Origin of the sequence: Tamaricihabitans halophyticus (assembly GCF_004340875.1) — a bacterium.
GTDB lineage: Bacteria > Actinomycetota > Actinomycetes > Mycobacteriales > Pseudonocardiaceae > Tamaricihabitans > Tamaricihabitans halophyticus.
Genome location: NZ_SLXQ01000005.1, coordinates 56188 through 171530, shown reverse-complemented (window position 1 = coordinate 171530; position 115343 = coordinate 56188). Strand labels below are relative to the sequence as shown.

The following is a 115343-nucleotide window of genomic DNA, read 5'->3' as shown; positions in this document are numbered from 1 at the left end:
ACGTCTGGATCAGTGACGACGAGTTCCGCTTTCGCCAGCAGTTCCTTCGCACGTACGGTAAGCAATCCGGCATCGCCGGGGCCCGAGCCCACAAAGGCAATTCGCCCAGTGGTCTTCCGTGCACGGGTCATGAATGCACTTCCTATTCAACTACGTCCGGGGCCGGACAGCGCGCCGGCCCCGAGATCGAGCAGCTCGGCGGCAAGCGCCCGGCCAAGCTGCTCTGCTGCGGTCAGGTCACCGGTTGCCGACGCCCGCAGTACCTCCACGGAGCTTGCCGCCCCGGAGGTTCCCGCGAACTCCGCGGCGGCGACCCCGCGAAGCGAAAGCCGTTGCACCACTTGGGTTTCGCCGGTCTCGTCCTCAACGAGGTCTTCCACTACATCGGCCAATGCGCCAACGGGCGCGCTGCAGCCTGCTTCGAGCGCGGCCAGCATGGCTCGCTCGGCACAGACCGCTGCCCGCGTGGCTTCGTCGTCCACTAAGGACCTAAGCAGGTGCTCGATGTCGACATCGTCGACTCGGCACTCGACCGCGAGCGCCCCCTGCGCGGGCGCGGGGAGCATCTGGATCGGATCGAGTACCTCGGTGATCACCTCGGACCGGTTGATCCGGTCCAACCCTGCCTTGGCGAGCACGATGGCATCCAGCTGCCCATCGGTGACCTTGCGAATGCGGGTCTCCACATTCCCCCGCAGGCCAACGATGTTCAACCCGAGACCAAGTGCTTCCAGCTGGCTGGTTCGACGCGGCGAGCCAGTGCCAACGGTAGAACCGGTTGGCAACTCGCCGAGAGTCAGGCCGTCCCGCGCGATCAGCGCGTCCCGCGGGTCGGCACGCTCGGGCACGGCCGCGAGCGAGAGCCGAACATCCGGCGCGGTCGGCAGGTCCTTGTACGAGTGCACCGCGACATCCACCTCGCCCGAGACAACCGCCTCGCGCAACGCGGAGGTGAACACACCAACGCCTATCTCGGTGATCGGCGCGCTGGACTGATCACCTGGGGTGGACACCGTCACGACCTCGACGTCCACGCCAGCCTGTTCAAGGCGCTGTACAACGAGATTGGTTTGGGTCAATGCCAGCGTGCTCGACCTTGTGCCAATCCTGATCGATCGATTCACTCGTCGCCACCGTCCATTTTGGACCTATTGCCGTTCGCGTTCGGCAGATTCCTCGACGTCGTTTTCGGCGCGGACACCGCGTCCGGCAGTTGCGGATCGAGCCCGAACAGCTCCCGCAACGCGTCCGCGTACTCCACTCCCCCAGCTTCCGACGCCAGTTCCTTCACCCGCACGGTCGGCGTGTGCAGCAGCTTGTCCACTACCCGCCGTACCGTTCTGGTCAGCTCATCGCGGACGCCACCGTCGAGCTCGGGCAGCCGCGAATCCAGTCGCAACAACTCGGCATCGACGACTTCGGCCGCGCGTTTCCGCAGTGCGGTCACGGTGGGCGTCACCGCAGCGGATCGCTGCCCGGCAAGGTAGCCGCGAACCTCGTCGGCCACGATCGCCTTCGCCGCTTCGGTATCCGGCGCGTTGCCCAGTTCACTTTGCCTGCGCTGCACCGTGACCAGGTCAACCACCCGCACGCCGGGCAGCTCGGCAACCTCGGCAGCCACATCGCGCGGCAGGCCAAGATCGCAGATCACCAGTGGGTCACCGGAGGTTCGCGGGCGAACCTCCGCGGTGCCGAGCACGACCTCGGTCGCACCCGTGCAGCACACCACCACTTCCGCGGTGGCCAGTTCGGTCGGCAGATCGTCGAGGCCAACCGCGCTCGCCTCGATATCCTGCTCGCGCAGCGAATCAGCCAACCGCACCCCGTTTGCCTTGGTGCGATTGGCGACCGTGACCGTGCCGATCTCCGCCCGGCGCAACCGCGCTGCGGCAAGGCCGCCCATCGCGCCCGCGCCGATGATCAGCGCCCGACGACCGGCAAGGCCGTCGAGTACCAGTTCGGCCTCGCCAAGCGCCTCGGATACCACCGAAGCACCGAGCCGGTCGAGACCGGTTTCGCTGTGCACCCGCTTGCCCACCCGCAAAGCGGTCTGCACCAGCTCGTGCAGTACGCGTCCAACCGTGCCGGCCTCGGCGGCCGTGTTGTAGGCGGCGCGTACCTGCCCGAGGATCTGTGTTTCCCCCACCACCATGGAGTCAAGACCGGCGGTGACCGAGAGCAGATGGTCCACCGCGGCCGCGCTGTAGTGCACGTAGCTGTGCTCGTAGAGCACCGTGGTGTCCACTCCGGCATGCCTGGCCAGCACATCGGCGATCTCGGCGAGGCCACCGTGGAACGCTTCCACGACCGCGTAGATCTCCAGCCGGTTGCAGGTGGCGACCACCATCGCCTCGGAGACATGTGCGCCGTTGAGCAGCTCGCCGGCGAACTTGCCCACCTCGCCGGCTGGCACCGCGACCTTTTCCAGCATTCGCAGGTCGGCCGTACGGTGCGAGATGCCCATGGCCAGCATGCTCATCGCCCGATCACCACCCGGTCCACACCTTTCGCCTGACCGTTCGCCGCTGGTTCGGTCTCTTCGTCGTCATCCGCCCTGCGCGCCACGTGGAACGACAGGATCTGCAGTTCGACCGCCAGGTCCACCTTGCGTACCTCGACGTGTTCAGGCACCTGCAGTACCACCGGCGCGAAGTTCAGCACGCTCTCCACGCCGCCGGCGACCAGCCGGTCACAGACCGCCTGCGCGGCTGCCGGTGGCGTCGCGATCACCCCGATCGAGATGCCACGCTGCGCGCAGACCAGCGGGATCTCGTCGATGTGGTTCACCGCGAGCCCGCCGACCGGTACACCGATCAGGTCCTCGTCCACGTCGAACAACGCGGCTACCGGGAACCCCCTGCCGGGGAACCCGCCGTAGTTGGCCAGCGCATGTCCCAGGTTACCGATGCCGACCACCGCGACCTGGTGGTTGTGCGTGAGGCCAAGCGTGCGCTCGATCTGCCCGACCAGTACGTCGACCTCGTAGCCGACCCCGCGCGTCCCGTAGGAGCCGATGTAGGAGAGGTCCTTGCGCAGTTTCGCGGAGTTCACCCCGGCCGAGCTGGAGAGCTCTTCACTCGAAACGGTCGTAGCACCCTGCTCGGCCATCGCGCTGAGCACCCGCAGGTAGACGGCGAGCCGCGCGACCGCGGCCTCCGGGATGGACCGGGCGCGCTGCTCATCCACCGCCGGCATCGGCGTGGTGACCTCGCTCGCCGCCGGTGCCCCCGAGCCGACGGGCGCGGCGGATTCGGCCGACTTGCGTCCAGGCCCGCCACGTTGGCCCCGCTGTGCCGCCACGCTGGTTACTCCTTGGGGTTCGTCGATCAAGCAGCTACCGCCATGTCGCCCGGCGCCGGCTGGGGGAGGCTCCCGGCGTCTGGCGTGTCATGGCTGCTGGACAACACGGTATCCACTTGTGAACACATGCACAAAATCGTGCAGGGTACGGGTAACGCGCCACACAACGTCGTGCCCACCGATCGGCCGGCACCGGCGAACCGCCGCACCCAGTATTCGACGAGGTAGCAGGCACACACACCAGCCGTCGTCGCTCGTCGCACACCCACCCGCCAGCCCAGCGGCCGCCCGACCTGTGGGTCACACAACACCCGGCCGGGCCGCTGAAAATCAACGGTTAGCCCGCTAAACCAAATTACTTGCAGACGCTAAGCAATCAACGGTTAGCCCGCTGAACGCGGTCAGCTGGCGGTAACCTGCACGGTGTGCCAGCCGGTGGCACCGTCCGGGGTAACGGGGGCGAGCTCGCCCGTCTGTGGTTGGCCGCGCTCATCGACCGCGCGACAGGTTAGCCGGTGTTCGCCCGCCCCGAGCCGCAGCGGGATCCGCCACATCCGCCAGGTGTGCCCGCTGACCTCGGCGCCAAGCTCGGCTCGCAGCCACGGGCCGTCGTCCACGCGCACTTGCACCTCGGTGATCCGCCTCGGCATCGCCCAGGCGAGGCCGCTTGCCACCACGCGACCGACCGGCACCTGTGCGGACTCCGCGGGGAAGTCGATCCGCGACTGCGTCTTCACTGGCGCTTCGCGCGCCCAGCCACGCGTCAGCCAGTAAGGCGTGCGCGCGGCCCACGTGGTCAACTCCATGTCCACCACCCATTTCGTCGCGGACACGTAGCCGTACAGCCCAGGGGCCACCATCCGGGCCGGAAAACCATGCTCGACCGGCAACGGTTGCCCGTTCATCCCGATCGCCAGCATCGCGCCGTCTGCCGGGTCACGCAGCCTGGCCAGGTCGGTCCCCGCGGTGTAACCGTCCGAGCTGGTGGAGAAGAGTTGCTCGGCGCCGGAACGAACACCGGCCTCGGCCAGCAGATCGGCGAGCGGAATGCCGGTGAAATCGGCGGTGGAGATGTATGGCCCACCCACCTCATTGGAGACGCAGGACATGGTGATCGTGCGCTCCCGCAGCGGTCGGCGGCGGATGTCCTCGAAGGTCAGATTGAGCTCCCGGTCCACCATGCCGTGCACCCGAAGCCGCCACTGCTCGGCGGGCACCTGCGGCACCACGAACGCCGTGTCGACGCGGTAGAAGTCGGCGTTCGGGGTGATGAACGGCGGGGTACCGGCATCCACGAAATCCGCGCCGGGCGGAATGGCTGGCGCTGGCTGATCCGGTACGACCCTGCCCAACTCCGCGCGCGAGCCGGTGACATCGCCGCGGCCGAGCAGCCACTGGGCTATACCACCGAACGCCACCGCGCCCAGTGCGACACCGCCGCTTGCGCGCAGGAATACCCGCCGCGACAGCGCACGCTCGGCGGCGTCAGCGGCATAGCCGCGCGCCTGGGCGAGCCGGTGCAGCCAGCGGAACACCAGGACGCCGCCCACCAGGCTGCCAAGCGGAGCCAGCACCGCGAGCTGGCCGAGCTCTGACCGGGTGAGTACGGCGACAATGCCCACCAGCCCGGCGGCCGCGACCAGGGTCGCGCCAGGGAACGGCCGCTGGCGGGAGATCAGCCCGGCGAGCATGGCGAGCAGCAGCAACACCACACCCATACCGAGCAGCAGCACGACGCGGTCCGCCTCGCCGAAGGCACGTACCGCGAAGTCCTTCAGCCAGGCTGGCGCGGCGTCGATCGCGGCGTCCCCGACGGCGGATACCGGCGCGGCACCCGCGCCGACGAACAACGCGATCACCTGGCCAACGGCGAGCGCGGCAGCCATGGCGAGCACGCCGATCAACGCGGCGATCGGCCCGGACAACCGTGGCGACTGGGCGCTGGACGGGTCCAGGCCTTGTCCTCCGCCGGAAATCGCGCTGCCGGGTTCGGCACTACTGGACATAACTCCATTGCACCCCGGTCAGCGCCGGCACGGCGAGCGCACCCGGTGATCCGTAAGGACTCGGTAGCCTTTTCCGCCGGCCCAATATCAACGGTTAGCCCGCTAAACCAAATTACTTGCAGACGCTAAATAATCGACGGTTAGCCCGCTGAACGCGATATTTGGGCGCGCACGGCGACGGGTGGCGAGCGCGCTCAGCTGGTCAGCGCGGCGCGTAGGCGCTGCTCCTCGACCTTCCAGTAACCGTGTTCCACATCGTCTACCAGGATCACCGGGACGCGGTCGCCGTACTCCGCACGCAGCTCGGGATCCGTGTCGACGTCCACCTCATGCCATTCGACGCCCAGCTCGGCACAGATTCGCTGGACGTCCGCCTCCGCCTGCCGGCAAGCCGGACACCCCTGCCTACCGAGCACGGTTACTGATCTGTCGACCACGGCCCAAGGGTATCCACGCCCGCGCCGCGCAGCGCCACCCGGCGCAGCTTGCCGGTCGCCGAATGTGGCAGCGCCTCGGCGAACTCGATCACCTGCGGCACCTTGTACTTCGGCAGCCAAACCGCGCAGTGCGCCCGCAACCGCTCGGCGTCCAGCTCGGCGCCGTCCGCGAGCACCACCACGGCCTTCACGCGTTCCCCTGTTCGCTCGTCCGGCACGCCGACCACGGCCGTCTCGGCTACTCCTTCGACCTCGCTGAGCACCAGCTCCACCTCGTGCGGATACACGTTGAACCCGTTCACGATGATCAGGTCTCCCGCGCGGTCCACGAGGTGCAGATCGCCGTCGGCGTCCAGGTAGCCCACATCGCCGGTCTGGAACCAGCCGTCCGCATCCGGGCCGTGCGCGCCGTCCGGCCAGTAGCCACTGAACAGGTTCGCGCCCTGCACGGCGACCCTGCCGGTACCCGCGTCCTCGTCGTCCTCGTCGAGTGGGCGACCGTCGATATCGTTGAGCCGCAGCCGGATGCCGGGCAATGCCCGACCGACCGAGCCGGCCTTCGGCGCGCCAGAAACCAGCGTGGAGGTCACCACCGGGCCGGTCTCGGTGAGCCCATAGCCCTCGTACACGGCCAGCCCGGTCGATCTGCGCAGCGCGGTGAGCACCGAAGCGGGCAACGGTGCCGCTCCCGAGGTCATCAGCCGCACGGTGGCGAGCGCCTCGCCGAGCTCGGCATCGGTGCGCTCACTGAACGCCTGGTAGATCGCCGGCACACCGATGATCGTGCTGATCCGCCGGTCGCGGCAGACGCGCAACGCGGTTTCCACGTCGAACCGGTCCAGCAGCACGGCGCTCGCCCCAGCCGCGGTCGTCTGCAACAGCCCGGGCCCCAGCCCATAGGCGTGGAAGATCGGCACGGCGAGTAGCACCCGGTCGTTCGCGGTGACTGGCGCCGGCTTCACCGCTGCGCACTGCGCGACATTCGCCAGCAGCGCTCGGTGCGACAACCGCACACCACGCGGTCGACCGATTGGCCCCGCGGTGTAACTCAGCACGGCGATGTCCTCGCCGCCACCAACCGCCGCGATTCCTTCGCCCCGGGCTCCCGGGTCGGGCGGCGGCAGGAGTGCGACGCCTGGTTCGAGCTCACCCAAGTCGGTGATCGACGCGCTGGCGATGACCACGCTGGCGCCGCAGTCACCGATCAGCCGGCGCAGCTCGGCGACCGGCGTTCGCGGGCCAACCGGCACCGCGATCGCCCCGGCGCGCACGGCGGCGTACAGGCTGATCGCGAACTCGGCCGAGGTGGGCAAGGCAAGCAGCACCCGATCTCCAGGGCGAATCCCGCTGACGAGCAGGCGCGTTGCCTCGGCGTTGACCGCGAGTTCGACATCTGACCAGGTCAGTTCGACAGGATCGGCACCTGACCCGTCGAGTGGGCCACTGACCAGCGCGAGGTGCCGGGGCACCCGCTCGGCAGCGTCCGCGAGCAGGTCGGCGATATTGCCGCTGGTGGTCCCCTCAGCCGGTGGGTCGGCTACACCGCTCATCGCAACACCCTTTCGTGCTCCTGTCTCCAGTGTCCCTCAGCCCGGCCGGCACCGTCGGGCAATCCACGCGAGCGGCACCGATCAGTACCCGCCGGCAACGACAACGAACCAGCAACCGCCGAGCCGGTGTGTCGCCAGTCACAGCATCCCCGCTGGTCAGCCAACAATCTCCGGATTCACCCTCCCGCCGACTACCTACTATCAAGTAATAAGTCGTATGCTGCGCCCGATACGAATGTCATCCAGATGGCAAGGCCACGCCCCGACCGGCTCGCTGGCCGGCGGGGACCGCGAACAGCACAACGGGGGTGCGAGCGAACGATGAGCGCCACGCACACTGCCGTCCTCGATGCCACGGCCGGTGTCCGACCACCACTGCCCGCAGCTCCGATCCGGCGCACAGCGCCAAGCAGTACCCCACAACGAGTCGAACCAGAACCGGCCGCGGCCGCGCCCGAATCCGACCAGCTTCTCGAGGGCTGGCAACTGGTGCACGCCGCCCAGCGCGGCGATATCGGCGCGTTCGGCGCGCTCTACGACCGCTATGTCGGCGTGGTCTACCGCTATGTGCTCTTCCGGCTCGGTGAACGCGAGCTTGCGGAGGACTTCACCAGCGAGACCTTCCTGCGGGCGCTGCGGCGTATCGGCTCGATCACCTACCAGGGCAGGGACGTCGGCGCCTGGTTCGTCACGATCGCCCGCAACCTCGTCTTGGACCACGTGAAATCCAGCCGGTTTCGGCTCGAGGTGGCTACCGCCGATCCGAACGACCCCGGCACCGTGCACGAAGGTCCAGAACAACAGGTGCTCGCCGGCATCACCAAAACCGAGCTGCTCGAATGTATCGCCCAGCTAGGCGATGACCAGCGTGAATGCATCACGCTGCGGTTCCTGCAGGGGTTTTCGGTCGCCGAGACGGCCGCCGTGATGTCGCGTAACGAGGGCGCGATCAAAGCCCTGCAACACCGGGCAGTCCGCAGGCTCGCCCAGCTGCTCCCCGAAAGCATCTGAGCCGGGCACACACCCGGAACCGCCAACCAGTGGCCGGGGCGTAACGCTGGCGCCGGCTTGCTCGTTGCTGCATACGAGGGCGGATGCAGGGAAACCGACGGGCTGGGTTGCACCGTGAGCGACAACGGGATATCCGGATCGGAACAGGCGCGGCAGGAGCGCTTCGCGCGTGCCGTGGCGGAACAGTCCCGTCTGGATCCCCAGCCGACCGATGAGTTCTACCGGGAACTGGCCGTTGTAGGCGCCCTGCGGGAACTGGGCTCGGCCACCGAGCCGGACAGGGGTACCAAGTCCCGGATCGCCGCCGACATCGCCGATCCCGCTCCCCGCGCCGAGCCATCCCGAGCCAAACCACCCAGCGCCCGCCGCCGGCGGCGCGGGCTCGGCACCGCGGTCGCGGCCGCCGTGCTGCTCTTGTTCGGCGTCCCCGCACTGCTACTCGCCAAGGACGCGCTACCCGGCGAGTCGCTGTACGCGCTGAAACGCGCGACCGAACGGATCGAACTGGCGCTCAGTGGCGATGCGGACAGCCAGGCCCGCACCCAGTTCACCCATGCCGGCCGCCGGCTGAACGAGCTGGCGTTGCTCACTCGCGCGCCGGAGACGGACCGCGCCAGCTACCGGCGCGCGCTCACCGACTTCAGCACCGCGGCGACCGCCGGGACCAGGACGTTGACGAGCGTCGCGACCAATACCGACGGGACCCAGCTGCGCTGGCTCGGCAACTGGGTTCACACCCAGTCCGCCAAGCTGCGCGGGATGCCCACCTCGTTGCCGCCCATGGCACGGGCAGCACAGGCGGATATGTCCGAGCTGCTCGACCGGATCAAGGAACGGGCAAGCACGCTCGCGGCGCGGATGCCCTGCGGTCGGATTACCTCCGCAAGCACCGATGAACTCGGCGCGCTGCCCGCGACCGGGTCTTGCCAGCGCGGTACGCCGGAGCGAGCGGACCTGCCGCCGGCCCCACCGCCCCCGGTGGCGGTGCGTAGCACCGCGAAGCCACCCACTCCGGCCACACCCGATTCAGACCCATCGAAGCCAATCACGCCCCCTGCGCCAACGCGGGCGCCCGCGCCCGAGGTGGTTTCGCCGACGCCGATCACTGAACCGCCGGCGGTGCGGCCTCCTTCGTTTCCGGAACCGCCCGGCGCGCCGAGCGAGAACGAGACCAGGCCACCCGCCGATCTCGGCGAACTCCTCAACCTGCCTCGGCTACTGCCAGGGCTGCTCGGACCGGCGAGCCGGTGATACCGAACAACCCTTCTCCGTTAATCTCGCTACCCTGTTCGCAATGGGGCCAGCGCCGCTGGAGTCAGCACTAGTGGACTCCGGACGGACCTCGCCCCCGGAACAGCCACCCGCCGGGCACGAAGCGACGGAGGTGCGGTGTCACCCAGGCGCGGCAAGAGCAACAGGCGCGAGCTCGAACGACTAGCCGCGCTCACCGGGGAGGCGTCTGCCGAGGCAGCCGTCGCAATGGAGCACGCCGCCCAGTCCGAAGGCGCGGCCGAACCGCAAGCAACGCCCGATCTCACGGCGGCCGCCTTCTTCGATGTGGACAACACCATGATGATGGGCGCGTCGATCTTCCACTTCGCCCGCGGGCTCGCGGCAAGGAAATACTTCACTGCCTCGGACCTCGCGGATTTCGCCTGGCAGCAAGCGAAATTCCGGATCATGGGCAGGGAAAGCGCGAACAATGTGAGCGCGGTCCGCGAGCAGGCACTCTCCTTCATCGCCGGGCGTTCGGTCGATGAGCTGGTGAACAACGGCGAAGAGATCTATGACGAGCTGATGGCAGACAAGATCTGGCCGGGCACCAATGCGCTCGCGCAGCAGCATCTCGCCGCCGGGCAACGGGTATGGCTGGTGACGGCGACGCCGGTGGAGCTCGCCGCGATCATCGCGCGCAGGCTTGGACTCAACGGCGCGCTCGGCACGGTGGCGGAAAGCGTGGACGGCGTGTTCACCGGCAGGCTGGTCGGCGAACTGCTGCACGGTAGGGCAAAAGCCCATGCGGTACGCGCGCTGGCCGCGCGCGAAGGGCTGAATCTGCGTCGCTGCGCGGCGTACTCCGATTCCTCGAATGATGTGCCGATGCTCTCGGTCGTGGGTAAGGCGGTAGCGGTGAATCCGGACGGTGGGCTGCGCGAAGTCGCCAGGAAGCGCGGCTGGGAAGTCCGCGATTTCCGGACCGGGCGCAAGGCGGCCAAGATCGGCGTCCCTTCGGTACTCGGCGCGGGCGCGGTCGCCGGCGCCGTCGCCGCGGGAATGGCCTACCGCAAACGCGGTATGTAACGCCGTCAGCCGCGGAAGACCCCACGGCGCAGGGCAAGTCGCCGGTAGAGCATCTGCTGGATACGTTCCCGTACCTGGTCGGTCAGGTTGAACACGAGCATCGGATCCTCGGCGGCACCCGAGCCACCCAGCTCTGCCGTCTCGATGGGCGCGGAGAACTCGATGTACCACTTGGTCGGCAACGGCAGCACGCCAAGCGGGCCGAGCAGCGGGAACAGTGGGGTCACCGGGAAGTACGGCACACCAAGCATCCGGGCCAGCGGCTTGATATCCGCGATCTTCGGGTAGATCTCCTCGGCGCCGACGATGGAACAGGGCACGATCGGCGCACCGGTACGCAGCGCCGCCGACACGAACCCACCTCTGCCGAAGCGTTGCAGCTTGTACCGGTCCGCGAACGGCTTACCGATGCCTTTGAAGCCCTCCGGCCAAACCCCGACCAACTCGCCCGCGTTGAGCAACCGCTCGGCATCCGGATGGCAAGCAAGGGTCTGCCCCGACTTGCGGGCGAGCGAGCCAAGCACCGGCACTTGGAAAACCAGATCGGCGGCGAGCATCCGCAGATGCCGGTGCGCCGGATGCGCGTCGTGCGCGGCCAAGCCGGTCATCACCGCATCAAGCGGCAGGGTGCCGGAATGGTTCGCGACCACCAGGGCACCGCCATCGGCCGGGAGATGCTCCGCCCCGGAGACCTCCATCCGGAACCACTTGTCCGCGAGCAACCGCAATGGCGGGTAGAACACGTTGTCGGTGAGGTCCTTGTCGAACCCGAACTCGTCCACGTCATAGGCGCCGGACAACCGTCGCCGGACAAAGGTGATCAACTCGGCAAGGTCAGGCAACCGGTTGTCCGCCGCGCGCACTCGGGTCGACTCTGGGTCCACATCGGACATATGAGCGTCGGCGCGCTCTCGCTCCTCGGTACGGGTCCTTCGATCCGGACCGTGCAACGGGATAACTTCGGCCTCGCCCATAACAGTCACTCCCCGGTGTCCGCGTCGCCTGTCCGCTGCCGCACCGAACCAAGCCGGCGTTCCAGGCCACGCAGCCAGGAAACGTTGACGGTCGGGCGCAGCGCGCGGCCGGTCACGTAGTCGTCGAAGGCCTCGCCCGTGGTGTAGCCAGGCGTGTAGCCAAAGTCCCGCTTGAGCCTGGTCGTATCTACCACCCGGCCAAAGCTGAGTAGTTGCAGCTGGTCGGCCGAGAAGTCCACCAGCGGCAGGCCGCGGAACATGCGGCCGGTCATCGGCAGCACGGACTTCGGCACCGGCAGTTCTACCCTGCGCGCCCTGCGGATCGCCTGCGAAAGAGTCAGCACGCCATCACCCGCGACGTTGAATACGCCCGGTTTGCTAGTCAACGTGGCGCGTTCGAGTACGGCGAGGGCATCGTCCGAATGCAGCAGTTGCATTCGCGCGTCGCTGCCGAACACGGACGGCGTAACCGGGAGCGCGAAGTATCGGGTCAACACCGTGTCGACGGCAGGGCCGATCAGATTGGTGAACCTGGCGACGGTCACGTCCACATCGGGGCGACGCCGGGCAAAGCCACGTACGTAGCCCTCGACTTCGACGGCATCCTTGCTGTACCCGCTGGAGGAGGCCGGGATCAGGTTCGCGTCCTCGTCGAAGACCGCGGGCGCGCGGGAACTCGCGCCGTAAACCGCGGCGGTGGATTTGACGACAAGCCTGCGGACCTGTGGCGAACGCTGGCAGGCCGCGAGCAACTGCATGGTGCCGATCACGTTCATTTCCTTGATCGCCGTCCGGCGACCAGGCCCTGCGGGATGCGCGGTGCACGAGGCATGCACCACGGTGTCCACTTTGGCGTTACTGATCACCTTGGCGATCAGTGGATTACGGATATCCGCTCGAACGAACTCCGCCCTACCCATTCGTTCGAGTAGGCGCATCGAAGGGGCTACGGTGTCCACACCGATGATTCGCTCGATATCCGGGTCGGTGGCGAGCCGCGCGACGAGGCTGCCGGCAAGCTGCCCGCCCACCCCGGTGACCAGCACGACCTTCGCCGCCATCCGCCCTCCAACGGTGGAACTACCGCAATAGCTGCCACCCTACGCCCGGTATGTTTCGGCGAAGCTACCGCCAGTTACAACTGGATGGCGTAGGTGGCCAGATCCGCGGGTTCGGCGCGGAAATCGCCCGGCCAGTTCGGCTGTGGCAGTCCAGCTGTGCCGGACCGCGCGCCTACCGAAGCAGCCGGGCGACGGACTCGTCCACGGAGCGGGCTTACTTACCCTGCTTACGACGCTGCACGCGCGTCCTACGGAGGAGCTTGCGGTGCTTCTTCTTGGACATGCGCTTGCGGCGCTTCTTGATCACAGAGCCCACGGACGTTCCTAACTTCTTCGTTGGTCTAGATGCACCCGATGCCGGGGCTTCGACCTGCCGCCGAGCGCGACCAGCACACCGGGTACGAGCGACTTCCCAGGGTACCCGCGCGCCAACTCACCCGAACGCGGGGCTCTGCGCTGCTCGAGTCCGCGAAGTGGCCGGTTCTCAGCCAACGTCGAAGTAGGCGCTGTTGAGATACGCGTGCACCGCCTTCTCGGGCACTCGAAAAGATTTGCCGACGCGCGCGGCCGGCAACTCACCGGAATGCACAAGTCGGTATACGGTCATCTTGGAGACCCGCATCAGGCTGGCCACCTCGGCAACCGTGAGAAACTGCACCTGGGCTTGCGCAGGTGTATCGGCATTGTCCGCGTTGCCGCGCGAACTCGACTTACCGAGTTTGCGCGGCGAACCACTGTTGTCCGCCGGCATGAAGTTCACCGTGTCCTTCGACACGTGTCGCGCCGTCGGCTTCCCCACCGACGGTATCGACACGCACGTGCTCGTTCGAGGGTAGCGGGACCAGTGGGACTCCTGCGACCGCTGTGGCTCGATCGGTCCAAGACCGTGACACCGGGTGGCCGGATTCAGTCCTCTTCGTGCGCCTTGCCAAGCTCAACGGACCTATCCCGAGCTGCTTCGATCGCAGCGAGTAGCGCGGCTCGTACACCATGTTTTTCCAGCTCGCGGATGGCGTTGATGGTGGTGCCCCCTGGCGAGGTAACGGCCTCACGCAGGGTTACTGGGTGTTGACCGGTGCGCGCGAGCATCGTGGATGCCCCCACCGCCGACTGGATGATCAGCTGCTCGGCGACCGCCCGCGGCAGCCCGAGCAGGATGCCCGCGTCGATCATCGCCTCAACCAAGTAAAAGAAGTAGGCGGGTCCTGAACCGGACAGCGCGGTCACCGCGTCCTGCTGCGCCTCCGGCAGTTTGACGACCTTGCCCACGCTGCCCAGCATCTCCTCGACCAGCGTGAGGTGTTCCTCGGTGGCGTGCGTACCGGCGGAAACGGCACTCATCGCCTCACCGACCAGCATCGGAGTGTTCGGCATTACCCGCACGACCGGCACCCCTGCCGGCAGGCACCGCTCGTAGAGCTGGGTGGGCAGCCCGGCGCACATGGAGACCACCAGGGTTCGCGTGGTGATCAACTCGTTCAGCTCGACCAGCAGCGGGTCGATGTCCTGTGGTTTCACCGCGACGACGAGGACGTCCGCGCGTTTGGCCGCCTCGGCGACCCCGACCGAGGACACGCCGTACTGCTCGGTCAGCTGGGCGGCGCGCTCTGGGTAGCGCTCGGTGAACATCAGGTCATCCGCGCTACGGCCACTGCTCAGCAGACCGGCCAGCAGCGCTTCCCCTACCTTGCCCGCTCCAAGTACCGCGATCCTCGTCATAACGCCGAAGCCTAACCACCCGATATCCACCGCCCGAACGACGGTTAGCCCGCTGAACTCGCCCCAAAATCAACAGTGAGCCCGCTAAACGCGAGTCCAAATCAACGGTTAGCCCGCTGAACGCGATAATTCAACGGGCGGGGGATTAGTTCAGATGGCTGGGGTCAGGGCTAGTTGACGGGCCTGGCAGACCAGCTGACCAGCGGAATCCAACACGGTCGCGTCCGAGTCGAACCACTGGCCGTGTACCGAGCGCGCCGCGACCTCGACCCGCAACCAGCCGGGCGCCGGCCGGGCCCGCAGCAGCGCGGTCAGCTGCACCGTCGGCGACCACCCCAGCCGACCGAGGTTGAACGTGACCGGCATCGAGATATCCCCAGCCACCAACGCGAACAGGGGGTCGGGCTGTGCACCGCGCGGCCGGGTCCACAGCCGCAGTTGCGGCGGCTGTTCCGCGGCACCGTCGAGGAACCCGGCCATCGCCCGATCGAGGAAGATCTCGCAACCGGCGGACAGCTTGAACACCCGCAACGTCTCGTGCTTCGCGTAGTCCACCGCATCAGCCGGCGGCGCGAGCGGCACCGCCGGCGCATCCGTCCACGCCGGCCGCTGCGTCGGCAGCCGTCCGGTCGTCACAACGCCTTCCACACAGCTGCGGCCGCGCTGCTCCAACCGCACCGCGAGCACCGTGGCCTGCCGGCCGATCTTTCGCACGTCCGCACGCAGCAGCACCGGCCCGAACTCCGGTGCCCGGAGGAACTGCGCGCTGACCGCAAGCGGTTCGGCCGAGCGGTCACCATGTTCGGCGAGGTGGCCGAGCGCGGTCCGACCGAGCAGCGCGAGCAGGAAGCCGCCATGCGGCTTATTGCCGACCGCCCATTCGGGGCGCAGATTCGCGGTGTACGTGCCGTCGCCAAGCGAGCGAACCGCGCTGGCCACGGCGAACGGGGTGATCCCCTCGGAGACCACGCGGTCCGGATTCGCCTTGCCTGAGTTCGTAGTCACCGGCGACTGACCACCGAACGCAGGAAGAAGGACAGGTTCGCGGGGCGTTCGGCCAGTCGGCGCATCAAATATCCGTACCATTGCCGGCCGTACGGCAGGTAGACACGCACCTTCTCGCCTTCACCTGCCAGCCGAAGCTGCTCCTGTGGCCGCATCCCATACAGCATTTGGAATTCATAACTTCCCGGTTTGCGGTCGTACCAACGGGCCCGCTCGGTGATGATCCGCACCAGCCGCGGATCATGCGTGCCGAACATGGCATAGCCATCCCCTGCGAGCAGGATATTGGCGCAGCGCACATAACTGAGATCCACCTCGTGCGGGTCCGGATACGCCACATCGGCCGGCTCGGCGTAGGCACCCTTGCAGAGCCGCACGCGGGATTCCGGACCGGCGAGCGCGGCACAGTCAGCGGCCGTCCGATACAGGTAAGCCTGCAGTACGGCGCCGACCCATGGCCATTCGCGCCGCAGCGCACCGACGATGCGCAGGGTCGAATCGGTGGTCCGGTGATCTTCCATATCGAACGTCACGGTGGTGCCGCAACGCTGTGCCCGCGCGCAGATCCGCTCGGCGAGCGCCAGTGCGAGTGACTCGTCAAACCGCTGGCCGAGCGCGGAAAGTTTCACACTCACCTCGGCTTGTCCGGCAATGCCGGTGACCCGCAGGGCATCCAGCATTTCCAGGTACGCCTGCACCGACTGCTCGGCGAGCGCGGCGTCCGTGGTGTCCTCGCCGAGGTAGTCCATGGTTACGGACAGGCCGGCATCGACCAACCCGCGGCCAGCTTCGATCGCACTCGCCGTGTCCGCCCCGGCGACGAACCGCTCGACCAACGCCCGAGTTCCCGGCGCCGAGGCGACGAGATCACGCACCGCGTTGTTGCGCGCGGCGGCCAGAATCAACGAACGCAACGGTTCCACGATTCGACTCTACGACGATCAACACCGGATGTGCGCTACGACCCACCCAGGCTTCGGGCTAACCCGGTCATGGTCGGGCCGACCGGGGCGGCTCGACCATGGCTGATCACCGGTACAATCGACCCCACCGTCGACGGAAAGATCGTGATGAACTCATCGTTCGACCCTGGGAACTTCGATCGCATGCCGCCGCTGCCGAACGCGTCGGATCAACAGCAGGTTTCCGTGCCGACCACCCTCGTCTGGGCCCTGCGCGCGGGTATCGCCACCGTGCTTTGCGGGCTGCTGACGATCGCCCTTTCCACCTTTTCGGTCAGCGATGAGGACATCGCGCTGCTGCAGTCCGAACTCGCTGGCCAGGGCGCCCAGCTCAGCACCGAAGAGCTGAGCGATTTCACCAATACGGTGACCACCATGACGTTCATCATCGGCCTGGTGCTGACCGCGTTGTGGCTGTGGTTGCTGCAGCGCACGCACAGGGGCCGGAACTGGGCGCGGATTACGCTGACCGTGCTTGGCGCGATCTGGCTGGTGCTGACCCTGCCGAATCTCACCGCCGGCCTGGACAGCGGCTTCGCGATTCTGCTCAACCTGGTTCAGGTGGTGCTGCTCGGTATCACGCTGTACTTCCTGCACGCCAAGCCAACCAGGGACTACTTCATCAGCATGCGAGCGCCCCGCTACAACTAGGATCCGTCGTCCAGCAGCCCGCAGCGCCATGCCCACGCGGCGATCTCCACCCGGTTGCGCGCGCCGATCTTCGCCTGCACCGAAGCCAGATGCGTCTTCACGGTGGAAAGCGACATGTACAGCGCGGTGCCAATCTCGGTATTCGTCAGCCCGCGCGCGGCCTCCACGACTACCTCGCGTTCGCGTTCGGTCAGCGGTTCACTCGGTTCGGGGACGGACCGCTGTTTGGCCTCGGATGGCGCGAAATGCTTCAGCAAGCGCACGGTGATCTGCGGGGAAACCATCGCGTCGCCGCGCACCGCGGCGCGTACCGCCTCGAGTAGCAGCGCCGGTCCCGCGTCCTTGAGCAGGAACCCGCTCGCCCCGCCGCCCAGGGCCTCGTGCACGTACTCGTCCAGATCGAACGTGGTGACCACGACGACCTTCAACGGGTCGGCCACATCCGGCCCAGCCAGCTGCCTGGTGACCTCCAGCCCGTTCAGCCCCGGCATCCGGATATCCAGCAGGCAAACATCCGGCCGCAGCTCCCTTGCCTTGGCCACCGCGGTAGTGCCATCGGCGACGTCCGCGACGACTTCCATTTCCTCCTGCGCTTCGAGGATCATCCGGAACCCGATGCGCACCATTTCCTGATCGTCGGCGATCAGCACCCTTATCGTCACCGCTGTCCTTCCGTGCGTGGCAGCCACGCCTCTACCTGCCAGCCGCCACCGGTCGCCGGCCCCGCCGTGAACAAGCCGCCAAGCAGCTCGACGCGCTCGGCCATGCCCACGATGCCGTACCCGCCCGAACCACCAACGGGCGCATCCTTGGTTGCCCGCCCGTCGTCGTGCACCCGCAGATGCAGCTCGGAATCACTACAACTGGCCAGTATCCGAACCGCCGTCACGCCGGCGGCATGCTTGCCGGTATTCGTCAGTGATTCCTGCACCAGGCGCAGCGCGGAGCGGGAAACCTCCGGCGGCACCGGCAACCCCAGCTCCGCCGTCAGTTCCACCCGCGTCCCGGAGTCCCGCTGCCACTGCTCAACCAGATCCCGCAGGTCGCCGGCGAAGTCAGTGGACGCCTCCTCCATCGCGGTATCGGCACTCGCCGACCCCGCGCCGCTGGCCTCGCCACGCATACTGCCCACCAGCCGGCGCATCGCGGTCAGCGCGGCCAGGCCGCTTTCCTCGATCCGATCCAACGCCTGCGCGGCCGCCTCCGGCCGGCTGTCCGCCACATGCTTGGCCGCCTGCGCCTGCACCACGATCCCGGTGACCTGGTGGGCGACCACATCGTGTAACTCCCTCGCCAGTGCCATTCGCTCGGCATGCTGAGCATCCCGCACGGCGGCGACCACCGACTTGTTGCGTTCGGAGTCGCGCGCCCGGAAGTACAACCCGACGGCCACCGCGCCGCCGAGCGCGAACATTGCCTGCAGGATGATCTGCGGCAGAAAGTCCGGTGCGGCCGGCAGCCCACGGCTCGCCATCGCGAACAGCACGGCAGCCGCCACCCCTGCGGACATCAGCGTGATCTGCCGGATCGCCACCAGCGGGGTCGCGCCACGCACCAGGTAGGTCACCACGACCAACCCAGCCACGATCTGCGCCAACCGCACGCCGTGGGTGGTCATGCCCGACTGCTCCACGCCGAGACCGACCTGCAGCACGCTCGAAGCGGGGATAATGGCCGCGAGCGCGTAGCCGGAGCGCACCGGCTGCACGGTGGCGAGTACGGCGGCGACACAGGCGAGCCCGGAAAGCAGCAGGATCGAGGCGTTCCACGGGGAGAGCTCGTCCACACTCGAGCTCAGTTCGGCGAAGTAAACAAAGGACAGCATGCCGATCAGTGGCCACTGCCTACCGATCAGTGCGCCGACCTTGCCCGAATTGGCCGGCGCGTCCGCCGAACGGTACTGCCAGACGGCGATCAGTGGAGCGATCAGCGCCAGTGCACCAAACAGCAGCGAGCTGACCAGGTCGCTGCGCCCCCCGGAACTCGCCCGTTCGGTCTCACCGAGCAACGCGACCAACCCGGCGCCGACCAGGGCGACGATCGCGATGGTCGCGCGCAACGGCGCGACGCGGGCGGCGCAGTAGTAGACAAGGAGCACTCCGGCAACGGTCTGCGATGTCGAGATCCCGGCAATGAACACCGAGAACACGCCAATGTCCAGCTCGAATAACAGGTAGCCGCTGCCGGCAAGCACCGCCGCGCCGAGTAGGGCGGCCGGGATCGGCCGGCGCGGTGCGGCGAATCCGCAGGCCACGAAGGCAAAGATGCCGAGGAGCGGGAACAGTTCGGCGCGTACCGAGCCGGCGGTGAGGTTGGCGACGACAACCAGCACGTCGAAGAGCAGGGCGACGAGCAGGACCAGCCCGGGGATACCGAGCCAGTCCCGGAGGTCACGCGCGCGCTCGCGCCAGGCTGGAGTGGACACCCCATGACAGTAGGCGATCGGCGCTGACTTGCCCGCTGGCCGGCTGGCCATCCCACCATCGGCCGATCGGCCGATGCGGTACCAGTGGCTGATGGCCGTTTGCCCGAAGTGCCACGGGCCGCCGCTGGCGGAAGCTGTAGCCAACAGATCAGCTACAGAGGAGGAACCCAGTGGCTCCACAGTGGACGGCGCAACCGGTGCTCGCCGGGCGTGGGCTGGTGAAGCGCTACGGCAATGAGCACGCACTGGCCGGAGTGGACATCGATGTGACCGCTGGCGAAGCGATCGCCATCGTCGGCCCTTCCGGATCAGGTAAGACCTCGCTGCTCCACGTGCTTGCCGGCATCCTGCCGGCCGATGAAGGCCAGGTTTTCCTCGCTGGCCAGCGAATCGACCAGCTGAACGAAGCCAACCGCAGCGAGCTGCGCAGGAAGGAGTTCGGCTTCGTGTTCCAGAACGGCATGCTGGTCGACGAGCTCACCGCGCAGGAAAACGTCGCACTGCCCATGTTGCTCGGCGATGTGGCCAAGGCACAGGCGCTGCGCGCCGCCCGCGAATGGCTCGACCAGCTCGACCTTCCCGGCCTCGCCGAGCGACGCCCCGGCGAACTCTCCGGCGGCCAGGCACAGCGGGTGGCGATCGCCAGAGCGCTCGCCCATCAACCGAAGGTGATCTTCGCGGACGAACCGACCGGCGCGCTGGATACCCGCACCGGTGAGGAAACCATGCGAGCCCTGCTCGACGCGGCCGCCCAGACCGGAGCGGCCGTGCTGATCGTGACCCACGACCGCGATCTTGCCGCTTCGCTGCCGCGCACGGTGGCCATCCGGGACGGCAGGGTCGCCAGTGAGGTGCCGGCGTGAACCCGTTCGTACTCGGCCTTCGGGTAATGCGGGCCGACCGGCGCACCCGAACCTCGTCGATCCTCATCCTGGTCGGCGTCGCGGTGGCGACCATCCTGGTTTCCCTGCTGGCCAGCTTGCCGCAGGCGGTGCAGGAGCGCTCCGAGCGGACCGGCTGGCAGGAACCGATCTCCACCAGCGAAGAAGACGCCACCATGCGGGTCTCCTCGACGGTCGACCATTTCGGGGACACCGCGATCAAGCGGATCGATATCGCCGCTGATTCGCCCAAGGCTGGCGCCGAACTACCTCCTGGCGTGCCCAAACTGCCCGGTCCGGACCAGGTGGTGCTCTCCCCCGCGCTGGCCGAGCTGATCAAGGAGAACCCGGAGGCGATGCTCGCCAAACGGTTCGCCGGCGCCCAGGTCGGGACATTCGGCGAGGAAAGCCTTTCCGCTCCCGACCAGCTCGTCGCGCTGGTCGGCCACCAGCCAACCGAACTCACCTCCGAAGCCGTGCCGGTCGCTTCGCTCAACGATGGGATCGGCACGTCCGACGGCATGCTCGAATTGCTCGCCGGGGTCGGCATCGTGGTGCTGCTGGTGCCCAGCCTGGTGCTGGTGGCTTCGGCGTCCAGGCTGACCGCCGCGCGTAGGGAACGCCGGCTCGCGGCACTACGGCTGGCTGGCGCCACCCCCCGGCAGGTACTTGGCATGGTGGCCGCGGAAACCGCGCTTGCCGCGATCGCTGGCGCGCTGCTCGGCCTACTCGCGGCGACTCCGCTGCATCAGGTGGTCAGTCATGTGCCGTGGGCGGGGGCGACCTGGCAACCGGACGATTTCACGCTGCCGGTATCGATCTCGGTGCTGATCGCGGTGCTGATCCCCGCGCTCGTGGTGCTCGCCGCGACGCTGGGCTTGCGCAGGGTGGCGACGAATCCACTCGGCGCGGCGAACGCACAGGAACGGCAGCGGCCGAAGGCATGGCGGCTGCTGGCGATTCCGGTCGCCGGGCTGGCCTTCCTTGGCGCGCTCGCCTCGGGCCAAGGTTCGCAACTCGCCGTGCTCGGTGGGCTGGCGCTGGTGGTGCTTGCCGCCACCCTCGCCGGTCCGTGGCTCACCTCGGTGATCGGTGGAGTGTTCGTCCGCGCCTGGCGCCGGCCAGCTCTGTTGCTGGCTGGTCGCAGGTTGCGCGATGACCCCAAGGCCGCCTACCGCGCCTCGGCCGGGGTGGTGCTCGCGGTGTTCACCGGTTCAATGGCGCTGACGGTGCTAGGCAGCATCGAGGCGATGGCCGGTGGCGGCAGCGAGTACCGGGACAATGTGCTCTACGTCCGGGCCGAAGCGGACAGTGCGAAACGGATCGTGCGGGAAACCAACGAGAACCTTGGTCAGAACGGCCTGCGGGCCAGCGCGATCAGCGTGCCCATGACCTATCTGTCCGATGCGGAGGGTCAACAGGTACAGGGCATGGTGCTGGATTGCTCCAGCGCGAAGGAGTTGACCCGGTTCGAGGGTGTGACCTGCCCGGCGCAACCAAGCGTGCTGAGCCCAACGTCGTTGGCCGGGCAGCTCTCGGCCGAATATGAGCCGGGCGGGCAACAGCAGCGGCTGCCGGCGGATACGCCGGTATGGTCCGCCGACACGGCCGATCCGGTGCTGGCCAATATGGCACTGGTCGATCCGGCCCTGCTGCCGGAGGTCGCGGACAAGGGCACGGTGACGGTGGTGCTACCGACCACACCGGACACTCTCGAGGTGGCCCGCAGCGCACTTGCCTCGGCAGCCGGCGGGGCAGAAGTCCGCAGCTTGCCGACGATGCTTGCCGAACAAGATGCCAAGTTGGCTGACCTGCGCAGGGTGACGGTGATCGGCTTGCTCACGGCCGGCCTGCTCGCGGGTGCCAGTGCGGCGATCACCGCGGCCGGTTCGGTCTTGGACCGCAGGCGCACCTTCGGTTCGCTGATGGCCGCGGGAACCCCGCTTGGCGTGCTGGCGAGGGCGCTGCGCGCGGAGGCCGCGCTACCTGCGCTGGTGGCCACGCTTGGCGCCGGCGCGTTGGGGGTCGGCGTCGGATTCGGGTTGCTCACGTTGATCGAGGGCAGTATTCCGATGCTCAACGCCTGGAGTCTGGTGCCGGTTGGGCTCGGCATCCTGGTCGCGCTGATTGCCGCCACGGCGGCGGCGCCGACGCTGCGCCGGGTGCGCAGCGAACCGCTCTCCGACGAGTAGCGGCTCGGGTCCCCGGGGGTCGGGGTGTGCGGGGTGGTTCAGCCTACCGTCGGGGGAGGCTGAACCACCCCGTGTGCACAACCGAACAGCGGCAACGGATCCCACCCGGATCGCAACCTTCACGGATCTTGCGGGGTGCTGGCGGGTGGACCCTGTTGAGCCCATCCCGTCGCGTCCTCGTAGCCCCGCGCTGCCTGGAACAACAGCTGTTCCTGCCAGGGCCGAGCACTGAGTTGCAGCCCCACGGGCATTCCGGACACCGGATGGAACCCGCACGGGACGCTCAACGCCGGGCCGCCGTAACAGGACCATGCGTAGGTGAACCTGGCGATATCCTTGATCGACGCGGCAAGATCAACCGCATCCCGCCTCGGGACATCGACCGGGATTGTCGGGGTCAGCACCACATCGACCTCGTCGAACACCGCGTCCACCCCGGCGCGGAACTCGCTTCGCCACAGGCGGGCAGCCGCCGTGCGTTCCGGTGCGGTCGCGAGTCCGATGCGTAGCCTGCGTAGCACATCCGGGTCGATTGTCTCGGGTTCGGCTTGCAACCGTCCCGCATGCACCTCGGCTGCCTCCGGATACATGATCTCGAGCATCCGATCCTGGGCTTGCGCCACATCCGGCAGGCGCACCTCGGTGATCCGGCAACCGAGATCTTCGAAGACCTCGATCGCGGCGCGCACGGTGGTAAGCACCCCTTCGTCGACCTCGTCGACGAAAAAGCCCACCGCGACGCCGATCCGGAGCTGCCGGGCATGCTCGGTAGACCACACCGGTACTCGTCGCTCATCGTGCGAGGTCGGGTCAGCTGGGTCGTACCTGTCAAGCGCGGTAAACACCTCGGCTACCGTGCGGATATCCCGCGCCAGCGGGGAAACCGTGTCGAAGCTCGGACTGACCGGCAGAACCCCACGATTGGACAACCGTCCTACGGTAGGGCGAAGCCCGGTGATCCCGTTGACGGAAGCGGGAATCCGCCCGGAACCGCCGGTGTCCGTGCCGAGGGAAACCAACGACATGCCGCTCGCCACGGCAACCGCCGAACCACCGCTCGAACCGCCGGGAATCCGCGTGGTATCCCAGGGGTTCCGGCAGTCACCGAAGGTACGGTTCTGGTTGGTCACCCCCATCGCGAACTCGGCCATATTGTTCTTGCCGAGTATCAGGTAACCGGCCTCGCGCAGCAGCCTGGTCACCGTGGCATCGGTTTCGGCCGGACCGGTCGCGAAGGAGGCGGAGCCAGCCGTGGACGGCACTCCGGCAACATCGATGTTGTCCTTGAGTGTCGCGGTCGGACCGTCCACGGCGACGTCGAAGGTGCTGAGCAGCGCGCGAAGTTCCGGGTTGCGCGCGCGGATAACGGCCAGCTCGTCCGTCATCGGCCGCGCAGCTTGGCTGTCGCTGGCTCATCGACGGTCAGTGTGCTCGGATCGATCACCACTCCGTAGTGCCGCCGAGCATCCGCAATGGACACATAATCGTCCAGTACGTCCTCGAGTACCGCGTCCTGATCGCGTTCACGCGGGTCGCCGTAGCCGCCGCCGGAGGGGAGTTTGATCTCCAGTGTGTCGCCGGCAGCGCATTTTTCCTGGGTCACCTTGGAGTGCAACAGCTCTTCCCGGTCGGTCGCTACGTTGCGGGTGAACGAACCAGCCACCCCGTCATGCCCGCCGGCGAGCCCCCTCGGCGGATCGGACCGGTTGTCCGCTTCGGAGCCGATGAAGGTGTCGGTGAGCATTCGCCATTGCCGGACGCTACCGATGCCGCCACGGTACTGACCGGGCGCGGGCGGCTCGTCCCGCAGTTCATAACGTTCGGCGATCATCGAGTGGTTGAGTTCGAGCTCTTCAATGGGGTTGTTACGGGTGTTGGCCATCAGCGCATCGACACAGTCCATCCCGTCCTTGCCGTTGCGCGCCCCGTAGGAACCCTCGTTGATCTCGATATAAACCCAGTAGGACTGCCCGTCCGCGGCCAGCCCGGAGTAGGCGATGGCGCAGAGCGCGGCTGAGGAACCAGCGACCGCTCGATCCGGCAGCACGTCGGCTAGCGCCAGGTTCATCGAGTCGAAGATCCGGTTGATCTGGGAGAACCTGGCGAAGCAGGATGCCGGAAAGTCCGGATTGAACAGTGTGCCCTCCGGCGCGTATGCCTTTGCCGGCCGGAAACAGCCATCGTTCTGCGGCACGAACTCCTCGGTCAGCGCCTCGTCGAGCAACAGCGTGCGCACCGCCGAGGCGACAGTGGGCAGCACCGACCCCTCGAACGGAACGTTGAACGCGGTCGGTACCTGCTCGTGCGAGTCGGTGAGGTCGACGACGATATCCCCGTCCGTCACCTTCACCGTGACCGCGACCTTGAGTGGCACATCCCGGTTCTTGCCGTCGTCGTCCAGAAAGGAGACCGGCGCCTCGTAGCTGCCATCCGGAATCTCCCTGATCCGCCGGCGAAGCATCTCCTCGGAGTAGTCCATCCACTTGTCCGCGGCGGACAGTACGACATCGAGACCGTAGCGCTCCAGCAGCGCGGTGAACCTGCGCTCGCCGAGGCGCGCGCAGGCGATCAGCGCTTCGAGGTCACCAGCGTTCTGCTCCGGAGTGCGCACGTTGTCCAGGATGTGCTGGATGAGCGCGCCATTTCGCACTCCGGCGTCGTAGATCTTCACCGAGTCCAGCAGTTTGCCTTCCGCCCAGACATCGACCACATCCATGCACAGTCCGGGGAAGTTGCCGCCGATGTCCGAGACATGGCCGGTGCAGCCGGCAAAACCGACGTGCTCGCCGCCAAAGAAGATCGGGATCATGATCCCGTAGTCTGGGGAATGAGCGGCGCCGTGATAGGGGTGGTTGTGCAGGATCACGTCGCCTGGCTGATACGTGCCGGCAAGTTTCCGGTTGATTCCCCTGATATAGGCGGGGATCGAGCCACAGTGCATCGGCGTCGAGTCCGATTCACACAGCTCGCGGCCGTGCACGTCGAAGATCCCCGCGCCAAGGTCCTCCGACTCGCGGATCAGGCTGGAGTAGGCCATCCGGTAGAGGATCTGCGCCATCTCCTTGGCGATCGAGTTCAACGCGCCGCCGATCACGCGCAGGGTGATCGGGTCGACCTCGACGCTCGCGAAATTCTCCGGGGCCGTGCCGGCCAGCGACACCCCTGCTGGGTCCAATGCGGTCACCGCTGGTCTCCTTCCCGCGTCGTTGCGGTTTCGATGATGATGTGCCCGACCTTGTCGATCGTGGCGTGCTGACCGGGACCGATGATCGTGGTGGAGTCGAACTGCTCGATGATCGCCGGCCCGGCCAGTTCGTTACCCGCTTTGAGTAGCGCTCGGTCGTAGACGGTGGTGGCAAACACCTGGCTCTGGTTGTCCCGCGTCCAGAACACCGCCTCGGTGCTTGCCTTGACCGCTTCCGAGGCGTCGGTGCCGCCCGTGTCGATCTCGGCGAGCGGCACGTGGCCGACCTTGCCGATCGCGGTAACCCGCACGTTGACCAGATGTACCGGTTTGTCGTCGAAGCGCTGCAGGTAGGTGCGCTCGTGCACGGTGTGGAATGCTTCCGCGGCGCGCGCGACCCAGTCCGTGTCGATCTCGCCGTCCGGGGCCGGTACGCGCAGTTCGTAGCCCTGGCCGATATAGCGACAGTCGAGACTGCGTTCGATCACGATGTCCTCGGGCGCGAGGCCGTCGGCACCGAGGTACTCGACGGCCTGCGCGGTGAGCCGGTCGAACTCGGCGGCGATCCGGTCAGTATCGGGATCGGCCGATGAGGTCCACACCGTCGCCGGGATCTCCGCGCGAATATCGGTGGCAAGCAATCCCATCGCCGAGGCGATTCCCGGATGGTGCGGAACGATCACGCCGGGGATACCAAGCTGCTCGGCGATATGCCAGGCGAACAGCGGTCCGGCGCCGCCCTCGGCGACCAGGTAGAAATCGCGCGGATCGTAACCCTTGCGCACCGAGTGCAGGCTGATCGCCTCGGTCATCGCGTGTGCCAGGATCTGGAAGACACCGATCGCGGCGTGTTCCACGGTGGTACCGAGTTTGGCGGCGAGATGTTCGTCGATCGCCTTCACCGCAAGTTCGGACTGGATACTCATGGCTCCGGAAAGGAAGCTGTCCGCGCGTAGCCAGCCCATCGCGACCATCGCGTCGGTGCTGGTCGGTTCGGTGCCGCCGCGCGCGTAACAGGCCGGCCCGGGGTTGGCACCGGCACTGCGCGGCCCTACCCGGAACATCCCGCCCTCGTCGATGAACGCGATCGACCCGCCGCCCGCGCCAATGGTGTCCACTTCGGCCATCGGCACCATGGCGTGATAGTCGCCGATACGGGTGTCCAGCAGGTGCTTCATCCGCAGCTTGCCGTCCGGCGCCACTCCGATGTCCGCCGAGGTGCCGCCTACATCGAGGGTAATGACGCTCGGCTGGCCGGAGGCTTTGCCGATCGCGCATCCACCGAGCAGCCCGGCGACTACTCCGCTGGTCAGCAGCAGCACCGGGTTCGCGATCGCGCCTCGGGTGGTGATCAGCCCGCCGGCAGAGGTCATCAGTGCGACATCGCCGCGTACCCCGGCCTCGCGCGTAGTGCCGGAAAGGTTGTGCAGGTACCCGGAGACCTTCGGACCGACGAAGGCGTTCAGCGCCGTGGTGGAGAACCGCTCGTACTCCCGGTACTGCGGTGCTACGTCGCTGGACAGTGAGATGAAAACGCCGGGATACTCCTGCTCGATGATCCGCCGCACGGCCTGCTCGTGCGCGGGATTACGGTAGGAGTGCAGGAAACACACCGCGATTGCCTGAACGCCATTGTCGCGCAGCACGCGCACCTGTTCCCGCACGGCGTCCTCGTCCAGCGGGACAAGTACCGTGCCGGCGGCATCGACGCGCTCGGGCACGACCCTGCGGTTGCGACGCCGTACCAGCTGCCACTTCTGCCATGGCAGGTCCTGATAGGACGAGTAGTTGAACGGGCGCTTCTTACGCGCGATGTGCAGGATATCCCGAAATCCCTCGGTGGTGATCAGCCCGACGTCGGAGCCGTTGTGCTCGAGCACGATGTTCGTCGCGACCGTCGTGCCGTGCAGGAACTGGTCCAGCTCGCCCAGTGTGATGCCCACCTGGTCAGCAAGCTGCCGCACACCGTCTACTGTGGCCAGCGAGGGATCGTGTGGCGTGGACGGCACCTTGTGCACCGCGATCGCGCCTTCCTCGTCCCAGTACATGACGTCGGTGAAGGTGCCACCGACATCGACTCCGATGCGTTTCACTGCTGGTCCTCCTTGATCAGCTGCTGGGTCGTGGACGCCACGCCGGCGGTGCTATCCCGCGTGGCACGCGCGGCCGCGAATCACCATCCGATGCGGCCCTTTCCGGCTACGAGCGACTTGGCGATCACCGTGCGCATCACATCGCTGGTCCCCTCGCCGATCGTCATCAGGATGGAGTCACGGTAGAGGCGTTCGATCTCGAACTCGGCCGAGTAGCCGTAGCCGCCGTGTACGCGCATGGAATCCTGTGCGGCCTGCAAGGCCACCTCCGAGGCGAACAGTTTCGCCATGCCGGTTTGCAGATCCGACCGCTCACCCCGATCGAGCGCCGAAGCCGACCAGTAGGTAAGCAGCCGGGCGGCCTGCAACTGGGTTGCCATCTCGGCCAGCCGGATCTGGGTCGCCTGGAACTCCGCGATGGGCCTGCCGAAGGCGTGCCGATCGCTCGCGTAGGCGAGTGCTTCATCGTAGGCGCGCTGGGCGATACCGAGGCTGCGGCCGGCGATGTTCAACCGGCCGACTTCCAGCGCGGAGAGCACCTGTTGCATGCCCCGACCAGGTTCGCCGCCGAGCAGGTTGCCGACCGGCACGCGTACCTCGTCGAGGACCACCTCGCAGGATTCGGTGCCCTTGTAACCGAGTTTCGGGATATCGCGGGTGACCGTGAACCCCGGCGAGTCCGCGTCCACGAGTAACACGCTCATCCCCTTGTGCGCGGGGGTCGTCGTGCTGTCCGTTTTCACCAGTACGGGCAGCGGATCGGCATACCGCGCGTTGGTGATCCACATCTTGGTGCCGCTGACCAGGAAATGGTCGCCGTCGCGGACCGCGCTCGTCCGGATGCTCTGCAGATCGGTGCCGGCATCGGGTTCGGTGAGCGCGATGCCCGTCCTGCGCTGCCCGGTGGCCAGCTCGGGCAGGTAGCGTCGCCGCTGCTCCTCGGTGCCGTGCCTGGCGAGCATCCAACAAGCAAGGGAGTGGCTGCCGAGGATGCCGGCGATACCCATCCAGCCGCGCGCGATCTCCTCGAACATCAGCGTGAACGACACGAAGTCAGCTGCCCCGCCGCCGTATTCCTCGGGAATCATCAGACCGAACAGCCCGAGTTCGCGCATGGCCGCGACGATCTCGGTGGGATAGCGATCCGCCTGCTCCCATTCACGCGCGACCGGGACGATCTCCGCATCCACGAAATCGCGCAGCATCCGCTGGAACTGCTGCTGATCGGGGCTCAGTGTGAAGTCCATACCGCTTCCCTGTCCGTGCCGAACGCACCGGCCTCGGCGAGTTCGGTGTAGGTGGCTTCGTCGGTGCCGAGCAGGTCGGCGAGCACTTCTGCGTTGTGTTCGCCGAGGCGCGGTGCCCGCTGGTGCTTGGTACGGGCCGGGCCCACGCGCATCGGCGAGCCAACCTGTTTGACCTGGCCGAACCGTGGGTGCTCGGTCGTCACCACCATGCCGCGCGCTCGAGTATGCGCTTCCACCAATGCCTGCGGCACCGTGTTGACCGGTGCGCAGGGCACCCCGGCGGCTTCGAGCGCCTTGAGCCAGTACGCGGTATCTCGCTGCCGCAGTTCTTCTTCGAGCAGACCGACACATTCGGTGGAATGCGCGTAGCGCTCGGCTGGTGTGGCGAACCGCGATTCGGCAGCCCATGCGGGTGAACCGAGCGCGCCAACCAGCCGTTCCCAGAACTTCTGCTTGGCACAACCGATCACGATCCAGGCGTCCGCGGTGCGAAAGTTCTGGAACGGCACCAGGCTCGGATGCGCGGAAGAGTGCGTGCGGCGTGGTTCGAAGCCCTCGTTGAGATGCCAGGTGGCCAGGTAGGTGAGCATGCCGATCGCGGTGTCGTACAGGCTCACGTCGCAGTCCATGCCGATCCCGTCGCGGCGCGCCGCGTGGATACCGGCAAGCAGCGAGTTGGCCGCGACGAACCCGCCCGAGTAATCCACCATGGACAGACCGGACTTCGTTGGCGGTCCGTCCGGCTCGCCGGTTACCGACATCCAGCCGGCAAGCCCCTGCAGCATGTAGTCATAGCCGGGTTGCGCGCTGCGCGGGCCGGTCATGCCGTAACCGGTCAGCGAGCAGCAGACGATCGCCGGGTTGAGGTGCTTGAGATCGTCGTAGCGGATCCGCATCTTTGCCGGCACGTCGCCGCGCAGATTCGAGTACACCGCGTCGCTGGTACGGACCAGGTCGTCGAAAACCGCGCGTCCAGCCGCGGAATTCAGATCCAGCGCGACCGAGCGCTTGTTGCGGTTGAAGGCCTCGAAGAACAGTGAATCGCCGTCTTCCGCGTAGGGCGGGGTGTGCCGACCGACGTCGCCGCCGGTACCAGGGTCCTCGACCTTGATGATTTCCGCACCGAGATCGGCAAGGTGTACCGAGCCGAACGGTCCGGCGCCGTACTGCTCGATGGCGAGCACCCGTACGTCGGCGAGGGGTAGCGCGGTCATGCCCTGCCTCCCTCGGCCAGCGTGAGCGGCCCGCGCTTGGCTTCCGGAAATGAGTTGATCGCCGTGGCCTCGGTTGCCTTGTACACAAGTACGGTGCGGTCGAAGGAAAGGCATTCGTCCCCGTCCCCGTTGAGCGCTCGCGTGTGGACGGAGACCAGTCCCGCGTACGGTTTGGACGCCGACTCGCGTTTGGCCGTACAGATCGATTCGGCGTAGAGCGTGTCACCGACGAACACTGGATGGGTGAGCTTGATGTTCGTCATCTCCAGGTTCGCGACGGCCTTCTGGCTGATATCGGTGACGCTCTGGCCGAGGACCATCGCGATGGTCAGGCCCGAGTTCACCAGTATCTGGCCGAACGGCGTGCGTTCCGCGTAGTGCGCGTCGAAATGGGCCGGGTGCGTGTTCATCGTGAGCAACGTGAACCAGGTGTTGTCGGCTTCGCTGATCGTGCGCCCCAGTGGGTGCCGGTAGACGTCACCCACGGTGAAGTCCTCGAAGTAACGCCCCTGCCAGCCAGTGTGCACGGTCAACGGGCCACCTCCCGCTCGTCGGACATTACGGTGCAGTATGCGCCGGAGGTATGCTGAACGCAATACATCAGACATTTAAATCAGCGCTGACCAGAAGGCGCGCCGCGACCGGTGTCCTACGATTTGGTACGCGGGCGACGACCGCGTCGACGAGGGTGGAGCGGATCGATGAGCGAGAGCACCGAGGAGCGGACCGGGCTGCGGGTGCACCGGGTGCAGGCGGCCTACCGGCAGGTCGCGGAGCAGCTGAAGGCGCAGATTCTTTCCGGCGAACTCGGCGCGGGCACCCGGCTGCCCAACGAGGCGGAGCTCACCAGGTTGTTCGGGGTCAGCCGCAGCACCGTACGGGAAGCGCTCCGGCTACTTGCCAGCCAGCAACTCGTGGACACCACCAGGGGCGCTACCGGCGGCACCTTCGTCTCCAGCCCAGACGCGACCACCGTTGCCGAACACCTTGGCGGCACCCTCGGCCTGCTGGTCAACACCGATGGGATCACCGTGGCCAATCTGCTCGACGCCCGGTTGATCCTGGAACCCTCGGCTGCTCGGCTCGCGGCGCAGCGAGCCGAGCCGGAAGCACTGCGGGCGCTGGAAGCGACGACCGTGAGCACGGCCAAGCTGAGCCCATCCGGCGGCTTCGTCGTGCACTGGGACTTTCACACCACGCTGGTCGCCGCGACCGACAACCCGCTGCTGCGCCTGATGTGCCAGCCGGTGAACGCGGTTCTGCACGGCCGGTTGCACCGTGAACGGATTCCCCGCGAGGTATGGGACCGGATCGACGCCGAGCATGTCGAGATCTACCGCGCGGTCGCCGAAGGGGACGCGGACTCGGCCGAGGAACTGACCAGGCAGCATTTGCACAGCCTCCGCCCACTGTACGAGCAGATGGGCGCCGACTAGAAAAGTCAGACCTTTCGTTTGCGCAGCTTCCCGGAAGGCTGCACACTGCCAGCATGGAAGCTGCCACGATCGCCGGCCGGTTGGGTGAGTTCGCCGCGGACACCCGGCTCGCGGATCTGCCAACCGACGTGGTCGACCTCGCTTGCCATCTGGTGCTGGACGCCGTCGGGGTCGCCTACTGTGCGGCCGACGAACCGTTCGCGGACAAGGCACGACAGGCACTCGGCAGTTTGGATTCGGGTGGCCAACCGGTGCTCGCCCTGCCCGATCGGTTGGCCGCGCGTGATGCCGCGCTACTCGGCGGCATCCTGATCCATGGGCACGATTTCGACGACACGCATATTGGGTCGATCGTGCACGTCTCGGCATCCGCGCTACCCGCAGCGCTCGCCGCGGCCATCTCGGCTGGACGCTCGGGCAGCGAGCTACTGCTTGCCTACGCGCTGGGCATCGAGGTGAGCGCGCGCGTCGGGCTCGCCGCGCACGGCGGTTTCCACGCGGCGGGTTTCCATCCAACTGGCGTGGCTGGCGCGTTCGGTTCCGCCGTCGCGGCGGCGAAACTGGCCGGCTTGGACGCGCGGGGTATCGCTGCCGCACAGCAGATCGTCGGCTCGAGCGCTTCGGGCATCCTCGAGTTTCTTGCCGACGGCGCTTGGACCAAACGGCTGCATCCCGGCTGGGCTGCCTCGAACGCGCTGACCGCCACCGCTTTCGCGGCGACCGGCTGGCCCGGCGCCACCGAGGTCTACGAAGGACGGTACGGGCTTTACGCGACTCACCTTGGCGGTCGCGAATGGGATCCGAGCGCGCTCACCGATGGGCTCGGCGCGCGGTGGGAACTGCGCAATACCGGGGTGAAGCCGTATCCGAGTTGCCATTTCAGTCATGCCTTCGCCGACGCGATCCTGGCACTGTGCGCGCGGGAACAGATCACCGCCGCCGACGTGGCACGGATCGAGTGCCTGATCCACCCGACCGCAGCGGCCGCGGTATTCGAGCCGCTGGAACGGAAACGGCGGCCGGGCAATCTCTACGACGCGAAGTTCAGCGTGCCGTACGTCATCGGCGCTTGCCTGAGCAGAGGGCAGTTGACGCTCGCCGAATTCACCGAGGACTCGCTCGCCGACCCGCGAATCCATGCGGTGGCCGACCAGGTGAGCTTCCGCGACGACCCAGATACTCGGTTCCCGGACGCGTACTCCGCCGCCATCGAGGTGACGCTGCACGACGGTCGCCGGCTGAGCCACCGCGAGGAGGTGAACCGGGGGCACCCGGAACGCCCACTGTCGCATCAGGACATTCGGGAGAAGTTCGAGTCCAATATGCGTCTGGCCGCCGATGTGGAGACCACTGATCGGGTGCGTGCCGCCGTCCTCGGACTTGGCGCCGGTGCTGGTTCCGCGCTCGATTTCGGCATCGCCTGCGCCCGGTGACACCCCGTAATCGCATTCGTTAAGGTTGGCGGGGTTACGGGATGTCGCCGGCCAGTGGGATTCGAGCGAGAAAGCGTGCGCCACCGGCAGAATCGAGCAGGTGCAGGGTGCCTCCGTGCATGGTGGCGATCCCGCGGGCCAGTGCCAGCCCGAGACCGGCACCACCCTCCGGCCGTTCCCGCGCGGTGTCCAGCCGGGTGAACCGCTCGAAGACCAGTTCCCGCGCGTCCTCCGGGACTCCGGGCCCATCATCGGCGACCTCGATGCACGCGTGTCCGTCCTCCTGCGACAGACGTACGGTGATCCGCTCCTCGGCGTAGCGTTCGGCGTTGTCCAGCAGGTTGGTGACCAGCCGGGCCAGGTGCGTGGGCTGACCACGGACCACGATCCCGTCCACAATGTCCGTATCGCAGGCCTGGTCGCCGGGCATCCGGCGCTCGAGGACGCCGGTCAGCAGCTCGCTCAGGTCAACCTGCTCCGCCGCACTGTCCGTCAGCGCGTCTACTTTGGCCAAGGCAAGTAGGTCCGCCACGAGCTGTTCCAGCCGGTCCAGGTCCTGCAGGGTGCCCGAGGTCAGCTCTGGCCAGTTCGCCCGATCCGGATGCGCGCGCGCCACCTCGAGTGGGGTCCGCAGTGCGGTAAGCGGGCTACGCAGCTCATGCGAGGCGTCCGCGACGAACTGGCGCTGCCGCCGGACCGAGACGTCCAACCGATCCAGCGTCTCGTTGAGCGTGCTGGCCAGCCTGGCAAGTGCGTCATTTCCCGCGGGCACGGGCATCCGGCCACGCAGGTCCCGCGCGGACAGCCGCGCGAACTCCTCGCGGATCGCGTCCACCGGGCGCAGCGCGCGACCGGTGGAAAACCAGGTCAGCATTGCTACCAGGGCCAGCAGGATGGGTGCGCCGATCAGCAGCGCGCGGGTCGCGGCGTTCGTCGCCTCGGTAACCGAATGGGTCGATGCACTGGCGATCAGGGTTTCCGAACCGTCCGGGGTGGCCACCGTCGCAACGACCGAGCGCATCCCCGTGGTGTCCGTGGTCGGTTGTGCCGCCTCCGCTTCCTGCACGGTGGCAGCGGAATCAGTGCGCCGTAGCTCGATCGCCACCCCGTGCGACGGCAGCGCCTGGGCCGGCTCCACCTGCGTGTGACTGGCCGTCGCCAGCCGGGACCGCAGGGCCTCATCGAGTTCCTCGGTAAGCCGCGTGTGCAGGTAGCCAACCAGCAGGAAGCTCACGGCGGTGGTGGCTAGCGCGACGATGGCGGTGGCGATGATCGTGGTGCGCGCCCGCACCGAGACGCGTAGCCGGTTACGCATGGCTGTCCTGGTCAGGAACGAGCTGGTAGCCGTGGCCCCGCACCGTTCGAATGCTGCGCCGCCCGAACGGCAGGTCGATCTTCCGGCGCAGCGCGCTGATGTGCACCTCAATGAGGTTGATATCGGGCTCGGCGGCGAAGTCCCAGCCGCCTTCGAGCAGCTGCCGTTTGGACACCACCTGCCCCTGGCTACTCGCGAGCATCTCGAGCAGGGTGAACTCCTTGCTGGTCAAGGAGATCTGCTCGCCCGTACGCGCGCAGATACGCGAAGCGGGATCGAGCGTGAGGTCACCGACGCTGATCACCGGTGACGGCGCGGGCGACCTGCGACGTACCGCGTTGCGTAGCCGGGCCAGCAGCACCACGTAGGAGAACGGTTTGGTGACATAGTCGTCGGCGCCGGTGTCCAGTGCCTCGGCCTCGTCGTACTCGCCGTCCTTCGCCGTGAGCATGATGATCGGGGTGGTGTTCCCCGCCGCGCGCAGTTGGGCGCACACCCGGTAGCCGTTCAGCCCGGGCAACATGATGTCGAGCAGGATGGCCGCGTATTCGTGCTGCTCGGCGTACCAGAGCGCTTCGGTGCCATCCCCGGTCACGTCGGTCGACCAGCCCTCAGCGTTCAGCCCCACCCGCAGCGCCTCCGCGACCCGGGGTTCGTCCTCGACTACGAGTACCCGCATGGTCAACAGCATGTCAGGTGAACCTGAACGGATCTTCAGGTTCGTTCAGGATCGCTTCAGGTAGCTCGGGCAGCGTGGCTCTCGTCGCGGAACGGCCGCGATCTTGACCTCAGGGAGAACCGTATGCGCAGGAACACGATTCGCACGATGCTCGTCGCCCTCGCCGCAGGGGGGATGCTCGCGGGCGGAACCGCCACGGCACTGGCCGCCGACTCACCTAGCGGCAACCCGTCGCAACCTGCTCCGCCCGCTGAGGCCGTGCCGGTGCCCGGTGAGCCGATGCCCGATTGCGTCGAAATCGTCAAGGGCGAAGATGACAGTGTCACGATCGTCGTCCCGGAGGACTGCGATATGCCAACGGTTCCGGGGCATCCGGTAGAGCCAGGCGAGCCGATCGAGCCCGCCCAACCGATCGAACCGGCCCAGCCGGCGCAGGGCTAACCAGACGCCTTAGGGAGGGCGCCCACGCGGTGCCCTCCCGCACTTATCCTCGAACCATGGCCACGGCACCAGCACCGGAACCGAACATCGTGCTGCCCTCGCCACTGGTCGAGCTTGCCGACGAGCGGGTAAGCGAGCGCGATGTCCGGCTTTACCTCAAACGGGACGATCTGATTCATCCCGAGCTGCCCGGCAACAAATGGCGGAAGCTGAAGTACAACCTCGACGCGGCGCGGGACCATGGCCACACTCGCCTGCTGACCTTCGGCGGCGCGTTCTCGAACCATATCCGGGCGACCGCGGCGGCCGGACACTATTTCGGGTTCGAGACGGTCGGCATCATCCGGGGCGCCGAGCACCTGCCGCTGAACGAGTCATTGCGCTACGCCACGGGCAGGGGCATGACGCTGACCTATCTGGACCGCACGACGTACCGGCGGAAAACCGAGGATGACGTGCTGGACGCGCTCATCCAGCAGCACGGTCCCGGATACCTGATACCGGAAGGTGGCAGCAACGGGCCGGGCGTTCGCGGTTGCGCCGAACTTCCGCGCGAACTCGCCATCGACTTCGACCTCATCTGCTGCGCCACCGGCAGTGGTGGCACCCTCGCCGGCATCGCCGCCGGGCTGGCTGGAGACCAGCGCGCGCTGGGCTTCGCCGTGCTCAAGGGCGGCCAGTTCCTGGCCGATGACGTGCGCCTGCTGCAGCGCGCGGCATTCGGCACTGAAACGGACAACTGGGCCCTCGAGCACGGCTGGCACTTCGGCGGCTACGCGAAGCGCAAGTCCGAACTGGACTGGTTCATCGCGGATTTCGCGGCACGGCACGGAATCACCCTGGATTGGGTATACGAAGCCAAGATGATGTACGGCATCTTCGACCGGCTGGCCAGCGGCGGGTTCGCGCGCGGTACAACGATCGTGGCCGTGCTGAGCTGAGCCCCGCTACGGCATGACGATGGAGGCGCGGGTCACTTCCCTGCGTGCCGATGCGTCCAGCGCGTCGACGATCCGCTCCAGCGGGTACTCCGCATCGACGAGCCCGTCAAACGGGAACCGGTCGATCGTCTCGTCAAGGAAATCGAGCGCGCGCTTGAGATAGAACGGCGCGTACCGGTCGACGTGCAGTACGTGCAGCGCGCGGCGAGTGGCCAGTCCCGGGTCGTAATCCACCACCGAGCCGGGTGAAAGGTTGCCCATGACAAGGTAGGTGCCGCCCCGCCGGATCAGCGAAAGCCCCTCGGCGAAGGCGGCGGGAACGCCGGTCACCTCGATCATGCCGTCCGGTCCGTGCGCTTCGGTGCGCTCGTGTACCCAGGCACGACGTTCATCCATGTTCGGCATCGCGCTGATGTCCAGGGTGTGGTTGGCGCCGAAGCGGCGGGCTTGCTCCAGCCGCGCGGGCACACCGTCCACGACGATCGTCTGGATACCGCGGGTCGCCGCGACCGCGGTGGCATACAGACCAAGGCCGCCGGCACCCTGGATCAGGATGGTCTGGCCGGGTCCGAAGCCGGCCTGGTCCATTCCGTAGATGACCTGGCTCAGCGCGCAGTTCGCGGCCGCTGCGACCGAATCGGGCACGCTGTCCGGTACCCGGTAGACGTGTTGCCGCGGTGTCGCGTAGTAGTGCGTGGCGAACGCGGTGTGGAAATGCGGCCATTCGGTCGGCTGCTTCGCGTAGTGCTCGTAGGCGTTGTCGCACAGGTTCCACTCACCGCGGACACAGTGAAAGCAGCGTTCGCACGCCTGGAAGTACACGATCGCGATCCGGTCGCCAACCGCGAGCTGGACGCCGGCGTTGTCGCGGTTCGTGCCCTCGCCAAGTGCGGCGACCACGCCGGTCATCTCGTGGCCGATGCCGCCGGAGCGCTTGACCGGGTGCTTGCCGTTCCAGATGTGTAGCTCGGAACCGCAGACGTTCGCGCGGGTCGTACGCATGACGAGGGATCCGGGCCTGGGCTCGGGTACCGGGTACTCGTGCAGTTCGAGTTTTCCTGGTTCGGTCATATAGGCAAGGGTGCCGGTCTCGGTGGTCATACGTGGACCCTCCATAGCTAGTTCGGGTAGACCCGGTGGCTCACATGAGTGCCGGTAGCGCGGTCACGATGCTGGGCGCGAGGACAAGTAACACGACAATGGTGAGATCGGACAGTACGAACGGGACAGCTGCCCGGTAAAGCTCGGACATCGGCATCGATTTCGGCGCGTACTGGCGGATCACGAACAACGACATGCCGAACGGCGGCGTCACGGTGCCGATCTGGATCGCGATAATCATCAGGATGCCGAACCAGAGCGGATCGAATCCGGCGATTTGCACGATCGGCATGAACAGCGGGATGGTCAGCAGTACGATCGCGATCGCCTCGAGGAAGAGCCCCAGGACGATCACGGTGGCGAGCATGATGACCAGCAGCAGCGTCGGATTCCCCGTGACACTGGTAATCCCGTCCACGAAGGCTGTCACCGTGCCGCTACCCGCCATGACCCGACCGTAGATGGTGGCACCCGCGATGATCAGGAACACCATCCCGGTCGAGAGCAACGTGTGCTTGATCGACTCCCGCAGGACCTCGCGCGTCAACCTGCGCTGCACGAGGAGGATCAGCGCGGTCAGTCCAACCGCGACAGCCGCCGCCTCGGTCGGCGTCGCGATACCGAACAGGATGAGCGCGAGGACGCCGACGATCATCCCAACCAGTGCGACCAGGTTGACCAGCGAGCCGCGGGAATCCTCCGTGGACACCGCGGTGCCACTGGACGGCTCCGGGGTTTGGTGCTGTCCTTGCCGAACCCTGGCCTTGCCGAGCACGGCTGGCCGTTCGGCGCCGCCGAAGAAGTACGCCCAAGCGCCCACGACGACGGCGTAGCCGACTGCCATCAGCACGCCGGGAACGACCCCGGCGATCAGCAGCGGTCCGACCGGAACGCCGGCGGTTGCGCCCCAGACGATGACGACCGTGCTGGGTGGCAGCACCATCGCGAGCCCGCCGGAGCCGAGGATCGAGCCGGTGGCGAGGCGACGCGAGTACCCCCTGCGCTCCATCTCGGGCGCGAGCGTGCCGGCAAGCATCGCGGTCGAGGCCATCACCGAGCCGGAGAGCACCCCGAGTACGGCCCCCATGCCGACGGAAAGGAAGGCGAGCCGGCCGGGTAACCGCGCGAGCCCGCGTTCGGCGGCCCCGATTGCCGAGAAGGCCACTCCGGAGCGGAAAAGCAGCTCGCCCATGAGAATGAACATCGGTACAGCGGTGAGGGTAAAGGTCGTCAACCCGGACACCATCGATACGACGGTCATCTCGATGCCCGGCGAGAAGCCGTAGAGCAGCACCGCGCCGATTGAGGACACGGTAAGCAGGGCGATCGCGACCGGAATGCGGAGCAGTACGAGGATCGCGAGCCCGCCGACGAACAGGGCAAGCCACATCGCTGGGCTGAGGTCAGTCATGCTTTGCCTCCCCAGTGGATTCAGATCCGGTGACATCCGCCGTAGCCGCATCGGTTCCAGTTGCGTGCAACCGCTCCAGCGCACCGCGGAGTTCGTTCGCGGCAAGTAGCACGAGGCCGACGGTGAGGGCGAGCATCAGGATCCATCTCGGCAGCCCGAAAGTTGACCCCATTCGGATGCCCGTCTCCAGATCACGCACGAATAGCTGGACCGCGAACCAGCCGAAGGTGCCCGCGATCGCGGCGGTCGCGAATCGAGCGCCGATGTCCACTTTGCGGTTGGTGCGCGCGAAGCGGCGCGGTATCAGATCCACGCGGACATGCCGGTCGTACAACGCGACCATGCCGAGCGCGAAGAACACGGTGAGCGCCAGCGCGAACTCGGTCGACTCGAACAGAAACCTGTTCGGCTGCCGGAACACGTACCGCAGCACCACCGCGAGGATCGTCGCCAGCGCCATGTAGACGAGACCCGCGCCGGCAAGCACGGCACTCGCGGTTGTCAATGCGCGAAGTATCCGGCCCACCGGGCCGCGTGCGCTGTTGCCGGTACTCATCGCACCTCATAGAGTTCGCGAACCTCGGCCGCGCGCGGCGTGCGCGCTACGAGTAGCTCCCACCCGATGTCTCTGGCTCGTGCCTGGAACCGGTCGACATCGCCTTCGGTGGGCTCGAGCAGTTCCTTACCGTCCTCGGCCCAGCGCTGGTACTCGCCTTCGATCACCGGCCGGTAGATATCCGGCAACGACCGCTCGAGTTCCGCCATCGCGGTGCTGAGCGCTTCGCGGGTGCGCTCATCGAGGGTGAGCCAGGTCTGCAGATTCATCAGTAGTGGGTATCGGATGGTCAGATACGGGGCCATATAGGACGCTTTGATCGGCTCGGCGATCCCCAGGTCATACATGCCGCTGTTGCCGGCCGCGAAACCGTCAATCGTGCCGCGCTCCATCGCCGTATAGATCTCGCCGACCGGCATGTTCACCACCTCGGCACCCAGCGCCTCGAGCATCGGCTGCTGGGTTGGACCGCCGCGCATCAGCCAGCCCGTCAGGTCGGGTTCGGTGATGTCGATCTCGCTCCAGCGGGACCCGAAATGCAGCATGTATGCCATCTCCGCGATGGTCACGCCCAGCACATGCAGACCGACTTCCTCGTGCCAGGAGTTGATCAGCTCGAGCGCACCGGATTCCCTGTCGACGGCGGGATCATTGGGTGTCAGGTCGAAAACCTCGGCCTCTGGCAGGATCTGCGTGTAGTACGCGCTCGATACGCTTGCCATGTCCAGCGCGCCGCTCTGCACGTTCTCCGCCGCATCGTTCGGTTCGATGGTTTCCGGTCCACCGACATAGTCGATCGTGATCCACGGCGCGTCCCGCTCGAGGCGTTCGATCATCCGCCACAGCCCGATGTTTTCCGGACTGTCCCGAGTCTGCGTGGTCGCCAGCCGCAGCGTCACCTTGCCGTCTTCGGATACGGCGCCGCCACCGGGCGAGAGGCAGCCGCTCAGCACGATCGAGGCGACGACGACGGTCGCGAGCATCGGCACCATGCGGCGCCGGTTTCGGGGTCCGAACATCGTCGTCGTTTCTCCTTCTCGCCGCCGAAAAGCCGGACCGCATTATTGTCATATGATATGACATCATGCAATGCTCTCGCACCGATCGTTAAGTCAAGACGAGCCGCAGTGATCCACATACTCGCAGTTCATAGCGCTAAGGAAACGAGAGGGCACCCTAAGCAAGGACCTCGGCGATGATTGACCCGACCTATAGATTGTCATACGATCCGCGCCGCAACGAGGATCAAGGAGGCTTCTCATGTCGAAGTCGCTCGAGTCGGGTGGCTCCCCGTCAGCACCGCCTCAGCGCGATATGCGCAGGGTCGCCACCGCCGTCGGGATCGGCAACTTCATGGAGTGGTTCGACTGGGGCCTGTATGGCTTCTTCGCGACCACCATCGGAGCACAGTTCTTCGCTGACTCCTCGCCCGCCGTCGGTTTGCTCTCCGCACTCGGCGTTTTCGCCGTAGGGTTCGTGTTTCGCCCGCTTGGCGGGTTCATTCTCGGCCCCATCGGCGACAAGTACGGCCGCCGCGTCGCGCTGTCCATCGCCGTGTTGCTGATGGGATTCGGCACGACGATGATCGGCCTGCTGCCAACCTACGCGCAGATCGGTATCTGGGCGCCCATCCTGCTCGTGCTGATGCGGTGCCTGCAGGGCATTTCCACTGGCGGTGAGGCGACCAGTGCCAATGCCTTCATGGTGGAGAGCGCACCCAAACACCAGCGTGGTCGTTTCGGCAGCATCAACTCGGCGTCCTCAGCCGCCGCGCTGCTGTCTGCCAGCCTGCTCGCGCTCTGGCTCACCACGAGCTTGTCAACGGAGGCGCTGAACTCCTGGGGCTGGCGACTGCCGTTCATCCTCAGCGCCCCACTCGCGCTGGCAGGTCTCTACCTGCGGCTCAAGCTCGAGGACACCCCGGTCTTCGAGCACATCAAACAGGAACAGGAGATCGACCGGTCGCCGCTCTGGCGCAAGATCGTCCGGGACCGCCGTCCGGTGCTACTGACGCTCGCGATCGGCGCCGTACAGGGCATCGGCTACTACTACCTCGGAACCTACGCGGTGAACCTTCTGACCGTTTCGGTCGGCTTGGAACGTGCCGATGCACTCACGCTGATCGCCATCGCCCTAGCGATCTACATTGGACTATGCGTCGCCGCGGGATTCGCGATCGACCGGTTCGGGCGCCGCAGCGTCAATCTCGTTGGCACCCTGGGCTTTGTGCTCACCCTGGTTCCGGTGTTCGCGCTACTCGCGACCGGCCAGGCGATCCTGATCGTGTTCGGGCTGGTGGTGCTCGGACTGTTCCAGGCGATGGTGAGCGTATCCACCGTCGTCCTGATGGTGGAGCTGTTCCCCTCGACCTCGCGGGCAAGCGGTAGTGCCTTCGGGTTCAACTTCGCGAATGTCATCTTCTCCGGCCCTGGCCCCTATATCGCCGCCTGGCTCGCGGCATCGACCGGCAGTGCCGTCGCACCGGCCGGTTACCTCGTCGCCGTCTCACTCCTCGCGCTGCCCGTGCTGTTCCGCTGGCTGCCCGAGACCAAGGACCGCGATCTCACCAGTACCGACGCGGTCGCGCAGCACCGACCGGGTTCCCGCGGAGCACCGGCCGGCAAGCCGTGACCCGCGGATCCATGTGAAGCCAACACCAAGGAGACACGGTAATGAGCACGGTAGGACGGTTCGCGGGGAAGGTAGCCGTCGTCACGGGCGCGGCCTCGGGGTTGGGGCGAGCCTCCGCGCGACGGCTCGCCGAGGAAGGAGCGAACGTCGTCGCGGTCGATATCGACGCGGACGCGGTAGCCGCGCTTGCCGAGGAGCTGCCAACTCGCTCGATCGCGGTCGGCGGTGATGTCTCCAGCGAAGCCGATGTGGATGCTTACCTACGTGCCGGCGTCGACACCTTCGGCCGGGTCGATCTGCATCACCTCAACGCCGGCATCTTCGGCAGTTTCGCCACCCTGCCGGACCTGGACGTCGCCGACTTCGAGCGGGTGATGGCGGTGAACGTGCGTGGTCCGCTACTCGGGCTACGCGCGGCGTTCCGGCACTGGCGCAGCACCGGTGAGCGCGGGACGATCGCGCTCACGGCATCCATCGCGAGCCTCACCGGTGCGGCAGATCTGGTGCCGTACCAGGTTTCCAAGCACGCCGTCACCGGGCTGGTTCGCTCGGCGGCCGTCTACGGTGGACCGCTCGGCATCCGGGTCAACGCCGTCGCGCCCGGGATCGTGCCGACCGAACTCTTCCGCGATGCCGCATCGGCAACCGGCGGGAAGAACGATATGGCGCAGCGCGCCTCCACCGCACCGCTGCGGCGCGCGGGACAAGCGGAGGAGATCGCGGGCGTGGTCGCCTTCCTGCTTTCCGAGGACAGCTCGTATCTGACCGGACAGCTGGTTGCCGCCGACGGTGGTGCCTCGGTGGTGAACACCGTGCGGCCCTCCGGTGGCGCGGGCGCGTGGGACACCGAGGCCGTGGACGCGCCGCTTTACCAAGGTTGGGACCGCTAGCCTCGCGCTACTCGGCGCGGGCAGCACAACAGCAGGACAACTCAGGCAGTCGACGCGTGACGCAGACAGCAAAGGAGTTTCGATGATCCATATTCCGCCCCGGCAGCAACTCGGCACGGCAGGTAAGCCCGGCTCGCAGTTCACCGGCGATGCCTTCCCGTACGTCACGATGCCCGCGACCGACGGCGTCGTGATCAACACGGTCGATTTCACCCCGGGCGCCAGGACGCACTGGCACTCACACGAGAAGGGGCAGATCCTTCAGGTAGTTGCCGGCCGCGGCCTCGTGCAGAGCGAAGGTGGCCCGGTGGTCGTCCTGCGCGCGGGAGACACGGTATGGGTGCCGCCGGGCGAACGGCATTGGCATGGCGCGGCACCGGACAGCTTTATGGTGCACACCGCGATCTCGCTGGGCGAGACCATCTGGGAGGTGCCGGTCACGGACGAGGAGTACGGGGCGGTTGCCGAGGAGGGCGCTCGCTGACCCACTGGGTGAGGTCCGCTGCCAACCGAAGAACGGGAGACCTAGAGTGTCAGCCATGACGACGGCCGCAGGCGATGGCCAAACCCAGCTCACTTCCGTTGCGCGGGTCGCCGCACCGCTACGCGAGCAGGTGATCGATGCCCTGCGCCAGGCGATCATGGAGTTCCGGCTGAAACCCGGCCAGCGCCTGGTGGAACGCGAACTCATCGAATGGCTCGGGGTCTCCCGGACGACGATCCGCGAGGCGATCCGCGAGCTCGCCTCCGAAGGGCTGGTGACGGTCGTCCCGCAGAAGGGTGCGCGGGTGAGCGCTCCTTCCCGGCACGAGGCGGTCGATCTCTACGAGGTACGGGCCTCACTCGAATCGCTCATCGTACGACGCTTCGTCGAGCGCGCGACCGACGAGCAGGTCGCGCGTCTCGTCGCGGCGGTTGACGAGTACGAGCATGTGGTGAATACCAGCGACGAGATACATTCCGTGCTGACCGCGAAGTCCGGGTTCTACCGGGTACTTGTCGAAGGGGCGGCCAGCGCGCCGCTGCAACAGATACTCGAGGGCATCCAGGCGCGCGTGCAGATGCTGCGGGTGACCTCGCTGTCCCAACCGGGGCGACTGGTCGACGTTGTCGCGGAACTGCGCGAGATCGTGGAAGCGATCCAGCGGCGCAACGCGGCTCGCGCATCCCGGTTGTGCGCCGAACACATCATGATGGCCGCGCACACGGCACTCGGGAACCTCCCCGAAGGGGATTGAGCAAGCACCGCTGATTGCTTCGACTTCGAAGCTTAGTGACGCATATCATTGTTCACTCACTTGTTTCGACATCGAAGCAAACTATCCTGAAATTACTTCGGTATCGAAATAATTTTGCCGAAGGCAGTGATGTACTGGTCTATGAGGAGGCCGAACGGCCAGTTCCCGACCAGGGGCAGGTGCTGGTGAAGGTCGCGGCAACTGCGGTTCCCGCATATCCCGGGCATCGACGTCGCCGGCACGATCGCGGAGCTCGGTGACGGGGTCGAGGGCTGGCAGACAGGTACGGAGGTTGTGGCGTTCCTGCCGATGGACACCAGCGGTGCCGCCGCCGACTACGTACTCGCCCCCGCGAACGCACTGGCGGTCGCGCCGCGCACGGTCGAGCTGGCCGATGCCGCCGCATTGCCGGTCGGCGGACTGACCGCCTGGCAGGCCCTGTTCGACCACGCCGAACTACGGGCGGGACAGACCGTGTTGATCAACGGCGCCGGCGGCGCGGTCGGCGGATTCGCCGTGCAACTGGCACACCAGCAGGGCGCGCACGTCACGGCTGTCGCGAGCGAGCGTCATGCGGAGCGGCTACGCGCCGACGGCGCCGACAAGGTGGTAGGCCATCTCGATCATCAGGCCAGCGCGCTGACCGTGGCTGGCCAGCCGTTCGATGTGGTGCTCAACCTCGTCCGGACCAGCGAAGCAGACACGGCGGCGCTCGCCGAACTCGTCCGCGACGGCGGCGTGCTGCTCAGCACCACCACTGCGCCGCCGGAGAATCCCGGCCGCGATATCCGCACAGCGAGTGTCTTCTTGCTCAGCAAGGCTGATCAGCTCGCCGAACTGGTCACTCGCGTCGACCGCGGCGAACTACGCATCAACGTGGCCGCACGCAGGCCACTCACCGAGCTCGCCGCCATCCACGATGCGGCCGTCGCGGGCGATCTTGCCGGCAAAACCGTACTCACCCCTGCCTGACGCATGGGAACCACATGGGCTACCGAGTCCGGTTCACGGGGCGGGCTCGTCGGGCGTTGAAGATGGCTCGCACGGCCGCTTCATCGCCGTCGAGCTCAACCAGTTGTCTAGCATCGTCAAGGGTGAGCGCGCCCGCCGCCAGACCGAGAATGATCGCGCCATCTGCTCGTATGACGGCGTCCAGGTTGCCACCGTCATACGCAAGCACCTCGATTCCCGAGCGCGTCGCGCGCAGTTCGAATAGCTGATCGTCGACCGCGACTCCCACTGTTGATGACCGGTGCGGTGCGGCTGGCTTGCCGTCCAGAAGTGCCCGCAGGGGCAGGACCAACCAATCGGCGCGGAACTGGTCGTTGCCAGGACCGTGCACCATGAGTGGCGCGGACCAGCGGATGAGGCTCTCGATGGGCTCGCGCAGTTCGGCGCCCCATGCGGTCAGGGCGTAGACCACGGCGTTGCCCTGCCCGGCCAGTCGCCGCTCGATCACGCCGGCCGTCTCCAGGCTGCGAAGCCGGTCGGCAAGCAGGTTGGTGGCCACACCGGGCAGCCCGTCGAGCAGCTCGCGGTAGCGGGCGGGCGCGAGCAACAGTTGGCGGACGACCAGCAGCGTCCACCGGTCACCAAGAACATCGAGTGCCCTGGCGAGCCCGCAGTACTGGCCATAGCTTCGACTCATACCGTCCACTTTACATTTTCAAGTGTGATTGATATATCTAGGCTGCCGCGAGAATGGCTACGTAGGAGGCTGCGGTGCCCTACGACGAACACCTTGCCGACCGGGTCCGCGAACTGCTGGCGGACGAGTCACCGGTGACCGAAAAGCGAATGTTCGGCGGGCTCGCCTTCCTCGTCGCCGGCAAGATGGCGGTCGCGGCAAGCCACGGTGGCCTCATGGTGCGGGTAGATCCGGCACGCGCCGACCAGCTACTGGCGAGCACCAACGCGCGGCCGATGGAGATGAAGGGTCGGGCGATCCGAGGCTGGCTCGAGGTCGGCGGCGAGAACCTGCGCACCAAGCGGCAACTGGCCAACTGGATCGCCATCGGAACCGCCACGGCGCGAACCCTTGCCGGTACGGGAACGAATCCATGACCGAAACCCTGGGCCAGATTCGTGCGGCGCTACGGGAAGTTGCCCCCACTCTCGGTGCGCTTGTCCGCGACATCCCGGACACCAACGCGGCGTCGGTCGGTACCTGGACGGCTGGCGAGGTCGCGGCGCACCTGTCGCATTCCTTTCGTGCCGATGCCGATGCCATCGCCGGAAGAACGGTCCCGGAAGCCGTCGTGACGAAGGCGGGCATCGCCAAGGCCACCGCGAAGCTGCTTGCCGAGGACACCGAACGGGATCCGGCCACACTCGCGGATCGCATCGACGCGCTTGCCGGCGAGTTCGACGAGATCGCATCGAACCCGCCGGCCGCAACCGTGGATTGGCTGCAGGGTATCCGGCTGTCACCGTCCGTTGTGGCCGGTCACCTGCTCAACGAATGCCTGATTCACGGGTACGACATCGCCAAAGCGACAGGATTCCCGTGGCCGATCCAGCGCCACCAAGCGTTGCTCGCGCTCGAAGCGTTCCTGCTGCCGCTGATCGCGGCGTTACCGCCCACCGCTTTCCTGAACCAGGAGAAAGCCGGGTCCTTCCAGGCCCGTATCGAACTTCGGCTACGTGGCGGTCAGCGCACACAGCTGCGTCTCGATCGCGGTTCACTGACGATCGACACGGGGCGGGAAGCTGACGTAGACGCCCGTGTCTCCGCTGATCCCGCTGCGCTCATGCTCGTACTCATTGGCCGGCAAGGAGTAGCGAAACCGATCCTGGCAGGAAAGCTCCTCGCCTGGGGACCTCGACCTTGGAAGCTGGCTAGGATGCTCACCATCCTGAACCCGCCGTAGCCCATTCGCTGTGCTGGCTATCGCTTGGCTGCGACCCAGCCCCGTCAGGCATCCCTCTCCCATTGATGACTTTCCGGGTTCCAACACCCTGCCAGGTCGGCGATACTCAGAAGCGGATCAGCGAAGTCGATCACGGCAGCGACAGTGTCGCCGAACCGTTCCGGGAGTGGTTCGCCGTCAGGGCCGAGGTTGCGACGGTAAGCAGTGTAGGTCGAGTTGCGTAGCTCGACCAGTTCGCCAACAGTTCGCGAGAGCGGGATTAGCGTTGTTCCACGGAAGGCGGCCGTGGATTCCAACGCAGCGCGAGCGGTTGCGCCATCGATCTTCCTGGTCCCTATCAACGTGTAGATATCGGCCCAGTCGCGCACTCGAGTACTGGCCGGACCGAGCCCGATCGCGGTCGTAATCTTCTCCGCCAAGACACTCTCGACCGGGTAGCCCCACACACGTACCGCCACTGTGTCTGGGCGTAGCGCGGGCAACTCGATCATCTGCGGTGCGGGAGTCACGGGGTCACCAAAGTTGATGTCGAGTCGCAGTTTGACTTGAGCCGTTGCCAGGCGCGCCGTCAACGTCACGCGGACCCCCGCGTAAAGTGCTTCGTCGCGGATCACGCTCGTTGTCACGGTGTCAGGGAGAAATTCAACTCCGTCATCCAGGTCAGGGAGCGCAGCAATCTCAGCAACGCGGGCAGCGACGGTCTCTTCGTCGGCCGATAGATTCCGAGCCAGGGCATCTGCGTCTACCGTTGGGCGCCTGTTCCCGAACGCCGCCAGGAGCATCCCGCCTTTGAGGACAAAGTCGTCGACAAATGCGGATCGGCTCAGGCGCGCGAGCCAGCGCTCAACCACGTACATGGTCAAGAGTTCTTGCGTCCCGCGTCGTTCACGACGAGCGCGGTTCTGCAAGTCCAGATAAGCGCGTCCGGCCGAGGACTGCTTAGTCGGGCGGCCGGTCATCGAGCGCTCGCAACATCAACTGCGGCACTAACTGCGGCGAACCCACCCAGTGTTCGGGCATAGTCCAGCAGAACCGCCGAACGAGCACCTGGCGTAGCGAGATAGCGATTGAGAGCCGTGTACGCGATCGGTTCACCAAAACGGTGCCGTAGCCGGATGAGATCGACCACAGTACGTGCAGCGTCGTAAACCCGCACCCACTCACCTGGTGCCGCCGCAAACTCCGAAAGGCCCAGTTCGAAGGTTTCACCATCGAACCGAAAAACCGTCGTCGGCGGGTAGTCGATCTTCGGCACATGATCGCCTGCCGGTACCGCGACCTGCACCGCCCTGACAAGCTCGTCGGTCAGATCGTGAACAGCCGCTGCCGATACGCCACACACGATTCCCTTCGGGACTCGATACGACAAGGCCAGTGCGTCCGGATTCGATGCAGGTGGGGCGTCGCTGCGCCGAAAGACTCCCCGAGACAACTCGACGATATGCCCACCATCGCGCCATGCGTATAGATCCCGTGGGTGCACGCCCAATTCGCGCGCGAGCTTCGTTGTGAATGACCACGGAAGTTCCCCAAGCTCTCGCATGGATACAATCCTAACACTCAACCCATGGAAGCGAGCGGAATATATCCAGCAGTCGCGGCCATCCCCACCGGTTCGCGGCATCGGATCGAAGCCGCTGTGGCGTCCTTCCGGTGTGCCGAGCTTGACGCTATCGCTTGGCTGCGACGAGGAACACTGGCACCGCGACGAAGATCCGGTCCGTGCGAGCACGTTCGGTCTGCTCGGCAAGCCAGCGCTGATCATCGGTTATCCGGTGCAGCAGGCCGAGCGCCGTGTCGCCGGTCAGCACGCTGGTATGCACCTCGACGACCGGGTCGGTGAACCCGGCGTCCAGCAGCAGGTTGCGGTGCCCACGGGCAGCGCGGGGCGATGGCAGCGTGTCCGCCTTCGCGTGGATCAACCGGCGGGTGGTTTCCGGCTCATCCGAGTCGATCACGATCGTGTCCCAGTCCTGGCCGAGCAGCACGGCCCTGCCGCCTGGGGCGAGCACCCTGCGGGCCTCGGCGAGCGCGCGTGCTGGGTCGTCGACCAGGTGCAAGGTCTTGTCCGCGCGGTAGCCGGAAACCGACCCGGTCTCCAGCGGCAGCTCGCAGGCCGCGCCGAGATGGAACTCACTGGCCGGCCAGCGCTGTTGGGCGACCGCGATCATCTCGGGGTCGAGGTCGATGCCGACCGCATGGGCGCCGCGCTCGGCAAGCTCGGCGACCGCGCGGCCAGCACCGCAGCCGACGTCGACGACGGTTCGGCCGGTGAGACCGCCAAGCAGTTCGTAGGAACGGGCGCGCAGCTCGGCGTGCTCGGGCTGCGCGTCAACGGCGTCAAGAACTTCAAGCAAACTGGACATGCCCACCATGCTCTGAGTTAATGTCGACATGAAGTCAAGCTCGATGACGATCGGCGAGGTAGCCGAGCATTTCGGCTTGCCGACGCATGTACTTCGGCACTGGGAGTCGGAGGGTCTGCTCGCCGCTGACCGCGACGGGAACGGACGCCGCAGCTACACCCGCGACGACCTGTTCCGGATTGCCGCGATCGTGCGAGCAAAGGAGGCAAGCCTGCCGCTGCCGGAGATCCGAGCGTTCATGGCCGCAGGCGATCAGGCTGCCCGCAAGGAGGTGCTGCGTCGCCACCAACACGTACTGCAAGCCAAGATGGCGGCACTGCGGTCGGCCCTGGATCTCGTGGAGACCGGATTGAACTGCACGCACCAGGACATCGCGATCTGCCAGAGTTTCCGGGCCCATCTCGCGGAACTGGTGGATATCCCGAACGCAACGGAGACGGCTCAACCGCAAGATCCCTAAAAAATGCGGTACGTCCGGAGCACCGGACATCACCAGCGACGAGGCAACCATGGCGAGAACGGCGACGGGCGAATCCGTCTTCTCCCGAGTGGTGCGGATCCTCGAAGCATTCGACCCCGATTCGCCCTCCCTACTGCCGAGCGAGATCGCCCGACGGTCCGGGCTGCATATCGCGGCTGATCGAGGAACTCGTCCGGAAGGAAAGAAGATCCTGATGTTCCTCGGCGCGGCCAACCGTGACCCTCGACAGTGGACGGAAGCCGACTCGTTCAGCCTGTCCCGCGACGCGGCCAGGCGACATCGTCGACCGCGAGCCACTGCGCGCCGGCGACGGCCGAGGGGGTGACCCCAGCGAAGGCCCGCACCTCGTGGTGCAGATGCGCCTGGTCGACATAACCGCTTTCCGCTGCCACCGAAGCCGGACTCTGGTCTGCGGCAAGCCGGTGCACCGCGTGGTCGAACCGGACAAGTTGCGCGGCGCGTTTCGGCGCGAGCCCGATCTGCCGGCGAAACCGCGTCCACAGTCGCTTGCGGCTCCACCCGGTCTCGTCGGCCAGCTGCTCGATCCGCACCTGCCCGCGCCTCGCGACCATTCGCTGCCACACGAAGGCGACCTCTGGATCCACCGAGTGCCCCGCCGCGTACCGCTTCGTCAGCGCGGCCTCGACCAGCGCAAACCGATCGTCCCAGGAATCAAGTGCGCGTAGCCGGTCCGGCAGCTGTGCTGGCCAGACGTCATCGAGGGCGACGACCGTACCGCTCAGTTCCGTCCCGAGCACCCGGTGCGCGATCTCCGGCGAAAGCCGCACCTGCACGCACTCGATATGCTGCCCGCGCCCGCGCACTGCCTCCGGCGCGAGACCGGCGATGACGCTGCCTCGTTCCCGTGCCCCACGCGCGTCGTCGACGAGCATCGCGTCACCGAGGTCGATGAACAGGGCGACCGCTGGGTGCGGCACCACCGGAAGGTCGACGACATCGGTGGTGTTACCGGCGAAACCTGCCATCCGCACGCCGGGCAACCGGAGCCGCTGGGACGGCACCGCGATGTCCCATACCGCTGCCCCGTCACGAGCCCATTCGGCTGGTCGCATACCGCCATCGTAGGAGAAAACCGGCGGCGCGACATTTCTCCAAGACCCGGGGACCGACCGCGGCCAGGCTGAAGGCACATCGGAAAGGGGTTCCACAGTGGTCGATCCGTTCAGTTCAGCAGTCGAACTCGCCGCAGCCATTCGCAGGAAGGAAGTGAACCCGGTCGAGGTCGCCGACTGCTACCTCGACCGGATAGCCGAGCTCGACCCGACATTCAACGCTTTCTGCTACCGCGCGGACGACGAAGTACGTGCCGCCGCGTCCGCAGCGGCCGAGGCCGTAGCGCGGTCCACACCGGACGAACTGCCGCCGTTTCACGGGGTCCCCCTGCCCATCAAGGATCTCTCCAACGTCGCGGGCTGGCCGACCACCTATGGCTCCCTCGCCACTGACCGCACGCCACAGCCTACTTCGGACCCAGTCGTACGGCGGCTCACCTGCGCGGGCTTCATCCCGCTTGGCAAGACCACGACCTCGGAGTTCGGCGCGGTGTCCTTCACCGAAAGCGAGGCCCAGGGCATCTCCCGCAACCCGTGGGACCCGAGCCGCACGCCGGGCGGTTCGTCGAGCGGTGCGGCGATCGCCGCCTCGGCAGGGATGGCTCCGATCGCGCACGCCGAGGACGGTGGCGGATCGATCCGCGTGCCGGCGTCGTGCACCGGTCTCGTCGGGTTGAAGCCGACCCGTGGCCTGGTCACGAACGCCGTTGTGGAGGTCGAGGGCTTCGGCACCAGCGGAGTCGTGAGCCGGACGCTAGCGGACACCGCCGCCGCACTGGACGTACTCGCGCGCCACGACCCCGGCGCCTGGTGGTCGCCGCCCACGCCGACCCAGTCCTTCGTGGACGCGCTCACCGCCGCGCCGCCGACGGGCCTGCGGATCGGCGTGCTCGCCACCTCGCTGATCGACGGCATCCCGGTGGACCCGGCCTGTCTGACCGCGCTCGACAAAACCCTGCGCGCACTGGAACAAGCCGGCCACCACGTGGTTGACAAACAGCTTCCGCTGCCGACGTCGGAGGAACTGATCACGGCGTTCATGAAGATCTGGAACATCGGCGGCGCCGGCTTCCCGCTCGCCGACCCGGACCTCGTCGAACCGCATAACCGTGCGCAGCGTGAAGCCGCGAAGGCCGTCGATTCCTGGGCCTATGCGCAGAGCGTGCATCAGACCCAGCAGCTGTCCCGACGCATCGTCGAAGCCTGCACGGACAGCTTCGACCTGCTGGTCACCCCGACCATGGCGTGCCTGCCGCCGCGGGTAGGCGCCTGGCGCGAGAACGGCAACCCGGTGGCGGCCAGCTACCCGATGGCGGTCTTCACCTCGCTGTTCAACGTGACCGGCCAGCCCGCGATCTCGGTCCCGGTGCACCATGACGACGCGAGCGGGCTACCGGTTGGTGTGCAGCTGGTAGCCGCGCCATGGCGGGAGGACCTGCTGCTCCAGATCGCGCGCACCCTGGAGCAGGCGCACCCGTGGACCGAGCGCCGGCCTGCCCTGGAAACCTAGAATTCTGACGGTGCAGGTGCTTCGGCGAGAATGTCCCGCATGAAACCGATCAGCCACCGCTGCGCGGGGCTGCGCGCATGCGCGTGCCGCGCGTAGACCGAAACCTGCGCGGGTTCGACGTCGAAGGGCAGTTCCAGTAGCCGCACCGGATGCTCGGCGGCGAATACCTCCGCCACGTTCCTGGGCACCATCGCGACCAGTTCGCTTTGCTGGACGAGGTACGGCAGCGCGGCGAACCGGGTGATCTCCAGTGCGACCCGGTCCAGCAAATCGTTGGCCTGCAAGGCTTTGCGCGGTCCATCGTGGCCGGTCGGGCCGAAAACGGTGATGTGCCGCTCAGCCGCGAACGCCCGCATACTGACCTGGTCGCCGCGCAGCCGGGGATGCGCCTCGCCCACCATGCCGAGATAGCCCTCGGCGAACAGTGGCAGCCGGGCGATCCGCCGGGAATCCAGCAGCGGCGAGGCGATGAACGCGTCGATCTCGCCCCTGCCGAGCTGGTCGGCGGCGTTCACCACGTCCAGCGGGCGCACGGTCAGCGTCACCCCAGGGGCGCGGCCGGGCAACGCGGCGAGCAACCGGGGCAGCAGCGACACCTCGCCGAGATCAGAAAGGCAGAGCGTGAATCCGGTTCGGGCGGTCGCCGGATCGAACGAGTGCGCCCCGCTCATCGCGGCCTCGATGCCGGAAAGCGCGTCATGCAGCGGTTCGTAGAGCTCGCGAGCGGTGGTGGTTGGCACGAGGCCGCCGCTCTTCCTCCGGAACAGTTCGTCACCGAACCGGCGGCGCAGTTTCTGCAGGCCGTAGCTGATCGTCGGCTGCGTGACGTGCATCGATTCCGCGGTGGCCGTGACACTGCGGGTCTCGTAGAGCAGCACGAACGTGCGCACCAGGTTCAGATCGAAGTCCCGCATTATCAATCCCATCGATACCGATTGCCGGGAACATCTATTGGAACATGGCCGCCCAACCTCCTTATGCTCTGCGTCACACCGATCACGGGAGGGCCTACGGATGCCAACCGTTCGCCGGATCGCGCACGAATTTCTCGAGCGCAACGAGCTGACCACGATCTTCGGCAACCCTGGCTCGAACGAACTGCCGTTTCTCGCCGAACTGCCGGACACCTTCCGGTACGTGCTCGGGCTACACGAAGGCGTCGTGCTGGGTATGGCGGACGGCTACGCACAGGCGACGGGGCGGCCGGTGCTGGTCAACCTGCACGCGGCGGCCGGTTCCGGGAACGCGATGGGCGCGCTGACCAACGCGGTGTATGCCCGCTCCCCCTTGGTGCTCACCGCTGGCCAGCAGGTGCGCTCGGCGATCGGCATGGAGGCGATGCTGGCCAATGTCGGCGCAACCGAGTTGATGCGCCCGCTTGTCGGCTGGTCCGGTGAGCCCACCTGCGCGGCTGATGTGCCGCGATCCTTGGCGCAGGCGGTTTTTGAGGCTGAGCTGCACAGAAGGCCCAGTTACCTTTCGGTGCCCTACGACGATTGGGCCGCCGAGCTCGATCCGGCCACACTGCCCACTGTGGACCGAACGGTCCGGCAGGGCCGAGCACCCGATGCCGTGCAGCTCGCCGACCTTGCCGCGCGGGTGGAGGCGGCCCGAAATCCGGCACTGGTGTTCGGCGGTGATATCGACACGGCCGGCCTGTTCGACGCAGCGGTGCGTCTCGCCGAGCACCTTGCGCTGGCTACCTGGGTGGCCCCTTCCCCGCATCGACTGCCGTTCCCGAACCGGCATCGGCTGTTCCGCGGCGTGCTGCCCGCAGGTATCGGGCCGCTGTCCGCCGAACTCGCGGGGCATGACCTGATCCTGGTGCTCGGCGCGCCGGTGTTCCGCTACCACCAACACGTGCCGGGCAGGTACCTGCCGGAAGGCAGCACGCTCGTGCAGGTCACCGAGGATGCGAGCGCGGCGGCCCGCGCGCCGGTCGGTGAGGCGCTAGTCGCCGATCCGGGCGTGGTAATCGACGCGCTGCTGACCCGGATTCCCGCGCGCCGTACCGCATCCGGCGAGCCGTTCGGGTCAAGCCCGGAGCCGGCAGCGGGGAAGAACGCGCTGCATCCGGAGCAGGTGTTCGCCGCGCTACGCGACACCCAGCCCGGCGATACGGCCTACGTTGTGGAATCCACCTCGACGAACGCGGCCTGGTGGCGGCAGATGGATCTGCGTCATGGTGGTTCTTACTTCTTCCCCGCCGCTGGCGGGCTCGGGTTCGGGCTGCCAGCCGCGATCGGCGTGGCGATGGCCAGGCCGGACCGTCCGGTGCTCGCGGTGATCGGGGACGGCTCGGCGAACTACGGGATCACCGCGCTGTGGACCGCCGCGCGATACCGGGTGCCGGTTACCTTCCTGATCCTGCGCAACGGCAGTTACGGCGCGCTGCGCTGGTTCGGTGATCTGCTCGGCACCCCGGACGTTCCGGGTACCGAGATCGACGGCATCGACTTCACCCGGATCGCCGAGGGCTACGGCGTTCCAGCCGCCTCGGTCACCGGCGACGCGGAACTGCGGACCGCACTGAAAGCGACGGCCGAAGGGCCGCGGCTGATCCAGATCGACACCGAACTCACCACCCCGGAGTAACCCGATGACGCTGCTTGGCGAGACCGTATGGCAGGACCGGATCTACCGCGACGGCTGGATCCCGGGCACCGGCGGAACCCGTGCGGTGACCGAACCCGCGACCGGTGAACGCCTCGGCGGCATCGGCCTCGCCGGCGCGGACGACGTCGCACTGGCCGCCAGCCGCGCCGCCGAGGCGCAACGTGCGTGGGCGGCGACCGCACCGAGCGCGCGCGCCGCGGTACTACGCAAAGCCGCTGAGCTGTGCACCGCGCATCGCGCGGAGCTCGAGGACTGGCTGATCCGCGAGGCTGGTTCGGTGCTGGCCAAGGCCGCTCTGGAAACCGACATGGCCGCTGGGATCTGTTTCGAGGCAGCGGCGCTGCCGACGCATCCGGGCGGCGAGGTGCTGAGCACCGAAGCGCCGCACTGGTCGTTCGCCCGCAGGCTGCCGGCTGGGGTGGTTTCGGTGATCGCGCCGTTCAACTTCCCGCTGATCCTGGCCATCCGTTCGGTGGCGCCCGCGCTCGCGCTTGGTAACGCGGTACTGCTGAAACCGGATCCGCGTACCGCGGTGTCCGGCGGCGTGACGCTGGTACGGGTGTTCGAGGAAGCTGGCCTACCGCCGGGATTGCTGCAGCTACTGCCCGGCGAAGCCGAAGTGGGCGCCGCGGTGATCGAGGCACCCGAGGTATCCGTGGTCTCGTTCACCGGATCGACGTCCGCAGGGCGCAAAGTCGGCGCGGCGGCCGCCGGCGCGCTCAAGCGGGTGCATCTGGAGCTCGGCGGTAACAACGCGCTGGTGGTGCTGCCCGGCGCCGATGTCGCGGCAGCCGCCGCTGCTGGCGCCTTCGGTTCGTTCCTGCACCAGGGGCAGATCTGTATGACCACGGGCCGACACCTGGTGCACGAGTCACAGCTGGATGACTACGTTGCGGCGCTCGCCACGAAAGCGCGCGCACTGCCGGTCGGCAACCCTGCCCGCGCCGACGTGGCGATCGGCCCGATCATCGACGACACCCAGCTCGCGCACGTCGATAGATTGGTGTCCCGCGGTATCGCGGCCGGCGCTACCGCGGTCGCGGGCGGCAAGCCAGACCCGCCGTACTTCCCGCCGACAGTCCTCAGTGGACTAGACGAAACGAACCCGGCGTGGCGCGAGGAGATCTTTGGCCCGGTCGCCCCGGTGCTCGGCTACCGCGACCTCGACGAGGCCGTGCGGATCGTGAACGACACCGAATACGGGCTCTCGGTGGGGATTCTCGGTGACGTGGGCGTCGCGATGACGCTGGCCGACCGGGTCCATTCGGGCAAGGTGCATATCAACGACCAGACCGTCGCGGACGAACCGACCGTGCCGTTCGGCGGGCTGAAGGAGTCCGGCAACGGAGCTCGGTTTGGTGGCGCGCAAGCCAATATCGAGGCATTCACCGAAACGCAGTGGCTGACCGTTCGCCCGGAGATCGCCGAATACCCGTTCTGACCGAAGGAGTACGGCAATGACGACGTCTCCAACCCGCGCGGCATGGACCGCGGTGCTCTGCTGGCTCACCGTGTTACTCGAGGGCTACGACCTGGTCGCGCTTGGTGCGACGATCCCGACGGTACTTGGTAGTGGTCATCTCGGTTTCACTCCGGCCGGCGCGACCGCGGTGGCTACGGTGTCACTGGTCGGGGTGGCTTTCGGGGCGGCCGGCATTGGGCCGCTTTCCGACCGGTACGGCAGGCGCGGCATGCTGCTCGGTTCGGTGCTGCTGTTCTCGGTTTTCACCCTGCTGGTGCCGGTGGCGCCGAGCGTCTCGATGTTTGGGGTTTTCCGGTTCATCGCCGGGCTCGGGCTCGGCGCGTGCATGCCGGTGGCGCTGACGATGATGGCGGAGAGTTTGCCGGCGCGCTACCGGGCGAGCGCGAGCACCGTCACCATGACCGGCTATCACGTCGGCGCGGTGCTCACCTCGGTGCTGGCGCTCGTGGTCGGCGGCGAATGGCAGTGGCTGTTCTATGGCGGTGGTATCGCTGGACTGCTGGTGTTGCCGCTGATGTGGTGGAAGCTCCCGGAATCAGCGGCGTTCCTGGCCGCGAAGGAGCGGCCAGCCACCGAGCGAGTCGGTCCGAAGGATCTGCTCGGCGGCCGGTTCCGGCGGATCAGCATCGTCGTGTGGATCGGCTCGTTTATGGGGCTGCTGCTGGTTTACGGGCTGAACACCTGGCTGCCGGAACTGATGCGTTCCGCGGGTTACCCGATCTCCACGTCGATCACCTTGCTGCTGGTGCTCAACATCGGCGCGATCGCTGGTTTGTTGCTGGCCGGGGTGGTCGCGGACCGGCACGGGATCAAACCAACCGTGGTCGCCTGGTTCGCCGCCGCCGCAGTCCTACTGGCCGCGCTGAGTGTGCGGATCGGCAGCGGGCTGCTGCTGAACCTCCTGGTGTTGCTGACCGGGGTGTTCGTGTTCTCCGCGCAAGTGCTGATCTTCGGGTACGTGACAAAGGCGTTCCCCGCTGAGGCCAGGAGCACCGCACTCGGCCTCACCTCGGCCGTCGGTCGGATCGGCTCGATCGTCGGCCCGTTTGTCACGGGTGCACTGGTCACCGCGGGAGTCGCCTACCCGTGGGGATTCTGGTTCTTCGCCGCGATCGCGGTACTCGCGTTCGCCGCGATGCTGCTACTCAGCACCCGCACGATTACCGACGACAGCGACCATCCCGCCCGCTCGCCGCAACATCCTTAAAGGGCGCTGTCGGGCACGAGCGAGCTCCTCGGGCTCCACGCCGAGCGTATTCTGTGGCTGCCCCTGCTCACAGCAAGAATGGGTCGCGCAGGATCACGTCGTGTCCGAGGTTCATCGGTCGCCCATCACAACACCTGACCGCCCATTCGTTCTTCCAGGTCGTTCAGTACCGCATGCACGGGTGCCCAGCACAGTTTCACACTGTCGGCGTCGAAATCGGGCAGCTCGGCCAGTTCCTTACGTGGATGGATGAAGTTGCGGAAGTTTCGCACCGCATGGATAAAGTTCTTCGCGTCAAGCTGAATCCAACCCCGGGCGTGTGCGGTATCGATCAGGGTCTCAAGCCGCGGCTGCCGCTCCCGGACCGTCCGGCCGTCCCGATCGATGAACTCCTGATGGTCGCGTACCCGCTCATCCCGTTCCTGTAGCAAGGCCAGCAGCATTCCCTCCACGACACTGCCGATTCCGATCACGGCCATCGTGTGTGCCCCGCCTTGCTCGCAGATTCGGGTCTCGCCGATCCGCCTTAGTAGGACGCGAACGGTCGTTTCGTCGGCAATCAACCGGCGGAGTCGGTGCTCTAAATCGGGCGGTTCGGAGAACACTGCCGTCGAACCGTCCGCACCGAGCTCACCCACTGCTGGACGCCCACCGACGTAGGTCACCACAAGTTGTTCCGGTTCCAGCCTCTCGTTGATCGCCAACCGGAACTCCTCGGCAGCGACCATTCCATCGTCGTACTCAAGCGGGTCGCATGCTCGCGCCAGCAGCCGTTCCAGATCGGCCCAGTTCTCGCGCCGACTCCACATCTGGTCGACTAACCACGGTACTTTCGCCGAATGATCGTACTCAGGTGGATCCGCCCAGCCGGCATCACGGAGCAAGCGTTCCAGCTCCCACCCCTTGCGCTCATACTGCCCTCCACTGTCCACAATCACCGCAGCCAGACGTTCGATCGTGCGCGGATCCAGCGGGAACATCAGCCCTCCTCCTCATCCGCCAGATGCTGCGCGATCTCCACTGCACGGCCCAGCCGCTCGACAATCTTCCGGCCTCGCTTCTGAAAACCCAGCTCGCCCATGGCCTGGCCGATGCGCTCATCACGGTCCAGCTGGAGCTCGTCGCTGATCAACCAACGACACAAACCGATCAGCTCGGTGTCGGAGTAACCGCTGATCCCCAATCCGTACGGCACATCCGGGCGCGGGTTTCGCCTGGCCGAGGTCCGCATCGGCGGCGACGCGGATTCAGCCAACGGACTCGTCCCTGGGGTATGTAAGTCCACCCGCGCTGCTGGTCGATTCGGCAGTTCGGCCTGAGGGGCCCATAACGGAACACCAGCTACAGCCTTGCGCCATGCCGCCACGATCCGAGCTGTCTCCCCCTCCGGGTCGGCGAACCAGGCGGATGCCCACACTCGATGAAACCGCCAGCCCAACCGCTCTAGGTGTTCCTGCCGGAGCCGGTCTCGGTCCCTGGCACTGATCGATCGGTGGTATCGGTCCCCATCCGCTTCGACGGCCAGCACCATCTGACCCGCCACGTCGGGATGCTCCAGCGCTAGGTCGATCCGGTATTCGGACACGCCCCACTGTGGATACACCATGATTCCCTTGTCTTGCAAGCGATCGGCGATGTCGCGTTCGAAGGCGTTCGACTCCGTACCGGTGAGTCGCCCAACTTTGGCAGGGTCTCCGTCGGCGGCCGCAACTTCAAGATACCGACGCAGCAGCTCGGTACCGCTGACGTTCTCCGAGGGAGCCAGCGCGCCGGGAGGGAAAGAACTCACCACCGTCATCCTGCGCTTCGCCCGGGTGACGGCAACGTTCAGTCGCCGTTCGGCACCCTCACTGTTGAGGGCGCCGAACCCTCGCCGGTCGACCACACCGCTCGCTCGTTTCGCCACTCCGACAGCAAGGATGATCGCGTCCCGCTCGTCGCCCTGCACGGTCTCGATGTTCTTGACGAAGAACCGTCGAGTCGCACCAGCGTCCTCCGCGAAGAAATCGTTCACATCCGCACGTTCCCGCAGCGCCAGGCGTATTGCCTGATCCAGTCGATCGCGATGCTTGGTCCCCAAGGTAATTATCCCGAGGCTTTCGTCTGGCCGTTGTTCGGCATGCGCGAGCGTCAGCTCGACCACTCGGTGGACCTCCTCAGCAGGCAGGCCGCCTTGCCCTGGCGAGGAGACCCCGTCGACGATCTCGAGACGCAGCGGATTCTCGCGTACGGCTGCAGGGAACGTCACCAAATCGCCGTCGTAGATTTCCTTGTTAGAGAACGCGATCAGCCGCTCATCCTCGCTGCGGTAATGCCAGCGCAACCGGCGACTGTGCGGTATCACCGGACGCAGTGAGGTCAGGATGGACTCGTAGTGGCCGAGGTCGGACTGCTCGTCCTCGTCGTCGTCTTCACCACCCAGCAGGCGATCGAACCAGCTCGAAGGCGGCAGTTGGTTCTCGTCTCCGGACACGACGAGCCGCTTGCCACGCATGATGGAGGTGATCGCGTCGTGCGGCTTGATCTGGCTCGCCTCATCGAAGATCACCATGTCGAACAGCGTGGTCGCGGGCAGCGTCTGGCTCACCACCAGTGGAGACATCGCCCAGCACGGTCGCAACGACAGCAGGACGTTCGGGGCCCTTTCCACAAGTTTCCGCAGTGGCAGGTGGCCACGCCGCTTGCTTGCCTGATCTTTCAGGAGTTTTCTTTCGTCGGGAAAGGTGTCGCGTGCCTTTCGTGCATCGACCGCGACCCTCCTCCTAACTCGTCGAGCCGCCATCTCCCGATGTTCGACATCAAGCCGCCGGAATTCCTCGGTCAATCGGCTCTGCTGCTCGACTGTGAAAGAGCGCAGCGCGGGACTGTCGATCCGAAACTGGTCATCGAGACACCTGAGCCAGGTGTGCCGGAACATTCGCCGAGCCTGCTCGGCGCCGGCGTCACGCCGAGCGACTTCGTCCAGGAAACGACCGAGGCCGAGGCTGTTCAGCCGTGTCCGCAGCCTGGCGATGGCGGGCAGCTTGTACAACGTTTGCTTGTCTGCGGCCAGCTTCTCCAGCGTTGCCGAGACCTGGACGGTCGGCCGAGTCTCCAACGGCTCTAGCTTCGCCGACAATGCGACCGCAGCCAGCTGCCTGCGGAGACGCTGATAGTCCGCCATCATCTCAGCCAGGCCGACGACCTGCGCCGGGCGGGAGTGCGGGCCGGCCAGTTTCTGCCACAGATAACGCAACTTAACTACCGCACTCAGCTCCTCGTGCAGCCGCTGTTTCTTGGTGATGTCCTGGCGGCATCGCACCCTGGCCTGTTTCACCAGTGCCCTGCGCTGTCGCCAGGGCACTTGCTGCGGGAACTGGGCGCGTACCCGCCGTGGCGCGGTGGCGTAGTGCAGAGCGTCGAGCGAGTCGCCAAAAATATCCGGATCAAAGTTCTGCACGCTCGTGGCCACCTGATCAAGCAGCTCCAGTACCTCCTGCCAGTTCGCGATGGTGGCCGGTACCGGCAGCCCGGCCTGGGCGACCAATCTGTGCATCCGGTCGGTGCTGTCGTGGAGGATGTTCCCGGCCAGGTCGTCCAACTCGGCGACGACGCGCTCGAGGTCTTCCTCGCGTACCTCGGCCTGCCACCACGGGGTCTCCTGGCGCAGCACACGGAGGCCGCCCAGTTCGATGAATTCCCGCAGGGCATCTTCAACCTCGGCTACGACGTGCCCATCCAGGGCACGGAGCTGCTCGCCCCGGAACGCGCACGAGGTCCGGTGATGGTCGTCAAGCTCGATCAGTTCATTCCACACAGCGAACGCGCTCAGCCCCCACGGCTGACGAAGTTCGTGTAGCTCGTGCACGTGTTCGTCCAGTTTGGTCCGACAGTCGGCCAGCCTGCGATGCACCTCGGCAGCATCGACGACGCCTTCGGTCGTAACCTTCGACAAACTCTCGTTGAGCTGTTCGGCGATGTGCTTCTTGTCGATCTTGCTCTGGTGCAGATCGAGCACGAGCTCCGCTAGCCCGACCTCACCCAGGCGCTGCGTGACCGCCTCGATCGCCGCCCTTTTCTCCGCGACAAACAGCACGCGTAACCCCTGCGCAGCCGCACCCGCGATAATGTTCGCGATCGTCTGGCTCTTGCCCGTTCCCGGTGGTCCCTCGATCATCAGATGCTGGCCGGCGAGGGCGGTATCGATCGCAGCATGCTGGGACGAGTCCGCGTCAGCCACCAGGAACTCGTTCTCCGGCTTGATCTGACCGACGTCCGGTTCCACGAAACCGGCAGCAACGGCACGGACGTCCTCGACCGCGCGCTGGTCACCAGCCAGCGCCGCGATCAAGTCGTGCCCGGCAAGCAGATCGGTGGCGGCTTGGAGGTCCTGCACCATTGGCAACTTCTGGTAGTTGAACAGGCCGACGACGATGGCCTGTTCCAACTCGACGTCGATACCCAGCCGGCTGACCAGAGGAGCCAGCTCCTGGTACACCTGCTCGACCTGCTCGCTGACGTCAACCAGGCCGTCCACCAGCTGAGTCACTTTTGCGGTGACCTCGTCAGCGTCCAGCTCGGCGCCGTATTCACGCTGCAAACCGTGCAGCAGTACCTGGTTCAATTCGATCTCCGTACCGGCCTGCAGAGCGAAGTCGCTCTCGGCCGCCGTCTTCGGATGAAGGACGATCGAACGCAGCAACAGCGGCGCGCGTAGTGACAGCACGGGACGCGTACCGGACTTCGGCGGCTGGGTTCGCAACAGGCCGTAGGCTAGCCTGCCGATCTCCACGCCTTGTTCGTCCCGAAACATGGCGATCCGGCGGTGCAGATTCCGAGCACGAACGCAGGCATCCTGATAATCATCCTGGGTGCCGAACAGCGATCGCAGGCTCGTCTTCCGTCCTGCTGCCAAACTGCTCAACTCCGCCGGGTTGCAGGACGTCAGGTCGAGGCTCGTGGTTTTAGTGTTCTTGAAGTTGAGCAGAGTGTTGCGATGGTCCAGGTCGATCAGATCCCGTGCCCACTCCGCAGCCTTTCTTTGTAGCAGCTCAACGCGTCGTCCGTCGCCCAGCATGTCGCCCCTCCAACAGACTTGTCTCCAGCCTGCATTCACCTCGTGATCCAAGGCTCACCATGCTGGCGAGCCGTATAGATTCGCATGCCATTCGACTTCTGTTACACCACTGAAAGGGCGAAACACCTAGGTGCGAAACCACGCGATCGTGGTGACGGCATTGGTCGGGACGGGCAAGATCAGTCGCCGTCGTGGCAATTCATCAACTGCTACGCCCAGTCGATGGTCGGCTCATCGACCACGAGGACGTCGTATCGACTCAGCAGCAGCGACACGGGACCAGAACAATGCAGCCTGTCCGCCTAACAACTGCCTTCAACGGAGCCGGCCGCTCGCAAGCCACAGCGGAACGCAAAATGGCGGGCACCCTTTGCGAGTACCCGCCACCGACACACGTGGAGCTGAGGGGAATCGAACCCCTGACCTTCTCGATGCGAACGAGACGCGCTACCAACTGCGCTACAGCCCCGGAAAGTGCTTGCAAAGCATAACAAGCCCTTTCGGACGCCCGCACAGGGCCCCTAGTTGATCACTCCCCGACCGCGCGCCGGAATGGCTGCGCGGACGGATCGTCCAGCTCATTGAACGCCGGGTCCTCATCGTCCAGCTCAAGGACGACCGTGCCGGGCAGCGGTGCCGGTGCACGCGGCGCACTCGGTCGCGGCGTGGGGCGCCGACGCAACTCGGCCGGTTCCTCCGCCACAGCCTCGTCCTCGACGCCGCCAGCACGGTCCGCCTGCTCCGGAGCCTCAGCCCGGCGTGCCGCCGCCATCCGACGCGCGCGTTCCATCCTGGCCAGCCGCCGCTGCCGTACGTCTTCCTCCAACCGCACCTGCCGGCGCAGGTAGACCAAGTAACCGATCAGCACCGCATCGATCGCGCCGTGTGCCCACCACACCAGCGGAACGGTGATCAGCGCGGCGACCGCCGAAACAACGGCGGCGATCAGCATGATCAGCACGACCCGCTGACGGAAGCGGTACTTGGCCTTCGCCGCTAGCGCCGCCGCCTCCGGGTCGAATCCACCCCTACCCGGCCGGTACGTACGCGCCCGTGGCGCCTCCGCATACTCCTCGGCTGCCGGCTCGGCTTTCGCCCACTCGTCCTGGGCACCCCAGTCCTCGGTGGCCCAGTCCTCCGTGGCGCGATCGTCGTCGACCCAGTCCTCGGCCCGAGGCTCGGTAGCCCGCTCCTCGGTGTCCCATTCGTCTGGGAACCTCTCCTCTGGGAACCTCTCCTCTGGGAACCTCTCCTCTGGGGCCCACTCGCCCGGCTCGTCCGTGTAGTACTCCGGGGCATAATCCTCGGCGCCGCGATCGTCATCGTCAGAGGCCGCGTAGTGGTCCTCGACGTAATCCTCATCGGCTACGGCAGCGGTGCACTCCCGCCCCCTGCTCGCCGGATAGGACCGCTCGTCCACCGCGTACTCATCGACGTAGTCAACGTCGTCCTCGCGATACTCGTCGTAGTCGCGGTACTCATCATGATCGTCGCGCTGCACATCCTCGACCGGCTCCGCGTACTCCTCCGCGAACGCATCATCGTCCGCGCGATCCCGGTACTCGTCGTCTGCATAGCCGGCTCGGCTGTCATCGAGGTCGGCCTCGAAATCCCGTTCCGTTGCGTTACCGGACGAACCGGTCATCGCGAACTCCTCTCGCCGCCCACGCCGCACGCCGACGCTGCGTAGTACGCGCGATGACGTTGTCTCCTCGGCGGTCTTGGCGATCTCCTGCCGTTTGCGAGCGATCATCGGCACCAGCACGACGAGCCAAGCCGCGACTAGCCCAACGATGATCAACGAACTCGGCATGTCTCGTCACCTCCCGCGGAAACCGTCCTGGCCGACGTACTGCAATCGTCACGCTAGCCACAACAGTCACACGTCGGGCGGAGGCGCGCCGAAGATCATGGCGCCCCTACACACGGCTACCGCCCGCTTACGGCAACCAAACGCTCAGGGCAGCCGCGCCTGCCCCCGCGCGATCATCCGCGCGACCAGGCCATCGCCGCGCTCTTCCTCGGTAATCGCGAAACACAGGTGATCCCGCCACGCTCCCGCGACATCCAGGTAGCGCAGGAACAGGCCTTCCTCCCGGAATCCCGTCTTGCGCAGCACCCGCACACTTGCCTCGTTTCCTGGCCGTACGGTCGCTTCCAGCCGATGCAACTGGCCGAACGTGAAGCAGTGATCGGCAAGCAGCGCAACCGCCGCACTCGCCACCCCGCCACCAACCTGCTGACTGGACACCCAGTAGCCGATCCACGCCGAACGCAGCGCCGCCCGCACGATATTGCCCACGGTGATCTGGCCGGCAAATACACCGTCCACAGTGATCACAAAAGGCAGTGACTGGCCACGGCGAGCAAGTGCGCGTAGCGATGTCCACTGTGGTGGCCAAGCCCAGAACCCGTTGCGCTGCGCCCAGCTACCGGTCGCCGTGGGTTCCCACTGCTCGAGATGCTCCCGATCCCGCAACCGGATCGCGCTCCACGCCGCGGCATCCAGCAACCTCGGTGGCCGCAGCTGGACCGTGCCGGCTGGCACCACGAGCGGTCCCAGCTTCGCTGGCCAACCAGGATGCCGGCCGGCGTAGTCCGTCGCCACGTCGCGCCGGTCAGCCGCGCTGACCGAGGAAGGCAACGTCGACCTCCTCGCCAGCGGCGATATCAACCACGTCCTCATCGATACAGATCAGACAGTTCGCCTCGGCCAGCGAGGCGAGCAGATGCGCCCCCGAGGTGCCCAACGGCTGCGCCAGGTACTCGCCGTTGTTCTCATCCCTGAGCAGCTGGCCACGCAGATAACCCTTACGTCCCTTCGCCGAGGACACCGGAGAAAGCAGCCGTGCAGTCACCGTTCGCCTGGTCGGGTTGCGCTTACCCTGCGCCGCCCTGATCAGCGGGCGCACCAGCACCTCGAACACCACAAGGGCACTCATCGGATTCGCCGGCACCAAAAAGGTTGGCACCGCATCCGGGCCCAGCCGCCCGAAGCCTTGGACGGACCCCGGATGCATCGCGACCCGATCGGTGTCGATCTCACCAAGCTCGGCAAGTGCGGCGCAGACCTCCGCGCCACTCGTCCCGCCAACGCCGCCCGCGACCACCACGATCTCGGACATCAGCAGCCTGCCCTCGACCAGCTCGCGGAGCCGGCGGGGATCGGTGCCAACGATCCCGACCCTGGTCACCTCCGCGCCCGCATCGCGGGCGGCGGCGGCCAGCGCGTACGAGTTCACGTCGTAAACCTGTCCCTGGGTCGGCGTGCGGTCGATATCGACCAGCTCATCGCCGACGGAAACCACCGACACCCGTGGCTTCGGATATACCAGCACCTTCGCCCTGCCGACCGCGGCGAGTAGCCCCACCTGCGCGGAACCAATCACGTCACCGCGCCGCACCGCCACATCACCGGTCTGCACATCCTCGCCGGTGCGCCGCACATAAGCCGCCGAAGGCACCGACTGGTGCACGGTCACCCGGGCATGCTGCTGGTCGGTGAAGTCGAGCGGGACCACGGCATCGGCCAGCGTCGGCAGCGCCGCGCCGGTTGCCACCCGCACCGCCTGGCCGGGTTGCAGCCTTCGGGGCTGCCGCGAGCCCGCGGCGATCTCGCCGACGACCGGTAGCACCGCCGGCTCGGCTACCGCGTTGCGCACATCCACGCTGCGCACCGCGTACCCGTCGATCGCGGCCTGGTCGAACCCGGGCAATGCCCGCTCCGCCACGATCTCCTCGGCACAGAGCAAACCCTGTGCCTCGGAAATCGCCACCCGCACCGGCGCCGGGCGCACTGCGGCGTCCAGCGCTCGCGCCAACTGTGCGCTCACCGATTTCATCGCGCCTCCATGGGCCGACCGACCGCCTGGTTATTCAGCCTCATTGCCGCTCCCGAGCCGCTCGACGAGCCAGCTTCGCAGCTCGGGGCCGTAATCCGGATCCCTCAGCGCGAAGTCCACCGCCGCACGCAGGAAGCCGCCGGGATTGCCGAGGTCGTGCCGCCGCTCCCGATGCACCACCACATGCACTGGATGACCTTCCTCGATCAACAGCGCGACCGCATCGGTCAACTGCAACTCACCGCCGGAACCCGGAGTAATCCGCCGCAACGCGTCGAAGATAGCCCGGTCGAGCAGATACCGCCCGGCAGCGGCAAACGTCGACGGCGCGTCCGCAGCCGCCGGCTTCTCGACCATCCCGTGCACCCGCTTGACGTCGTCCTCCGCGGTATCGGACACATCGAAAACACCGAACGCGGAGATCTCCTCGCGCGGGATGTCGAAGGCGCACAGCACGCTGCCACCGTGTTCGGCGCGCACCTTCGCCATCCGGTCCAGTACCCCGACCGGCAGGATCAGGTCGTCCGGCAGTAGTACGGCGACCGCCGAATCGCTGTCCGCGAGGTTTTCCTCGGCGCAGCCGACCGCGTGTCCGAGCCCGAGCGCCTGGTGCTGCTCCGCGATCTCCACGTTGATCAGCTCCGGCGCCTTGCGGACCTTGGCCAACAGCTCATCCTTGCCCTTGCTCGCCAGAGTCTCTTCCAGTCGAGGCGCGGGCTGGAAGTACTCCGCGACCGAGGCCTTCTCCTTCGAGGTCACGATGACCAGCTTGCTCGCGCCGGCTCTGGCGGCCTCGTCGGCCACAAGTTCGATCGCCGGCCGATCGACCACGGGCAGCAGCTCTTTCGGCACCGCCTTGGTCGTGGGCAGGAACCGGGTGCCCAGGCCAGCCGCGGGCACGATCGCGGTCTGGAACGCGGTGTTCGACGGGGTGTGCGGGACGCTCATGGCATGCGAGCCTAACGTGGTGGGGTGGCTGAACCCGGCAATGAGTTCCCAACCAAGCCGCAGTGGCGGAAACAACTGCGCGCGGCGCGCCGGGCGCGGACCGCCGAACAGTGGGCGAGCGAGGCCGCGACACTGACCCACACGCTGCTCAACAGCAATGTGATCGCCGAGGCTCGGACGCTTGGCTGCTACCTCCCGATGCCCGACGAACCTGGCTCGGTGGCGATGTTGGACGCGCTGCGGACCGCTGGCAAACGCTTGCTTCTGCCGGTTGTGCAGGGTGAGCAGCTGGACTGGGTGGCCTACACCGGATCCGACGCGCTGACCACCGGCGCTTTCGGGCTGGCTGAGCCGACGGGTGAGCGGCTCGGCACGGAAGCACTCGGTGCCGCGGAGGTGGTGCTGGTGCCCGCGCTCGCCGTCGACCGCAACGGCACTCGGTTGGGCAAAGGCAAGGGTTTCTATGACCGGGCGCTGCGGTTCGCGAGCAGCGATGCGGTGTTCATCGTGCTCGTGCGGGACGAGGAATTGGTCACACGGCTACCTGCCGAGCCCCACGACGTCACCATGGATTGGGCGGTTACCCCTGGTCGCGGCTTGATCAAGGTTGGCTAGCGGGAACCGGCGCGGCACCGTTCGTGCATCGCGGTTTGCGCCGGGAGGTTCGCGTAGCGCATCATCGTAGTTAGCACTCTCACATGGTGAGTGCCAAATCGTGATCGGGAGAACCCGGCGAGGAGCGCAAGGTGCCCACGTACCAGTACGCCTGCAAGAGCTGCGACCACCAATTCGAGACGGTCCAGTCCTTCAGCGACCCTTCGTTGACTGAGTGCCCGGAATGCACCGGAGCGCTGCGCAAGCTGTACGGTTCGGTAGGCGTGATCTTCAAGGGCAGCGGTTTCTACCGGAACGACTCGCGCTCCTCGAACAACGGCGATACCTCAGCCAAGTCGGACAGCTCCGAGAAGACCAGCGGCACGGAGAGCTCGGACAAGGCTGACAGCTCAGCGAAGTCGGAGTCCGGTTCCTCCTCGAATGGCAACTCCGGCGGGGAAAGCAAGGGCACCAGCAGCTCGAGTACCAGTTCGGGGTCGACGACCAGCACCAGCTCGTCCTCGTCAAGCTCCTCCTCATCCGGAAAAGCCGCCAGCGCGGCCTCCTAAGCAGGACTGACGTTCCAGCCGGAGCCCGAGCCTACTTGTCCACAATCACCCAGATTGTCCACAAGTAGGCGGATTCCGCTAGGTGAGTCCACATCCCCCGGTTAGCTTCGGTTCTGGGTCGCCACCGCGGCCCGGACCAGCTATCCGGGGGTTTTCATGAACAGCCAAACACCGCGCACATCCTTGCCCGATCGATTGGTCAGGGCGTTCCGCAAGCAGCGCGGCTGGCCCCGCCCGGCACGTATCGCGCTTATTCGCAAGATCGTCGCCATCGCCCTGCTGCTGCTCGCCGGCGCCCTGGCGGTGCGGCCACCACCGGCAACCGGCGAAGCGGGCGAGCCACTGCTGGTCGCGGCGCGGGACCTGGCGCCGGGCAGCGCGCTTCGTCCCGCCGATATCCGAATGGCCGAGTTACCGGTGGACGCGCATCCGACCGGCGCGCTCACGAACTCGGAAGCAGCCCTTGGCCAAACGCTGACCAGTGCGGCGCGGGCTGGCGAACCAATTACCGACGCGCGGCTCATTGGTCCAGCGAACACCGCGCTGACCACGGGAACAGCCGCCGCGGACACGACCGCGGTACCCGTGCGGCTCGCCGATTCCGGGGTGGCCGAGCTGCTGCGCCCCGGGATGCGGGTCGACCTGGTAACCACCCAGGAGCACGCCGGTGCCGCGGACCCACTCGCGCGGGACGCCACCGTGCTGACTGTGATCACCGATCGTGATGACCACGCCGAGGGGGCGGCTCAAGAGGGAACACTTGCCATCCTGGCGCTACCTGACAAGACGGCGACTCAGGTAGCGGGTGCATCGCTCACGCGAGCCGTCACGGTTACGCTCCGATAGCTCAATTCTTACCGAGTCGAGGAGCTGGACGTGTTCAAAGGTTTCAAAGAATTCCTGACCCGCGGAAACGTGCTTGACCTTGCCGTTGCCGTGATCATCGGTACGGCGTTCACCGCAATCGTCACGGCGATCGTGGACAACCTGATCAACCCCATGATCGCTGCGCTCGGCGGGACGAACGTGAATGGCCTCGCGGTCCAGTTGATCGATGAGAACGACAAGACCGTGATCGACTTTGGCGCGATCATCACCGCGGCGCTGAACTTCCTGATCATCGCGGCGGTGGTCTACTTCGCGATCGTGGTCCCAGTGCAGAAGATCATGGCACGCAGCAAGCGCGGAAAGGAGGAAGAACCAGCCGAACCAACCGATGTGGAGCTGCTTACCGAGATTCGCGATCTGCTACGCCAGCAGAACAACCGCTGAGCGGCGGTACCGGCCCTGGTCGGGCAAATCCGTGATCAGCGATCGTGGTGCGGTGGCCGGTTGTCCAGGTACCAGGCGTCCGGGTTGCTCTCGGCCGGCTCCGGCGCCCGCTCGTCCGAGCTAGCCTGCGGCAGCACCTCGCCGAACACCTTGTCGAGTTCCGCCCGTGCGGCGGCCCTGGCCCGGTCGACAGTGGGCTGCTCATCCGGTTCGCTCACGGTACGTCCTGCTCCGTTCTAGGCCAGCTCCAGTTCAGTTCTAGGCCAGTTCAGTTCTGGCCGGCTCAGTTCTGGGCCAGCCCGGACAGCTCCTCGATCACATGCGGAACCAGCGCGGACAGCGTGGCCATGCCATCCCGCACGGCCATCCTGGACCGCGCCAGGTTGACGACCAGGGTGCTTCCGGAGATACCGACCAGACCACGAGACACCCCGGCGTCCACCGCGCCCGCGGCGAGGCCGGAGGATCGGATCGCCTCGGCGATTCCGGGGATCTGCTGGTCGAGTACGCCCAGGGTTGCCTCTGGGGTCACATCGCGGGGTGAGACTCCGGTGCCGCCGACCGTCACCACCAGGTCGACGCCCCCGATCACGGCTGTATTCAGCGCGTTGCGGATATCCACCGTCTCGCCCGAGGCGACGACCGTGCCATCCACGATGAAGCCGGCTTCCTCCAACAACTCGGTGACCAGCGGACCGGTGGTGTCCTCATGCTCCGAATGCGTTACCCGGTCATCCACGATTACGACCAATGCACGTCCGAGCCGTTGCGCGCTGCGTTCCATAGCGCTAACCGTAGCGGGCTACCCGGACGGATTCACGGCGAGTTCTGACGATTCGCTGACGTCTTGTCGGAGAGCGGCCAACCGGCCGTTCTCCGAAGCTACCGTCGCTCAGGTGCGAGTTCTGGTCACCGGCGGCGCCGGGTTCATCGGGTCACATATCGTGGATCAACTCGTGGCGGAGGGCCACGAGGCCATCGTGCTGGACAGCCTCCATCCGGCCGCGCACCGGAGCAGCGCGGTCCCGGATTACCTCGCAACACACGAGGTGGTCCGGGCTCGACTCACCGATGCCAGCGCGCTACGCGAGCTCCTGGCCGGGGTGGATGTGGTGTGTCATCAGGCCGCGATGGTCGGGCATGGCGTCTCGCCAGCCGATACGCCCGACTACACCCTGGCCAACGACCACGGCACCGGCGTGCTGCTGGCCGAGATGTACCGCGCCGGGGTGCACCGGCTCGTGTTGGCCTCCTCGATGGTGGTCTACGGCGACGGTCGCTATCGCTGCGCCGAGCATGGGATCGTCACTCCAGCGCACCGGCGACAGTCCGATATCGCCGAGGGCAGGTTCGATCCACCCTGCCCGCACTGCGGCGCCCAGCTGGGCTGGCTGCTGGTCCCCGAGGACGCACCGGTTGACCCGCGAAGCACCTATGCGGCCAGCAAGCTCGCCCAAGAGCACCTTGCGGCCGCCTGGGCGCGCCAGACCGGCGGCAGCTGTTGGGCGTTGCGCTACCACAACGTCTACGGTCCGCGGATGCCCCGCGATACGCCCTACGCCGGGGTCGCCGCGCTGTTCCGGAGCGCGCTCGAAAGCGGGGCGGCTCCCACCGTGCTCGAGGACGGCGCGCAGCGGCGCGATTTCGTCCACGTGCACGATGTAGCCAGGGCCAACCTCGCCGCACTGAACGCGCTGGACGCGCCAGAGGACACTGCTGGCGCGCTTACCGCGGTGAACATCTGCTCGGGGCAATCCCATACGGTCGGCGAGTTCGCCGCCGCGCTCGCGAAGGCGATCGGCGGGCCGGAACCCCGGATCGTCGGTGGGGCACGGCCGGCCGACGTTCGGCATATCGTCGCCGATCCAGCGCGCGCCGACAAACTACTCGGCTTCACCGCGCGCATCGCCTTCCAGGACGCGGTTGCCCAGTTCGCCACCGCGCCGCTTCGTGAGTAACCCGGGTAACCGCGTCACACCTGCCCCGCGATCTCCTTCCCGTAGCTGCGCAGCGTTTCCTCCCGCTGATCGTGCATCAGGTAGAGCGCGAACTGGTGCACACCGATCTCCCGCAGCTCGGCGAGCTGATCCCGATGCGCGCTTGCCGGACCGAGCAGACAGAACCGGTCCACGATCGCGTCCGGCACGAAATCGGTGTCCGGATTGCCCGCGCGCCCGTGATGCGCATAGTCGTAGCCTTGCCGGCCAGCTATGTAGTCAGTCAACTCGTGCGGCACCGCACCGGATTCGCCGTAGCGCTCCACCAGGTCCGCGACGTGGTTGCCGACCATCCCGCCGAACCAGCGCAGCTGATCACGCTGGTGCGCGAGATCCGTGCCGACATAGGCGGGCGCGGCCACGCAAATGGTGATCCCGCCAGGGTCCCGGCCAGCCGCCCGCGCGGCCTCCCGCACCTCGCCTACCGTCCAGCGCGCGATCGCCGGATCGGCTGTCTGCAGGATGAACCCGTCAGCCTGCTCGCCAACCATCCGCAAAGCCTTCGGCCCGTATCCCGCCATCCAGATCTCCAGGCGACCATTACGCACCCAGGGCAGCCGGATCGCGCCATCTGCCTGATCGACTTCTCGTCCCTCAGCCAGTTCCTTGATCACCCGCATCGCCTCGCCGAGAGTGCGCAGCGAAGCCGGCGGTTTCCCGATCACCCGGCGAGCCGAGTCGCCCCTGCCGATGCCACATACCGTGCGGTTGCCGAACATATCGTTCAGCGTCGCGAACAGCGATGCGGTCACCGACCAGTCCCGAGTACTCGGGTTCGTCACCATCGGACCGACAACCAGCCGCGACGTCGCGGCGAGGATCTGCGAGTAGATCACGAACGGTTCCTGCCACAGCACGCAGGAATCGAACGTCCAGCCGTAGTCGAATCCGTTGTCCTCCGCCTGTTGCATCAGCCGGACGACCTCCCGCGCCGGCGGGTCGGTCTGCAACACCAGTCCAAGATCCATTGTGTTCACCCCGTCATTCCCGCGCGGTCAGTTCAGGTACTGGCACAGCTCGCGTTCCAGGAACCGGCCATGGCCCGGCGCTCCGTGAAACTCACCAGCGTCCACCAGCACCCTGCCCCTGGACAGCACGGTCTCCGCCTGCCCGGTAAGCGCGAAGCCTTCATACGCCGAGTAGTCCACGTTCATGTGATGGGTCGCCGCGGACAGCGTCTGCCGCGCCTGCGGGTCGTAGACCACGATGTCCGCGTCCGCGCCTGGCGCGATCACGCCCTTGCGCGGATAGAGCCCGAACATCCGCGCCGGCGTGGTTGAGGTGAGCTCCACCCAGCGCGCCAGCGAGATCTCCCCGGCAACCACGCCCTGGTGCAACAGATCCATCCGATGCTCTACCCCGGGCATCCCGTTCGGGATGAGCCGGAAGTCAGCTCGGCCCAGCTCCTTCTGCTCCACGTAACAGAATGGACAGTGGTCGGTGGACACGACGGACAGGTCGTTCGTGCGCAGCCCGCGCCACAGATCGGGCTGGTGCGATTTATCCCGCAGCGGCGGCGAAGCCACGTACTTGGCTCCCTCAAAACCAGGCTTCGCCAAGTCCTCAACGGACAGATAGAGGTACTGCGGGCAGGTTTCGGCGAACACGTTCTGCCCGTCATTGCGCGCGCTCGCGACCTCGGCCAACGCCTGTGCCGCGGACAGGTGCACAATGTAGAGTGGCGCTTTGGTGACCTGTGCAAGGGAAATCGCCCGGTGGGTCGCCTCGCCCTCGAGTTCCGGTGGCCGGGTGAAACCGTGCTGCACCGGTTCGGTTCGCCCGGAGTTCACCGCCTGCTTCGCCAGCTCGTCGATCGCTATGCCGTTCTCCGCGTGCATCATGATCATCGAGCCGGTTTCGGTCGCCTGCTGCATCGCGAGCAGAATCTCGCCGTCCGTCGAGTACAGCGCGCCGGGGTAGGCCATGAACATCTTGAAACTGTTCACGCCCGAATCGACACAGGTGCGCATCTCCTTCAGGGTGGTCTCGTTGACGTCCGAAACGATCATGTGGAACGCGTAGTCGATCGCGCAGTTCCCGTCCGCCTTCTGCTGCCAGGAATCCAACGTCGACAGTAAGGAGCTGCCCTTTTCCTGCTTGGCGAAGTCGATGATCGTCGTGGTGCCACCCCAGGCTGCCGCGGTGGTACCCGTTTCGAAAGTGTCGGATGCGTTGGTGCCACCGAAGGGCATCTCCATATGCGTATGCGCGTCGATCCCGCCGGGCAGCACGTACTTGCCGGTCGCGTCGATCACCCGCTCGGCATGGGCCGACCACTGTTCGGCGAGCCCACCGGGCATCGCGAGGGCGGCGACCCGTTCGCCCTCGATCAGCACATCGGCCGCACTCGCCCCGGTTGAGCTCAACACCGTGCCGTTTTTGATGACGATGCTCATGCACAGCTCCTCTCCGCGTCCGTTTCCGCTGTCTTGCCTACCCCAGGTTCGGCCGCGCCCTTACGGTTCGACCAGCGGCCCATAGCTGTCCGGCCGGCGATCCCGGTAGAAGGCCCAGGTATTGCGCACCTCGGTGAGCTTGTCCAGATCGAGATCACGCACCACGACCTCCTCTTCGGTATCCGAGGCGGCATCCCCGACCAGCTGCCCACGCGGGTCCACGAAGTAGGTCTGGCCATAGAAGTCGTTGTCGCCCAACGGTTCCTTACCTACCCGGTTGATCGCGCCCACGTAGTACTCGTTGGCAACCGCCGCTGCTGGCTGCTCAAGACGCCACAGGTAGGCGGAAAGTCCCCTGCTGGTTGCCGACGGGTTGAACACGATCTTCGCCCCGGCCAACCCGAGTGCCCGCCAGCCTTCCGGGAAGTGCCGGTCATAGCAGATATACACGCCGATCCGCCCGACCGCGGTATCAAATATCGGGTATCCGGTATTGCCGGGCCGGAAGTAGAACTTCTCCCAGAACCCCGGTAGATGCGGCAAATGGTTCTTCCGGTACTTACCGAGATAGGTGCCGTCCGCGTCGATCACCGCCGCGGTGTTGTAGTAGATACCCGGCTGTTCCTCCTCATACATCGGCGCGACGATCACGATGTGGTGCCGCCGCGCCACCTCGCACAGCAGTTGCGTTGTCGGGCCATCCGGGATCGGTTCGGTGTAGGAGTAGTAGTCCACATCCTGCACCTGGCAGAAATACGGACCATAGAACAACTCCTGCAGGCAGACGACCTGCGCGCCCTGCGAGGCGGCGCTGGCGATCGCCTGCACCGAGTTCTCGATCATCGAGTCCTTGTCACCGGTCCAGCGCTGCTGAACCAGGCCGGCCCGCACGATGTTCGACACCAGTACTCCTCCTTCATCGGTTTTCACCATCGGTTCCGGCATACTCGCTCGGCACCCGCGCCGCGGAGCCGAACACGGAAAGCGCGAGATACGTCAGCATCGCCGCGAAGAATCCGGCGACCCAGCTGTAGTCGTAGAACATCTTGAGCAACGGGATCAGCCCGTCCTCGGGGAACGGCCCACCGTAAGCCCCGCCGACCGCGAACACCGCGCCGATGACCGTGGCCACCAGCGCGCGCCAGTTCCAGCCACCCCGGAACCAGTACCTGCCCCGCTCGCGATACAGCTCGGCAAGCGCCAATCGTGCCCTCGCCCGCAACCAGTAGCCGGCGATCAGCACGCCGGCCACCGCGGCGAGCACACCACCGTAGAAGTTCAGCCAGGCGAAGATGTAGATATTCGGGTCGGCGATCAACCGCCACGGCATGATGACGATGCCGATCACCCCGGTGATCAGACCACCGACCCGGAAGCTGATCCGGCGCGGGAACGCGTTCGAGAAGTCATACGAAGGGCTCACCACGTTCGCCGCGAGGTTGGCCGAAACCGTGGCCAAGCCGAGGCCGAGCAATGCCAGCACGACCACCACGGCCGAATCGAACCGGCTGGCCAGCTCGACCGGATCCCAGATCGCCTCGCCGTAGAGCACGATGCCGCCCGAGGTGATCATGATGGACACGATCGCCATGAAGGACATGGTGGTCGGCAACCCGAGTACCTGTCCCCACACCTGCCTGCGCTGGCTGGACGAGAACCGGGTGAAGTCCGGCATGTTCAACGACAGCGTCGCCCAGAACGCGATCATGCCCATCAGCGAGGGCGCGAAAACCTTCCAGAAGTCCGCACCCCAGCCGAGCTGCGAAGGTTGCGAGAAAATCGGCCCGAACCCGCCGGCCTTGATCAGCACATAGCCAAGCAGCAACAGGAACCCAACGGTCACCAGCGGCGCGGTCCAGTTCTCGAACCGGCGAACCGCCTCGATCCCGCGCCAGATGATCGCCATCTGGAATCCCCAGAACAGCAGGAAGCCGAGCCAGATGGACCAGGGCTGCCCGAAGATCCGCGCCGCGTCCGTCCACCAGTCGCCGGCGAACTTGCCGACGATTACGTAGACCGCCTGCCCGCCAACCCAGGTCTGGATGCCGAACCAGGCGCAGCCGATGAACGCGCGCAGCAGTGCCGCGAAGTTCGCGCCACGCACCCCGTAGAAGGCCCTGGCGAATACCGGGAAGGGAATACCGTACTTGGTGCCGGCGTGGCTGTTCAGCAACATCGGGACGAGCACGATGAGGTTGGCTAGCGTGATCGTCATGAAGGCCTGCAACCAGTTCATCCCGATCGCGATCAGCCCGGAGGCAAGCAGATAGCTGGGAATGTTGTGCGCCATCCCCATCCACAGCGCGAAGTAGTTGTAGGTGGTCCACTTTCGCTTGGCGATCGGTACCGGGACGAGTTCCGGATTGGCGAACCGTCCAGTCAACGCGGTTGGCTCGGACAGCTCTACCCGACCGTCCGGATGCGACACTTGGGAGGTTTCCGGCGCGGACATCGTCGCCCCTCAGCAATCCGCCATCTGGCGGACAGTTCGACGGAGCACCCTGCTTCTCATTGGGAAATCCTGGTCCCGCGGCCAACGCTGGACGAGCGGCATACTGCGCACTGTTCGGCCAGCTTGCGCACACACTGTCTATTGCGCGTCGACGGTTTCCGTGGCGAGCAGCGCCACATGCAGTGAAAGTACTGACTCTGGATCTTCAAGGGATACGCCAAGAACCTGCTCCACCCTAGCCAGCTGCTGGTAGTACGCGGTACGGGACATATGCGCGGCTGCCGCGGCCGCCGACTTGTTGCCGCCGCATTCGCAGAAGTGCCGCAGGATCTCCACCAGCCGCCCGCCGTATTTCGCGTCCCGCTCCCGGAGTGCGCCGAGCTCCCGCGCCGCGAAGGCACTCAGCCGTTCATCGCCGCGTAACAGCTGGAGCAGGCCACGTAACCGAACATCGGCCAGCCGGTAGTAGCCGCGCACGGCCGGCGGGCCATCCCGCAGCGCGGCGCCGGCTACCTGATCAGCCTCGGTCAGGCTCCGGCGGGCATCAGCCGGATCAGCAACGGTCGTGCCGGCCCCAACCACCACGGGTATCCGCTGCGGCGCGTTCGCCGCGGCCTGGTGAATCCGGTCGGCCAGCCGGGTGAGCACGGCTTCCCCGTCGGCTTGTGGAGTCAACGAGAGCAGCGCTCGCACGCTGGTGTCATCCACCACCGCGACCAGCGCGCTGACCCGCGCGTCCCGGACGGCGAGCGCGGTCGCCTCGGCCAGATCCCGCAACACTTCCTGGGTGGCCAGCGCGGTCATCGACGCCGGCGGCGTCGCGGTGCTCGGCCGGACCGCGAGGCCGAGCAGCTCCCGGTTGTCCAGCGGCACCCCGAGCGCGGCCGAACGCGCGCTCACGTCCGGCGCTGCCCCGGCAAGGATCTCGGTGAGCAGGGTGCGGTGCGCATGCCGTTCAAGGCTCTCCGCGTCCCTGGTCAGCAACCGGTGTACGGCGAGCGCGGAAGCCGCCCGCTCGATCAACACCACCTGGCTCGGCGATGGTTCCGCGGGGCAATGCAGGACCAGCCGGCCCCAATCGTGCCCGCGCGCCCCGACCACGGTCACCAACCAGCCATGGTGCGGGTCGTAACCGGTCCGCCCGCCGGATCGCGCTCCTGGCAAGGTGTCCGCCAGCCGCACCGCGCGGGATCGGGTGGCCCAGTCGGCAAGGAGTTCGGTCGGGCGCTGCCCAGCCATATCGTAGGCAAGCACCTCATGCGCCAGGGTTTCCAGGACGACCGGCAGGCCAGCGGCCTGCGCGACCTCGCGCAGTACCTCGGCGGGTTGCGCACCAGCCACGGTCAGCGCGGTGAAGGTCTGGTGGATCTCCTCAGCCGCGCGCAGTTCGGCGACCTGGGCGGCCACGATCTGCTCGGCCACGGCTTCGGTCACCGAGACGAACCTGGTCTCCCTTGCCAGCGTGATCAACGGCAGCTGGTGGCGCTGCGCGGCGGCGACCAACGCCTCGGGCAGCTGCTCACTCCAGTGCCGCAGCAGCTCGACGACCACCCCCGCCGCGCCGACCTTGGCGAGTTCGTCGACATACCGGGCCAGCCCGCCGTCGTCGTCCGGCAGCGCGATCCCGGTGGTTAGCACCAGTTCATTGCCGCGAAGCAGATGCGCCAGATCAGCCACCTCGGCAACATGCACCCAGCGCACCCGGTTGGTCAGCCGAACGGCCCCGGCGACCACGGTGGGTTTGCCGTCCTGGACCACGGGCAGGGCAAGTACATCCGAAACTGTCGGATACATCACTCACCTCCGTGAACAGAATGTCAGCTCGACGCCGCGCTGGCGATACATCTTGTCGCTGGCGGGGCACCCGGCTCGCTCGGCACACTCGGGTGGACCGAGTTCAGCTGGTCAATCGCGGGAGGACCGGATGGCCGAGGACAGACTGATCGACCGACACCGCAGGGTCATGCCGAACTGGCTGGCGCTGTACTACGCGGATCCGATCGAGATCGTGCACGCCGCCGGCCGGCACGTGACCGACGCGAACGGCAAGACCTACCTCGACTTCTTCGCGGGGATCCTGACCAACGCAATCGGCTACGACATCCCGGAAATCTCCGACGCGGTACGCAAACAGCTGGACACCGGGGTGCTACACACCTCCACGCTGTACCTGATCCGTAAGCAGGTCGAGCTGGCCGAACGGATCGCCGAGCTGTCCGGGATCCCGGACGCGAAGGTGTTCTTCACCAATTCGGGCACCGAGGCGAACGAGACCGCGCTGATGCTCGCCACCCAGTACCGCCGCAGCAATCAGGTACTCGCGCTGCGCAACTCCTACCACGGACGGGCCTTCGCTACCGTGGGAATCACCGGCAACCGTGGCTGGTCGGCCAGTTCGCTTTCCCCGGTGAAGGTCAGCTATGTGCACGGCGGATACCGGTATCGCAGCCCCTTCGCGGACTACTCGGACGCCGACTACATCGCCGCCTGCGTGGCCGATCTGCGGGACGTGCTGGAAACAACCACCGCAGGCGACGTGGCCTGCCTGATCGCCGAGCCCATTCAGGGTGTCGGTGGTTTCGCCACGCCGCCGGACGGACTGTTCGCCGCGATGCGGGAAGTACTCGACGAGTACGGCATCTTGTTCATCTCGGACGAGGTGCAAACCGGCTGGGGCCGCACCGGGACACATTTCTGGGGGATCCAAGCGCACGACGTGGTTCCGGACGCGCTGACCTTCGCGAAGGGGCTTGGCAACGGCCTGGCGATCGGCGGGGTGGTCGCCAGGGGCGAGCTGATGGACTGCCTGACCGCCAATTCGCTGTCCACCTTCGGCGGCAACCCGGTGTCCACAACGGGCGCCCTTGCCACGCTGAACTATCTGCTCGACTACGACCTGCAGGCGAACGCGGCCCAGCTTGGCGCGCGGCTACACGCCGGACTGCACGCGCTGCGGGAGCGGTACGCGGTCATCGGCGACGTGCGGGGCAAGGGCCTGATGGCGGGCGTTGAGCTGGTGGTACCGGGCGGCAAGGACCCCGCGCCGGATATGGCCAGCGAGGTGCTCGAGCACGCCCGCGAACTCGGGCTACTGATTGGCAAGGGTGGGCTGCATGGGAATGTGCTCCGGCTGGCGCCGCCGATGACCTTGACCCCGGACGAGCTGGAGACGGCACTTGGCATCCTCGCCGAGGCGTTCGCCCGGCTCCCCGCCGCCATGCACTAACTGGTGGCCATCGGCAGCCACACCTCGAATCGACAGCCGGGACCATGGTTACGCACCGCGATCCGCCCGCGATGCGCCTCCACCAGTCCCTTCGCGATCGCCAGGCCGAGTCCGGTACTTGCCGGACCGGTTACCGCCCGTTCCGGGGTACGTGCCGCGGTACCCCGGAACGCCACGTCGAACACCCTCGGCAGCTCATCATCGGGGATACCGCCGCAGCAGTCATCAACCGCGATCACCGCCTCCGCGCCGGAAACGCCGATCCGCACCGCGACCGCGCCATCCGGTGGCGTATGCCGGATGGCATTGGACACCAGATTGCGCACCACCCGCGCGAGTTCCGGATCGCTGCCGAGTACCACCGGCCAGGCGTGCGCGTCGGCCTGCAGCCTGATCCGCTGTTCCTGGGCAACCTGCTGCTGACCGGCCAGCGCCTCGGAAACCACTTCGTGTAGCGGTATCTCGGACATGGTGAGCCGCAACGCTCCCGCGGTGATCCTCGACAGCTCGAAGAGATCGTCCACCATGCCGGAGAGCCTGGTTGCCTCACCGCTGATCCGCTGCGCGTAGTCCGCGACGTCATCCGGTTTCGCCACGACGCCATCGGCGAGCGCCTCGCCCATCGCCCTGATCCCTGCCAGCGGGCTACGTAGATCGTGGCTGATCCAGGCGACAAGCTCGCGCCGGGAAGTCTCGGCCGCCCGCTCGCGCTCCCTGGCTTCGCGCTCCCAGACGCTGCGTTTGGCGATCGAGCGGCCGATCCACAGTCCCGGAAGCACGGTCACCAACGCGACGATCAGACAAACGATCAGCATGGTGGTCAGCGTCGGGTTGAACATGAACCCGCTGATCCCCAGCACGCCGATCACCATCGCGAGGATCGGCATCAGCACAAGGACCGACATGGTCGCCGCGAGCGATCTGTTGCGCAGCAGCCAAAGCAGCAACGCGCCGAGCAACACGATAGGTAACACGAAAGCGAGCGCGAACGGCAGGATGTGCAGAATATGCTGGATCATGTCCCGCGTGGGCTCATCGGGATCGATCATCGCGGCACCACCGGGTCGTATCGGTAGCCAACGCCCCACACCGTGGCGATCCGCTTCGGTTTCGCGGGATCCACTTCAACCTTCTCCCGCAACCGTCGCACATGGACGGTTACCGTGGACTGGTCGCCGAAGTCCCAGCCCCATACCCGTTCCAACAACTCGGCCCTGCTGAACGCGGTCCCCGGGTTACCGATGAAGAACGCGAGGAGTTCGAACTCGCGCACCGTCAGACTGAGTTCCAGACCGTCGCGAGTGGCCGTTCGCGCGGCCGAGTCCAGCCGCAGATCGCCATCCCGCAGCTCGGTCACCGCCGCGGCCGAGGATGTTGCCTGCGGTCCGCGGGCTCTGCGCAGCACCGAACCCACCCGTAGCGCGAGTTCCCTCGGGGAGAACGGTTTGGTCACGTAGTCGTCCGCACCGAGCGCGAGGCCGGCGATCCGGTTCTCTTCCTGCCCGAGCGCGGTCAGCATGATGACCGGAACCATGCTGCGCAGCCGTAGGCGACGGCACACCTCGAGGCCATCCATCCCCGGCATCATCACGTCCAGGACGATCAGATCGGGCTCCTGCTCGGCGAACATCCGCAGGGCTTCGGCCCCGTCGGCAGCCAGCCGCACGTGGTGCCCGGCGGCTTCCAGATATCGCTGGAGCACATCCCGCATCGTCGCGTCATCGTCTACCACGAGCACCGTGCCAGCCGGTCGCGCCGTGCCATCCGTTGCCATCTCGTTCGCCTACCTCACCACGGGATCCACAGCAGGTGATTCACCGCGAGCGCGACGATGCCCTGCCCTGCCAGCCACCACCGTGCCGAGGCCGCGGGCAGCAGCGCCGTCGCGGGCAGCAGCCATACCGCGAAGGGTAGCCAAATCCGCTCCACCTCGGCCTTGGACAAGCCGGACAGATCCGCGAGCAGGATGGCAACCAGCGCGGCGAGACAGAGCAGCACGACTGGCTTCGCCGCGAAACCACGCACTCGCCACGAGTCCGGCAATCTGGCGAGCACCCGCCGCATCCCGGCAACGGCGGCCGGGCCGATCACCACCAGGACGCTGGCCAGGTTCGCCCACACCCAGTACGCGTACGGTCGTTCCCCACCGAATCCCTGGTAGTACCGCGTGACGAGGGCCTGATAACCGTCGTACCACCAGAAGCCGGCAAGGGCGAAGGCGACGACCACGCTGGCCACCCCGGCCAGCCCGAGTACCAGCGAAGCCGCATCGCGGAACAGCAGCCACGCAACGAATACCAATACGCCAAACAGGACAAGTCCATAGGAAAGGTACAAAGCAAACCCGAGAACCATGCCGGCGGGAAGACACAGTGGACGCCAGCGCCGCGCACCAAACACGAACAACGCCAGCCCTAGCGAGGCCACCCCGGCGAACAGGCCGTCCGCGGATACGCCAACCCAGACCGCGCCAGGAAACAACGCGATGAACGGCAGGCTAGCTCGAGCCTGTTCGCTTGCCCCCAGCTCGCGCATGGTCACAGGTACCGCCACCGCGGTGAGACAACCGATCAAGATGGTCACCAGCCCTGCGGCGCCACCACCGGATAGCCCGAGCCGATCCAGCCAGACGTAACTCAGCGTCGCTCCTGGCGGGTGCCCCGACACATGCGTGGTCCAGAAATCGGGATTATCCAGTGAGATCCGCTCGACGAATGTCCGCAGGAACACCCCGATATCGGTGATCCCCGGCACCTCGTGCAGATACTCGGTCCGATGGGTCAGCCGGTTGACGATCCCTGCCTGCCAACCGTCCACCATGGCCAGTGCAAGCGTCCACGCCACCGCGGCCAGGTAGCCGGCGCCAAGCAGCCGGCGCCAGGACAGTCGCGCGGCGAGCGTCGGCCCCCAGACGACGACGGCGATCAGCAACAGCACGGCCAGCGGGGTTCCCGGACCAAGGTGCGGAGCCAGCCTGCCGTAGATGGGCGGCGCGTTTGCGTGGATGAGCACCCCGGAATCCGGCCGGTTGAGCAGTACGCCAACCACGCTGGCGGTGATCAGCAATACGGCCGCCACCGCGACGGCGATCAGGTCCGCGCGGTGGCCCTGCCGGACGGGCTTGGTTGGAGAGACGACCACGGCCGCACGGTAACCGCTGCGTGCCCGATCGGCAGGCTGTCCGGCAAGCCGTCAGGACTTCGTAAGATCTGCCGCGCCGTCATAATTCGGTAAGCACCACAAGGGTTCTGCGTGCCGCGGCACCGGTCTACGTTCACGATATGCCCATCGATGTCGTGCTCCCGTGTCTCAATGAGGCGGCGGCACTTCCCGGCGTACTCGGCGCCATACCGGACGGCTACCGGGCGATCGTCGTGGACAACGGGTCTACGGACTACTCACCGATGATTGCCGCCCGGCACGGTGCCACCGTGGTACACGAACAGAGCAAGGGTTACGGCGCCGCCGTCCACACCGGACTGCTGCACGCGGAAAGCTCGATCGTGTGCTTTATGGACGCGGACGGTTCACTTGATCCGCACCTGCTGCCTCGACTGGTCGGCCCCGTGGCTACTGGTGGCGCCGATCTGGTCGCTGGCCGGCGGGTACCCACGGTTCGCGAGGCATGGCCGTGGCATGCTCGCGCTGGCAACGCGGTGCTGGCAAGGCTACTGCGCCGCCGCGGCCTTCCGGTGCACGACATCGCGCCGATGCGAGTGCTCCGCAGGCAGGCGCTACTCGACCTGGACGTCCGGGATCGGGCGTTCGGCTATCCGCTCGAGCTTCTGCTGCTGGCCGCGCGGGCCGGCTGGCGAGTCACCGAGATGGCCGTGCCCTACCGGGAGCGCGCCGCCGGTACGACCTCGAAGGTGTCTGGGTCCGTTCGCGGCACGCTGCGCGCGGTCCGGGATATGGCGGCGGTGCTGCGATGAACTGTTGTCTGCTGATCGTGGCGAAGGCACCGGTGCCGGGCAAGGTGAAAACCCGGCTGGTGCCACCGTTGTCACACGAGGCTGCCGCGGAGCTCGCCGCGGCCTGCCTGCTGGACACCATCGACAACGTGCGAGCCACCCCTGGCACGATCCCGGTGCTCGCGCTGACCGGCGATCTGCGCGATGCCTGCCGAGCGGCCGAACTACACGGCGCGCTGGAGAACCTGACGGTGCTGCCGCAGCGCGGCGAAGGGTTAGCCGAACGCCTTGCCAACGCGCACGCCGACCTGACCGCCCAGTTCCCGTGCCTACCGGTGCTCCAGATCGGAATGGACACCCCACAGGCCAGTAGCGAGCTGCTACACCAGGCGGTGCGCGCCCTGGCCGAGCCAGGAACCGATGGCGTGCTCGGGCCGGCAAGTGACGGCGGCTGGTGGGCACTGGGCTTGCGCGCTCCACTTAACGCCGGTGCGCTACACGATGTGCCTATGTCTACTCAGGACACCGGAAAGCACACGCTCGCCGCGCTGGCCAGCTCCGGTCTCCGGATCGGCGCGCTCCCCGAGATTTCCGATGTGGACACCTACGCACAGGCCTTCGAGGTAGCCAGCAAGGCACCATCCTCACGGTTCGCCAACACGCTACTCCGGACGGCGGTCTACCAGTGACCACTGTAGATACTGTGAACGAGGAACCGGACGCCTTCGCCCCAGGACTGCGCGGCAGCCGTTGCTGGTTGGAACTGGCTACCGGTGAGCGCATCGCGATGCCGGTACGACGCTGGCGGGCCGGCCATGGCGCAGGCGACGAACTGCTGCTCAATGCCTGCGCTGGGCCGACGATCGACCTTGGCTGCGGTCCCGGCCGGTTTCTCGTCAAGCTGGCCAGCCGTGGTATCCCAGCACTTGGTATCGATCGCTCACCGATCGCCGTCGAGCTCGCCAGCCACCGTGGCCTTCCGGTACTCAGGCGCAACGTGTTCGATCGGTTACCTGGTGAGGGACGTTGGGCGCATGTACTGCTCGCGGACGGCAATATCGGGATCGGCGGTGATCCTGTCCGGTTACTCCGCAGGGTCGCGGCACTCCTCGCCCCCGGTGGTACCGCGCTCGTCGAACTCGGCTCCCCAGGCACCGGAAGTCAGCGAGCGCTCGCGCGGGTGATCACCGAAACCAGCCGAGGGCAGTGGTTCCCCTGGGCGATGCTCGGCGCCGAGTCGATCCATGCGGTCGCTACCGGGGCCGCGCTGCGGGTGAACCGGATCAGCCATCGTGCCGGCCGGTGGACGGCGGAGCTGGGTAACCAAGGAGTTGGCTAACCGATGAAACGCATCTCCCTGATACCAAGACAATCCCGGTTTCGCGCGGCGGCACACGACGAACGGGTCGCCGCAAAGGTTGGCGTATGGTTGGGCATCGCTTTTCTGGTTTGCTTTGTTACCGGGATGCTCAGCTACGCCATCCAGTATCCGCCGAGCTGGTTCTACTGGCCGAGCAGACCGGTCAACCTCTATCGAGTCACCCAGGGACTACACGTACTGGCTGGTATCGCGGCGATCCCGTTGCTCGCGGCCAAGTTGTGGAGCGTGTTTCCGAAACTGTTCGCGCGCCCAATGGTGCGGTCCCTGCCGCATGCCATCGAACGCGGCTCGATCCTGCTGCTCTCCGGATCGGTGATCTTCGAGCTGGTGACCGGCCTGTTCAATGTCGCGCAGAACTACCCGTGGCGGTTCTTCTTCCCCACCGCGCATCGCGTGGTCGGTTGGCTCGCGGTCGGCGCGATCCTGGTGCATATCGCGATCAAACTCCCGATCGTCCGGCGCGCGCTGAGCAAGGAAGCCAGGGCGGCAAGCAAGGCCACGAACGACCAGCCCAGCCAGGACCGGCGCCGCTTTCTGCGTACCACCTGGCTGGCTACCGGAGTGGCGGTCGCGGCCACCGCGGGCAGCACGGTTCCCTTGCTACGTAACATTTCCCCACTTGCTTGGCGTTCGACGGAGGCACCGCAGGGCGTGCCGGTGAACCGCACGGCCAAGGCAGCGAACGTGATCGGCGCGGCGACGGCGGAGGACTGGCGCCTCGTCGTGCAGGGGTCCGGCAGGGCGCACCAGTTTGGACTGGCCGACCTTGCCGCCTTGCCGCAACGCACCGCCGAGCTGCCGATCGCCTGCGTCGAAGGTTGGAGCCAGTCGGCCAGCTGGACCGGTGTGTCGATCCCGGAACTGCTGCACGCGGTGGGCGCCGCGCCAGGCAGCGAGCTACGGGTGATCTCCATGGAACCTCGTGGCCGCTATGCGCGCAGTACGCTGCCTGGCAGCCATACCGACGACCCGCTCAGTTTGCTCGCACTGCGGGTGAACGGCGAGCGACTCAGCCTCGATCACGGCTACCCGTGCCGGATTATCGCGCCCAACCGGCCGGGTGTACTGCAAACGAAATGGGTACAGCGACTGGTGGTGCAGTAGCAATGCGCTGGCTGTTCGCGATTCTCGGGTTGGCCGCGCTTGGCTACGGCGGCGTGCAGTTCGTCGACTTCCTTTCCGCCGGGTTCGCCGCGAACGGCCCGGTGCTTGGCTGGCTGATCGCCGGCCCGGTGCTGCACGACGCGCTGCTCGCGCCACTGGTTGGCCTGGTCGGGTTGCTCATTACCCGTGCGGTGCCCGCGCGCTGGCGCTGGCCGGTAGGTGCGGCGACAGCGGCCAGTGCGGTACTCGTCTTCCTCGCCGTACCGTTGTTGTGGCGGCCCTACGGCGGGTCGGTCAACCCAGGACTGCACGACGCGAACTACCCCGTCCAGCTGGCCGTGGCGCTCGGCGCGTGCTGGCTGATCGCAATCCTGGTCGGCCTGGTTCGGTCGCTGCTGGCCAGGCGAGCGGCGCGCCATCCCACGACCGGGTGAGCAGACCTCACACCTGTGTATGCACCGCGTATACTTAAGTCGTGATTGTCACAGTAGTGCGTAGCCGGCAGGCCACGCGATGAACGTACCGGCAAGCGAGTCCACCAGCCGGCAGCCAGCAAGGGTGCGGGTGATCGACTGGGTTCGGGACGGTGTGCTGCGGGGCGAGCTCCGCCCTGGTGCCTTCCTGGACGAGGCGGTGGTTTGCGAGGCCGTCGGTGTTTCCCGCACTCCGGTCCGCGAGGCGTTTCACCAGTTGGCCGCGGAGAAGTTCCTGCACCTCACACCGCGCAGAGGGGCGCAGGTCAGCACCGTGACCGCGCGCGACCTCGTCGAGGTGTACGAGATGCGCAAGCTACTCGAAGGGTATGCGGTGCAGACGCTGGTACAGCGCGGTATCGCCCCACCGCCCGAAGTGGACGAACTGTTGGCGATGATGCACGAGCCAGCGCGGGTGCGGCGCTACGCGGCACTCGAGCCCGAGGAACTGTTCGCCAGCAGCGAGCTCAATGTCCGGTTTCACCGGGCGATCGTCGCGGCTACCGGTAACTCGGTGCTCACCGAGCTCTACGACAACCTGCGCTCCCGCCAGCAGCGGGTTTCGGTGAGTGCGGTGCAAGCGCAGCCGGATCGGCTGACCACCATCAACAGGGAGCACACCGCGCTGGTGCAGGCGCTGCGCGACGGGGACGCCGAGGGCGCAACCACGATCCTGCACCGGCACCTGCAACCGGTGGAGACCGTGCTCAGCAAGTTGCCGCCGGCCTAGCGCCGGCGAGCGCGCTGGCCAACCGGGTCCGGCACCGGCGCCGCCCGCACCAGCTGGCGGGTGTACTCCTCGGCGGGTTCGGTCAGGATCCGCGCGCGGTCGCCGGATTCGACGATCTGGCCGTCGCGGAGCACGGTGATCGTGTTCGCCAGCATCTCCACCACCGCCAGGTCGTGGCTGATGAACAGGCAGGAAAAGCCGAGTCTGGACTGAAGTTCGAGGAACAGGTTCAGCACGGTCGCCTGTACTGAGACATCCAGCGCCGAGGTCGGTTCGTCCGCCACAAGCAGTTCCGGCTCCAGCGCGATCGCCCTTGCGATGCCCACCCGCTGGCGCTGCCCGCCGGAAAGTTCGTGCGGGTACCTGCTCGCCCAGCTGCGTGGCAGCTCTACCTGCTCGAGGAGATCACCGACGCGCTGGGTCAACTCGCGACCACTGGCCACCCGGTGCAGCCGTAGCGGCAAGCCGATACTGTCGCCGATCCGCGCGCGTGGGTTCAATGAGGACGCCGGATCCTGAAACACCATCGAGAACCGGCGCCGTAGGGCACGTAGCCGCCGCTCGGAGGCCCTGGTGATGTCCTCACCGCACACCTCAACCGTGCCCGATTCGGCACGCAGCAGGCCCATCGCGCAGCGACCGATCGTCGACTTTCCCGAGCCTGACTCGCCGACCAGCCCCATCACCTCGCCGGCGCGCAGTTCCAGGGACACCCCATTCACGGCAAGGAAACCCGGCCGACCGAAGCGCCCCCGGTAACGCACAACGGTATTGTCGAGGCGCAGGGCAACTGCTGGCTCCTGGTGCGCCGCGGGTGGTGGGTCCACCGGTTCGGAACGTGCGGCCCGGCCGAGATGCGGCACCGCGGCGAGTAGCTTCCTGGTGTACTCGTGTTCCGGTTCGGCGAACAGGGTGTACACATCGGATTGTTCGATTACTTCGCCGGAGCGCATCACCACGACCCGATCGGCGAGTTCGGCAACGACTCCCATATCGTGCGTGATCAACACGATCGCCGAGTTGAGCCGTTTGCGGAGATCCCGCAGCAGGTCCAGGATTTCCGCTTGCACGGTGACGTCCAGCGCGGTGGTCGGCTCATCGGCGATCAACACCTTCGGATCGCAGGAGATCGCCATCGCGATCATCGCGCGCTGCCGCTGCCCACCGGACAGCTGGTGTGGATGGTAATCCACCCGTTTGCCTGGTTCAGGGAAACCAACCAGCTCGAGCAGTTCGATCGCGCGCTCGCGTGCGGCGCGTTTGTCCATATCGGTATGGCAGCGAATCGCCTCGATGATCTGCTGGCCCACCGAGTAGACCGGATTCAGCGCGGTCATCGGCTCCTGAAAGATCATCGCGACCTCGTTGCCACGTACCGCGCCGAGTCCGGTCTCGGGTACCGGAAGCAGGTCCGCGTCGCCGAGCCGGATCCGCCCGGACGTTCGGGCACTGTCCGCGAGCAGATCGAGGACCGACATCGAGCTCACCGATTTGCCCGAGCCGGATTCCCCCACTACGGCCAGAATCTCGCCTGGATACAGCTCGAAACTGACCGACCGCGTCGCGGGCACCCAGGCCTTGTTGACCCGGAAGTCAACCGAAAGGTCGGCAATGCTGAGTACTGGCTCCGGGGAGCTCGCGGTCGCGGTCATCGTTCGCCTCCTGTCCGTCCGGGTCAGTTCAGCCGGCAACCACGCGGAACCGTCGATGGCTCAGCGATGGCACGGTTTCTCGCACCGCGGCGACCCGTGCCGGATCGACGTCGACGACGCCGACACCCGGCCCCGCGCCGAGATCGGTCAGCTGCAGGCCGAGCGGATCGAATGCCGTTGACCTACCGATACAGCGTTCACCGGCTTCCCCGCTGGCAAGCAGGTATGCGGTGTTCTCGATCGCCCGCGCGCGCAGCAGGGTGAACCAGTGCTCCTCCTTGACCGGACCGCGGACCCACGCGGCAGGCAGCAGGAATGCCTGCGCACCGTTGTCGATCAGGGCCCGGAAGATCTCCGGAAAGCGCAGGTCGTAGCAGGTAGCCAGGCCAAACCTGATTCCGTCCACATCGATGGTCACCGGCGCGTTGTCGCCGGGACGCACGTTCTTCGACTCCTGGTAGGCGAAGGCGTCATACAGGTGCAGTTTGTCGTAATGCGCCACGAGTTCACCGTCGGCGAGAACGACCAGGGTGTTGACCGCTCGCTCATCATCTCCAGGGGTGAAACTGCCCGCCACGATGGTGATTCCGTGTGCTGCCGAGGATTTCGCCAGGTCTCGGGCGAACTGGCCATCCAGCGGTTGTGCATGCGGGGCTACCGGCTGATGCGCCTCGGGCAGCCGGACAAGTGCCGCCTCGGGCGCGACAAGTATCTTGGCGCCCTGTTCTGCCGCCTGCTCGGCGAACCTGTCTATCTCGGCGGCATTGGCCACCGGGTCGTCGCCCGCACCGAACTGGCAAAGCGCTACTCGCATAATGTCTCGCTCCCATCGCCTCGACTCAGCTAGCCCGCGCCGAGCTAGTGTCCCTGGTGTTCTTGTCGTACTCGCGAACGAACGCGACGCAGAACCCGACTACCCGGTCGATCCACACCTTGCCGATTTCCGGGTTCGCGGCGTGTACGTCGCCGGTGACGCCGCTTGCGCTCACCTCGGAGAAGTCCCAGAAGACGGTGCCGGTGATCGGCTGGCCCGGAATATGTGCCTCGGTGTAGCTGGCCGGTTGCCAGCCGTTCAGCTCCCGCATCCCGCCGGTCGTGACCCGGTCGGACTGAACCTGGTCGGGGAAGATCGCGAGCATCGCGGAGTGCTCCGGCTCCGCGCCGTGCCCGTAGACCTTGCTCGCGTCGTCGTAAACGTCGCGCATAAGCGAGTAACCAAGTGACCATGGATATACGTGTCCAATGAGTACGCCAAGGTCGCGCCGGGCGTCGACCGCGGCCGAGGAAGCTGGACCGACGTTACCGCCATTGTTGTTGACAAGAACGATACGGCGAAATCCCGAATCCACCAGGGTCGCGATGATCTCGTAGATCGCGGTACGCAGCGTTTCCGCGCTCAGCGACAGATTTCCTGGGTATCCGCGAAAGGTTGGCGAATGACCGTAGTTCAATGGCGGGGCGACCAGAACATCCAGCTCGTCGGCAATCCGGTGGGCTACCCAGTCCGCGACGATCGAATCCTCGTGGATCGGCAGATGCGGCCCGTGCTGCTCGATCGCGCCAATCGGCACCAGCACGACCGGGTTCTCTTCGGCGGCTTCGGTGACCTCCGTCCAGCTCATCTTGCCAAGCTCCGGTGTACGAAACTTTGTCACTGCTGCTCCTTCTCTCGCTGCCATACCGTCCACTTCGTAGCTATCGGCTGATCAGGATTGACCTCGCCGGGGATCAAGCACATCGCGCAGGCCATCGCCGACCACGTTGAGCGCGAGCACGATCGCCACGATCACGATCGCGGGGAAGATCAGCAGGCTTGGCTGTACCTCGAGGAAGTCGCGTCCCGCGCCAACCATGGTGCCGAGGGAGGGCAGCGGGGGTTGCGCGCCGAGCCCCAGAAAGCTCAGTCCCGCCTCGATCTGGACCGCGAAGCTCAGCGAAAGGCTGCCTTGCACGATGATCGGCGCCGTCACGTTGGGCAGTACGGTACGGAACATGGTCCGGGTACTGCTCGCCCCGAGCACCCGGTCTGCCTGTACGTACTCCGCTTCCCGCAACGAAAGTACCTGGGTGTAAACCACCCTGGTGAACCGAGGGATGTACAGGATGCCGATTACGATGACGACGTTGCGCAGCTCTGGACCCAGGATCGCGACGGCGGCGATGGCGAGCACGATCGGCGGGAAACTCAGCAGGATATCGATACCACGCATGATGACGACCGACAACCAGCCACCGCGAAAGCCCGCGACCAGCCCGAGAAAGACACCGGCCGCGCCGGCGACGAGCACCGCGAGCACCGCCACCAGCATGGACGTCCGCACGCCGACGATCAGCCTGGACAGCACGTCGCGGCCGAAGTCATCGGTGCCAAGAACGCCGGCGTTGGTCAGTGGAAGATCGATTTGCGCGCGGTAGTCCGCCGGCGCCAGCCAGGGCGCGAGCAGTACCAGCAATCCGATAATGGCGAGAAAACCGCCCGCGATGAGCACCCGCGGATTGCGTAGGCAGCGCCCGAAAGCGCCGATGCGCACCGGATCGAACCCGACGGCATCCTTCTGGTCCGGCAGGGTCGTCATCAGACACTCTCCGCTCGGGGGTCGAGGGCGCGGACGGTGATATCGGCGATCAGGTTGACCACGATGACGATCGTCGCGGTGGCAAGTACCACGGCCTGGATCACCGGATAGTCCCGCACGGTGACCGCGTTCATCAGCAGCGAGCTCATCCCCGGCCACCCGAAGATGCTCTCTACCAGCACGGTGCTGCCGATCAGCGTTGTGAGCTCCACACTGGACACCGAGACGATCGGCAGCATCGCGGCACGCAGCGCATGCCTGCGTACCACGTGTTTCTCGCGCAGGCCTTTGGCGCGGGCGGTGCGCACATAGTCCGCGCTGAGGGTTTCCAGCATGGCCGATCGAGTCATCCTGGCTACCACCGCCGTTGATGCCGCGGTGAGCGTGAGTACCGGAAGTAGCAGTACCCGTAGATGAGTGAGCGGGTCTTCGGCGAAGGAGACGAACCGTTCCGGTGGCAGCACCGGCCACCACACGCCAAGTACCAGCAGTAGCAGGGTGCCGAGCACGAAAACCGGGAGGGAGATGCCGAGGATCGCGCCGCCGGTGACGATATGGTCGATTGCCTTGTTCGCCTTGGTCGCGGCCAATCGACCGAGGGGGATACCGATCGCCATGGCCAGTGCGAGCGCGAGCAGCACGAGTTCGAGTGAGTTACCCATCCGCACCGGCAGGTCCTCGAGTACGGTGCGCCCGCTGATCAGCGAGACGCCGAGGTCGCCGCGAAGCAGGTTGCCCCAGAATCCGAAGTACTGTTCCCACTGTGGCGCGTCCAAGTTCATCAGTTCGCGTACTTGGGCCACTTGATCCTCGGTGGCGTTGTCACCAAGCACTGCCCTTGCCGGATCGCCGGGGATCAGCCGGGCCAGCAGGAAAACGATCGTGCCGACCACGAACAGCTGGATCAGTGCCAGCCCGGCGCGGCGCGCGAGAAATGTTCGCATGGCTACCTTTCCAGCCAGGTCCGACGCAGACTGGTCTGTGTCCAAGCCCCCTTGGGTGGATGCCGGAAGCCCCGGACGTAGTCGTGGTGCGCCTCGCCCTGCTCTCGCCGAACCGTGTAGGTCATCGGCATCAGGTCGAGTACCCGTTTCTCCAGTTCGTAGTAGAGCTCCTCGCGTAAGCCGTCGTCGGTGGCTCGCCTGGCCTGCGCGAGCAGCGAATCGACCCGTTCATCGGAGAAGTCCAGATTCGTGGCGAACGAACCGCCCGTGCCGACAAAATCTCTTAACGCGTCCGGATCGCCGTAGGACGGCGCGGACCCCCAGGAATGCACCGGAAACGTCTTGGCGGACACGGTTTCCCGGAAAGACAACCACTCCTGCCGGACGAGCTGAACATCGATACCCGCCGCGCGAAGCCCCGGCAGCATCGCTTCCGCCGGCCGGGAGATCACCGAGTAGCTGCTGGTAGTGACCACCGGAAGCGTGAGATTCCGTCGACCTGCCTTGCGGAGTAGGAACTTCGCCTGATCAGGATCGTGCTCAACCGTGCCGGCCAGCCGGCGTGGGTAGCTGGCGATCTCCGGGGAGATCAGCGAGCCAGTCATGGTCTCGCCGTTGCCAAGGAACGCGGTGTCCAGAATCGACTGGCGATCAAGGGCAAGCGCGACGGCTTTGCGCACCCGCACATCGTCGAATGGTGGCTTGCTCGTCACGAACCCGACCCAGCCGAAGCCAAAGGTATTGTCCGAGACGAGGCGCAGTTTGGGATTACTCTGGATCACCCCGAAGTGCGTGGCCGGCACGTAATCGATCATGTCCACTGTGGCCGAACGAAGGGCGGTCACCCTGGCGTAATCGTCCTCCATCGGCACGAACTGGATCGCGTTCAGATAAGGCAGCTCAGGCACGAAGTAGTTGTCGAACCGGCGGAAGGTCAAGCTGACGCCGGGAATCCGCTCTTCGAAGCGGAACGGCCCGGTGCCCATCATCGTCGTTTTCGGATCGACCCCGGAATTGATCCATGCTTCGGAGACCACGTTCGCGCTCGGCGAGGCAAGCGCGGACGGCAGCGCGGCATTTGGCTCGCGCAGCCGAAACAGCACGGTGTCGCGGCCGGTGGCGCGAACTTCCTCGAGCCCGTCCAGCAGCGGCCCTGCGCTGGCCGCGGTTGCCGGATCCAGCATCCGGCGGAACGAGAAGACCACATCGCTTGTGGTCATCCGGGATCCGTCGTGGAAGTACACCTCGGGGTGCAGCCGGACCTGGTAGGTGCGCTCATCGACCCAGCCGTGCTCGGCGGCCAGATCTCCGACGATCTCGCCCTCGTCGTCGTAGGCGAGCAGCCCGTTGTAGCAGAGCTGGCACACCACGTCGGCCGCCGCGCCCGAGGTGACATGCGGCTCGAAGTTGGAAGGATCGGTGGAAAGTCCGTACCGCAGTACGCCACCCCGGCTCGGCTCGCCCGCCGCGGCCGGCGTGACGTTGTCCAGCGCGGGGTCCAGGCCGGTGCCATCACCGCAGCCGCCAAGTACCACGGCCCCAGCGGCTACCGCGCTGGCTCGAAGGAATGCACGACGGCTCTGGATCCATGGACTCATCGGCGCGGGCTCCTTGAGCGATGCCAACCACGAGCAAGGTATTCTCTATGTATACGTGGTGTACATCTGTCGGTCAAGGCTGGTTAGTGTCCCGAGCCAGCGTTCGTTCGCGGATTTCGATGACCGCCGACGCCCGGCGACCACGCTCTGAAGGGAAACGTCGGCAAGCGGTGGGGCTCCCCGAACCGCAATCTTTAGGGATCTTGTGGCTACCGGACGCGGCAGATTCGGTGACGTCCCGTGTTCGCGTTCTGAAGAGAAACCGTTAGTGAGGGGCGCGGTAGCCGGGGTCCGTTGAATCGCATTCCTGAGGGATCCTGGAGTGACTGGGTGTGACCGCGTTCTTTAAGGTTAACGAGCTAACGCTGGTCGCAGGCGCCCCGAACCGCAATCTTTAGGGATCTTGCGGTGACCGGGCTCCGCGCATAAGAACGCGGGCAGGGCGTTGGATGCCCTGCCCGCGTTTTCCGGATTACCGGATGACGTTGCGACTAGCCCCCGACCCGCTGGCCGCCCAACGTCACGTCGATCGTGTTCGAATCACCGACCGTGAGAGTTACCTTGTCCCCTGGCGCATTCGAGCGCACCGCCGCGACGAGCGCGTCCGCGCTGTCGATCGATCGATTGTCTACTTTGGTCACAACGTCCCCGGACTTCAAGTCGGTTCCCGAGGCGGGTTCGCCCGTCACGTCGCCAATCAGCGCGCCACCGTTGGGCCCGTCGGTAACGCTGACCCCGAGCACTGTCTGCGTCGCATACCCTTTGTCGATGATCTCCTCGGCGGTGCGTCGAGCCTGGTCGATCGGGATGGCGAAGCCGATACCCACTGACCCCGCACTGGACTGGGACGCGGATCCGGGGCTGTAGATCACCGAGTTGATCCCGATGACCTGGCCCTTCATGTTCACCAGTGGGCCACCGGAGTTTCCAGGGTTGATCGCCGCATCGGTCTGTACGGCATCGAGCACGGTTGCCTGAGTGCCGTCCTGCCCGCCCGCGCGGACCGGACGCTGCAACGAGCTGACGATCCCGGAGGTCACCGTGCCGGACAGCTCGTAGGGCGAGCCGATCGCCACTACCTGCTGGCCAACGTTCAGATCATCGGAACGACCAAGATCGGCTGGGGTCAGGTTGTCCACCCCTTCGACCTTGACCACGGCAAGGTCGGCATTCGGGTCGGTGCCAACAACCTCAGCCGAAGCCCTGGTCCCGTCGTGGAACACCGCCTGGATCGCGCCGCCCTGCTTCGCCCCTTCCACCACGTGGTTGTTGGTGAGCAGATAACCGTCGGTGCTGATCACGAACGCGGAGCCTTCCGAAGCTCCCTGCGCGCCCTGCACTTGCAACTGGGCGACGCTCGGGGTGACCTTCTGCGCCACCGATTCGATCGAACCTTCCGGGGCATCGGATGCCTGCCTCGCCGGCGGAGGCGTATCGAGTGAACTGACCGAGGGGCCGCCGGAGTCGCCGAACAGCTGGCCGCCGAGCGCACCTGCCGCCCCACCGACCACCAAGGCGAGCGCCGCGACCCCGGCGACGAGCTTCGTCCTGCCGCTCAGCTGGGTCGAACCGCCGGGACGACCGCCCGGCATACCGGTTGACATCTGGTACCCGGGCGGCGGGGGCGGCGCCGCCCCCGGTCCGTACGAACTGCCCGGTAGTCGCCCGGTTCCCTGCGGGCCTATGCGGTAGATCCCCGAAGGGGGTGTGGCCGCCGGATCCGGCTCGGGCGGCTGCTGACCTTCCGGGGCAGGTTGCCGCGCGGCCTGCCCCGCCGCTGACCACGGACTCGCATCCGCCGCCTCGGCGGTGCTGCCGCTGGCAGGACCGCCCAGACCACCCTGATCTGTCCGCTCGGCCGGCGCATCGCGGCCGTCGAACTCCTGCTCGCCAGCATCTTTGTCGCTCATGTAACCACTGTGCATCCGTGCCCTGAGAGCTTGCTGAGCTCTTGCTTGGGTTTTTACTGAATTTCCGACTTACCTGTCCGAGCTACCTGTCCCGCACGGTACGCCGATCACCTGCCGCACGCAGGCGCTGGGCCATCTGTTCCGGTGTCGTGTCGTTGATCCACACCGCCATACCGGATTCCGAACCGGCCAGATATTTCAGCTTGTCCTTGGCGCGCAGTACCGAAAGCACTTCGAGGTGCAGCCAACTCAGTTCCTGTTCGGACTGTACCGGCGCTTGGTTCCAGCCTGCGACATAGGGCAGTGGTCGACCGTAGAGGCCGTCCAGCATGCCCAGCAACGCGAGGTAAACCTCGGCGAAATCGTCCCGCTCGGCCTGGGTCAGCGCGGGCAGATCCGGCACCTGACGGTGTGGCGCGAGCAGTACATGCACCGGCCAGCGCGCGGCGGGTGGCACGAAAGCCGTCCAGTGCGCCGAGGAAACCAGCACACGCTGCCCATGGGCCCGTTCGGCGGCAAGCAGATCACCGAAAACGGCCCTGCCGGTGTCCCGCCGGTGGTCGCGCGCGACGGCAAGCATCCGCTCGGTTTTCGGGGTAGTGAACGGGTATCCGTAAATCTGTCCGTGCGGGTGATCGAGGGTTACCCCGATCTCGGTACCCCTGTTCTCGAAGGGATACACCTGGCGCACGCCGGGCACCTCGGCTAGTGCCTCGGTGCGGTCTGCCCACACGTCCAGCACGGTACGTACCCGCCGCGGGCTGAGCTCGCCGAAGGACCTGTTGTGGTCACTGGTAAAGCAGACCACCTCGCACCGGCCGATCCCACCGGCGCTCGGCACGAGCGGCGACCCTTCCACAGTGGACCCAACGGCCGGCACGCCTTGCGCGAAAGAAGGGAACCGGTTCTCGAAAACTACTACGTCGTAGTCGCTCTCCGGGATCTCCGTTGCCGAACCAGGCCGGCTAGGACACAGCGGACACGCGTTGGCCGGTGGGCGGTAGGTCCTTGTCTGACGATGCGCGGCCAGCACGACCCACTCCCCAGTCAGCGGGTCGCGGCGGATTTCCGTGCCCGGACGCACTGGCGGGAGATCCCTGGTGTCCTCGGTGCTGCGCGGCTGGCCGGATGGTTCCTCGTCGTAGTAGATGATCTCGCGGCCATCCGCGAGTGTTCGAACCGTGCGACGCACCCTGCTCATGCCCCACCCGACTCGCCGACCGGCGCGAGCACCAGCTCCCCAACCTGCTCGGTCAACGCCTGCCGCGCGTCCTCGGCCAGCTCGTCATCGCTGACCACCACGTTCGCCTCGGCAAGTTCGGCGATCGTGGAAATTCCGATGGTGCCCCATTTAGAGCTGTCCGCGAGCACGACCAGCCGGCTCGCGGCGTCCACAAAGGCGCGATCGGTCTCGCTTTCCATCAGATTCGGCGTGGTGAAGCCAGGGCCGGCGGCTATGCCATGCACGCCAAGGAAGACCAGATCCAGGTGCAGCCGGCGCAGGCCATGCACGGCCACCGGGCCAACAAGGGCATCCGAGGGAGTGCGCACGCCCCCGGTGAGCACGACGGTCCGGTCGGTCTGGCTGGCGGCCTGCAGTACGTCGGCGACCCTGATCGAATTGGTGACCACGGTCAGGCCGGGTACGGCGTCGAGGAACCGGGCGAAGGTCCAGGTCGTGGTTCCCGCGGAGATCCCGATCGCGGTTCCCGGCCGAACCAGTTCGGCGGCGGCTGCCGCGATCGCCTCCTTCTGCGCCAGCTGGCGTACCGACTTCGCCTCGAACCCCGGCTCGTCGGTGCTCCGCCCGGCGACGGCGGTCGCGCCGCCGTACACCTTCTCCAGCATTCCCCTGCCGGCGAGGACGTCGAGATCCCTGCGCACGGTCATATCGGAGACGCCGAGCCGTTCGACAAGTTCAGCGACCCGAACCGCGCCGGTCCGGCGCACCTCGTCCAGGATCACCGCCTGCCGCTGCCGAGCGAGCACCAAACCTCCCCACTGGATCACTACAAACTAATCAAAATTCTACACAATCAAACACGGAGATTAGCTGGGTGCGCCGGGCAACCAGAGGGTGAACAGTGCGCCACCATCCTCGGCCGAACCGACCTGCACGGTGCCACCGTGCCGCCGGGCGGCCAGCTGCACTATCGCAAGGCCGAGACCTGAGCCGGGCATCGTACGTGCCTCGGACGAGCGGTAGAACCGGTCGAAAACCCACGGCCGGTCGGCCTCCGCGACGCCCGGCCCCGAGTCAGCCACGTCCAGCCGAGCGCTGCCTGGCCCGGTCGGGGTCAACCCGACTCGAACCACCGAACCGGGTGGGCTGAACTTCACCGCATTGTCCAACAAGTTCAGCACCGCGCGTTCAAGCACACTCGAGTCACCGTTCAACGACCATGGGTGCAGGGTTACTTCGAACCGCACGTCCCCGGCGCGCCGGCGCGCGCGGTCCAGCGCCCGTTCCACCACCTCGGCCAGTTCCAGCCGCTCGAACTCCGCACGCGGCGCATCCTCTCTGGCCAGCTCCACCAGGTCACCGATCAGCTGGGTGAGCTCGTCCAGCTGACCACGGACGTCGGCGTCGAGTTCCGCACGGTCCGCATCGGACAGTCGAGGCGAGTCGGCTGCCTGGGCGGCGACCAGCAACTCGATATTCGTACGCAGCGAGGTAAGCGGGGTGCGCAGCTCGTGCCCGGCATCGGCGACGAGCTGCTGCTGACGCGCGCGGGATTCGGCGAGCGCGCCGAGCATGGTGTTGAAGCTTTGCGTCAGCCTGGCCAATTCATCATCGCCGGTCACCGGGATCGGCCGCAGTTCGCCGGTGCGCGCCACGTGTTCGGTCGCCTGATTCAGCCGCTGGACCGGTCGCAGCCCACCGCGGGCGACCGCCATCCCGGCAAGGGTGGCCAGGATGATGCCGGCGCCGCCGACCAGTACCAACACGATGGCGAGTTTGCCCAGCGCGGTGCGGGTTGGCCCGAGGGGTTGCGCCACGACCAGCGCGAGACCGTCCTCGTAAGCCACGGCCAGCACCCTGGTGTCCGATCTGGTGTCGGTGCGCAGCGAATGATCATCCGCTCCCGCCGCGACCAGGCGTTCCTCGTTGCCGATCGGCGGCACGCTCTGGCCGACGTCCACCGCGCTCTGCCCGCCCGGGTCGATCAGCGCGAACTCGGTATCCGTGAGCGAAAGGAAGGCCGCGGGAAAGCGCTGGGTCTGCGACTGAGCCATCGTCCGGTCCTGCAACGCGTTCTGCGCCCGCCGTTCCAGCGTGTCGTCGAGTTGTTGGTACAGATTGGTCTGCACGGTGACGAACGCGGCGGCCGAAACCAGCGCGACCGCGCAGGCGACACACAGGGTGGCGAGCAAAGTGACCCTGCGACGCAGTGAGAACCGCAGCTGTTGTCCGATACCCGGCGCGGTCTGCGTCGAAGCTTCACTCACGGTGGCGTCTCGCGCAGTACATATCCCACGCCACGCACGGTGTGGATCAGGCGCGGTTCGCCTTCTGCCTCGGTCTTGCGGCGCAGGTAGCCGACGTAAACCTCAAGGGCGTTGCCCGAGGTTGGAAAGTCGTAGCCCCACACCTCTTCCAGGATGCGGGTCCGGGTCAACACCTGTTTCGGGTGTGCGAGCAGCAGTTCGAGCAGGGTGAACTCGGTGCGCGTGAGGCTGATCGGCCGGTCTCCCCTGTGCACCTCCCTGGTGCCCGGATCGAGGCGCAGGTCGGCGAAGCTCAGTTCCGCCGCGGGCGCCGTGTCGGCACCGCTGTCTGGCGTGGATCGGCGCAGCAGCGCACGCAGTCTGGCGAGCAACTCCTCGAGCGCGAACGGCTTGGGGAGGTAGTCGTCGGCGCCCGCGTCCAGCCCGGCAACTCGGTCGGAGACCGTTTCACGCGCGGTCAGCACCAAGATCGGCAGGTCATCGCCGGTGCCGCGGAGCCGTCTACAGACTTCCAGGCCGTCCAGTCGTGGCATCATCACGTCGAGCACCATCGCATCCGGCCGGTCCACGGACACCGATTCGATGGCTTGCTGACCGTCGGCGACCAGCTGCACGGTATAGCCGTTGAACTCCAGCGAGCGGCGAAGCGACTCGCGAACGGCCCGATCGTCGTCGACAACAAGGATGCGCATGGCTCTAGTGTTACCCCTCGCCCTGAGCTGAGCCTGAGAGAGCGAGCTTGGCTTTAGAAGATCAGCCAAGCAGGCCACCCCGATAGGCGAGCAGGGCGGCTTGTACCCGGTTGTTCGCGCCGATCTTGTCCAGAACGGAGGAAACGTAGCCTTTGACCGTCGCCTCGGACAGGTGCAGCGTGGCACCGATCTCGGCGTTGGACATGCCCTGGCCGATCAGCCCGGCGACCTCGCGTTCGCGGTCGGACAGGGCGGCGAGCAGTTCCCTTGCCGGGGCCGCTGCGCGGTCACGATCGGCGACCGCGTCGACCAGCCTGGCGGCCACGCCGGGGTCGAGTACCGCGCCGCCGCGCGCCAGGTCCCGGATGGCCTTGACCAGCGCGGTTGGCTCGATGTCCTTGAGCAGGAAGCCGCTCGCGCCGAGCCGGAGCGCGTCGTTGACGTACTCGTCGACGTCGAAGGTGGTGAGCATCGCCGTCCGGGGCGGTTGCGGCAGCTGCTGGAGCTGGCGAAGCGCGGCGATCCCGTCGGTGTCGTGCATTCGGATGTCCAGCAGCACGACGTCCGGATGGTATCTGCGCGCGATCTCGGCCACCCTGGTGCCGTCCGCGCATTCCGCCACGATCTCGATGTCCGCGACTTTGGACAGCATCGTGCGCAGGCCGGAGCGGACGAGGTCCTCGTCGTCCGCCAGCATCACCTTGATCAAAGTTCCTCCCCGACTCGCCGATACACCTAGGTTAGGCGGCGATCGCGGATAACCCTACCGACCGGTATCACCCACGCGTATGGGCGATCTAGCTGCGCACGGCCTTGCTTACGATTCGATTGCGGATCACCCTTGCGGTAGGAATTTGCTGAGCTAGTCTCACGCGTGTGAGTGATAGGCATACCTCTGCCGCTAATGCGGAGCAACTCGGTCGGTTAACCCAGCTGGTCACGCTGTTGACCGAGCAGATCGAGGGCGACCAGCGTTCGACGGCCAAACGAGTGTTCCGCAGTGCGCGCGCACAGTGTTGGAACGACCTGGCGGAAAGCACTCCGGACAACGAGCCGTTGGGGCAGGCAAGCAGGCTGGCTTTCCAGCAGCTCGCCGTGCACGACTCGGTTGAGGAGGTCGCTGGCCAGCTGCCAGCGGCACCGGAGCGCTTCGCGCCGTTCGAGTCCTTCGCGGCGGCAACGAACAACAATGATCATCCGCTGCGCCACGACGGCGAGCTACCGGCGGACGGCTTCGAAAGTCCTTAATTAACGGCAAGCAGCCGGTCACGCAGCCAGGCCTGGGCCTCCCGGAACAGTCCAGCGCCGAGCGATACCCGGGCAACGCCGAGCTCGGCGGCTTCGGCAAGGTCCGGGCCACCGGGCAGCGAGGTGATGTTGACCGGGGCCGGGCGCACCGCCGCGACGAATTCCGCGATGAGGCGCCGGTCGCGCAGCCCGATGGGGTACACGCAGTCCGCGCCCACCGTCAGGTAGGCCTCCGCGCGGGCGATCCCGTCGGCGAGGACGCTCGCGTGGTCTTTGGTGCGCAGGAAGCTGTCCACCCTGGCGTTGATGACCAGGCTGGTATCGGCCGCATCGCGTAGCTCGCGCAACCGCGCGGCGTGCTGCGCTGTCGGAACGTGCGTGTCATGGTCGCTGTCTTCGATATTGCAGCCCACCGCGCCAGCCGCGCGTAGCCGTTCGGCAAGCTCGGCGGCTGGCAGCCGGTAACCAGCCTCGGCGTCCACCGTCAGCGGGACGTCGATGACCCGGGCGATCCGGGCAGCGGCGGCGAACATCTCGTCCGCGGGAGCCTCGCCGTCCGCGTAGCCGACGGCTTCAGCGACCGCCGCGGAGCTGGTGGCGATTGCCGGATAGCCGGCCGCCACCACTTCGCGGGCGGTAGCCGCGTCCCACACGTTCGGCAGCACCAAGGGATTGCCAGGTACGTGTAGCGCACGCAGCAGCGCGGCGGTCATGATTCGTCCTTCGGCAGTGGCTTGTGGCTGGTCACGCCCAGCCGGTTGAACGCGTTGATCACCGTCGCGGCCCAGGCGACCGCCGTGTACTGGTCGTCCGTGAAGACCTTCGTGGCCTGCTGGTACACCTCCTCTGGCACGTCCTGGTTGATCGGCAGCCGGGTCATCGCGTCCGCGAGGGCAAGGGCGGCGCGTTCCTGTTCGCTGTAGAGCTCGGTCTCCCACCAGTTGGGGAGCAGGAAGATCCGGCGCTCGGAGACTCCAGCCTCCCGTGCGTGCATATCGGTGCAGTAGGCGCAGCCGTTCAACTGGAAACGCGAACCTTGACCAGCTCGATCAGCGATTGCTCGAGGCCGGCATCGGCCGCCGCGCGGCGCACGGTGGTGTGCAGCCGCAGTAGATCCTGGTAGGCGCCAGGAAGCGCCTGGCTCAACTGGATACGCTCGCTCACGGGTCCGACGCTACCCGCGTGCACCGACATTTAGCTTCGGTTCGCACGCCGATACCGGGCCAGGGACCAGGCCGCGGCGGTGCGGGGTACAGTATGTGCCGATCAAGCCCTCGTAGCTCAGGGGATAGAGCACCGCTCTCCTAAAGCGGGTGTCGCAGGTTCGAATCCTGCCGGGGGCACTCTGACCGGCCTTGGTAAACCGCCCTCTGACCAGCACGAAAGCGACCAGAGGGCGGTGTGTCGATGTGCAGTGGTGTACGGCGTTGAGCGATCCTGTGCGGGTGACTGTGCCGAATGCGTGCCGAGACCTATGGGGCCCGCCAAACACCCCATCCGAATGGCCTAGCGCCCTCTACCTGCTGCTGTGCCGTGTAGTCGCGGCCGTCGAGGAACTTCGCGTAGACCTGCAACAACACGTCCACCGAGTGCCCTGCCCATTCGGCGACCTTCGGAGCTGATACGCCGCCGTTGAGCCAGGTCGGCACCGCAGCGTGGCGCAGGTCGTATGGACGCCGGGCAAGGGGTGTCGCAGCGACCTCAGCACTCAACGTAGCGGCTCGGGCAGATCGCCAGGCGCGATTCCAGCTGATCAGCGGAACGTCACCGCCCCGCTCGCCGCGGAAGAGGCGCCCTGCATTGTCGTGGCCATATCGTGCGAGGTGGTCTCGCAGCGTCTCGGTGAGCTCCGGCGGGCACGGCACGTGGCGGCCCTCGCCGCGCTCCCGATGTTTCAGTCCTCGACGCTCTCGCGGGCGGCCGGCGTCGGTCCATGCACGGCCTGCGTGTGGGGCTGCTTCCTCGATGTAGATGTTCCCCAAGGGATGCTTCCACGCGTTCTCTGGCGCACTCCATATCGGCGCCGGGGCGTGAGGTTGACCGCCTCCTCGGGTCCGTAACCCGGCGAAGTACATCGCGGCAAAGCACGCGGCCAGGTGCGGGCCGCTGCGTCCAACATCCTGTACTGCTCGTAGCAGCGTGCGAACCTGGACCGGGTTCGGAACGCGGCGACGATCGATCGCTCGTGATGGCTTCGGCGCCGTCCACCTTATTGACTTGACTGGATTCACTGACAGCAGGCCGATTTCTACCGCATAGTTCAGTGCGTTGCAGAGGATCATACGTCGCTGCCGAGATACCGATCGCGCACCTGGCCTGCCGTCGAGCTTGCACGGGCGCGTGCGGATGCTCACGCAACACCTGAGTCGCCGCAGCGAGGACGATCCGCTGGTAGCGCAGCCGCAGCTCCGCGATCTCGAGCAGCCGCACCTGTTCGCTGTACGTCTCGACCAGCGGGACACCGGCCTGCCGATCGAGGGTCTCGCCTACCTCCTCGAGGCTGAACCCGGCGCCGGTCAGCAACTGGATCTGCCGTAGCCGAGTGAGATGCCCCGGACCGTACCGGCGACGCCCCTCTGGTCCCGTTCCGCGACCAGTAGCCCTATCCGTCGTAGAACTGCAGTGTGCGCACGGTGGTGTCGCATTGTCGCGCGGCTTCGCCCACGACGACCCATTCGGATGGGTTCGCGACCCGCCATGGCAACGATCGACTCGGCAGGACGTATTCGCGGGTTGTGTACCGAAACGTGGATCGGGCTACTCTGTGTCGCCGTAGATCATCGAGGGCACGAACCCGCGGGGAGAGGCGCTCGTATCATCGTCCCGTCCAGTGCACGCTCATCAGAAATGGGGTCGAAGACCGTTGTCCCGTACCGTAAACAGACTGCTCACCGGTTTGACGAGTGCTCTGCTCGTCTTCTCGCTCACCGCTGCATGCGCGTCGGAGGACGACCCGGAGTCGGCTGGGAGTCCTGAGGGGAACGAAGCCGAGGAGACGACGTTTCCCGTGCCCGATAACTCATGGGTGGTGATGGTCGAGTACGAAGGTGGGCCACCGGAGGAAGAGGACCGGTACGTCTACCTGTCCTACGCGCCGGAAACCGGCGAGACCGTCACCGCGCCGCTGCAGATGCCGGCGGACGGCGACGATCGGTGGCGGGATGATCCGTTGGCACTGTCGGCCGACTACCAGCACTCACTCCGTGACGTGATTACCTCGAGTCGTGAGCAGTCCTCGGGGAGCATCCCCGTTTACAGCCTCGCCGACGGCACGCAGCGCTCCGTGGACCTCCGCGAGCTCACCGGCGACATCCGGCTGGAGCCACTGCAGGTCGTCTTCGACGGCACCGACCCGAACACACTGCATGTCGGCGCCGCCGACGGCAGCGTGTGGTCAGTGGACCTGGCGGCGCAGACGGCTACCAAGAGCGACGTCACCATCACCAATCCTACCCGGCCCGATCCGGAGAGCGATCGGCTGTTCCCCTGGCAGTTCGCAGCCGACGGGAGCGGGGCGATCGTCGAACGAACCACCACCGACGACGAGTTCGAGGACACGACGCACCTGGCTGGCACCGAAGCGCTACCGCACGAAGAGCGGGAACAGCTGCCGGACTTGCCGGTGCATCTCGATCGGGTGGTCAGGACGGACGACGGCATGATCATGGGTTTTGTCGTCGAAGGCGATGACACCCGGGTGTTGCGTGCGTACCGGATACCGGCCGACGCAGGGCCATCCGGCGACTGGGAACGCCTCGAGGCATCGTCGCCGCTTCCCGGTGCGGCGGACCACCGTGTCCGGGTCGTCCGACCTGCGTCGAGTTAGCGCGGGCCTCAGGAGCTCACGCCCAATAGGCGCCCACGCTGAAGGATTCGAAGTAATCGAGCCACGGCATGCCCAGGTCAGCTCCTTACCGGTGGCAGTTAGTCGCAAACTCTCCTAAAGCGGGTGTCGCAGGTTCGACTCCTGCCGGGGGCACAATCCTCCTGGTCAATGCTTCGGCCAGGGGGAAGCACAGTACCTGCCCACGCTTTACCCTGTTCCTTCGGGCGCACTAATCGTGGGTCGATCTCGCTATGCAGATGGCCTGACCCCCGCGCAACCAACGATAGAACGGTCGGCGGGACTGACGCCGACCACGGAATAACGTCGCCGATCAGTAGACGTACGCGTACTGATTGAGAACGTTGATCGACGGCGACGGATGCCTCCCAGCGGTGCCGTTGAGGGACTTAACGCGACAAATGTGCCGCAGGCGTGGGGCCCACTTGGATGTTCCGAGGTAACGGTCACTCCGCTGAGCCGGGGTTTTTGCGCGGTTTGGCGTTGAAGCGCGCTTTCTTCTGACGATTCCCGCACGTGTTCATGTCACACCATTTTCGGGTACGACTTTGGCTGGTGTCGAAGAAGGCGGCTTGGCAGGTTGGTGATGCGCACAAGGCCAATTTTCCGTCTCGTTCCCCTGCGATGACGCTGATCGCGTCGGCGGCGATCACGCTGAGGGCATCTTCGACGCAGGAAGCCGAGCTAAGTTGCCATTGCCGATTGCCCTCGGGCGTCAGGATAGCCGCGGCCCGGCCCTCAGCGCTGCAGTCATTGATGACTTGGACAGCAGACGCAGGGAGAGGGTCCTGTACCGCGGCCGCTGTCGCAGCGGCGTGGATCGACTCCCTCAGTTCCCGAGCGAGTTCGAGCTGGGCGGTGGCGCAGGAGTCCACGGCGAGGCCGTTCACGGCCAGCCAGTCGACGAGTCGCTGCGGCGTGGGAATGCGCTCCACAGCGTCGCCATGACGCTCCGACAGAGTCCCCGTGAAGCTGGTCGCCAGCACGCTACCGAGGCGGAAGTCAGGGAACCCAGCACGCATGGAACCACCTTAGCCGGTTGTACGCTAGCATGACGACGTGCTAGAACCGGCTTAGCCGGTTCCACGATGGCCAGGAGGTCTCATGTCTCGTTCAATCAGCGACGTGCAGGCGTTTGAAGCCCAAGCACCTGACGCTGAGCTCGACGATCTGCGTGCGCGACTGGCCGCGGCGCGGCTGCCGGAGGCTGAGACGATCTATCGCGCCGCGCCCGACCCTCGCCGATGGGAACAGGGCGTTCCTCTCGCCGAGCTCGTCGATGTCGTGCACTACTGGCGCACCGGGTACAACTGGCGGTCGTTCGAAGAGCGCCTGAACCGGATCGGCCAGTTCCGCACGACCATTGATGATCTGGGAATCCACTTCCTCCACCGCCGATCCGCGCGCGCGGATGCTACTCCTCTGATCTTGACGCACGGCTGGCCAGGCAGCATTGCCGAGTTCATCGATGTAGTCGACGAGCTTGCGGATCCGAAAGATGCGGATGCGGCGGCGTTCCACGTCGTGGTGCCGTCGCTACCAGGCTTTGGTTACAGCGACAAGCCGGCCACCACCGGGTGGGGGACCGAAAAGATCGCGGCCGTATGGGTGGAACTGATGGGCAGGCTCGGCTACCGCAAGTTCGCAGCCCACGGCGGCGACTGGGGAGGGAATATCACCACGGTTCTCGGCGGCAGGTTCCCGGCGCACGTTCTCGGCATCCACACTACGTTCGCGGAGGGACCGCCCGGGTTGACAACGGAGGGGCTGACGGCGGTCGAGCGCAAGTGGACCGAGGAAACCCGCGACTTCTACGAGGGCCCCCGCGGGGCGTATGCGAAGCAACAGGCCACCCGACCGCAGACGATTGGCTACTCGCTCGTCGACTCACCGGTCGGGCTTCTTGCCTGGATCCTTGACAAGTTCACCGAGTGGTCAGACACCGAAGACAGCCCATTTGAGACGATTTCCAGGGACCGAGTTCTTGACGACGCCACCCTGTATTGGCTGACGCGGACCGGCGCATCGTCGGCCCGCATCTACTACGAAAGCCACAACTCGCTCGATCCCGACCTTCGGGTCGACGTCCCCTCAGCAATCACGATGTATCCCCGTGATATCGAGAAGTGTCCGCGCCCCTGGGCTCAGGAACGGTACCGACAAATCGTCCGATGGAGGTCACCCGAAACCGGGGGACATTTCCCGTCCCTGGAGGTTCCCGAGTATTTCGTCAAAGATCTACAAGAGGGCCTCGCGGCAGTACTGGCCGCCAATCGGTGAACGCGGCTACGTGCCGGGCACCCGATCACCGCCTGATCCGGCTCAAGGCGTCGCCCAACGGCCTCCAGACCGAGCTCATCGAGACGGCAGAACGTGGCCAGACAGGGCGCGGCGAAAATAGCCCCTTCTGACCCGGACCCGTTCCTGGTCACGATCGATCGTATCTGCGGCACCCTCATCCCACTAGCGACCACGAGAGAAACGGACAATCTTCTGTGACGACCGGCCGATTGAGGCCGGCCGCCTCGCGAACTCGTGAGCGGAAAAGCGTCGGTCGGTAACGACACGCCCGAACGGTGACCAGCGGCCATCCACCGATACGGGCGGCGCCAGAGCCACTTGTAGACGACCCGCGATGCCGGTCCTGCTCGCACGCAGGGATATGCCTACCCGACGAACGGAAGCTGTCACCGGTTGTCCGGCGGTACTCCTCGCGGACCCGGACGCACAAACGCTGCATGTGACCACACCCGGTGCGCGTGTGTCGCTGCGTTCAGGGCGGGCCCGCGTACACAAAGCCGACGCCGACCTGGGCACGGTACCTATCGAACGATTGTTCGCGCTCGTGTTGCACGGGAACATCGACGTTTCCAGCGGATTGTTGCGGGAACTACTCTGGCGACGGGTTCCGGTCGTGTGGTGCTCCAGCAACGGCCGGGTCATTGGCAGGGCATCGTCGGCGAGCGCACCCAACGGCAGTCCGCGGGTTCAGCAGCACCTTGCCTCGTCCCGTCGGCATCTGGATCGAGGCTTAGTTACTTAGGGCGCGCCCCGTTGCTGCTCCTCTCGGAGCAGCCCGTCACCGCGGGTGCGGCGTTTCGACGTCCGTGGCGCCAGGTAGCTGGAAATGCTGGGTCGCGTCGTCGTGCAGGAACCAGGTGAAGCCCCGCAGTCGACCGTTTTGCGGGAGGAGAACGAGAATCCCGGCAGGGTGCGCCGGATCCGAGACGAGGCGGACCGATGCACGTGCTCGATCTACTCCCCGGCACCGACGACCAGCGCGATGACCGAATCCAAACCGCGCTGGCGATGCTCCGCGCGCACCCCGGCACGCCGTGGACGGCCGCGCAGATGGCGGCCGAGGTGAACCTGTCCGCCTCGCGGTTCCAGTCCTTGTTCACCCGGCATACCGGGACGAGCTTTCGCCGCTACCGGCTGTGGGCCCGAATGCTGCATGTCGCGGTCGCCGTGGCGAAACAGCTGGACCTCACCACCGCGGCGGCCGAAGCGGGGTTCGCCTCGCCTGGGCACTTCAGCGACAGCTTCCGCGCCATGTTCGGCCTCAGCGCCAGCCAGCTACTCAGTCGCACGACGCGCATCATCGTCACCGACGACGAGTTCCCGCCCTAACCGCGTTCCTTCAAAGTTAGCGAGCCAGTTGGACGAGCATCTTGCCGGTGTTGCTGCCGTCGAACAGCCCAAGAAATGCCGGCACCGCACTGTCCACACCGGATACCGTGGTTTCGCGGAGCCATACCTGGCCGTCCTGCAACCACCGGCCAACCTGCGCTTCGAATTCCGGTACCCGGTCGGCGAAGTCGTACACCACGAAACCGCGCAAGTTCAGGCGCTTACCCACGGCGAGCACCAGGTTGTCCGGCCCCGGCTGCGGCGTAGTGCTGTTGTAGCCGGAAATGGCTCCGCACAGCGCGATCCTGCCGAACGGCCGGATCGCCGCGAGCGCCGCCCGCAGGTGATCACCACCGACGTTGTCGAAATAGACATCGATACCGTCCGGCGCGGCGGCACGAAGCTGCTCGCGTACCGAGCCATCACGGTAGTCGAACGCCGCGTCGAACCCGAGCTCGTCCCGCAGGTAGGCGACCTTCGCGGGCGAACCGGCGGAGCCGATGACCCGCCGCGCGCCGCGCAACCGGGCAAACTGACCCGCAAGACCACCTACCGCGCCCGCCGCACCCGAGATGAACACCGTGTCACCGGGCCGCATCGCCGCCACATCAAAAAGTCCAAAATAGGCAGTCTGACCCGGCATACCAAGAACACCAAGGTATGCCGAAGCCGGCGCAACCGTAGTGTCGATACGCGTGGCAGCTGCGGCCGGCACCCGAGAGTACTCCCGCCAACCGTAGTCGTGCACGACCGTCGTGCCGCTCGGCAACTCCGGAGCCGCCGAGCGCACAACGGCGCCAACCGCCCCGCCCGTCATCACCGCACCAAGCGCATACGGTTCGGCATAGGACTTGGTGTCGATCATCCGACCGCGCATGTACGGATCCACCGAAAGGTACTCGTTGCGCACGAGCACCTCGCCCGCATCGGGCGTGGGAACGGGCACGGAAACCACGTCGAAGTCGTCGGCGACCGGCGCCCCCTCCGGACGCCGAACCAACCGCACCTCACGACCATGACTCGGAACCGTCATCGCCCGCTCCCCGGCCGCGCCCCCACCGAACTCAACAAACCCATATCGCAGTCGGCGGGCACCGGCCCGTCGGTGAGCACCAGGCCCGCACGCTCGGCGCCCAGCGCGGCCCAGCGCTGCCACAACTCGCCGAAACACTCCACCGAGCCCCGCGCGAACGTCGTCGCCGGAACAAGCATGGCCTCCCTGCCGCCACCACTCAGCGCATGCGCCGTATACCCCGCGGAGTCCACGGCAGACGCTCCGCAAAGGACTCCTGGGATGCCAAGCATCTCGAGCCTGCGCACGATTGCCAGATGCGCACTAGTCGCCTCGGCCGCTATCTCACCCGGCACTTCCGGCTCCCACACGACAATCCGGCGCGCACCGGCGCCCACGTAGGCCGACACGAGCTCGGCGAGTACGTCACCGCAGTCGAGCAGATCCACCTCACCGTCGGTGTCCAGCGCCGCCGCGAGCCCAGCGGGACCGGTCAACGACGCCGCGATCACCGTGTCCGGGTACAGCTTGGCCAGGATCTCGACGACCTGCACGAGCCCGGAAACCGGGGCAAACCCCGCAAGCGAGACGTCGACCAGCTCGACGTCCGCGCCGGCGGAGCGCACCGCGGCTGCCTCGGCCTCCGGGTCGTGATGGCTCAGCACCCAGTCCGGGCGCACCAACTCGACCGCATCCCGTAGGCGATACGCCTGCTGGACGGGATCCGCCCCGGCCTTCGCACCGTCGCCGGCCATCCGGGCAGCGACGTCCTGCAACACGGGCGCGAACAGCATGGTCATCCTTCGTCGTCTTCCCAATCCCAGGAACCGAGGTAGCCAAGATGCTCGGGTGGCGAATCGACCCGCCACGCCTCGACGAACTCGTCGTAGGAGCGCCCCCGCGCGAGTCGCGCCTGACGTTCCCGCGCCCGTGCGGCTTCGGTGGCCTCGATATCGGCCTCCATGCGTTCCTCGTCCCACACCAGCTGGTAGACCTCGCTGGCGACGGCCGGGCTGATCAGCCCGCGCCGCAGATCCTGCATGGCCGCTTCGGGGTCACGTTCCAGCGGATCGCCGTAACCGCCACCACCGCCGACGCGCTGAATCCAGATATCGCCTTCGACTCGTGGGTCCGCCGGCTGCATCGGATGGTCCACAAGGTACTCACCCGCGATCGGCTGGTTCGCCACCATCGACGATCCCTCGTAGGTCAGGCCCTTACCACCGTCCACAAGCCACTGCCGCACGGCATCCACGCCGCCATCCGGCCTGATCCTGATCAGTGGCGTGCAGGAACCGCCGTAGCCGCCGAACATCCCGCCGGTGACCGGGAACCGCCCGCCCATGCTGGTGATTCCCATGCCGAACATCTGGCTGCCGTACAGCATGTACGCCCATTCGACCGAAGCCCCACCACGGAACTTGCCAAAACCGTGGTTGTCCGCCGGGATGCATCGCCACAACCCGAGCAGCGGGAGCTCGGCCTCACGACCCTCCATCTCGCCCCAGTCCGACACCGGCGCGAAGATCGGGCCGGCCGCATGTTCGCCATCGCGATCGTGCAGCGCCCCACCGCCTGCCGCGTTCATCTCGGTCGAGACGTTCGCATAGACCTGCATATGCTGGGTAAGCCCGCCGTACTGCAATGTGGGGACCTGCGGATACCAGGGCGCCATCGGCTTGGCCACACCGGGAACCGCGTACATCGCCTTGGTGACCGCTTGGTGAAGCGCGGAGTTCAGCGAGAACATCGTCAGCAGCGACAGCGAACTTGGCTGATCCGGGCCAGCGGTGACGATCGAACCCGGTTCCAGCTCGTAGTCGAGCGCCGCGATGAACCCCGCCGTACGTGGCAGGTCACCGTACATGAAGTTCATGAACAGATTGCCCACGATCGCACGGGTGAAATGCGCCTGCGCGTTCAGCGCGCGATCGATCGACGGCGAACTTCCCTTGGTACGGATGGTGAGTTTGTCGCCACGCTTGTCCAACTCGACCGACAGTTTGAACAGCCGCTCTTCCATCAGCGTGTTGTCCGCGAAGTGCGCGGCGCGATAAACGCCATCGGGCCAGGCCGCGATCCGGCGCCGCACCTCGGCCTCGGTCGTTTCGAGCACCGATCGCATGGTCGCGATGAGCAGTTCCGGTGAGCGCTCCCCCATGAAGTCCTGCAGCCTGCGCTCAACCGCACGCGCGGAGGCGAGCTTCGACCGGATATCGGTGAGCCACAGCATCGGATCGCGAACCTGATTCTGGAAGAGGTTCACCACATCGCGCCGGACGATGTAGTTCTCCCCGATCTTCATCGGTGGGATCCGGATACCTTCGCCGTACTTGGTGGTCGCGCGTACCGAGAAACCACCCTGGTCGATCGCGGCGCCGTTCTCGCCCTCATGAATGATCGCCCCGATCCACGCGATGTGCTCGCCCTGCCAGAACAACGGGATGAGCAGGGTGTGGTCGGGATTGTGGGTACCGCCGTAGTTCGCGTCGTTGTGGTAGAACACGTCGCCCTCGGCGACACCGACAGTCGGCTCGTCGGCCCAGTAGCGGGCAATGAACTTCGGCACCGAGGAGGTGGTCGCGGAGAACATGTTCACCCCGCTCGAGGTGGCTACCGCGAAATCGCCTTCCCTGGTGTAGATGCCGACGATCAGGTCGCCCCATTTCGCCGCCGCGGAGGCGCTGATCTGCTGCATCATCTCGATCGATGACTGCAGTACCGCCTCGACCCTGCTCAGCCCAACGGCAAGATCGGCCGGGTCGGTGATCGCGGCAAGTGCCTCGTCCTCGCGCTCGGTACGCGGGCGCAGCCGGTACTCGGCGTTGATCTCCTGGTCCGGCTCGTACATCACGGGCTGGTTGTTCAGCAGATCGGTGAAGAACTGCTCGGTGCTCGACTCAGCAGTACTCATGAGTTGCCCTCCTGCCGCATCGTGAAGAACCCGTATCCATCCATCTCGCCGGCCCACCCCGGCTCAACGACGATGTTGCTGTTCGCGGCCTCGACGATCGCGGGGCCGGTCACCCGGTGGCCGGGACCAAGCGCCGCGTAGTCATAGACCTCGGTAGGCAGGGCCTGCTCCGAATTAGCCCACCAGCATTCCTTGCTTGCCTTCCAGGCGACGCTGACGGGCTCGCCGCTCGCCGCCCGCTCCGTCAGCCGTGGCGCGGGGCGTGGAATCCATGCCCGCACCCGGATGGCGTCGACCGAGATGCCGATCTCCTTGGTCAGCGCGAGGTCACCGAACCGGTCGCCGTACTCCGCGAAGTAGGCCTTGATGATCGCGGCGAGGTCATCCTGGGTCTCCAGCCTGCGTACCGGACTGGCAATGGTGATGACGTAGAGTTGACCGGTCGAGCGCATATCGAGCTCGACCACGGTCTCGATGTCGTCGCGCCCGTACCCCTGCCCAGCGAAGTCGGTCACGGCCCGCTCAGTGAACTCGTCGACGATCGAGTTGAACGCGTCGAAGTCGCTGAACACCTGCTTCACCAGCGGGTTGAACAGCACCATCCACGCCGATCGCTCGTAGATGTGCAGCCGTTCGAGGCCGGCCGCGCCCGATGCGGAGAACACCGAGCTGTGCGGGGGAACCACGACCTTGCTGGCGTCCAGTGCCCGCGCGTAGCCGCAGGCGTGCATCGGTCCGCCACCGCCGAAGGAGAACACGGTGAACTCACGCGGGTCATAGCCCTTGACCGTGACGCCCTTGAAGATCTCGGCACCCATCGCCTCGTCGACAACCTTGCGAATCCGCCGAGCCGCCTCGACCACCGAAACCCCAAGGGGTTTGGCGATCCGGCGTTCGATCGCCCGCTCGGCCCGCCTGCGGTCCAGGGGCAACTTGCCGCCGTGATAGTTGTCCGGATCCAGGTAGCCAAGCACCAGATTCGCGTCGGTGACGGTTGGTTCGGTCCCGCCCTGGCCGTAGCAGGCAGGGCCGGGGTTGGAACCCGCGGACTCCGGGCCGACGGCGATGCCGGTGATCGGGTCAACCCTGGCGATCGAACCGCCGCCGGCACCGATCGCGGCGATATCCATCATCGGGATCTGCACATGCCAGCGGTCGATGACCGGGTTGAACTCGTAGAACCGGACGGACCCGTCCACCACGATCCCCACGTCGAACGAGGTTCCACCCATATCGGTGGTGACAACCTTGTCGAAGCCACGACTCTGCGCCACGTGCCGCGAGCCATACAACCCGGACACCGGTCCAGCGTGGACGGTCTGGATCGGCGTTGTCGCCGCGAGACTGCCCATCCCGCCACTGTTGTGCACCAGCAGCAGCTCGCCCCGGTAACCACGCCCGCGCAGCTCGTCGCGCAGCGAGGACAGCCGGTCGGAGGTGAACCGGTGCAGGTAGGCATTGATGGTGGCCGTCATCGATCGCGCGTACTCGCCGGAGCGCTGGGACACCTCGTGCGAGAGGATCGTCGGGAACCGGCCGAGGTAGACGCTGGGGTACTCCTCCTCGATAACGGTCCGCACCAGCTTCTCGTGCTCCGGGTTGAGGTGCGCGTTGAGTAGACAGACGACGAACCCGCGTACGCCCTGGTCGACCAGATCGCCGATGCGGTCGCGGATCTCCTCCCGATCGAGCGGCATGAGCACGTGACCACGCGAGTCGATCCGCTCGGTCAGCGCCGCGATCTGCTCCGGCTCGATCAGCGGTACCGGGCGCTGCGCGCGGGAGAGGTCCCTGGTCGCGGTCGCCGGCAACCCGTCGGCCCACTGCCTGCATCGTCCAATAGGGACGGTGTCTTCGTGGCCTCGGGTTGAGAGCAGTCCGAGCCTTGGCCCGTTGCGCTCGATCAGTGCGTTGGTACCGAGCGTCGTCGCGTACCGGATTGCCTGAGTGGATTCGAGAAGGCCGTCGACATCGGTCTGCGCCGCATCGGCGATGTCTGCTACCGCGCGGAGAAAGCCGATCGAGAGGTCG

109 protein-coding genes, 2 tRNA genes and 2 pseudogenes (2 of these 113 only partly in view) are annotated in these 115343 nt (G+C 66.5%); 40 read left to right on the top strand and 73 right to left on the bottom strand.

All coding sequences use genetic code 11. The features are described 5' to 3' along the window. The 7 genes from EV191_RS14395 to EV191_RS14365 all read right to left on the bottom strand — a co-directional run. Window positions 1-131, bottom strand: partial view of a bifunctional uroporphyrinogen-III C-methyltransferase/uroporphyrinogen-III synthase gene (locus tag EV191_RS14395; protein ID WP_132877549.1) — the 5' end (the start) only. It extends 1399 nt beyond the left edge of the window; 131 of the gene's 1530 nt are visible here — the first part of the coding sequence; its start codon is at window positions 129-131; the stop codon falls past the left edge of the window. A gap of 15 nt (window positions 132-146) precedes the next feature. Further along, on the bottom strand, window positions 147-1124 hold the full coding sequence (gene hemC, locus EV191_RS14390; protein ID WP_132877548.1) for a hydroxymethylbilane synthase: 978 nt from the start codon (window positions 1122-1124) through the stop codon (window positions 147-149). Then, window positions 1121-2479 carry a glutamyl-tRNA reductase gene (locus tag EV191_RS14385; protein WP_132877547.1) on the bottom strand — a complete coding sequence of 453 codons (1359 nt, stop codon included), beginning with the start codon at window positions 2477-2479 and terminating at the stop codon, window positions 1121-1123. Before EV191_RS14385 ends, hemC begins: the two co-directional genes overlap by 4 nt. Further along, on the bottom strand, window positions 2476-3300 hold the full coding sequence (locus EV191_RS14380) for a redox-sensing transcriptional repressor Rex (RefSeq protein WP_243658960.1): 825 nt from the start codon (window positions 3298-3300) through the stop codon (window positions 2476-2478). Before EV191_RS14380 ends, EV191_RS14385 begins: the two co-directional genes overlap by 4 nt. Window positions 3301-3701: 401 nt before the next feature. Further along, entirely contained in the window at window positions 3702-5306 is a 1605-nt protein-coding gene (locus EV191_RS14375) for a molybdopterin-dependent oxidoreductase (protein WP_132877546.1), read from the bottom strand. A gap of 194 nt (window positions 5307-5500) precedes the next feature. After that, window positions 5501-5743 carry a glutaredoxin family protein gene (locus EV191_RS14370; protein WP_132877545.1) on the bottom strand — a complete coding sequence of 81 codons (243 nt, stop codon included), beginning with the start codon at window positions 5741-5743 and terminating at the stop codon, window positions 5501-5503. Continuing rightward, window positions 5725-7293, bottom strand: coding sequence for an AMP-binding protein (locus tag EV191_RS14365; RefSeq protein ID WP_132877544.1), 1569 nt, complete (start codon window positions 7291-7293; stop codon window positions 5725-5727). The genes EV191_RS14370 and EV191_RS14365 overlap by 19 nt, the downstream gene beginning before the upstream one ends. A 321-nt stretch (window positions 7294-7614) precedes the next feature. On the opposite strand from EV191_RS14365, the gene EV191_RS14360 reads away from it, so the two are divergent. From EV191_RS14360 to EV191_RS14350, 3 genes are all read left to right on the top strand, one after another. Beyond that, window positions 7615-8304 (top strand): sigma-70 family RNA polymerase sigma factor, encoded by a 690-nt coding sequence (locus EV191_RS14360; protein WP_132877543.1) that lies wholly within the window; start codon window positions 7615-7617, stop codon window positions 8302-8304. 114 nt (window positions 8305-8418) lie between these two features. Further along, window positions 8419-9555, top strand: coding sequence for a DUF5667 domain-containing protein (locus EV191_RS14355; protein ID WP_132877542.1), 1137 nt, complete (start codon window positions 8419-8421; stop codon window positions 9553-9555). A gap of 138 nt (window positions 9556-9693) precedes the next feature. Then, window positions 9694-10605 carry an HAD family hydrolase gene (locus tag EV191_RS14350; protein ID WP_207894533.1) on the top strand — a complete coding sequence of 304 codons (912 nt, stop codon included), beginning with the start codon at window positions 9694-9696 and terminating at the stop codon, window positions 10603-10605. Between the two features lie 5 nt (window positions 10606-10610). Here the strand turns inward: EV191_RS14350 and EV191_RS14345 are convergent, their stop codons facing one another. The 7 genes from EV191_RS14345 to EV191_RS14315 all read right to left on the bottom strand — a co-directional run bounded on the left by EV191_RS14345 (window position 10611) and on the right by EV191_RS14315 (window position 16287). Continuing rightward, window positions 10611-11579, bottom strand: a complete 969-nt coding sequence (locus EV191_RS14345) for a lysophospholipid acyltransferase family protein (RefSeq protein WP_132877541.1) — start codon at window positions 11577-11579, stop codon at window positions 10611-10613. 5 nt (window positions 11580-11584) lie between these two features. After that, entirely contained in the window at window positions 11585-12640 is a 1056-nt protein-coding gene (locus EV191_RS14340) for an NAD-dependent epimerase/dehydratase family protein (protein WP_132877540.1), read from the bottom strand. Window positions 12641-12854: 214 nt separating this feature from the next. Beyond that, on the bottom strand, window positions 12855-12956 hold the full coding sequence (locus tag EV191_RS14335) for a 30S ribosomal protein bS22 (protein ID WP_005453035.1): 102 nt from the start codon (window positions 12954-12956) through the stop codon (window positions 12855-12857). 168 nt (window positions 12957-13124) lie between these two features. Then, entirely contained in the window at window positions 13125-13298 is a 174-nt protein-coding gene (locus EV191_RS14330) for a helix-turn-helix domain-containing protein (protein ID WP_132877704.1), read from the bottom strand. A 248-nt stretch (window positions 13299-13546) separates the two neighbouring features. Beyond that, window positions 13547-14359, bottom strand: coding sequence for a pyrroline-5-carboxylate reductase (proC, locus tag EV191_RS14325; RefSeq protein WP_132877539.1), 813 nt, complete (start codon window positions 14357-14359; stop codon window positions 13547-13549). Between the two features lie 150 nt (window positions 14360-14509). Then, window positions 14510-15364 carry a thioesterase family protein gene (locus tag EV191_RS14320; RefSeq protein ID WP_424565458.1) on the bottom strand — a complete coding sequence of 285 codons (855 nt, stop codon included), beginning with the start codon at window positions 15362-15364 and terminating at the stop codon, window positions 14510-14512. Then, window positions 15361-16287, bottom strand: coding sequence for a proline dehydrogenase family protein (locus tag EV191_RS14315; RefSeq protein WP_132877537.1), 927 nt, complete (start codon window positions 16285-16287; stop codon window positions 15361-15363). Before EV191_RS14315 ends, EV191_RS14320 begins: the two co-directional genes overlap by 4 nt. Window positions 16288-16434: 147 nt before the next feature. Here EV191_RS14315 and EV191_RS14310 point away from each other — a divergent pair, with 147 nt between their 5' ends. Beyond that, the gene (locus tag EV191_RS14310) at window positions 16435-16977 is read left to right on the top strand and encodes a hypothetical protein (protein WP_132877536.1); all 543 of its coding nucleotides are present in this window, start codon (window positions 16435-16437) and stop codon (window positions 16975-16977) included. On the opposite strand, the gene EV191_RS14305 is transcribed toward EV191_RS14310, so the two are convergent. Next, window positions 16974-17639, bottom strand: a complete 666-nt coding sequence (locus EV191_RS14305) for a response regulator (RefSeq protein WP_279388430.1) — start codon at window positions 17637-17639, stop codon at window positions 16974-16976. The two genes, EV191_RS14310 and EV191_RS14305, sit on opposite strands and share 4 nt — an antisense overlap. Further along, window positions 17636-19546 carry a sensor histidine kinase gene (locus EV191_RS14300; protein ID WP_132877535.1) on the bottom strand — a complete coding sequence of 637 codons (1911 nt, stop codon included), beginning with the start codon at window positions 19544-19546 and terminating at the stop codon, window positions 17636-17638. Before EV191_RS14300 ends, EV191_RS14305 begins: the two co-directional genes overlap by 4 nt. 26 nt (window positions 19547-19572) lie before the next feature. On the opposite strand from EV191_RS14300, the gene EV191_RS14295 reads away from it, so the two are divergent. Further along, the gene (locus EV191_RS14295) at window positions 19573-20265 is read left to right on the top strand and encodes an ABC transporter ATP-binding protein (RefSeq protein WP_165912955.1); all 693 of its coding nucleotides are present in this window, start codon (window positions 19573-19575) and stop codon (window positions 20263-20265) included. After that, entirely contained in the window at window positions 20262-22475 is a 2214-nt protein-coding gene (locus EV191_RS14290; protein ID WP_132877534.1) for an FtsX-like permease family protein, read from the top strand. Before EV191_RS14295 ends, EV191_RS14290 begins: the two co-directional genes overlap by 4 nt. A 119-nt stretch (window positions 22476-22594) precedes the next feature. Here EV191_RS14290 and EV191_RS14285 read toward each other — a convergent pair whose 3' ends face one another. From EV191_RS14285 to EV191_RS14260, 6 genes are all read right to left on the bottom strand, one after another. After that, on the bottom strand, window positions 22595-23860 hold the full coding sequence (locus EV191_RS14285; protein WP_132877533.1) for an amidase: 1266 nt from the start codon (window positions 23858-23860) through the stop codon (window positions 22595-22597). Then, window positions 23857-25659, bottom strand: a complete 1803-nt coding sequence (locus EV191_RS14280; protein ID WP_132877532.1) for a hydantoinase B/oxoprolinase family protein — start codon at window positions 25657-25659, stop codon at window positions 23857-23859. The genes EV191_RS14285 and EV191_RS14280 overlap by 4 nt, the downstream gene beginning before the upstream one ends. Beyond that, on the bottom strand, window positions 25656-27752 hold the full coding sequence (locus EV191_RS14275; RefSeq protein ID WP_132877531.1) for a hydantoinase/oxoprolinase family protein: 2097 nt from the start codon (window positions 27750-27752) through the stop codon (window positions 25656-25658). Before EV191_RS14275 ends, EV191_RS14280 begins: the two co-directional genes overlap by 4 nt. 80 nt (window positions 27753-27832) lie before the next feature. Next, window positions 27833-28999, bottom strand: a complete 1167-nt coding sequence (locus tag EV191_RS14270) for an acyl-CoA dehydrogenase family protein (RefSeq protein WP_132877530.1) — start codon at window positions 28997-28999, stop codon at window positions 27833-27835. After that, complete coding sequence (locus tag EV191_RS14265) at window positions 28984-30213, bottom strand: CaiB/BaiF CoA transferase family protein (RefSeq protein ID WP_132877529.1); 1230 nt, start codon at window positions 30211-30213, stop codon at window positions 28984-28986. The genes EV191_RS14270 and EV191_RS14265 overlap by 16 nt, the downstream gene beginning before the upstream one ends. Then, complete coding sequence (locus EV191_RS14260; RefSeq protein WP_341539612.1) at window positions 30210-30740, bottom strand: MaoC family dehydratase; 531 nt, start codon at window positions 30738-30740, stop codon at window positions 30210-30212. Before EV191_RS14260 ends, EV191_RS14265 begins: the two co-directional genes overlap by 4 nt. 174 nt (window positions 30741-30914) lie before the next feature. Between EV191_RS14260 and EV191_RS14255 the strand changes: the two genes are divergently transcribed. After that, window positions 30915-31649 (top strand): FadR/GntR family transcriptional regulator, encoded by a 735-nt coding sequence (locus EV191_RS14255; RefSeq protein WP_132877527.1) that lies wholly within the window; start codon window positions 30915-30917, stop codon window positions 31647-31649. A gap of 53 nt (window positions 31650-31702) precedes the next feature. Then, the gene (locus tag EV191_RS14250) at window positions 31703-33082 is read left to right on the top strand and encodes an MmgE/PrpD family protein (protein ID WP_132877526.1); all 1380 of its coding nucleotides are present in this window, start codon (window positions 31703-31705) and stop codon (window positions 33080-33082) included. Between the two features lie 34 nt (window positions 33083-33116). Here the strand turns inward: EV191_RS14250 and EV191_RS14245 are convergent, their stop codons facing one another. Continuing rightward, window positions 33117-34397: a sensor histidine kinase gene (locus tag EV191_RS14245; RefSeq protein WP_132877525.1), complete on the bottom strand. Its 1281-nt coding sequence runs from the start codon at window positions 34395-34397 to the stop codon at window positions 33117-33119. Next, window positions 34390-35076 carry a response regulator transcription factor gene (locus EV191_RS14240; protein WP_132877524.1) on the bottom strand — a complete coding sequence of 229 codons (687 nt, stop codon included), beginning with the start codon at window positions 35074-35076 and terminating at the stop codon, window positions 34390-34392. The genes EV191_RS14245 and EV191_RS14240 overlap by 8 nt, the downstream gene beginning before the upstream one ends. A gap of 123 nt (window positions 35077-35199) precedes the next feature. Between EV191_RS14240 and EV191_RS14235 the strand changes: the two genes are divergently transcribed. Together EV191_RS14235 and EV191_RS14230 are read left to right on the top strand one after the other, a co-directional pair. Further along, window positions 35200-35517, top strand: coding sequence for a hypothetical protein (locus EV191_RS14235; protein WP_132877523.1), 318 nt, complete (start codon window positions 35200-35202; stop codon window positions 35515-35517). Window positions 35518-35573: 56 nt separating this feature from the next. Then, window positions 35574-36458: a 1-aminocyclopropane-1-carboxylate deaminase/D-cysteine desulfhydrase gene (locus tag EV191_RS14230; RefSeq protein WP_132877522.1), complete on the top strand. Its 885-nt coding sequence runs from the start codon at window positions 35574-35576 to the stop codon at window positions 36456-36458. A 6-nt stretch (window positions 36459-36464) separates the two neighbouring features. On the opposite strand, the gene EV191_RS14225 is transcribed toward EV191_RS14230, so the two are convergent. From EV191_RS14225 to EV191_RS14210, 4 genes are read right to left on the bottom strand one after another with little or no spacing between them, the layout of a single operon-like run. Continuing rightward, window positions 36465-37559 (bottom strand): zinc-binding dehydrogenase, encoded by a 1095-nt coding sequence (locus tag EV191_RS14225; RefSeq protein WP_207894532.1) that lies wholly within the window; start codon window positions 37557-37559, stop codon window positions 36465-36467. A 40-nt stretch (window positions 37560-37599) separates the two neighbouring features. Beyond that, window positions 37600-38970, bottom strand: coding sequence for a TRAP transporter large permease (locus EV191_RS14220; RefSeq protein ID WP_165912954.1), 1371 nt, complete (start codon window positions 38968-38970; stop codon window positions 37600-37602). Further along, window positions 38963-39526, bottom strand: coding sequence for a TRAP transporter small permease (locus EV191_RS14215; protein WP_132877520.1), 564 nt, complete (start codon window positions 39524-39526; stop codon window positions 38963-38965). The genes EV191_RS14220 and EV191_RS14215 overlap by 8 nt, the downstream gene beginning before the upstream one ends. Next, window positions 39523-40545 carry a TRAP transporter substrate-binding protein gene (locus EV191_RS14210; RefSeq protein WP_132877519.1) on the bottom strand — a complete coding sequence of 341 codons (1023 nt, stop codon included), beginning with the start codon at window positions 40543-40545 and terminating at the stop codon, window positions 39523-39525. Before EV191_RS14210 ends, EV191_RS14215 begins: the two co-directional genes overlap by 4 nt. A gap of 241 nt (window positions 40546-40786) precedes the next feature. On the opposite strand from EV191_RS14210, the gene EV191_RS14205 reads away from it, so the two are divergent. From EV191_RS14205 to EV191_RS14185, 5 genes are all read left to right on the top strand, one after another. After that, on the top strand, window positions 40787-42157 hold the full coding sequence (locus EV191_RS14205; RefSeq protein WP_132877518.1) for an MFS transporter: 1371 nt from the start codon (window positions 40787-40789) through the stop codon (window positions 42155-42157). A gap of 41 nt (window positions 42158-42198) precedes the next feature. Beyond that, on the top strand, window positions 42199-43047 hold the full coding sequence (locus EV191_RS14200; protein WP_132877517.1) for an SDR family NAD(P)-dependent oxidoreductase: 849 nt from the start codon (window positions 42199-42201) through the stop codon (window positions 43045-43047). A gap of 82 nt (window positions 43048-43129) precedes the next feature. Further along, on the top strand, window positions 43130-43531 hold the full coding sequence (locus EV191_RS14195; RefSeq protein ID WP_132877516.1) for a cupin domain-containing protein: 402 nt from the start codon (window positions 43130-43132) through the stop codon (window positions 43529-43531). 55 nt (window positions 43532-43586) lie between these two features. Next, complete coding sequence (locus EV191_RS14190) at window positions 43587-44285, top strand: GntR family transcriptional regulator (protein WP_132877515.1); 699 nt, start codon at window positions 43587-43589, stop codon at window positions 44283-44285. Between the two features lie 201 nt (window positions 44286-44486). Beyond that, window positions 44487-45257: an NADP-dependent oxidoreductase gene (locus tag EV191_RS14185; protein WP_424565464.1), complete on the top strand. Its 771-nt coding sequence runs from the start codon at window positions 44487-44489 to the stop codon at window positions 45255-45257. A gap of 19 nt (window positions 45258-45276) precedes the next feature. On the opposite strand, the gene EV191_RS14180 is transcribed toward EV191_RS14185, so the two are convergent. After that, the gene (locus EV191_RS14180) at window positions 45277-45933 is read right to left on the bottom strand and encodes a winged helix-turn-helix transcriptional regulator (RefSeq protein WP_132877514.1); all 657 of its coding nucleotides are present in this window, start codon (window positions 45931-45933) and stop codon (window positions 45277-45279) included. A 74-nt stretch (window positions 45934-46007) separates the two neighbouring features. On the opposite strand from EV191_RS14180, the gene EV191_RS14175 reads away from it, so the two are divergent. Both EV191_RS14175 and EV191_RS14170 read left to right on the top strand, forming a co-directional pair. Continuing rightward, a complete protein-coding gene (locus EV191_RS14175) occupies window positions 46008-46349 on the top strand; it encodes a TfoX/Sxy family protein (protein ID WP_132877513.1) in 342 nt (113 codons plus the stop codon). Further along, window positions 46346-47155 (top strand): maleylpyruvate isomerase N-terminal domain-containing protein, encoded by an 810-nt coding sequence (locus EV191_RS14170; RefSeq protein WP_132877512.1) that lies wholly within the window; start codon window positions 46346-46348, stop codon window positions 47153-47155. Before EV191_RS14175 ends, EV191_RS14170 begins: the two co-directional genes overlap by 4 nt. A gap of 44 nt (window positions 47156-47199) precedes the next feature. Here the strand turns inward: EV191_RS14170 and EV191_RS14165 are convergent, their stop codons facing one another. From EV191_RS14165 to EV191_RS14155, 3 genes are all read right to left on the bottom strand, one after another. Then, window positions 47200-48114, bottom strand: coding sequence for a nucleotidyl transferase AbiEii/AbiGii toxin family protein (locus tag EV191_RS14165; protein ID WP_132877511.1), 915 nt, complete (start codon window positions 48112-48114; stop codon window positions 47200-47202). After that, entirely contained in the window at window positions 48111-48698 is a 588-nt protein-coding gene (locus EV191_RS14160) for a type IV toxin-antitoxin system AbiEi family antitoxin domain-containing protein (protein ID WP_132877510.1), read from the bottom strand. The genes EV191_RS14165 and EV191_RS14160 overlap by 4 nt, the downstream gene beginning before the upstream one ends. Window positions 48699-48825: 127 nt before the next feature. Then, window positions 48826-49521 (bottom strand): methyltransferase domain-containing protein, encoded by a 696-nt coding sequence (locus EV191_RS14155; RefSeq protein ID WP_132877700.1) that lies wholly within the window; start codon window positions 49519-49521, stop codon window positions 48826-48828. Window positions 49522-49549: 28 nt separating this feature from the next. On the opposite strand from EV191_RS14155, the gene EV191_RS14150 reads away from it, so the two are divergent. Next, window positions 49550-49981, top strand: coding sequence for a MerR family transcriptional regulator (locus EV191_RS14150; RefSeq protein WP_243658957.1), 432 nt, complete (start codon window positions 49550-49552; stop codon window positions 49979-49981). 269 nt (window positions 49982-50250) lie between these two features. On the opposite strand, the gene EV191_RS14140 is transcribed toward EV191_RS14150, so the two are convergent. Continuing rightward, entirely contained in the window at window positions 50251-51075 is an 825-nt protein-coding gene (locus tag EV191_RS14140; protein ID WP_132877508.1) for a helix-turn-helix domain-containing protein, read from the bottom strand. A 97-nt stretch (window positions 51076-51172) separates the two neighbouring features. Between EV191_RS14140 and EV191_RS14135 the strand changes: the two genes are divergently transcribed. Then, a complete protein-coding gene (locus tag EV191_RS14135; protein ID WP_132877507.1) occupies window positions 51173-52585 on the top strand; it encodes an amidase in 1413 nt (470 codons plus the stop codon). On the opposite strand, the gene EV191_RS14130 is transcribed toward EV191_RS14135, so the two are convergent. Beyond that, window positions 52582-53499 carry a LysR family transcriptional regulator gene (locus tag EV191_RS14130; protein WP_132877506.1) on the bottom strand — a complete coding sequence of 306 codons (918 nt, stop codon included), beginning with the start codon at window positions 53497-53499 and terminating at the stop codon, window positions 52582-52584. The two genes, EV191_RS14135 and EV191_RS14130, sit on opposite strands and share 4 nt — an antisense overlap. A gap of 100 nt (window positions 53500-53599) precedes the next feature. Between EV191_RS14130 and mdlC the strand changes: the two genes are divergently transcribed. From mdlC to EV191_RS14115, 3 genes are read left to right on the top strand one after another with little or no spacing between them, the layout of a single operon-like run. Continuing rightward, window positions 53600-55180, top strand: coding sequence for a benzoylformate decarboxylase (gene mdlC / locus EV191_RS14125; RefSeq protein WP_132877505.1), 1581 nt, complete (start codon window positions 53600-53602; stop codon window positions 55178-55180). A gap of 4 nt (window positions 55181-55184) precedes the next feature. Continuing rightward, a complete protein-coding gene (locus tag EV191_RS14120; protein WP_132877504.1) occupies window positions 55185-56642 on the top strand; it encodes an aldehyde dehydrogenase family protein in 1458 nt (485 codons plus the stop codon). Window positions 56643-56658: 16 nt separating this feature from the next. Beyond that, the gene (locus EV191_RS14115; RefSeq protein ID WP_132877503.1) at window positions 56659-57891 is read left to right on the top strand and encodes an MFS transporter; all 1233 of its coding nucleotides are present in this window, start codon (window positions 56659-56661) and stop codon (window positions 57889-57891) included. 125 nt (window positions 57892-58016) lie between these two features. Here EV191_RS14115 and EV191_RS14110 read toward each other — a convergent pair whose 3' ends face one another. From EV191_RS14110 to EV191_RS14080, 7 genes are all read right to left on the bottom strand, one after another. After that, window positions 58017-58871, bottom strand: coding sequence for a hypothetical protein (locus EV191_RS14110; RefSeq protein WP_132877502.1), 855 nt, complete (start codon window positions 58869-58871; stop codon window positions 58017-58019). Continuing rightward, complete coding sequence (locus EV191_RS14105) at window positions 58871-62947, bottom strand: AAA domain-containing protein (RefSeq protein ID WP_132877501.1); 4077 nt, start codon at window positions 62945-62947, stop codon at window positions 58871-58873. The genes EV191_RS14110 and EV191_RS14105 overlap by 1 nt, the downstream gene beginning before the upstream one ends. Window positions 62948-63343: 396 nt before the next feature. After that, window positions 63344-63416: transfer RNA gene (locus tag EV191_RS14100), tRNA-Ala, on the bottom strand. Between the two features lie 60 nt (window positions 63417-63476). Then, the gene (gene sepX, locus EV191_RS14095) at window positions 63477-64760 is read right to left on the bottom strand and encodes a divisome protein SepX/GlpR (RefSeq protein ID WP_132877500.1); all 1284 of its coding nucleotides are present in this window, start codon (window positions 64758-64760) and stop codon (window positions 63477-63479) included. A 144-nt stretch (window positions 64761-64904) separates the two neighbouring features. After that, entirely contained in the window at window positions 64905-65591 is a 687-nt protein-coding gene (locus EV191_RS14090; protein ID WP_243658956.1) for a GNAT family N-acetyltransferase, read from the bottom strand. Further along, a complete protein-coding gene (glp, locus tag EV191_RS14085) occupies window positions 65566-66789 on the bottom strand; it encodes a molybdotransferase-like divisome protein Glp (protein WP_132877498.1) in 1224 nt (407 codons plus the stop codon). Before glp ends, EV191_RS14090 begins: the two co-directional genes overlap by 26 nt. 30 nt (window positions 66790-66819) lie before the next feature. Next, window positions 66820-67737: a UTP--glucose-1-phosphate uridylyltransferase gene (locus EV191_RS14080; RefSeq protein WP_132877497.1), complete on the bottom strand. Its 918-nt coding sequence runs from the start codon at window positions 67735-67737 to the stop codon at window positions 66820-66822. A gap of 24 nt (window positions 67738-67761) precedes the next feature. On the opposite strand from EV191_RS14080, the gene EV191_RS14075 reads away from it, so the two are divergent. Beyond that, entirely contained in the window at window positions 67762-68352 is a 591-nt protein-coding gene (locus EV191_RS14075) for a 5-formyltetrahydrofolate cyclo-ligase (RefSeq protein WP_132877496.1), read from the top strand. Window positions 68353-68483: 131 nt separating this feature from the next. Then, window positions 68484-68624, top strand: a pseudogene (locus EV191_RS30900) (FmdB family zinc ribbon protein); the annotation flags it as partial. A 14-nt stretch (window positions 68625-68638) separates the two neighbouring features. Here the strand turns inward: EV191_RS30900 and EV191_RS30895 are convergent. Beyond that, the gene (locus tag EV191_RS30895; protein WP_341539613.1) at window positions 68639-68842 is read right to left on the bottom strand and encodes a hypothetical protein; all 204 of its coding nucleotides are present in this window, start codon (window positions 68840-68842) and stop codon (window positions 68639-68641) included. A 214-nt stretch (window positions 68843-69056) separates the two neighbouring features. On the opposite strand from EV191_RS30895, the gene cpaB reads away from it, so the two are divergent. Both cpaB and mscL read left to right on the top strand, forming a co-directional pair. Continuing rightward, window positions 69057-69746, top strand: a complete 690-nt coding sequence (cpaB, locus tag EV191_RS14065; protein WP_132877494.1) for a Flp pilus assembly protein CpaB — start codon at window positions 69057-69059, stop codon at window positions 69744-69746. Window positions 69747-69776: 30 nt separating this feature from the next. Next, complete coding sequence (gene mscL / locus EV191_RS14060) at window positions 69777-70172, top strand: large conductance mechanosensitive channel protein MscL (RefSeq protein ID WP_132877493.1); 396 nt, start codon at window positions 69777-69779, stop codon at window positions 70170-70172. 35 nt (window positions 70173-70207) lie between these two features. On the opposite strand, the gene EV191_RS14055 is transcribed toward mscL, so the two are convergent. After that, a complete protein-coding gene (locus EV191_RS14055; protein ID WP_132877492.1) occupies window positions 70208-70390 on the bottom strand; it encodes a hypothetical protein in 183 nt (60 codons plus the stop codon). 65 nt (window positions 70391-70455) lie between these two features. Then, the gene (locus EV191_RS14050) at window positions 70456-70956 is read right to left on the bottom strand and encodes a MogA/MoaB family molybdenum cofactor biosynthesis protein (RefSeq protein WP_132877491.1); all 501 of its coding nucleotides are present in this window, start codon (window positions 70954-70956) and stop codon (window positions 70456-70458) included. A 112-nt stretch (window positions 70957-71068) separates the two neighbouring features. Here EV191_RS14050 and EV191_RS14045 point away from each other — a divergent pair, with 112 nt between their 5' ends. Continuing rightward, entirely contained in the window at window positions 71069-72130 is a 1062-nt protein-coding gene (locus EV191_RS14045; RefSeq protein WP_132877490.1) for an NAD-dependent epimerase/dehydratase family protein, read from the top strand. A 14-nt stretch (window positions 72131-72144) separates the two neighbouring features. On the opposite strand, the gene EV191_RS14040 is transcribed toward EV191_RS14045, so the two are convergent. From EV191_RS14040 to EV191_RS14020, 5 genes are all read right to left on the bottom strand, one after another. Beyond that, entirely contained in the window at window positions 72145-73137 is a 993-nt protein-coding gene (locus EV191_RS14040; RefSeq protein ID WP_132877489.1) for a TIGR03842 family LLM class F420-dependent oxidoreductase, read from the bottom strand. Window positions 73138-73164: 27 nt separating this feature from the next. Next, a complete protein-coding gene (hydA, locus tag EV191_RS14035) occupies window positions 73165-74565 on the bottom strand; it encodes a dihydropyrimidinase (protein WP_132877488.1) in 1401 nt (466 codons plus the stop codon). Window positions 74566-74625: 60 nt separating this feature from the next. Further along, window positions 74626-75468, bottom strand: coding sequence for a nitrilase-related carbon-nitrogen hydrolase (locus tag EV191_RS14030; RefSeq protein ID WP_165912953.1), 843 nt, complete (start codon window positions 75466-75468; stop codon window positions 74626-74628). Between the two features lie 13 nt (window positions 75469-75481). Beyond that, the gene (locus EV191_RS14025) at window positions 75482-77017 is read right to left on the bottom strand and encodes an NCS1 family nucleobase:cation symporter-1 (RefSeq protein ID WP_132877487.1); all 1536 of its coding nucleotides are present in this window, start codon (window positions 77015-77017) and stop codon (window positions 75482-75484) included. Window positions 77018-77155: 138 nt separating this feature from the next. Next, window positions 77156-78811: a PucR family transcriptional regulator gene (locus tag EV191_RS14020; RefSeq protein ID WP_132877486.1), complete on the bottom strand. Its 1656-nt coding sequence runs from the start codon at window positions 78809-78811 to the stop codon at window positions 77156-77158. Window positions 78812-78941: 130 nt separating this feature from the next. Here EV191_RS14020 and EV191_RS14015 point away from each other — a divergent pair, with 130 nt between their 5' ends. Then, a complete protein-coding gene (locus EV191_RS14015) occupies window positions 78942-80243 on the top strand; it encodes an aspartate aminotransferase family protein (protein WP_132877485.1) in 1302 nt (433 codons plus the stop codon). Here EV191_RS14015 and EV191_RS14010 read toward each other — a convergent pair. From EV191_RS14010 to EV191_RS14000, 3 genes are read right to left on the bottom strand one after another with little or no spacing between them, the layout of a single operon-like run. Beyond that, the gene (locus EV191_RS14010; protein ID WP_132877484.1) at window positions 80240-81292 is read right to left on the bottom strand and encodes a sensor histidine kinase; all 1053 of its coding nucleotides are present in this window, start codon (window positions 81290-81292) and stop codon (window positions 80240-80242) included. The genes EV191_RS14015 and EV191_RS14010 overlap by 4 nt on opposite strands. Then, entirely contained in the window at window positions 81289-82017 is a 729-nt protein-coding gene (locus EV191_RS14005) for a response regulator transcription factor (protein WP_132877483.1), read from the bottom strand. The genes EV191_RS14010 and EV191_RS14005 overlap by 4 nt, the downstream gene beginning before the upstream one ends. 14 nt (window positions 82018-82031) lie before the next feature. Beyond that, a complete protein-coding gene (locus tag EV191_RS14000; RefSeq protein ID WP_132877482.1) occupies window positions 82032-83384 on the bottom strand; it encodes a hypothetical protein in 1353 nt (450 codons plus the stop codon). 140 nt (window positions 83385-83524) lie between these two features. Between EV191_RS14000 and EV191_RS13995 the strand changes: the two genes are divergently transcribed. The 6 genes from EV191_RS13995 to EV191_RS13970 all read left to right on the top strand — a co-directional run bounded on the left by EV191_RS13995 (window position 83525) and on the right by EV191_RS13970 (window position 87842). Then, window positions 83525-84175 carry a glycosyltransferase family 2 protein gene (locus EV191_RS13995; RefSeq protein ID WP_132877481.1) on the top strand — a complete coding sequence of 217 codons (651 nt, stop codon included), beginning with the start codon at window positions 83525-83527 and terminating at the stop codon, window positions 84173-84175. Next, a complete protein-coding gene (locus EV191_RS13990; protein WP_132877480.1) occupies window positions 84172-84843 on the top strand; it encodes a TIGR04282 family arsenosugar biosynthesis glycosyltransferase in 672 nt (223 codons plus the stop codon). Before EV191_RS13995 ends, EV191_RS13990 begins: the two co-directional genes overlap by 4 nt. Before the next feature lie 14 nt (window positions 84844-84857). Further along, window positions 84858-85493, top strand: coding sequence for a class I SAM-dependent methyltransferase (locus EV191_RS13985; protein WP_243658955.1), 636 nt, complete (start codon window positions 84858-84860; stop codon window positions 85491-85493). A 3-nt stretch (window positions 85494-85496) separates the two neighbouring features. Beyond that, window positions 85497-86639, top strand: coding sequence for a molybdopterin-dependent oxidoreductase (locus tag EV191_RS13980; protein WP_132877479.1), 1143 nt, complete (start codon window positions 85497-85499; stop codon window positions 86637-86639). Between the two features lie 2 nt (window positions 86640-86641). After that, window positions 86642-87073, top strand: coding sequence for a hypothetical protein (locus tag EV191_RS13975; RefSeq protein ID WP_132877478.1), 432 nt, complete (start codon window positions 86642-86644; stop codon window positions 87071-87073). Window positions 87074-87152: 79 nt separating this feature from the next. Then, window positions 87153-87842, top strand: a complete 690-nt coding sequence (locus EV191_RS13970; RefSeq protein WP_132877477.1) for a GntR family transcriptional regulator — start codon at window positions 87153-87155, stop codon at window positions 87840-87842. Here EV191_RS13970 and EV191_RS13965 read toward each other — a convergent pair. From EV191_RS13965 to EV191_RS13910, 12 genes are all read right to left on the bottom strand, one after another. After that, a complete protein-coding gene (locus tag EV191_RS13965) occupies window positions 87839-89494 on the bottom strand; it encodes an ABC transporter ATP-binding protein (protein WP_132877476.1) in 1656 nt (551 codons plus the stop codon). The genes EV191_RS13970 and EV191_RS13965 overlap by 4 nt on opposite strands. Window positions 89495-89522: 28 nt before the next feature. Then, a complete protein-coding gene (locus EV191_RS13960) occupies window positions 89523-90308 on the bottom strand; it encodes a carbon-nitrogen hydrolase family protein (RefSeq protein ID WP_132877475.1) in 786 nt (261 codons plus the stop codon). Window positions 90309-90333: 25 nt separating this feature from the next. After that, window positions 90334-91149: a creatininase family protein gene (locus tag EV191_RS13955; RefSeq protein ID WP_207894531.1), complete on the bottom strand. Its 816-nt coding sequence runs from the start codon at window positions 91147-91149 to the stop codon at window positions 90334-90336. A gap of 51 nt (window positions 91150-91200) precedes the next feature. Next, window positions 91201-92070 (bottom strand): ABC transporter permease, encoded by an 870-nt coding sequence (locus EV191_RS13950; protein WP_132877473.1) that lies wholly within the window; start codon window positions 92068-92070, stop codon window positions 91201-91203. Further along, window positions 92070-93014 (bottom strand): ABC transporter permease, encoded by a 945-nt coding sequence (locus EV191_RS13945; RefSeq protein WP_132877472.1) that lies wholly within the window; start codon window positions 93012-93014, stop codon window positions 92070-92072. Before EV191_RS13945 ends, EV191_RS13950 begins: the two co-directional genes overlap by 1 nt. Before the next feature lie 2 nt (window positions 93015-93016). Continuing rightward, on the bottom strand, window positions 93017-94612 hold the full coding sequence (locus EV191_RS13940) for an ABC transporter substrate-binding protein (RefSeq protein WP_132877696.1): 1596 nt from the start codon (window positions 94610-94612) through the stop codon (window positions 93017-93019). Window positions 94613-95103: 491 nt separating this feature from the next. Then, window positions 95104-96522, bottom strand: coding sequence for a trypsin-like peptidase domain-containing protein (locus EV191_RS13935; RefSeq protein ID WP_132877471.1), 1419 nt, complete (start codon window positions 96520-96522; stop codon window positions 95104-95106). A gap of 82 nt (window positions 96523-96604) precedes the next feature. Then, window positions 96605-97714 carry a galactose-1-phosphate uridylyltransferase gene (gene galT / locus EV191_RS13930; protein ID WP_132877695.1) on the bottom strand — a complete coding sequence of 370 codons (1110 nt, stop codon included), beginning with the start codon at window positions 97712-97714 and terminating at the stop codon, window positions 96605-96607. A gap of 5 nt (window positions 97715-97719) precedes the next feature. Continuing rightward, entirely contained in the window at window positions 97720-98511 is a 792-nt protein-coding gene (locus EV191_RS13925) for a DeoR/GlpR family DNA-binding transcription regulator (protein WP_132877470.1), read from the bottom strand. 60 nt (window positions 98512-98571) lie between these two features. Then, window positions 98572-99972, bottom strand: coding sequence for a HAMP domain-containing sensor histidine kinase (locus EV191_RS13920; protein WP_132877469.1), 1401 nt, complete (start codon window positions 99970-99972; stop codon window positions 98572-98574). After that, on the bottom strand, window positions 99969-100664 hold the full coding sequence (locus tag EV191_RS13915) for a response regulator transcription factor (protein WP_132877468.1): 696 nt from the start codon (window positions 100662-100664) through the stop codon (window positions 99969-99971). Before EV191_RS13915 ends, EV191_RS13920 begins: the two co-directional genes overlap by 4 nt. A gap of 61 nt (window positions 100665-100725) precedes the next feature. Continuing rightward, complete coding sequence (locus EV191_RS13910; RefSeq protein WP_132877467.1) at window positions 100726-101373, bottom strand: response regulator; 648 nt, start codon at window positions 101371-101373, stop codon at window positions 100726-100728. A 167-nt stretch (window positions 101374-101540) separates the two neighbouring features. Here EV191_RS13910 and EV191_RS13905 point away from each other — a divergent pair, with 167 nt between their 5' ends. Then, a complete protein-coding gene (locus EV191_RS13905) occupies window positions 101541-101912 on the top strand; it encodes a hypothetical protein (RefSeq protein ID WP_132877466.1) in 372 nt (123 codons plus the stop codon). Here EV191_RS13905 and EV191_RS13900 read toward each other — a convergent pair. Further along, window positions 101909-102625 carry an isocitrate lyase/PEP mutase family protein gene (locus EV191_RS13900; protein WP_132877465.1) on the bottom strand — a complete coding sequence of 239 codons (717 nt, stop codon included), beginning with the start codon at window positions 102623-102625 and terminating at the stop codon, window positions 101909-101911. The genes EV191_RS13905 and EV191_RS13900 overlap by 4 nt on opposite strands. Continuing rightward, window positions 102622-103106: pseudogene (locus tag EV191_RS13895) on the bottom strand (carboxymuconolactone decarboxylase family protein). Before EV191_RS13895 ends, EV191_RS13900 begins: the two are co-directional and overlap by 4 nt. Before the next feature lie 76 nt (window positions 103107-103182). Between EV191_RS13895 and EV191_RS13890 the strand changes: the two are divergent. Continuing rightward, a tRNA-Arg gene (locus tag EV191_RS13890) sits at window positions 103183-103255 on the top strand. A 129-nt stretch (window positions 103256-103384) separates the two neighbouring features. On the opposite strand, the gene EV191_RS30570 is transcribed toward EV191_RS13890, so the two are convergent. Together EV191_RS30570 and EV191_RS30975 are read right to left on the bottom strand one after the other, a co-directional pair. Then, complete coding sequence (locus tag EV191_RS30570; RefSeq protein ID WP_132877464.1) at window positions 103385-103624, bottom strand: site-specific integrase; 240 nt, start codon at window positions 103622-103624, stop codon at window positions 103385-103387. 52 nt (window positions 103625-103676) lie between these two features. Beyond that, window positions 103677-104441 (bottom strand): hypothetical protein, encoded by a 765-nt coding sequence (locus tag EV191_RS30975; RefSeq protein ID WP_424565463.1) that lies wholly within the window; start codon window positions 104439-104441, stop codon window positions 103677-103679. A 478-nt stretch (window positions 104442-104919) separates the two neighbouring features. On the opposite strand from EV191_RS30975, the gene EV191_RS13875 reads away from it, so the two are divergent. Continuing rightward, window positions 104920-105738, top strand: coding sequence for a hypothetical protein (locus EV191_RS13875; protein WP_132877463.1), 819 nt, complete (start codon window positions 104920-104922; stop codon window positions 105736-105738). 464 nt (window positions 105739-106202) lie between these two features. On the opposite strand, the gene EV191_RS13870 is transcribed toward EV191_RS13875, so the two are convergent. After that, window positions 106203-106778 carry a CGNR zinc finger domain-containing protein gene (locus EV191_RS13870; RefSeq protein WP_132877462.1) on the bottom strand — a complete coding sequence of 192 codons (576 nt, stop codon included), beginning with the start codon at window positions 106776-106778 and terminating at the stop codon, window positions 106203-106205. 82 nt (window positions 106779-106860) lie between these two features. Between EV191_RS13870 and EV191_RS13865 the strand changes: the two genes are divergently transcribed. The 3 genes from EV191_RS13865 to EV191_RS13855 all read left to right on the top strand — a co-directional run bounded on the left by EV191_RS13865 (window position 106861) and on the right by EV191_RS13855 (window position 109386). Further along, complete coding sequence (locus EV191_RS13865) at window positions 106861-108036, top strand: epoxide hydrolase family protein (RefSeq protein WP_132877461.1); 1176 nt, start codon at window positions 106861-106863, stop codon at window positions 108034-108036. A 355-nt stretch (window positions 108037-108391) separates the two neighbouring features. Beyond that, window positions 108392-108799, top strand: a complete 408-nt coding sequence (locus EV191_RS30970; RefSeq protein WP_207894530.1) for a CRISPR-associated endonuclease Cas1 — start codon at window positions 108392-108394, stop codon at window positions 108797-108799. A 197-nt stretch (window positions 108800-108996) separates the two neighbouring features. Beyond that, window positions 108997-109386: a helix-turn-helix transcriptional regulator gene (locus EV191_RS13855; protein ID WP_132877460.1), complete on the top strand. Its 390-nt coding sequence runs from the start codon at window positions 108997-108999 to the stop codon at window positions 109384-109386. 16 nt (window positions 109387-109402) lie between these two features. Here the strand turns inward: EV191_RS13855 and EV191_RS13850 are convergent, their stop codons facing one another. The 4 genes in view from EV191_RS13850 to EV191_RS13835 are tightly spaced (at most 2 nt apart) and all read right to left on the bottom strand, a layout consistent with a single transcriptional unit that may run on beyond the window. Continuing rightward, on the bottom strand, window positions 109403-110419 hold the full coding sequence (locus EV191_RS13850; protein WP_132877459.1) for an NADP-dependent oxidoreductase: 1017 nt from the start codon (window positions 110417-110419) through the stop codon (window positions 109403-109405). Beyond that, window positions 110416-111192 carry a hypothetical protein gene (locus EV191_RS13845; RefSeq protein ID WP_132877458.1) on the bottom strand — a complete coding sequence of 259 codons (777 nt, stop codon included), beginning with the start codon at window positions 111190-111192 and terminating at the stop codon, window positions 110416-110418. The genes EV191_RS13850 and EV191_RS13845 overlap by 4 nt, the downstream gene beginning before the upstream one ends. 2 nt (window positions 111193-111194) lie before the next feature. After that, entirely contained in the window at window positions 111195-113312 is a 2118-nt protein-coding gene (locus EV191_RS13840; RefSeq protein WP_132877457.1) for a hydantoinase B/oxoprolinase family protein, read from the bottom strand. Further along, window positions 113309-115343, bottom strand: the 3' portion of a protein-coding gene (locus EV191_RS13835) for a hydantoinase/oxoprolinase family protein (RefSeq protein WP_207894529.1). 98 nt of this gene lie beyond the right edge of the window; 2035 of the gene's 2133 nt are visible here — the last part of the coding sequence; its start codon lies off the right edge, out of view; the stop codon is at window positions 113309-113311. Before EV191_RS13835 ends, EV191_RS13840 begins: the two co-directional genes overlap by 4 nt.

Bases quoted from the DNA above. Each gene is read 5' to 3' on its own strand.
- EV191_RS14385 (WP_132877547.1), bottom strand. From the start codon at position 2,479: ATGAGCATGCTGGCCATGGGCATCTCGCACCGTACGGCCGACCTGCGA.
- EV191_RS14375 (WP_132877546.1), bottom strand. From the start codon at position 5,306: ATGTCCAGTAGTGCCGAACCCGGCAGCGCGATTTCCGGCGGAGGACAA.
- EV191_RS14365 (WP_132877544.1), bottom strand. From the start codon at position 7,293: ATGAGCGGTGTAGCCGACCCACCGGCTGAGGGGACCACCAGCGGCAAT.
- EV191_RS14360 (WP_132877543.1), top strand. From the start codon at position 7,615: ATGAGCGCCACGCACACTGCCGTCCTCGATGCCACGGCCGGTGTCCGA.
- EV191_RS14345 (WP_132877541.1), bottom strand. From the start codon at position 11,579: ATGGGCGAGGCCGAAGTTATCCCGTTGCACGGTCCGGATCGAAGGACC.
- EV191_RS14340 (WP_132877540.1), bottom strand. From the start codon at position 12,640: ATGGCGGCGAAGGTCGTGCTGGTCACCGGGGTGGGCGGGCAGCTTGCC.
- proC (WP_132877539.1), bottom strand. From the start codon at position 14,359: ATGACGAGGATCGCGGTACTTGGAGCGGGCAAGGTAGGGGAAGCGCTG.
- EV191_RS14310 (WP_132877536.1), top strand. From the start codon at position 16,435: ATGAACTCATCGTTCGACCCTGGGAACTTCGATCGCATGCCGCCGCTG.
- EV191_RS14285 (WP_132877533.1), bottom strand. From the start codon at position 23,860: ATGACGGACGAGCTGGCCGTTATCCGCGCGCGCAACCCGGAACTTCGC.
- EV191_RS14270 (WP_132877530.1), bottom strand. From the start codon at position 28,999: ATGGACTTCACACTGAGCCCCGATCAGCAGCAGTTCCAGCGGATGCTG.
- EV191_RS14265 (WP_132877529.1), bottom strand. From the start codon at position 30,213: ATGACCGCGCTACCCCTCGCCGACGTACGGGTGCTCGCCATCGAGCAG.
- EV191_RS14255 (WP_132877527.1), top strand. From the start codon at position 30,915: ATGAGCGAGAGCACCGAGGAGCGGACCGGGCTGCGGGTGCACCGGGTG.
- EV191_RS14250 (WP_132877526.1), top strand. From the start codon at position 31,703: ATGGAAGCTGCCACGATCGCCGGCCGGTTGGGTGAGTTCGCCGCGGAC.
- EV191_RS14245 (WP_132877525.1), bottom strand. From the start codon at position 34,397: ATGCGTAACCGGCTACGCGTCTCGGTGCGGGCGCGCACCACGATCATC.
- EV191_RS14240 (WP_132877524.1), bottom strand. From the start codon at position 35,076: ATGCGGGTACTCGTAGTCGAGGACGAACCCCGGGTCGCGGAGGCGCTG.
- EV191_RS14235 (WP_132877523.1), top strand. From the start codon at position 35,200: ATGCGCAGGAACACGATTCGCACGATGCTCGTCGCCCTCGCCGCAGGG.
- EV191_RS14230 (WP_132877522.1), top strand. From the start codon at position 35,574: ATGGCCACGGCACCAGCACCGGAACCGAACATCGTGCTGCCCTCGCCA.
- EV191_RS14225 (WP_207894532.1), bottom strand. From the start codon at position 37,559: ATGACCACCGAGACCGGCACCCTTGCCTATATGACCGAACCAGGAAAA.
- EV191_RS14220 (WP_165912954.1), bottom strand. From the start codon at position 38,970: ATGACTGACCTCAGCCCAGCGATGTGGCTTGCCCTGTTCGTCGGCGGG.
- EV191_RS14215 (WP_132877520.1), bottom strand. From the start codon at position 39,526: ATGAGTACCGGCAACAGCGCACGCGGCCCGGTGGGCCGGATACTTCGC.
- EV191_RS14210 (WP_132877519.1), bottom strand. From the start codon at position 40,545: ATGTTCGGACCCCGAAACCGGCGCCGCATGGTGCCGATGCTCGCGACC.
- EV191_RS14205 (WP_132877518.1), top strand. From the start codon at position 40,787: ATGTCGAAGTCGCTCGAGTCGGGTGGCTCCCCGTCAGCACCGCCTCAG.
- EV191_RS14200 (WP_132877517.1), top strand. From the start codon at position 42,199: ATGAGCACGGTAGGACGGTTCGCGGGGAAGGTAGCCGTCGTCACGGGC.
- EV191_RS14195 (WP_132877516.1), top strand. From the start codon at position 43,130: ATGATCCATATTCCGCCCCGGCAGCAACTCGGCACGGCAGGTAAGCCC.
- EV191_RS14190 (WP_132877515.1), top strand. From the start codon at position 43,587: ATGACGACGGCCGCAGGCGATGGCCAAACCCAGCTCACTTCCGTTGCG.
- EV191_RS14180 (WP_132877514.1), bottom strand. From the start codon at position 45,933: ATGAGTCGAAGCTATGGCCAGTACTGCGGGCTCGCCAGGGCACTCGAT.
- EV191_RS14170 (WP_132877512.1), top strand. From the start codon at position 46,346: ATGACCGAAACCCTGGGCCAGATTCGTGCGGCGCTACGGGAAGTTGCC.
- EV191_RS14165 (WP_132877511.1), bottom strand. From the start codon at position 48,114: ATGACCGGCCGCCCGACTAAGCAGTCCTCGGCCGGACGCGCTTATCTG.
- EV191_RS14160 (WP_132877510.1), bottom strand. From the start codon at position 48,698: ATGCGAGAGCTTGGGGAACTTCCGTGGTCATTCACAACGAAGCTCGCG.
- EV191_RS14155 (WP_132877700.1), bottom strand. From the start codon at position 49,521: ATGTCCAGTTTGCTTGAAGTTCTTGACGCCGTTGACGCGCAGCCCGAG.
- EV191_RS14150 (WP_243658957.1), top strand. From the start codon at position 49,550: ATGAAGTCAAGCTCGATGACGATCGGCGAGGTAGCCGAGCATTTCGGC.
- EV191_RS14140 (WP_132877508.1), bottom strand. From the start codon at position 51,075: ATGCGACCAGCCGAATGGGCTCGTGACGGGGCAGCGGTATGGGACATC.
- EV191_RS14130 (WP_132877506.1), bottom strand. From the start codon at position 53,499: ATGCGGGACTTCGATCTGAACCTGGTGCGCACGTTCGTGCTGCTCTAC.
- mdlC (WP_132877505.1), top strand. From the start codon at position 53,600: ATGCCAACCGTTCGCCGGATCGCGCACGAATTTCTCGAGCGCAACGAG.
- EV191_RS14120 (WP_132877504.1), top strand. From the start codon at position 55,185: ATGACGCTGCTTGGCGAGACCGTATGGCAGGACCGGATCTACCGCGAC.
- EV191_RS14115 (WP_132877503.1), top strand. From the start codon at position 56,659: ATGACGACGTCTCCAACCCGCGCGGCATGGACCGCGGTGCTCTGCTGG.
- EV191_RS14110 (WP_132877502.1), bottom strand. From the start codon at position 58,871: ATGTTCCCGCTGGATCCGCGCACGATCGAACGTCTGGCTGCGGTGATT.
- EV191_RS14105 (WP_132877501.1), bottom strand. From the start codon at position 62,947: ATGCTGGGCGACGGACGACGCGTTGAGCTGCTACAAAGAAAGGCTGCG.
- sepX (WP_132877500.1), bottom strand. From the start codon at position 64,760: ATGCCGAGTTCGTTGATCATCGTTGGGCTAGTCGCGGCTTGGCTCGTC.
- glp (WP_132877498.1), bottom strand. From the start codon at position 66,789: ATGAAATCGGTGAGCGCACAGTTGGCGCGAGCGCTGGACGCCGCAGTG.
- EV191_RS14080 (WP_132877497.1), bottom strand. From the start codon at position 67,737: ATGAGCGTCCCGCACACCCCGTCGAACACCGCGTTCCAGACCGCGATC.
- cpaB (WP_132877494.1), top strand. From the start codon at position 69,057: ATGAACAGCCAAACACCGCGCACATCCTTGCCCGATCGATTGGTCAGG.
- EV191_RS14050 (WP_132877491.1), bottom strand. From the start codon at position 70,956: ATGGAACGCAGCGCGCAACGGCTCGGACGTGCATTGGTCGTAATCGTG.
- EV191_RS14040 (WP_132877489.1), bottom strand. From the start codon at position 73,137: ATGGATCTTGGACTGGTGTTGCAGACCGACCCGCCGGCGCGGGAGGTC.
- hydA (WP_132877488.1), bottom strand. From the start codon at position 74,565: ATGAGCATCGTCATCAAAAACGGCACGGTGTTGAGCTCAACCGGGGCG.
- EV191_RS14025 (WP_132877487.1), bottom strand. From the start codon at position 77,017: ATGTCCGCGCCGGAAACCTCCCAAGTGTCGCATCCGGACGGTCGGGTA.
- EV191_RS14020 (WP_132877486.1), bottom strand. From the start codon at position 78,811: ATGTATCCGACAGTTTCGGATGTACTTGCCCTGCCCGTGGTCCAGGAC.
- EV191_RS14015 (WP_132877485.1), top strand. From the start codon at position 78,942: ATGGCCGAGGACAGACTGATCGACCGACACCGCAGGGTCATGCCGAAC.
- EV191_RS14010 (WP_132877484.1), bottom strand. From the start codon at position 81,292: ATGATCGATCCCGATGAGCCCACGCGGGACATGATCCAGCATATTCTG.
- EV191_RS14005 (WP_132877483.1), bottom strand. From the start codon at position 82,017: ATGGCAACGGATGGCACGGCGCGACCGGCTGGCACGGTGCTCGTGGTA.
- EV191_RS13995 (WP_132877481.1), top strand. From the start codon at position 83,525: ATGCCCATCGATGTCGTGCTCCCGTGTCTCAATGAGGCGGCGGCACTT.
- EV191_RS13990 (WP_132877480.1), top strand. From the start codon at position 84,172: ATGAACTGTTGTCTGCTGATCGTGGCGAAGGCACCGGTGCCGGGCAAG.
- EV191_RS13980 (WP_132877479.1), top strand. From the start codon at position 85,497: ATGAAACGCATCTCCCTGATACCAAGACAATCCCGGTTTCGCGCGGCG.
- EV191_RS13975 (WP_132877478.1), top strand. From the start codon at position 86,642: ATGCGCTGGCTGTTCGCGATTCTCGGGTTGGCCGCGCTTGGCTACGGC.
- EV191_RS13970 (WP_132877477.1), top strand. From the start codon at position 87,153: ATGAACGTACCGGCAAGCGAGTCCACCAGCCGGCAGCCAGCAAGGGTG.
- EV191_RS13965 (WP_132877476.1), bottom strand. From the start codon at position 89,494: ATGACCGCGACCGCGAGCTCCCCGGAGCCAGTACTCAGCATTGCCGAC.
- EV191_RS13960 (WP_132877475.1), bottom strand. From the start codon at position 90,308: ATGCGAGTAGCGCTTTGCCAGTTCGGTGCGGGCGACGACCCGGTGGCC.
- EV191_RS13950 (WP_132877473.1), bottom strand. From the start codon at position 92,070: ATGACGACCCTGCCGGACCAGAAGGATGCCGTCGGGTTCGATCCGGTG.
- EV191_RS13945 (WP_132877472.1), bottom strand. From the start codon at position 93,014: ATGCGAACATTTCTCGCGCGCCGCGCCGGGCTGGCACTGATCCAGCTG.
- EV191_RS13940 (WP_132877696.1), bottom strand. From the start codon at position 94,612: ATGAGTCCATGGATCCAGAGCCGTCGTGCATTCCTTCGAGCCAGCGCG.
- EV191_RS13935 (WP_132877471.1), bottom strand. From the start codon at position 96,522: ATGAGCGACAAAGATGCTGGCGAGCAGGAGTTCGACGGCCGCGATGCG.
- EV191_RS13915 (WP_132877468.1), bottom strand. From the start codon at position 100,664: ATGCGCATCCTTGTTGTCGACGACGATCGGGCCGTTCGCGAGTCGCTT.
- EV191_RS13900 (WP_132877465.1), bottom strand. From the start codon at position 102,625: ATGACCGCCGCGCTGCTGCGTGCGCTACACGTACCTGGCAATCCCTTG.
- EV191_RS13870 (WP_132877462.1), bottom strand. From the start codon at position 106,778: ATGCGTGCTGGGTTCCCTGACTTCCGCCTCGGTAGCGTGCTGGCGACC.
- EV191_RS13865 (WP_132877461.1), top strand. From the start codon at position 106,861: ATGTCTCGTTCAATCAGCGACGTGCAGGCGTTTGAAGCCCAAGCACCT.
- EV191_RS30970 (WP_207894530.1), top strand. From the start codon at position 108,392: ATGCCGGTCCTGCTCGCACGCAGGGATATGCCTACCCGACGAACGGAA.
- EV191_RS13855 (WP_132877460.1), top strand. From the start codon at position 108,997: ATGCACGTGCTCGATCTACTCCCCGGCACCGACGACCAGCGCGATGAC.
- EV191_RS13850 (WP_132877459.1), bottom strand. From the start codon at position 110,419: ATGACGGTTCCGAGTCATGGTCGTGAGGTGCGGTTGGTTCGGCGTCCG.
- EV191_RS13845 (WP_132877458.1), bottom strand. From the start codon at position 111,192: ATGCTGTTCGCGCCCGTGTTGCAGGACGTCGCTGCCCGGATGGCCGGC.
- EV191_RS13840 (WP_132877457.1), bottom strand. From the start codon at position 113,312: ATGAGTACTGCTGAGTCGAGCACCGAGCAGTTCTTCACCGATCTGCTG.